The 114,754-nt window shown below is 71.4% G+C and carries 101 protein-coding genes (1 of these 101 cut by a window edge); 63 read left to right on the top strand and 38 right to left on the bottom strand.

All coding sequences use genetic code 11. The features are described 5' to 3' along the window. The 3 genes from sucB to HG542_RS12335 all read left to right on the top strand — a co-directional run. Positions 1-985: 2-oxoglutarate dehydrogenase, E2 component, dihydrolipoamide succinyltransferase (sucB, locus tag HG542_RS12325; RefSeq protein WP_171080589.1), on the top strand; the 985-nt coding region annotated here is incomplete at its 5' end. Between the two features lie 125 nt (positions 986-1,110). After that, positions 1,111-1,734, top strand: coding sequence for a GntR family transcriptional regulator (locus HG542_RS12330; RefSeq protein WP_171080590.1), 624 nt, complete (start codon positions 1,111-1,113; stop codon positions 1,732-1,734). A gap of 214 nt (positions 1,735-1,948) precedes the next feature. Then, complete coding sequence (locus HG542_RS12335; RefSeq protein ID WP_171080592.1) at positions 1,949-2,914, top strand: helix-turn-helix transcriptional regulator; 966 nt, start codon at positions 1,949-1,951, stop codon at positions 2,912-2,914. A 29-nt stretch (positions 2,915-2,943) separates the two neighbouring features. Here HG542_RS12335 and HG542_RS12340 read toward each other — a convergent pair whose 3' ends face one another. Next, positions 2,944-3,858, bottom strand: coding sequence for an SDR family oxidoreductase (locus tag HG542_RS12340; protein WP_171080595.1), 915 nt, complete (start codon positions 3,856-3,858; stop codon positions 2,944-2,946). Between the two features lie 138 nt (positions 3,859-3,996). On the opposite strand from HG542_RS12340, the gene HG542_RS12345 reads away from it, so the two are divergent. From HG542_RS12345 to HG542_RS12355, 3 genes are all read left to right on the top strand, one after another. After that, positions 3,997-4,515: a DUF4240 domain-containing protein gene (locus HG542_RS12345; protein ID WP_171080826.1), complete on the top strand. Its 519-nt coding sequence runs from the start codon at positions 3,997-3,999 to the stop codon at positions 4,513-4,515. Between the two features lie 28 nt (positions 4,516-4,543). Then, positions 4,544-5,449 (top strand): TIGR01777 family oxidoreductase, encoded by a 906-nt coding sequence (locus tag HG542_RS12350; protein ID WP_171080597.1) that lies wholly within the window; start codon positions 4,544-4,546, stop codon positions 5,447-5,449. 178 nt (positions 5,450-5,627) lie between these two features. After that, a complete protein-coding gene (locus HG542_RS12355) occupies positions 5,628-6,938 on the top strand; it encodes an NAD(P)/FAD-dependent oxidoreductase (protein WP_171080598.1) in 1,311 nt (436 codons plus the stop codon). Between the two features lie 164 nt (positions 6,939-7,102). On the opposite strand, the gene HG542_RS12360 is transcribed toward HG542_RS12355, so the two are convergent. Further along, positions 7,103-8,569 (bottom strand): NsdA family TPR-like regulatory protein, encoded by a 1,467-nt coding sequence (locus tag HG542_RS12360; RefSeq protein ID WP_171080600.1) that lies wholly within the window; start codon positions 8,567-8,569, stop codon positions 7,103-7,105. Positions 8,570-8,843: 274 nt separating this feature from the next. Between HG542_RS12360 and lipB the strand changes: the two genes are divergently transcribed. The 4 genes from lipB to HG542_RS12380 all read left to right on the top strand — a co-directional run bounded on the left by lipB (position 8,844) and on the right by HG542_RS12380 (position 11,848). After that, a complete protein-coding gene (lipB, locus tag HG542_RS12365) occupies positions 8,844-9,641 on the top strand; it encodes a lipoyl(octanoyl) transferase LipB (protein ID WP_171080602.1) in 798 nt (265 codons plus the stop codon). Positions 9,642-9,763: 122 nt separating this feature from the next. After that, positions 9,764-10,714: a lipoyl synthase gene (gene lipA, locus HG542_RS12370; protein WP_171080604.1), complete on the top strand. Its 951-nt coding sequence runs from the start codon at positions 9,764-9,766 to the stop codon at positions 10,712-10,714. Positions 10,715-10,893: 179 nt separating this feature from the next. Continuing rightward, positions 10,894-11,151, top strand: coding sequence for an SCO2195 family GlnR-regulated protein (locus HG542_RS12375; protein WP_229922693.1), 258 nt, complete (start codon positions 10,894-10,896; stop codon positions 11,149-11,151). A gap of 10 nt (positions 11,152-11,161) precedes the next feature. Further along, positions 11,162-11,848: a DUF4191 domain-containing protein gene (locus HG542_RS12380; protein ID WP_171080606.1), complete on the top strand. Its 687-nt coding sequence runs from the start codon at positions 11,162-11,164 to the stop codon at positions 11,846-11,848. A gap of 71 nt (positions 11,849-11,919) precedes the next feature. Here HG542_RS12380 and HG542_RS12385 read toward each other — a convergent pair whose 3' ends face one another. Further along, positions 11,920-12,387: an RDD family protein gene (locus HG542_RS12385; RefSeq protein ID WP_171080608.1), complete on the bottom strand. Its 468-nt coding sequence runs from the start codon at positions 12,385-12,387 to the stop codon at positions 11,920-11,922. 258 nt (positions 12,388-12,645) lie between these two features. On the opposite strand from HG542_RS12385, the gene glnA reads away from it, so the two are divergent. From glnA to HG542_RS12400, 3 genes are all read left to right on the top strand, one after another. After that, positions 12,646-14,055 carry a type I glutamate--ammonia ligase gene (gene glnA / locus HG542_RS12390; protein ID WP_171080610.1) on the top strand — a complete coding sequence of 470 codons (1,410 nt, stop codon included), beginning with the start codon at positions 12,646-12,648 and terminating at the stop codon, positions 14,053-14,055. A gap of 310 nt (positions 14,056-14,365) precedes the next feature. After that, positions 14,366-14,836, top strand: a complete 471-nt coding sequence (locus tag HG542_RS12395) for a hypothetical protein (RefSeq protein ID WP_171080612.1) — start codon at positions 14,366-14,368, stop codon at positions 14,834-14,836. A 151-nt stretch (positions 14,837-14,987) separates the two neighbouring features. Further along, a complete protein-coding gene (locus HG542_RS12400) occupies positions 14,988-16,208 on the top strand; it encodes a protein-glutamine gamma-glutamyltransferase (RefSeq protein ID WP_171080614.1) in 1,221 nt (406 codons plus the stop codon). A 56-nt stretch (positions 16,209-16,264) separates the two neighbouring features. Here the strand turns inward: HG542_RS12400 and HG542_RS12405 are convergent, their stop codons facing one another. Next, positions 16,265-16,885 carry a hypothetical protein gene (locus HG542_RS12405; RefSeq protein WP_171080616.1) on the bottom strand — a complete coding sequence of 207 codons (621 nt, stop codon included), beginning with the start codon at positions 16,883-16,885 and terminating at the stop codon, positions 16,265-16,267. Positions 16,886-17,028: 143 nt separating this feature from the next. Here HG542_RS12405 and HG542_RS12410 point away from each other — a divergent pair, with 143 nt between their 5' ends. The 5 genes from HG542_RS12410 (at position 17,029) to HG542_RS12430 (ending at position 22,958) form a co-directional block, all read left to right on the top strand. Then, on the top strand, positions 17,029-18,186 hold the full coding sequence (locus HG542_RS12410) for an SPFH domain-containing protein (protein ID WP_176606489.1): 1,158 nt from the start codon (positions 17,029-17,031) through the stop codon (positions 18,184-18,186). A gap of 25 nt (positions 18,187-18,211) precedes the next feature. Next, entirely contained in the window at positions 18,212-19,309 is a 1,098-nt protein-coding gene (locus tag HG542_RS12415; RefSeq protein WP_218039027.1) for a TFIIB-type zinc ribbon-containing protein, read from the top strand. Between the two features lie 176 nt (positions 19,310-19,485). Further along, a complete protein-coding gene (locus tag HG542_RS12420; protein WP_171080620.1) occupies positions 19,486-20,895 on the top strand; it encodes a family 2B encapsulin nanocompartment shell protein in 1,410 nt (469 codons plus the stop codon). 17 nt (positions 20,896-20,912) lie between these two features. Next, positions 20,913-22,079 (top strand): family 2 encapsulin nanocompartment cargo protein terpene cyclase, encoded by a 1,167-nt coding sequence (locus HG542_RS12425; RefSeq protein WP_171080622.1) that lies wholly within the window; start codon positions 20,913-20,915, stop codon positions 22,077-22,079. Positions 22,080-22,106: 27 nt separating this feature from the next. Continuing rightward, a complete protein-coding gene (locus HG542_RS12430) occupies positions 22,107-22,958 on the top strand; it encodes a geranyl diphosphate 2-C-methyltransferase (RefSeq protein ID WP_171080624.1) in 852 nt (283 codons plus the stop codon). Here the strand turns inward: HG542_RS12430 and HG542_RS12435 are convergent, their stop codons facing one another. Continuing rightward, positions 22,959-23,459, bottom strand: a complete 501-nt coding sequence (locus HG542_RS12435) for a peptidoglycan recognition protein family protein (protein ID WP_171080626.1) — start codon at positions 23,457-23,459, stop codon at positions 22,959-22,961. It abuts the gene before it with no gap. A gap of 345 nt (positions 23,460-23,804) precedes the next feature. Here HG542_RS12435 and HG542_RS12440 point away from each other — a divergent pair, with 345 nt between their 5' ends. Both HG542_RS12440 and HG542_RS12445 read left to right on the top strand, forming a co-directional pair. Further along, on the top strand, positions 23,805-24,710 hold the full coding sequence (locus tag HG542_RS12440) for a hypothetical protein (RefSeq protein WP_171080628.1): 906 nt from the start codon (positions 23,805-23,807) through the stop codon (positions 24,708-24,710). Further along, positions 24,707-24,922, top strand: coding sequence for a hypothetical protein (locus HG542_RS12445; RefSeq protein ID WP_171080585.1), 216 nt, complete (start codon positions 24,707-24,709; stop codon positions 24,920-24,922). Before HG542_RS12440 ends, HG542_RS12445 begins: the two co-directional genes overlap by 4 nt. A gap of 137 nt (positions 24,923-25,059) precedes the next feature. Here the strand turns inward: HG542_RS12445 and HG542_RS12450 are convergent, their stop codons facing one another. Both HG542_RS12450 and HG542_RS12455 read right to left on the bottom strand, forming a co-directional pair. Continuing rightward, positions 25,060-25,248, bottom strand: a complete 189-nt coding sequence (locus tag HG542_RS12450) for a hypothetical protein (RefSeq protein ID WP_229922694.1) — start codon at positions 25,246-25,248, stop codon at positions 25,060-25,062. Positions 25,249-25,367: 119 nt separating this feature from the next. Continuing rightward, positions 25,368-26,096: a GntR family transcriptional regulator gene (locus tag HG542_RS12455; protein ID WP_171080632.1), complete on the bottom strand. Its 729-nt coding sequence runs from the start codon at positions 26,094-26,096 to the stop codon at positions 25,368-25,370. 58 nt (positions 26,097-26,154) lie between these two features. On the opposite strand from HG542_RS12455, the gene HG542_RS12460 reads away from it, so the two are divergent. Then, positions 26,155-26,970 carry a class I SAM-dependent methyltransferase gene (locus HG542_RS12460; protein WP_171080634.1) on the top strand — a complete coding sequence of 272 codons (816 nt, stop codon included), beginning with the start codon at positions 26,155-26,157 and terminating at the stop codon, positions 26,968-26,970. Between the two features lie 10 nt (positions 26,971-26,980). Here HG542_RS12460 and HG542_RS12465 read toward each other — a convergent pair whose 3' ends face one another. Continuing rightward, on the bottom strand, positions 26,981-27,493 hold the full coding sequence (locus HG542_RS12465; RefSeq protein WP_171080636.1) for a PadR family transcriptional regulator: 513 nt from the start codon (positions 27,491-27,493) through the stop codon (positions 26,981-26,983). Positions 27,494-27,557: 64 nt separating this feature from the next. Here HG542_RS12465 and HG542_RS12470 point away from each other — a divergent pair, with 64 nt between their 5' ends. The 3 genes from HG542_RS12470 (at position 27,558) to HG542_RS12480 (ending at position 29,956) form a co-directional block, all read left to right on the top strand. Continuing rightward, complete coding sequence (locus tag HG542_RS12470; RefSeq protein WP_171080638.1) at positions 27,558-28,208, top strand: cysteine hydrolase family protein; 651 nt, start codon at positions 27,558-27,560, stop codon at positions 28,206-28,208. 114 nt (positions 28,209-28,322) lie between these two features. Further along, positions 28,323-29,174, top strand: coding sequence for a lipase family protein (locus tag HG542_RS12475; protein ID WP_171080640.1), 852 nt, complete (start codon positions 28,323-28,325; stop codon positions 29,172-29,174). Positions 29,175-29,227: 53 nt separating this feature from the next. Next, positions 29,228-29,956, top strand: a complete 729-nt coding sequence (locus HG542_RS12480) for a DUF4097 family beta strand repeat-containing protein (protein WP_171080642.1) — start codon at positions 29,228-29,230, stop codon at positions 29,954-29,956. 3 nt (positions 29,957-29,959) lie between these two features. Here HG542_RS12480 and HG542_RS12485 read toward each other — a convergent pair whose 3' ends face one another. Then, positions 29,960-30,943, bottom strand: coding sequence for a GNAT family N-acetyltransferase (locus tag HG542_RS12485; RefSeq protein ID WP_171080644.1), 984 nt, complete (start codon positions 30,941-30,943; stop codon positions 29,960-29,962). Between the two features lie 257 nt (positions 30,944-31,200). On the opposite strand from HG542_RS12485, the gene HG542_RS12490 reads away from it, so the two are divergent. Beyond that, positions 31,201-32,373: an acyltransferase family protein gene (locus HG542_RS12490; protein ID WP_171080646.1), complete on the top strand. Its 1,173-nt coding sequence runs from the start codon at positions 31,201-31,203 to the stop codon at positions 32,371-32,373. 35 nt (positions 32,374-32,408) lie between these two features. Here HG542_RS12490 and HG542_RS12495 read toward each other — a convergent pair whose 3' ends face one another. After that, complete coding sequence (locus HG542_RS12495; RefSeq protein ID WP_171080648.1) at positions 32,409-32,663, bottom strand: hypothetical protein; 255 nt, start codon at positions 32,661-32,663, stop codon at positions 32,409-32,411. Between the two features lie 120 nt (positions 32,664-32,783). On the opposite strand from HG542_RS12495, the gene HG542_RS12500 reads away from it, so the two are divergent. Both HG542_RS12500 and HG542_RS12505 read left to right on the top strand, forming a co-directional pair. Further along, a complete protein-coding gene (locus HG542_RS12500) occupies positions 32,784-33,152 on the top strand; it encodes an arsenate reductase family protein (protein ID WP_171080650.1) in 369 nt (122 codons plus the stop codon). 78 nt (positions 33,153-33,230) lie between these two features. Further along, positions 33,231-35,105: a glycoside hydrolase family 15 protein gene (locus tag HG542_RS12505; protein WP_171080652.1), complete on the top strand. Its 1,875-nt coding sequence runs from the start codon at positions 33,231-33,233 to the stop codon at positions 35,103-35,105. 4 nt (positions 35,106-35,109) lie between these two features. On the opposite strand, the gene HG542_RS12510 is transcribed toward HG542_RS12505, so the two are convergent. Further along, on the bottom strand, positions 35,110-35,649 hold the full coding sequence (locus HG542_RS12510) for a hypothetical protein (RefSeq protein WP_171080654.1): 540 nt from the start codon (positions 35,647-35,649) through the stop codon (positions 35,110-35,112). Beyond that, a complete protein-coding gene (locus HG542_RS12515) occupies positions 35,646-37,079 on the bottom strand; it encodes an ATP-binding protein (RefSeq protein WP_227725165.1) in 1,434 nt (477 codons plus the stop codon). Before HG542_RS12515 ends, HG542_RS12510 begins: the two co-directional genes overlap by 4 nt. Before the next feature lie 156 nt (positions 37,080-37,235). Between HG542_RS12515 and sph the strand changes: the two genes are divergently transcribed. The 6 genes from sph to HG542_RS12545 all read left to right on the top strand — a co-directional run bounded on the left by sph (position 37,236) and on the right by HG542_RS12545 (position 43,617). Beyond that, on the top strand, positions 37,236-38,213 hold the full coding sequence (gene sph / locus HG542_RS12520) for a sphingomyelin phosphodiesterase (protein WP_229922695.1): 978 nt from the start codon (positions 37,236-37,238) through the stop codon (positions 38,211-38,213). An 82-nt stretch (positions 38,214-38,295) separates the two neighbouring features. Then, complete coding sequence (locus HG542_RS12525; RefSeq protein WP_171080658.1) at positions 38,296-39,249, top strand: DUF6891 domain-containing protein; 954 nt, start codon at positions 38,296-38,298, stop codon at positions 39,247-39,249. A gap of 339 nt (positions 39,250-39,588) precedes the next feature. Next, positions 39,589-40,206: a winged helix-turn-helix domain-containing protein gene (locus HG542_RS12530; RefSeq protein WP_171080660.1), complete on the top strand. Its 618-nt coding sequence runs from the start codon at positions 39,589-39,591 to the stop codon at positions 40,204-40,206. 47 nt (positions 40,207-40,253) lie between these two features. After that, positions 40,254-40,694: a cupin domain-containing protein gene (locus HG542_RS12535; RefSeq protein WP_171080662.1), complete on the top strand. Its 441-nt coding sequence runs from the start codon at positions 40,254-40,256 to the stop codon at positions 40,692-40,694. Positions 40,695-40,794: 100 nt separating this feature from the next. Then, positions 40,795-41,598: a tyrosine-protein phosphatase gene (locus HG542_RS12540; RefSeq protein ID WP_171080664.1), complete on the top strand. Its 804-nt coding sequence runs from the start codon at positions 40,795-40,797 to the stop codon at positions 41,596-41,598. Positions 41,599-41,697: 99 nt separating this feature from the next. Further along, positions 41,698-43,617 carry a hypothetical protein gene (locus tag HG542_RS12545; protein WP_229922696.1) on the top strand — a complete coding sequence of 640 codons (1,920 nt, stop codon included), beginning with the start codon at positions 41,698-41,700 and terminating at the stop codon, positions 43,615-43,617. Between the two features lie 110 nt (positions 43,618-43,727). Here the strand turns inward: HG542_RS12545 and pulA are convergent, their stop codons facing one another. Then, positions 43,728-46,358: a pullulanase-type alpha-1,6-glucosidase gene (gene pulA / locus HG542_RS12550; RefSeq protein WP_373313165.1), complete on the bottom strand. Its 2,631-nt coding sequence runs from the start codon at positions 46,356-46,358 to the stop codon at positions 43,728-43,730. Beyond that, the gene (locus HG542_RS12555; RefSeq protein WP_171080837.1) at positions 46,355-47,737 is read right to left on the bottom strand and encodes an alpha-amylase; all 1,383 of its coding nucleotides are present in this window, start codon (positions 47,735-47,737) and stop codon (positions 46,355-46,357) included. Before HG542_RS12555 ends, pulA begins: the two co-directional genes overlap by 4 nt. A 216-nt stretch (positions 47,738-47,953) precedes the next feature. On the opposite strand from HG542_RS12555, the gene HG542_RS12560 reads away from it, so the two are divergent. From HG542_RS12560 to HG542_RS12585, 6 genes are all read left to right on the top strand, one after another. Beyond that, positions 47,954-49,255 carry an extracellular solute-binding protein gene (locus HG542_RS12560; protein WP_171080668.1) on the top strand — a complete coding sequence of 434 codons (1,302 nt, stop codon included), beginning with the start codon at positions 47,954-47,956 and terminating at the stop codon, positions 49,253-49,255. Next, the gene (locus HG542_RS12565; RefSeq protein ID WP_171080670.1) at positions 49,255-50,184 is read left to right on the top strand and encodes a carbohydrate ABC transporter permease; all 930 of its coding nucleotides are present in this window, start codon (positions 49,255-49,257) and stop codon (positions 50,182-50,184) included. The genes HG542_RS12560 and HG542_RS12565 overlap by 1 nt, the downstream gene beginning before the upstream one ends. Beyond that, complete coding sequence (locus HG542_RS12570; protein ID WP_171080672.1) at positions 50,181-51,044, top strand: sugar ABC transporter permease; 864 nt, start codon at positions 50,181-50,183, stop codon at positions 51,042-51,044. The genes HG542_RS12565 and HG542_RS12570 overlap by 4 nt, the downstream gene beginning before the upstream one ends. A 96-nt stretch (positions 51,045-51,140) precedes the next feature. After that, positions 51,141-52,799, top strand: a complete 1,659-nt coding sequence (locus tag HG542_RS12575) for a glycoside hydrolase family 13 protein (RefSeq protein WP_171080674.1) — start codon at positions 51,141-51,143, stop codon at positions 52,797-52,799. A 25-nt stretch (positions 52,800-52,824) separates the two neighbouring features. Continuing rightward, positions 52,825-53,931: a LacI family DNA-binding transcriptional regulator gene (locus tag HG542_RS12580; RefSeq protein WP_229922699.1), complete on the top strand. Its 1,107-nt coding sequence runs from the start codon at positions 52,825-52,827 to the stop codon at positions 53,929-53,931. A gap of 36 nt (positions 53,932-53,967) precedes the next feature. Continuing rightward, the gene (locus tag HG542_RS12585; RefSeq protein WP_171080678.1) at positions 53,968-54,822 is read left to right on the top strand and encodes a phosphatase PAP2 family protein; all 855 of its coding nucleotides are present in this window, start codon (positions 53,968-53,970) and stop codon (positions 54,820-54,822) included. Positions 54,823-54,832: 10 nt separating this feature from the next. Here HG542_RS12585 and HG542_RS12590 read toward each other — a convergent pair whose 3' ends face one another. After that, entirely contained in the window at positions 54,833-57,883 is a 3,051-nt protein-coding gene (locus HG542_RS12590) for a bifunctional [glutamine synthetase] adenylyltransferase/[glutamine synthetase]-adenylyl-L-tyrosine phosphorylase (RefSeq protein WP_171080680.1), read from the bottom strand. 124 nt (positions 57,884-58,007) lie between these two features. Beyond that, positions 58,008-58,730, bottom strand: a complete 723-nt coding sequence (locus HG542_RS12595; protein WP_171080682.1) for a 3-keto-5-aminohexanoate cleavage protein — start codon at positions 58,728-58,730, stop codon at positions 58,008-58,010. A gap of 145 nt (positions 58,731-58,875) precedes the next feature. Between HG542_RS12595 and HG542_RS12600 the strand changes: the two genes are divergently transcribed. Further along, positions 58,876-60,633, top strand: a complete 1,758-nt coding sequence (locus HG542_RS12600) for a hypothetical protein (RefSeq protein ID WP_171080684.1) — start codon at positions 58,876-58,878, stop codon at positions 60,631-60,633. Between the two features lie 107 nt (positions 60,634-60,740). Here HG542_RS12600 and HG542_RS12605 read toward each other — a convergent pair whose 3' ends face one another. Together HG542_RS12605 and glnA2 are read right to left on the bottom strand one after the other, a co-directional pair. After that, on the bottom strand, positions 60,741-61,289 hold the full coding sequence (locus HG542_RS12605) for a hypothetical protein (protein ID WP_171080686.1): 549 nt from the start codon (positions 61,287-61,289) through the stop codon (positions 60,741-60,743). A 115-nt stretch (positions 61,290-61,404) separates the two neighbouring features. Then, entirely contained in the window at positions 61,405-62,766 is a 1,362-nt protein-coding gene (gene glnA2 / locus HG542_RS12610) for a gamma-glutamylpolyamine synthetase GlnA2 (protein ID WP_171080688.1), read from the bottom strand. Between the two features lie 278 nt (positions 62,767-63,044). On the opposite strand from glnA2, the gene bla reads away from it, so the two are divergent. Then, the gene (gene bla, locus HG542_RS12615; RefSeq protein ID WP_171080690.1) at positions 63,045-63,968 is read left to right on the top strand and encodes a class A beta-lactamase; all 924 of its coding nucleotides are present in this window, start codon (positions 63,045-63,047) and stop codon (positions 63,966-63,968) included. Positions 63,969-64,121: 153 nt separating this feature from the next. On the opposite strand, the gene HG542_RS12620 is transcribed toward bla, so the two are convergent. Together HG542_RS12620 and gadC are read right to left on the bottom strand one after the other, a co-directional pair. Beyond that, entirely contained in the window at positions 64,122-64,994 is an 873-nt protein-coding gene (locus tag HG542_RS12620; protein WP_171080692.1) for an alpha/beta fold hydrolase, read from the bottom strand. A 61-nt stretch (positions 64,995-65,055) separates the two neighbouring features. After that, entirely contained in the window at positions 65,056-66,516 is a 1,461-nt protein-coding gene (gene gadC / locus HG542_RS12625; RefSeq protein ID WP_171080694.1) for a glutamate/gamma-aminobutyrate antiporter GadC, read from the bottom strand. Positions 66,517-66,678: 162 nt separating this feature from the next. On the opposite strand from gadC, the gene HG542_RS12630 reads away from it, so the two are divergent. Both HG542_RS12630 and HG542_RS12635 read left to right on the top strand, forming a co-directional pair. Further along, positions 66,679-67,083 (top strand): DUF6153 family protein, encoded by a 405-nt coding sequence (locus tag HG542_RS12630; RefSeq protein WP_171080696.1) that lies wholly within the window; start codon positions 66,679-66,681, stop codon positions 67,081-67,083. 63 nt (positions 67,084-67,146) lie between these two features. After that, a complete protein-coding gene (locus HG542_RS12635; protein WP_171080698.1) occupies positions 67,147-68,706 on the top strand; it encodes a multicopper oxidase family protein in 1,560 nt (519 codons plus the stop codon). Positions 68,707-68,751: 45 nt separating this feature from the next. Here the strand turns inward: HG542_RS12635 and HG542_RS12640 are convergent, their stop codons facing one another. Beyond that, on the bottom strand, positions 68,752-69,216 hold the full coding sequence (locus HG542_RS12640; RefSeq protein WP_171080839.1) for a DUF4234 domain-containing protein: 465 nt from the start codon (positions 69,214-69,216) through the stop codon (positions 68,752-68,754). Positions 69,217-69,425: 209 nt separating this feature from the next. On the opposite strand from HG542_RS12640, the gene HG542_RS12645 reads away from it, so the two are divergent. Then, positions 69,426-71,177, top strand: a complete 1,752-nt coding sequence (locus HG542_RS12645; protein ID WP_171080700.1) for an NAD+ synthase — start codon at positions 69,426-69,428, stop codon at positions 71,175-71,177. Between the two features lie 3 nt (positions 71,178-71,180). Here the strand turns inward: HG542_RS12645 and HG542_RS12650 are convergent, their stop codons facing one another. The 4 genes from HG542_RS12650 to HG542_RS12665 all read right to left on the bottom strand — a co-directional run bounded on the left by HG542_RS12650 (position 71,181) and on the right by HG542_RS12665 (position 74,722). Continuing rightward, a complete protein-coding gene (locus tag HG542_RS12650; protein ID WP_171080702.1) occupies positions 71,181-71,393 on the bottom strand; it encodes a DUF2277 domain-containing protein in 213 nt (70 codons plus the stop codon). Positions 71,394-71,418: 25 nt separating this feature from the next. Continuing rightward, the gene (locus tag HG542_RS12655) at positions 71,419-72,414 is read right to left on the bottom strand and encodes an endonuclease/exonuclease/phosphatase family protein (protein WP_171080704.1); all 996 of its coding nucleotides are present in this window, start codon (positions 72,412-72,414) and stop codon (positions 71,419-71,421) included. Positions 72,415-72,506: 92 nt separating this feature from the next. Beyond that, the gene (locus HG542_RS12660) at positions 72,507-73,103 is read right to left on the bottom strand and encodes a TetR/AcrR family transcriptional regulator (RefSeq protein ID WP_171080706.1); all 597 of its coding nucleotides are present in this window, start codon (positions 73,101-73,103) and stop codon (positions 72,507-72,509) included. Next, positions 73,100-74,722: an MFS transporter gene (locus HG542_RS12665; RefSeq protein WP_171080708.1), complete on the bottom strand. Its 1,623-nt coding sequence runs from the start codon at positions 74,720-74,722 to the stop codon at positions 73,100-73,102. The genes HG542_RS12660 and HG542_RS12665 overlap by 4 nt, the downstream gene beginning before the upstream one ends. Before the next feature lie 172 nt (positions 74,723-74,894). Between HG542_RS12665 and panB the strand changes: the two genes are divergently transcribed. From panB to HG542_RS12680, 3 genes are all read left to right on the top strand, one after another. Further along, positions 74,895-75,752, top strand: coding sequence for a 3-methyl-2-oxobutanoate hydroxymethyltransferase (gene panB / locus HG542_RS12670; protein ID WP_171080710.1), 858 nt, complete (start codon positions 74,895-74,897; stop codon positions 75,750-75,752). A gap of 105 nt (positions 75,753-75,857) precedes the next feature. Next, the gene (locus HG542_RS12675; RefSeq protein WP_171080712.1) at positions 75,858-76,865 is read left to right on the top strand and encodes an ATP-binding cassette domain-containing protein; all 1,008 of its coding nucleotides are present in this window, start codon (positions 75,858-75,860) and stop codon (positions 76,863-76,865) included. After that, a complete protein-coding gene (locus HG542_RS12680) occupies positions 76,862-77,686 on the top strand; it encodes an ABC transporter permease (protein ID WP_171080714.1) in 825 nt (274 codons plus the stop codon). The genes HG542_RS12675 and HG542_RS12680 overlap by 4 nt, the downstream gene beginning before the upstream one ends. Positions 77,687-77,714: 28 nt before the next feature. Here the strand turns inward: HG542_RS12680 and HG542_RS12685 are convergent, their stop codons facing one another. Beyond that, positions 77,715-81,092, bottom strand: coding sequence for an AfsR/SARP family transcriptional regulator (locus HG542_RS12685; protein ID WP_171080717.1), 3,378 nt, complete (start codon positions 81,090-81,092; stop codon positions 77,715-77,717). Between the two features lie 109 nt (positions 81,093-81,201). Here HG542_RS12685 and HG542_RS12690 point away from each other — a divergent pair, with 109 nt between their 5' ends. Next, positions 81,202-81,999 (top strand): site-2 protease family protein, encoded by a 798-nt coding sequence (locus HG542_RS12690; RefSeq protein ID WP_171080719.1) that lies wholly within the window; start codon positions 81,202-81,204, stop codon positions 81,997-81,999. On the opposite strand, the gene HG542_RS12695 is transcribed toward HG542_RS12690, so the two are convergent. Both HG542_RS12695 and npdG read right to left on the bottom strand, forming a co-directional pair. After that, positions 81,996-82,190 carry a hypothetical protein gene (locus HG542_RS12695; RefSeq protein WP_171080721.1) on the bottom strand — a complete coding sequence of 65 codons (195 nt, stop codon included), beginning with the start codon at positions 82,188-82,190 and terminating at the stop codon, positions 81,996-81,998. The genes HG542_RS12690 and HG542_RS12695 overlap by 4 nt on opposite strands. Positions 82,191-82,278: 88 nt before the next feature. Continuing rightward, entirely contained in the window at positions 82,279-83,004 is a 726-nt protein-coding gene (gene npdG / locus HG542_RS12700; RefSeq protein ID WP_171080723.1) for an NADPH-dependent F420 reductase, read from the bottom strand. An 80-nt stretch (positions 83,005-83,084) separates the two neighbouring features. On the opposite strand from npdG, the gene HG542_RS12705 reads away from it, so the two are divergent. Next, the gene (locus tag HG542_RS12705) at positions 83,085-83,696 is read left to right on the top strand and encodes a hypothetical protein (RefSeq protein WP_171080725.1); all 612 of its coding nucleotides are present in this window, start codon (positions 83,085-83,087) and stop codon (positions 83,694-83,696) included. Positions 83,697-83,757: 61 nt separating this feature from the next. Next, positions 83,758-85,059, top strand: coding sequence for an MFS transporter (locus tag HG542_RS12710; protein ID WP_171080727.1), 1,302 nt, complete (start codon positions 83,758-83,760; stop codon positions 85,057-85,059). A gap of 65 nt (positions 85,060-85,124) precedes the next feature. Here the strand turns inward: HG542_RS12710 and HG542_RS12715 are convergent, their stop codons facing one another. Further along, on the bottom strand, positions 85,125-85,334 hold the full coding sequence (locus HG542_RS12715; RefSeq protein ID WP_171080729.1) for a hypothetical protein: 210 nt from the start codon (positions 85,332-85,334) through the stop codon (positions 85,125-85,127). Positions 85,335-85,371: 37 nt separating this feature from the next. On the opposite strand from HG542_RS12715, the gene map reads away from it, so the two are divergent. The 6 genes from map (at position 85,372) to HG542_RS12745 (ending at position 91,571) form a co-directional block, all read left to right on the top strand. Then, positions 85,372-86,229 carry a type I methionyl aminopeptidase gene (gene map / locus HG542_RS12720; RefSeq protein ID WP_171080731.1) on the top strand — a complete coding sequence of 286 codons (858 nt, stop codon included), beginning with the start codon at positions 85,372-85,374 and terminating at the stop codon, positions 86,227-86,229. 123 nt (positions 86,230-86,352) lie between these two features. Next, on the top strand, positions 86,353-87,003 hold the full coding sequence (locus HG542_RS12725) for a biliverdin-producing heme oxygenase (protein WP_171080733.1): 651 nt from the start codon (positions 86,353-86,355) through the stop codon (positions 87,001-87,003). Between the two features lie 320 nt (positions 87,004-87,323). Continuing rightward, the gene (efeO, locus tag HG542_RS12730; protein ID WP_171080735.1) at positions 87,324-88,454 is read left to right on the top strand and encodes an iron uptake system protein EfeO; all 1,131 of its coding nucleotides are present in this window, start codon (positions 87,324-87,326) and stop codon (positions 88,452-88,454) included. Positions 88,455-88,464: 10 nt separating this feature from the next. Then, positions 88,465-89,727 carry an iron uptake transporter deferrochelatase/peroxidase subunit gene (gene efeB, locus HG542_RS12735; protein WP_171080737.1) on the top strand — a complete coding sequence of 421 codons (1,263 nt, stop codon included), beginning with the start codon at positions 88,465-88,467 and terminating at the stop codon, positions 89,725-89,727. Between the two features lie 28 nt (positions 89,728-89,755). Then, positions 89,756-90,727 (top strand): iron uptake transporter permease EfeU, encoded by a 972-nt coding sequence (efeU, locus tag HG542_RS12740; protein ID WP_171080739.1) that lies wholly within the window; start codon positions 89,756-89,758, stop codon positions 90,725-90,727. Further along, positions 90,678-91,571 (top strand): SCO2278 family lipoprotein, encoded by an 894-nt coding sequence (locus HG542_RS12745; protein ID WP_171080741.1) that lies wholly within the window; start codon positions 90,678-90,680, stop codon positions 91,569-91,571. The genes efeU and HG542_RS12745 overlap by 50 nt, the downstream gene beginning before the upstream one ends. Positions 91,572-91,591: 20 nt before the next feature. Here the strand turns inward: HG542_RS12745 and HG542_RS12750 are convergent, their stop codons facing one another. Both HG542_RS12750 and HG542_RS12755 read right to left on the bottom strand, forming a co-directional pair. Further along, positions 91,592-92,314 (bottom strand): bifunctional DNA primase/polymerase, encoded by a 723-nt coding sequence (locus HG542_RS12750; protein ID WP_171080743.1) that lies wholly within the window; start codon positions 92,312-92,314, stop codon positions 91,592-91,594. A 122-nt stretch (positions 92,315-92,436) separates the two neighbouring features. After that, positions 92,437-93,030, bottom strand: a complete 594-nt coding sequence (locus tag HG542_RS12755) for a TetR/AcrR family transcriptional regulator (RefSeq protein WP_171080745.1) — start codon at positions 93,028-93,030, stop codon at positions 92,437-92,439. A gap of 181 nt (positions 93,031-93,211) precedes the next feature. Here HG542_RS12755 and ddaH point away from each other — a divergent pair, with 181 nt between their 5' ends. Next, complete coding sequence (gene ddaH / locus HG542_RS12760; RefSeq protein ID WP_358346289.1) at positions 93,212-94,099, top strand: dimethylargininase; 888 nt, start codon at positions 93,212-93,214, stop codon at positions 94,097-94,099. Here the strand turns inward: ddaH and HG542_RS12765 are convergent. Both HG542_RS12765 and HG542_RS12770 read right to left on the bottom strand, forming a co-directional pair. Next, positions 94,030-95,049 (bottom strand): small ribosomal subunit Rsm22 family protein, encoded by a 1,020-nt coding sequence (locus HG542_RS12765; protein WP_171080747.1) that lies wholly within the window; start codon positions 95,047-95,049, stop codon positions 94,030-94,032. The genes ddaH and HG542_RS12765 overlap by 70 nt on opposite strands. Positions 95,050-95,059: 10 nt before the next feature. Then, complete coding sequence (locus HG542_RS12770; RefSeq protein ID WP_171080748.1) at positions 95,060-96,328, bottom strand: multidrug effflux MFS transporter; 1,269 nt, start codon at positions 96,326-96,328, stop codon at positions 95,060-95,062. A gap of 55 nt (positions 96,329-96,383) precedes the next feature. On the opposite strand from HG542_RS12770, the gene HG542_RS12775 reads away from it, so the two are divergent. Further along, entirely contained in the window at positions 96,384-98,360 is a 1,977-nt protein-coding gene (locus HG542_RS12775; RefSeq protein WP_171080750.1) for an FG-GAP-like repeat-containing protein, read from the top strand. A gap of 70 nt (positions 98,361-98,430) precedes the next feature. Here the strand turns inward: HG542_RS12775 and HG542_RS12780 are convergent, their stop codons facing one another. Beyond that, positions 98,431-98,709 (bottom strand): hypothetical protein, encoded by a 279-nt coding sequence (locus tag HG542_RS12780; RefSeq protein WP_171080752.1) that lies wholly within the window; start codon positions 98,707-98,709, stop codon positions 98,431-98,433. Positions 98,710-98,905: 196 nt separating this feature from the next. Continuing rightward, positions 98,906-102,280, bottom strand: coding sequence for an ALF repeat-containing protein (locus HG542_RS12785; protein ID WP_171080753.1), 3,375 nt, complete (start codon positions 102,278-102,280; stop codon positions 98,906-98,908). A 426-nt stretch (positions 102,281-102,706) separates the two neighbouring features. Between HG542_RS12785 and HG542_RS12790 the strand changes: the two genes are divergently transcribed. From HG542_RS12790 to HG542_RS12810, 5 genes are all read left to right on the top strand, one after another. Then, positions 102,707-103,192 carry a hypothetical protein gene (locus HG542_RS12790; protein ID WP_229922700.1) on the top strand — a complete coding sequence of 162 codons (486 nt, stop codon included), beginning with the start codon at positions 102,707-102,709 and terminating at the stop codon, positions 103,190-103,192. 49 nt (positions 103,193-103,241) lie between these two features. Next, positions 103,242-104,840 (top strand): S1 family peptidase, encoded by a 1,599-nt coding sequence (locus HG542_RS12795; protein ID WP_171080755.1) that lies wholly within the window; start codon positions 103,242-103,244, stop codon positions 104,838-104,840. 12 nt (positions 104,841-104,852) lie between these two features. Then, positions 104,853-106,403, top strand: coding sequence for a S1 family peptidase (locus HG542_RS12800; protein WP_171080757.1), 1,551 nt, complete (start codon positions 104,853-104,855; stop codon positions 106,401-106,403). Positions 106,404-106,570: 167 nt separating this feature from the next. Beyond that, positions 106,571-106,978, top strand: a complete 408-nt coding sequence (locus tag HG542_RS12805; protein ID WP_171080587.1) for a hypothetical protein — start codon at positions 106,571-106,573, stop codon at positions 106,976-106,978. A gap of 108 nt (positions 106,979-107,086) precedes the next feature. Further along, positions 107,087-108,631, top strand: coding sequence for a trypsin-like serine protease (locus HG542_RS12810; protein WP_171080759.1), 1,545 nt, complete (start codon positions 107,087-107,089; stop codon positions 108,629-108,631). Between the two features lie 92 nt (positions 108,632-108,723). Here HG542_RS12810 and HG542_RS12815 read toward each other — a convergent pair whose 3' ends face one another. The 3 genes in view from HG542_RS12815 to HG542_RS12825 are tightly spaced (at most 43 nt apart) and all read right to left on the bottom strand, a layout consistent with a single transcriptional unit that may run on beyond the window. Then, on the bottom strand, positions 108,724-110,829 hold the full coding sequence (locus tag HG542_RS12815) for a PIG-L family deacetylase (RefSeq protein ID WP_229922701.1): 2,106 nt from the start codon (positions 110,827-110,829) through the stop codon (positions 108,724-108,726). 43 nt (positions 110,830-110,872) lie between these two features. Further along, positions 110,873-113,743 (bottom strand): stealth family protein, encoded by a 2,871-nt coding sequence (locus HG542_RS12820; RefSeq protein ID WP_171080763.1) that lies wholly within the window; start codon positions 113,741-113,743, stop codon positions 110,873-110,875. 43 nt (positions 113,744-113,786) lie between these two features. Then, positions 113,787-114,754, bottom strand: the 3' portion of a protein-coding gene (locus HG542_RS12825; protein WP_171080765.1) for a hypothetical protein. 67 nt of this gene lie beyond the right edge of the window; the window shows 968 of its 1,035 coding nt (coding positions 68-1,035); its start codon lies beyond the right edge, outside the window; it ends in the stop codon at positions 113,787-113,789.

Here is a 114,754-nt window from a genome sequence, read left to right on the forward strand (position 1 = left end):
CGCGCCCGCCCCGGTGGCTCCGGCCGCGCCGGCCCCCGCCGCCGCTGCCCCGGCCACCGACGGCGCGTACGTCACCCCGCTGGTGCGCAAGCTCGCCGCCGAGTCCGGCGTCGACCTGACCACGGTCGCCGGCACCGGCGTCGGCGGTCGCATCCGCAAGCAGGACGTCATCGCCGCCGCCGAGGCCAAGGCCGCGCCGGCACCCGCCGCCGCTGCCGCCCCGGCTGCCGCCGCCCCGAAGGCTCCGGCCCTCGAGGTGTCGCCGCTGCGCGGTCAGACGGTCAAGATGCCGCGCATGCGCAAGGTCATCGCCGACAACATGATGAAGGCGCTGCACGGCCAGGCCCAGCTCAGCTCCGTGATCGAGGTGGACATCACCAAGATCATGAAGATGCGCGGCAAGGCCAAGGACGCGTTCGCCGCCCGCGAGGGCGTCAAGCTGTCCCCGATGCCGTTCTTCGTCAAGGCCGCCGTCCAGGCGCTGAAGGCCCACCCGGTCATCAACGCCCGGATCAACGAGGACGAGGGCACCATCACCTACTTCGACTCCGAGAACGTCGGCATCGCCGTCGACTCGGAGAAGGGCCTGATGACCCCGGTCATCAAGGGTGCGGGTGACCTCAACATCGCGGGCATCGCCAAGAAGACCGCCGAGCTGGCCGGCAAGGTCCGCACGGGCAAGATCAGCCCGGACGAGATGTCCGGCGCGACCTTCACGATCAGCAACACCGGCTCGCGCGGTGCGCTGTTCGACACGGTCATCGTGCCCCCGAACCAGGTCGCGATCCTGGGCATCGGCGCGACGGTCAAGCGTCCGGTCGTCATCGAGACCGCCGAGGGCACCACCATCGGCGTCCGCGACATGACCTATGTGACGCTGTCCTACGACCACCGTCTGGTGGACGGCGCCGACGCCGCCCGCTACCTGACCGCGGTCAAGCAGATCCTGGAGGCCGCGGAGTTCGAGACCGAGATCGGTCTGTAATTCCCGGCACCCCCAGGGGTCCAGCAGGGCGCGTCCCCGGTTCGTATCCCATACGACCGGGGACGCGCCCTTTGCCGTGCTTGCGGCCATAATGACGTCCGATTCCCGCCCGCTGAGGAGCACCCATGGCACCACCCGTCGTCCACTCGCTGCGCGAGCAGATCCGCGAGCACATCCTGGAGGGGATCGTGGGCGGGCGCTGGCAGCCGGGCGAGCGGATCGTGGAGCGGCGGATCGCGGCCGAGCTGCTGGTGAGCCAGACCCCGGTGCGCGAGGCACTGCGCGAGCTGGAGTCGCTGCGGCTGATCGAGTCGGCCCCCAACAAGGGCGTCCGGGTACGCGAACTGACCGCGGCCGACCTCAAGGAGAGCTACCCGGTGCGGGCGGGCCTGGAGCAGGTGGCCGCCGAACTGGCCGCGGAGTCCCTGGCCGAGGACCCCTCCGCGCTGGAGCACGAGGTGGCGGCGCTGTACGCGGCGGACGCGGCCGGCGACAGCGAGGCGCAGGTCCGGCACACGGTGGCCTTCCACCGCGCGATCGTGCAGGCGGCGGGCAACTCCGTGCTGCTGCACACCTGGGAGTCGCTGGGCATCGAGGTGTGGACGACGCTGTCGATCCGCTGGCTGAGCCCCGAGCCGCGGCCGCACGCGGAGGACCACGCCCGGCTCGTGGCGGCGTTCCGGCGCCGCGACCCGGCCATCCGCGAGCTGATCAAGGAACATGTGCTGAGCTGCGCGCCCCGGGTCTGAGCGGGATTTCCGGGATTTCCGCGACCAGGGATTGATCGATCATCGATCAGAGGCGTATCGTCTCCGCGGAGCCGCACCCCTCACGCCCTGTCCTGTGGCGGGGAGCGGCCCCGGACGTGACTGCAGGTCCCCGAGCGTCATCCGTTGCCCTGGCCGGCGCCGGGGCCCTGTCGTCGCACCCTGCCGTGTCGGTGCTCCCCGTCATCATGGGGGCATGCGCGCGGCACGGCTGATCAAGATGGTGCTCCTGCTCCAGTCCCGCTCCACGATGACGGGCGCGGAGCTGGCGCGCCGCCTGGAGGTCTCGGAGCGCACGGTCGCCCGCGACGTCCTCGCCCTGTCCGAGGCCGGCATCCCGGTCTACGCGGACCGCGGCCGCACCGGGGGCTACCGTCTCATCGGCGGCTACCGCACCCGGCTCACGGGCCTCGGCCGCACCGAGGCGGAAGCCCTCTTCCTCTCCGGAGTACCCGCCGCCCTGCGCGAGATGGGCCTGGCGGACGCGGCCTCGGCGGCCCGCCTCAAGGTCTCCGCCGCCCTCCTGCCGGAGCTCGGCGACGCCCCCGACAGCGCGGCCCAGCGCTTCCACCTGGACGCCCCCGGCTGGTGGCACCCGCACACCCCGCCGCCCCTGCTGCCCGCCCTGGCGGACGCGGTCTGGGACGACCGCCGCATCACGGTCCGCTACCGGCGCAAGGACGCCGAGGTGGAACGGGAGCTGGAACCGTACGGCCTCGTCCTCAAGGCGGGCGTCTGGTACGTGGCGGCCCGGGCCGGCAAGGACTTCCGCATCTACCGGGCCGACCGCTTCACGGACGTCCGGCCGCAGGAGGAATGTTTCCGGCGCGCGGAGTCCTTCGACCTCGCGGCCTTCTGGGAGGAGCGCGCGGCGCAGTTCGCCCGCTCGATCCTGCGCGAGACCGTCGTCCTGCGCCTCACCCCGGAGGGCGCCCGCCGCCTGCCCCACGCAACGGACCCGGCCGCGGCCCGCGAGGCGGTCGAACAGGCCGGTGCGCCCGACGGGCAGGGCCGCATCACGCTCACCCTGCCCGTCGAGTCGCTGGAGGTGGCCTACGAACAGCTGCTCGCGCTGGGCCCGGAGGCGGAGGTGGTGGAACCACCGGAGCTGCGCGCGCAGTTCGCGGAGGCGATGTCGCGTGCCGCGGAGCTGTACCGGTAGCCCCTGCCGGGGCGGGGCCGGGGCACCCTCTACCGGTAGTCCTCCGCCGCGGCCTCCTTCCCCCCGTACCGCACCTCCTCGATGTACCGGAAGGCGTCCGGCCGCGAGCCGTCCACGTCCGTGAACCCGTAGTGGGCGGCCAGCTGCCCGCTGGACAGGGACTGCCCGCTCCACCGCGCCCGCCCGGGATCCGCGGCGAGCGCGACGACCGCCCGGCCGACGAAGGCCGGGGACTCGGCGATGGCGAAGGACGGCTCCTTCTCCACCGCGTCCCGCCAGTTCGCCTCGGTCACCCCGAAGTGGTCGAGCATCTCCTCGGACCGCAGGAAGCCGGGGCTCAGGGCGACGGCCGTGCCGCCGTACTCCCGCAGCTCCTCGGCCAGTGCCCACGCCATCCTGATCGGCCCGTACTTGGCGAGGTCGTACAGCAGGTTCTCGCGGTAGTGGGCGGTGTTGAACTCCGCCGTCCCGTCGGTGACCTCGACAACCAGCCCGCCGGGCCGCCGCACCAGCAGCGGCAGCGCGAAGTGGCTGGTGATGGCGTGGGTGTCGAGGGACAGCCGCAGCATCCGCAGCCCCTTGTCCAGGTCCAGCTCCCACACCCGCCTGCTGAACTCGATCAGGCGCTCCCCGCCCCACACGTCGTTGACGAGCACGTCGAGCCGCCCGTGCTCGCGGTCGATGCGCTCCACGAGCGACCGGACCTGCTCCGGCTCCAAGTGGTCGGTGGGGACGGCGATCCCGGTCCCGCCCGCCGCGGTCACCAGCTCCGCGGTCTCCTCGATCGTCTCCGGCCTCCCCACCTCGCTGCGCCGCTCCCGCGTCGTGCGCCCGGTCGCGTAGACGACGGCCCCGGCGGCCCCCAGCGCCACGGCCATCGCCCGCCCGGCACCCCGCGTGGCCCCCGCGACCAGCGCCACCTTCCCGTCCAGCGAACTCTTCACCACGGTCTTCCTCTCGTCGGTCGGTCGCCGCCGACGCTGCCACCCAAACCCGACACCCTCTGTCCTGTATTACGAGACGGCCGCATCCGGCCCGCTCCGCGTGCGTTGCCCGGTGCCAGGGCCGATGCTTGTGGCGTGATGGACGAGACGGAGTTCTGGGACCTGGTCGACAGCGCCCGCGACGCCGCCGAGGGCGATGCGGAGGACCAGGCGGATGTGCTGGTCGATCGGCTGCTGCAACTCGACCCCGACAGCGTGGTGGACTTCGCCCGGCACTTCGAGGCGCGGTACAACCGCGCGTACCTCTGGGACCTGTGGGGTGCGGCGTCCGTACTGCTGGACGGGGCGAGCGACGACGCCTTCGACTCCTTCCGCTGCTGGCTGATCGGCCAGGGGCGGGAGATCTACGAGGGGGCGGTGCACGATCCCGACGGCCTGGCCGACCTGCTGGAGGACTTCGACGACGAGGTGGACGGTGACGGGGAGGACCTCGGCTACGCCGCGGACGAGGCGTACGAGCAGCTGACGGGCACCGAGTTGCCGGACCTGGGCCTGCCGGACCCGCCGGCGGAGCCGGTGGGCACGGCCTTCGACGTGGAGGACGACGCCCTGCTGCCGGAGCGCTTCCCGAGGCTGTGGGACCGCTTCCGGGAGTGACCCGGAACCCACAGGAAACGGAGGCAGGATGGGTCGCATGCGCATCGCAGTCACCGGTTCGACCGGCCTCATCGGCACTGCACTGGTCCGTTCCCTGGAGGCGGACGGCCATGAGGTCGTCCGCCTCGTCCGCCGCGCGCCGGGGGCGCGGAACGAGGTGCAGTGGGATCCCGAGCGCCAGTGGGTGGACACGGCGGGCCTGGCGGGCTGCACGGCCGTGGTGCACCTGGCGGGCGCCGGCGTGGGCGACCACCGCTGGACCGCCGCCTACAAGAAGGAGATCCGGGACAGCCGCGTCCTGGGCACCGCCGCCGTCGCCGAGGCCGTGGCATCCCTCGACACCCCGCCCGAGGTCCTGATCAGCGCCAGCGCCATCGGCATCTACGGCGACACCGGCGACCGCCCGGTCGACGAGGACACCCCGCCGGGCCGCGGCTTTCTGGCCGAGGTCTGCACGGAGTGGGAGCAGGCCGCAACTCCGGCCGCCGAAGCGGGAATCCGCACGGTCCTCCCCCGCACCGGCCTGGTGGTGGCGCGGCACGGCGGCGCCTGGGCGCGCCTCTTCCCCCTGTTCAAGGCAGGGCTGGGCGGCCGCATGGGCAGCGGCGACCAGTACTGGAGCTACATCGCCCTGCGGGACCACATCGCGGCCCTGCGCCACCTCATCACCACCCCCGCCCTCTCCGGCCCGGTGAACCTGACGGCCCCGGACCCGGCCACCAACCGGGAGGTCACCGCCGCCATGGGCCGCGTGCTGCACCGCCCCACGCTGTGCACCGTGCCCGCTCCGGCGCTCAGGCTGGCGCTCGGCGAGATGGCGACAGATGTCCTGGCCAGCCAGCGGGTCGTACCCCGGCGGCTGTTGGACTCCGGCTTCGTCTTCTCCTTCCCCGACCCCGAGAGCGCGGTACGCGCGGCGCTGGCGGCGGGGTGAGGCCCACCGCCCCCGCACCCACCCATGCGTTTATGCGACCGCTGTGCGACCGTGCTCACCCCGTGCGCGACTGTGATTGACCGGATTTCTCTCTACGGTCGAGGCGAACTCACGCATCGGCGCAGCCGGTTGGGGGCATCAGGCCCCCGAGCGAGCGGACCGACCCCCGGGAGGGCACGTGCTCAGCAGTGCAGACCACGCCGACGTCGTCATCGTGGGGGCCGGACTGGCCGGCCTCTCTGCAGCCCACCACCTGACCGGCGCAGGGGTGAAGGTCCTCGTCCTGGAGGCCTCCGACCGGCCGGGCGGCAGGATGAAGACGGACCGGATCGACGGTTTCCATCTGGACCGCGCGAACCACCTGCTCAACACCTCGTTCCCGGAGCTGCTCCGCACGCCCGGTCTCGACGGTCTCACCCTGCGCCCGTTCGCCCCGGGCGTGCTGGTCCATGTCGACGGCCGCAACCACCGCACCGGCGAACTCCGGGGCGCGAAGCGCGCGTTCACCACGGCACGCGCCTTCGCCGCTGCCCGGGCGTCCCGCAGTGCGGGTCTCGATCAGGCGCGGCTCGGCGCGGCACTGGCCCGCCTTGCCGCGCTGCCCATCGACCGGATGCTGGCGCGGCCGGACCGCCCCACGGCCATGACCCTGACCGGCCGCGGCCTGCCGGCCCGCACGGTCGACGGCTTCCTGCGCCCCCTCCTGGTCTCCCTGCTCTCGGACCCGGACCTCACGACGTCGAGCCGCTGCGCCGACCTGGTCCTGCGGGGCTACGCGCGTGGCCGCCTGTGCCTCCCGGCGGGTGGGGCGGAAACGCTCCCCACCCTCCTCGCGCAGGCCCTGCCCCCCGGAACGATCCGTACGGGCGTCAACACGAAGACCGTCTGCACCACTTCGGTGGGGACGGCAGGCCACGGCGAGATCACCTGCCGCTCGGTGGTGGTGGCGACAGGAGCCCGGGCGGCGGCGGACCTGATCCCGGGTCTGCGCTGCCCGGACTTCCACCAGGTGACGGTGCTGCACCACACGGCCGACGAAGCACCGCACCAGGACGGGTCGCTGATCCTCACGGGCACGTGCCGGGGCCCGGTGTCGCACACGACGGTGACGAGCGAGGTGGACCCGACGAGGGCCCCGAACGGCAGGGCCCTGATCACCTCGACAATCCTGGGCCCGGAGGCAAGCACCCCCACCACAGAACTGGACCGAACGGCACGGGCCCAACTGGCGGAGATCTACCGCACGTCGACAACAAACTGGCAACTCATGGCGGCCCACCACGACCCGGAGGCGATCCCGGCCATGCCGCCGCCGCATGACGTGCGCCGCCCGGTCCGCCTCCTGTCGGGTCTCTATGTGTGCGGGGACCACCGGGACACCAGCACCGTCCAGGGCGCCCTCTTCTCGGGCCGCCGGGCGGCCCAGGCGGTGCTGCGCGACCTGGGCATCCACCAGCCCCTGAACACCACGGCGCTACGGGCCGCGTAACCGCCCCGAACGCAAGGGGGCGGGGTGGGGACGGGCCCTGGAGAGGGACGTAAAGGACTATTTGCGGCAAGTGCGGGGCACTCCGCAGAGGCGGATCGCCACAAATAGTTCAGTCCCCGGAAGGGCCCGTCCCCACCCCGCCCCCGACCCGGACCCGGACCCGCTCACAACGCGGCAATCCGCTCCCGATACCCCCGAACAGCCGCCGCGTCCCGATAGGGCTCCAGCCGCCGCTCGAACTCCCGCACATACTCCAGCGCCCGCACGGACCGCATCTCGGCAGCGGCCTGAGCCGCCTCGGCCCCCAGTGCGCAGGCCTGCTCCAGCTCGCCCAGCCCCAGCCGCGCCGAGGCCAGCACCACGCGGCAGAACAGCCGACTCCGCGCATAGGCGGGACTCCGCAACTGCAGCGACCTCTCGGCATGCTGCGCAGCGGCCCGGTACTGCTGCAGGTCCCGGTGACAGTGCGCGAACTCGTCGGCGAGCTGCGCCTCGTCGAAGAACCGCACCCAATAAGGCACTTCGTCCCCGGTACGGGCCCCCTCGAGCGCCCGCTCGGCCCGGGCCAGCGAGGCGGAGCAGGCCCGCACCTCCCCCAGCACCGCATGCCCCCGGGCCTCGACGGCGTGCAGCAGCGCCTGCACCACGGCAGGCACGCTGGACCCGACCCCCTGCTGGGCGACCCGGGCCAGTTGCACGGCTTCACGCCCGTGCCCGAGATAGACGGCCTGCCGGCTCATCGTCACCAGCACATAGCTGCCATAGGCCCGGTCCCCCGCGGCCTGGGCAAGCCGCAACGCCTGCACGTAGTACCGCTGTGCAAGCCCGTGAGCCGCGATGTCGTACGACGTCCACCCGGCAAGCCGCGTCAGGTCGGCGGCCGCGGCGAAGAGCCGCCGCCCCGTGGTCTCCCCGTACGTCCCCCGCAGCATCGGCTCGGCCTCGTGCTCCAGGTACCGCACGAGCGCCTGCCGGGCATGGCCGCCCCCGTAGGCGTGGTCGAGGGTCCGGAACAGCTCCCCCACGGACCGCAGGGCGGCGATGTCCCCCATGGACACCCGGCTCCCGGGCGCCCGTTCGGCGAGCCGCTGCCGCTGGGCGGGCACATGCGCGAGCCCCTGGCCGCGCGCCGCCGCCGCAGGCCGCGCGCCCTCGGCGGCGGGCGCGGGCGCGGTACCGCGCGCCACCCGCTCGTCCGCGCGCCCGATGAGCCAGTCCCGGCTCGGCACCACCAGCCCGGCCGGGGTGAAGGCGATCTTCCGCAGCTCGGTGTGGCTCCCGGAGTCCTTGCGCCAGAGCCCGCTCACGATGTCGATGGCCTCCTCGGGGGAGGAGGCGAACTCGAGCCCCGCGTACACCGGGGCACATGCGTCCAGCCCGAGGTCCTGGGCGGACAGCCGCCGCCCGAGCCGCCGCGTGAAGACCTCGGCGATCAGTGCCGGGGTCGTCCCCCGCGGCTGCTGCCCGCGCAGCCACCGTGTGACGGAGGTCTTGTCGTATCTCAGATCCAGCCCGTGCTCGAGCCCGAGCTGGTCGACGCGGCGGGCGAGCCCCGCGTTGGAGAAGCCGGCCTCCGCGATGAGGGCGGCGAGCTGACGGTTGGGAATGCGCTGTGGGGGTCGTTCCGTCATCAGCCTGCCGGTCTCCCTGATCTCGTCCTGGAACGGCGTGAATTTAGCGGTCGCCTAACGCCCTGATCGCCGCCTTCGCCCCGCATTCATCCGATCGTGTGAGGACAGATCAAATAGACATGGCGATGCTGACGCGCCCACCCCGCGCACCACCCCCGGCACCGCCCCCGCAGACGGCCGCCTGCGGCAATGCCGGAGACCGCCCGTACAGTGGCAGGGGCGCGAGAAAGACCGCGCGACCCGCGCGACCGTGCGATACACACGAGGAGCTGTCGTGAGTGAGCTGCGCTTTGTCCACCTGGGCTTCGGGGCGGACGCCGTCGAGTACCAGGAGGCGTGGCAGGAGCAGCGCCGGGTGCACGCCGCCCGGTTCGCGGACGAGATTCCGGACACGTGCCTGCTGCTGGAGCACCCGGCGGTCTACACGGCCGGACGGCGCACGGAGGACAGCGAGCGCCCCCTGGACGGCACCCCGGTCGTCGACGTGGACCGCGGCGGCAAGATCACCTGGCACGGCCCCGGCCAGCTCGTCGGCTACCCCATCCTCAAACTGCCGCGCCCGGTGGACGTGATCGCGCATGTGCGCCGCCTGGAGGAGGCGCTGATCCGCGTCTGTGCGGAGCTGGGCCTGGAGACGACCCGTGTCGAGGGGCGCAGCGGCGTGTGGGTCCTCGGGGACCCGGTCGACCAGCGCCCGGCGCTCGGGGGCCTGAACCTGGACTTCGACCCGCGCCTGACGGACGAGGAGTTCGACCCGCGCCTCAACGGCCCGGAGTACGCCCCGTCCAACGCCGGCCAGCGCCGCGAGGACCGCAAGCTGGCGGCCATCGGCATCCGGATCGCCAAGGGCGTGACGATGCACGGCTTCGCGATCAACTGTGACCCCGACAACACCTGGTTCGACCGGATCGTCCCCTGCGGCATCCGCGACGCCGGGGTGACCTCGCTGTCGAACGAGCTCGGCCGCCGGGTCACCGTGGCCGAGGTGATCCCGCTGGTGGAGAAGCACCTGCGGGAGGTCGTGGCGGCGGAGGAGCCGAAGCCGCGCGTGGTCGAGGCGCAGGCGAGCTGAAGCCCCTTCGGCGCGGGAATGGGCCGGGCGGCCCCATGGTTGCCCTGGCTGCCGTAAGAACGTAGGAAACAACGGGCGTACCCTGGTGTCCGCCGAGGAATCGAAGTCATAGGGAGCCGGACGTGTCCGCAGTCGCACCCGACGGACGCAAGATGCTGCGCCTGGAGGTCCGGAACAGCCAGACCCCCATCGAGCGCAAGCCCGAATGGATCAAGACGCGGGCGAAGATGGGCCCCGAGTACACCGAGCTCCAGGGCCTCGTGAAGCGCGAGGGCCTGCACACGGTGTGCCAGGAGGCGGGCTGTCCCAACATCTACGAGTGCTGGGAGGACCGCGAGGCCACGTTCCTCATCGGCGGCGACCAGTGCACCCGGCGCTGTGACTTCTGCCAGATCGACACCGGCAAGCCCCAGGCCCTGGACCGCGACGAGCCGCGCCGCGTGGCCGAGTCCGTGCAGTCCATGGAGCTGAAGTACGCGACGATCACCGGCGTCGCCCGCGACGACCTCGAGGACGGCGGCGCCTGGCTCTACGCCGAGACCGTGCGCCAGATCCACGCCCTGATGCCGGACACCGGCGTCGAGCTGCTGATCCCCGACTTCAACGCCAAGCCGGACCAGCTGGCCGAGGTCTTCTCCTCCCGTCCCGAGGTGCTCGCGCACAACGTCGAGACGGTCCCCCGGATCTTCAAGCGCATCCGCCCCGGCTTCCGCTACGAGCGCTCGCTGGAGGTCATCACCAAGGCCCGCGAGGCCGGCCTGGTGACCAAGTCCAACCTGATCCTCGGCATGGGCGAGGAGCGCGAGGAGATCAGCCAGGCCCTGCAGGACCTGTACGACGCGGGCTGCGAGCTGATCACGATCACCCAGTACCTGCGCCCGTCGCCCCGGCACCACCCCGTCTCGCGCTGGGTGAAGCCGCAGGAGTTCGTGGAGCTGAAGGAGGAGGCGGAGGAGATCGGCTACGCCGGTGTCATGTCCGGCCCCCTGGTCCGTTCCTCGTACCGGGCAGGCCGTCTGTACCAGCAGGCGATCGAGAAGCGGGCGGCCCAGCCCTCCGCCCAGGCCGTCTGAGCCTCGTGAACCGCCGACGCGGCCCGCATGCAAAGCAAGCGTGCGGGCCGCGTCAACGTTTCATAGGTGTTTGACCAACAGGTCATCCGTTGGTAACACCAGTCGGTAACCATGGAAGCACGCACAGCAGCACGCCACCCTCCACGCTCACCGTTTTCCGCATCCGAGGGGACTTCCACATGCAGGCCGCGCCCGGCAACGCACTCACGGCGACAGCCACCCGCGCCCCCGCACTGCCGTCCACGCTGTCCGTCCGCCCCCCGTCCGTCACCGGGGCCCTGCGCGCCCTGGAGGAGCTCCTGATGCGCAGCGGCCAGCGCACCGCCCGGCGCAATGCCTGGACTGCCGTGCTGGAGGACCGGCGCCGGGCCAGGGACCGCAGGGAGGCGCAGCACCTGCTGGAGGCCGTGGCGGCCCCGGGTCCGCAGGCGACGTAAACTTCGCCGTATGGCGAGGAAGGAAACATCCGAGAACCCCGGGCGGCTGAAGCAGATCGCCCTCACCTACAAGATGACCAAGAAGGTCGACCCCAAGGTCGGTCTCGTCGTCGCGGCTGTGGGAATTGTCACCTTCGGTGTCCTGCTCGCCATCGGCTTCTTGATCGGCCACCCCGTCTACCTGGGCATCCTGGGCTTCCTGCTGGCCTTCCTCGGTATGGCGATCATCTTCGGACGCCGCGCCGAGCAAGCTGCCTTCGGGCAGATGGAGGGCCAGCCGGGCGCGGCGGCCGCCGTGCTGGAGAACATCCGCCGCGGCGGCTGGACCACGACCCCGGCGGTCGCGATGAACCGCAACCAGGACGTGGTGCACCGGGCCGTCGGCAAGGCGGGCATCGTGCTCGTCGGCGAGGGCAACCCCAACCGGGTCAAGACCCTGCTGGCGGCCGAGAAGAAGCGCATGGCGCGCATCGTGTCGGACGTGCCGGTGCACGACATCATCGTCGGCGAGGGCGAGGGCCAGGTGTCGCTGAAGAAGCTGCACACCACCCTGCTGAAGCTCCCCCGGGTGCTGCCGGGCGCGCAGGTGACGGCCGTCAACGACCGGCTGCGGGCGCTGGGCGACCTGATGAGCAACATGCCGATCCCGAAGGGTCCGGTGCCGGGCAAGGGCATGCGGATGCCGAAGGGGCGCTGAGGCGGCGCACGACGTACGACGAAGGGGCGGGCGGGACCGAAAAGGTCCCGCCCGCCCCTTGTCCGTCTGCTTCAGATCCGCACCTGAACGGCATGAGAGAACCGGTCGTGCAGCCCGCGGGAGTCGCGGTCCCAGATGATCGCGGGCAGGACGAGGGCGAGCAGCACGCTGCGCAGGACCACCCGGGGCACGCCGAGCCGCCCGCCGTCGACGCCGATGACGCGCAGGCCCAGCAGCCTCTTGCCCGGGGTGCAGCCGACCGTCCCGACGGTGAGCACGCTCAGTACGAGGAAGATCAGCAGGGCCCAGTTGCCGGCGCTCTGGCCCAGGCCGTGGGCGAAGAGCCCGTAGGCGATCAGCATGCACAGCGCCCAGTCGATGAAGAGGGCTCCGATGCGCCGCCCGGGCGGGGCGATGGACCCCGGCCCGTCCTCCGGCAGCCCCAGGCGCTCGCCGCGGTATCCGAATGCGACGCCCATCTCCTCGGCCGCCGCGCGGGGGCCGGAGAGCCATGAGCCGATTGCTTGCCTCTTGTCCACCCGTCCACGGTACTGCTATGGCATACGTTTCCCGGGAGCCGGGTCGGGGCAGGGAGGCGGGCAACGGTTCCTCGCGCACGGCATGACCGGCGGTTCCGCGCCGCCTGCCGGTTTACCTCGGCGAAACAAACGGGTCATGCTCGGGAAATCCCGTCTCTCTAGGGTCGGCCCCAGCGCGCCGATGCGAGAAGGACCGTTCGGACCGCGCCACCCAAGCAATCCCCGTCCCCTCCGCGGCGGCGGGCTAGGAGGAGTTGGATGTTCCAGAACGCCGACGAGGCCAAGAAGTTCATCTCGGACGAGGACGTGAAGTTCGTCGACGTCCGGTTCTGCGACCTGCCGGGTGTGATGCAGCACTTCACCATTCCGGCAGCGGCCTTCGACCCGGCTGAGGAGCTCGCCTTCGACGGCTCGTCGATCCGCGGCTTCCAGGCCATCCACGAGTCCGACATGGCCCTGCGCGCCGACCTCTCCACGGCCCGGGTGGACCCCTTCCGCCGCGACAAGACCCTCAACGTCAACTTCTTCATCCACGACCCGATCACGGGCGAGCAGTACAGCCGTGACCCGCGCAACGTGGCGAAGAAGGCCGAGGCGTACCTGGCCTCCACGGGCATCGCGGACACCGCGTTCTTCGGTCCCGAGGCCGAGTTCTACATCTTCGACAACGTCCGCTTCGAGACGACGGCGAACCGCTCGATCTACGAGATCGACTCCGAGGCCGGCGCCTGGAACACCGGTTCCGAGGTCAACAACCGCGGTTACAAGGTCCGTTACAAGGGCGGCTACTTCCCGGCCCCGCCGGTCGACCACTTCGCCGACCTGCGCGCCGAGATCTCCCTGGAGCTGGACAAGGCCGGCCTGCAGGTCGAGCGCCAGCACCACGAGGTCGGCACGGCCGGCCAGGCGGAGATCAACTACAAGTTCAACACGCTGCTCGCCGCGGCCGACGACCTGATGCTCTTCAAGTACATCGTGAAGAACGTCGCGTGGCGCAACGGCAAGACCGCCACCTTCATGCCCAAGCCGATCTTCGGCGACAACGGCTCCGGCATGCACGTCCACCAGTCCCTGTGGAACGGCGGCGAGCCCCTCTTCTACGACGAGCAGGGCTACGCGGGCCTCTCGGACACCGCCCGCTACTACATCGGCGGCATCCTCAAGCACGCCCCGTCGCTGCTGGCCTTCACCAACCCGACGGTGAACTCGTACCACCGCCTGGTCCCCGGCTTCGAGGCCCCGGTCAACCTGGTCTACTCGCAGCGCAACCGCTCCGCCGCGATGCGCATCCCGATCACGGGCTCCAACCCCAAGGCGAAGCGCGTCGAGTTCCGCGCCCCGGACCCGTCCTCCAACCCCTACCTCGCCTTCTCGGCCCTCCTCCTGGCCGGCCTCGACGGCGTCAAGAACAAGATCGAGCCGGCCGAGCCGATCGACAAGGACCTCTACGAGCTCGCCCCCGACGAGCACGCCAACGTCCCCCAGGTCCCGACCTCCCTCCCGGCGGTCCTGGAGGCCCTGGAGGCGGACAACGAGTACCTCCAGGCGGGCGGCGTGTTCACGTCCGACCTGATCGAGACGTGGATCGACTACAAGCGCACGAACGAGATCGCGCCGATGCAGCTGCGGCCGCACCCGCACGAGTTCGAGCTGTACTTCGACATCTAAAGAACGCCGCAGGGCGGAGCGGGTTTTCGCTCCCCCGGGCCGTCTGTGGGCCGCCGGCCGTGTTCTTCCCTTCCCGGAAGGACACGGCCGGCGGCCTTTGCCGTATGCGGAGTTCAGCCCGCACCGACCCGGAACCGAGCCGCGGCCGAGCCCGAAATCCAGCCGGAATCCAGCCGGATCGGATGCATGGCCAGATACCGCTCTATGTGACAGGGTGGCCGGATTTAAGACCCTGTTGTTGCCGGGGAGTTGGCGCGCAGACATGATCACTGCTCGTATCGACCTGATCACTCATCCAGGAAGTCGAGACGTGATACGCCGAACCGCTCTCCGCACCCTCACCGCCGTCGCCATGACCGCGGTCATCGCCCTCCCCCTCGCCCAGGGAGCACAGGCGGCCGCCCCCGCGACCACCGCCACCACGATCAATGCGGGCGACGACAACCCCTTCCGCCGGATGGAACTGGACGGCCTGCGGGCCGACTTCCAGTTCATGTGTCCCGCGGGCCGCTGCGTGGGCTTCTGGTCCCTGGTCCTGACGGACCACGTCGCGCAGCAGAAGTTCGAGGGCCACAAGTTCTTCGTCTATGCCCCGGCCACGGGTGAGTTCGGCTTCTTCGTCGACACGGACGTCGCCGTGCGCACGGTCGATCGCCCCGCTCAGGTCCGCCTGGTCGACACCGACTTCATGCGCTCCCACCCGCGCGTCGAGGTCCGCTACGGCGACCCCGGCCACCCGGATCGCGCTCGCGTCGTCGCCTCGGCCACGACCCTGATGTAGCGGGCCGCCGGCGGCCTTTCCGCCGTCGGCGCAGCGAGGCAGGACGGCAGCGCGACCGAGGCCCTGAGCGGCCGCTCGCCGCACACCCCTCCATTGCGTCGCGCTCTCGCACGCCCTCTTTCCACGAGATTTCAGCACAAGGGAGTTGTTGATGTTCACGCATGCGCGCCGAAGATTTCTCGCCTTCGCCACTGTGGGTGCGGTCATATGCACCGCCGGGTTCATGCCGTCGGTCAGCCAGGCGGCCGACGGCAGCGGCGACGGGGAATTGAAGGGCTCCTACGCCGAGACGCACGGCCTGACGACGGACGACGTCAGGCACATCAACACGCTGAACGAAAGAGCCCTGCTGCCGGGGGCCGGCGCGTTGTTCCGGGCCTCCGACGACAGGGAAACCCCTCCCGCCGAGCCGCTCGACAGAATGCCGGACGCGTACCGGGCCTACGGGGGAAGGGCCACCACGGACGTCGGCAACTACATACGCAAGTGGCAGCAGGTCTACAGTCAGCGCGACGGCAAGAAGCAGCAGATGACCGAGGAGCAGCGGGAAAAGCTGTCCTACGGTTGCGTCGGCGTCACCTGGGCCAATTCAGGCCCCTACCCGACGAACAAGTTAGCGTTCGCGTTCTTCGACGAGAACAAGTACAAGAACGAACTGAAGAGCGCCAGCCCCCGACGCGGTGAAACGCAGGCGGAGTTCGAGGGGCGCATCGCCAAGGACAGCTTCGACGAGGAGAAGGGCTTCAAGCGGGCGCGTGATGTGGCGTCCGTCATGAACAAGGCCCTGGAGAATGCCCACGACGAGGGGACATACCTCGACAACCTCAGGACAGAGCTCACGAACCGCAACGACGCTCTGCGGGACGAGGACAGCAGCTCGAACTTCTACTCGGCGCTGAGGAACACGCCGTCCTTCAAGGAACGGGGCGGAGGCAATTACGACCCGTCCAGGATGAAGGCGGTGATCTACTCGAAGCACTTCTGGAGCGGGCAGGACCGGCAGGGCTCCTCCGACAAGAGGAAGTACGGCGACCCGGACGCCTTCCGCCCCGACCAGGCCACAGGCCTTGTCGACATGTCGAAGGACCGGAACACTCCGCGCAGCCCCGCCAATCCCGGCGAAGCCTGGGTCAATTTCGACTACGGGTGGTTCGGGGCTCAGGCGGAGGCGGATGCCGACAAAACCATATGGACCCACGCCAACCACTATCACGCACCCAATAGCGACCTGGGGCCCATGCGCGTGTACGAGAGCAAGTTCCGGAACTGGTCCGCCGGGTACGCGGACTTCGACCGCGGAGCGTACATGATCACGTTCATACCCAAGAGCTGGAACACCGCGCCGGCCAAGGTGACGCAAGGCTGGCCGTGATCGGAGGCTCGCAGCCTGCCGGCCACTCCGCGGAGTGGCCGGCAGCCCGTCGGTGTTTACAGGCGCCCCACGGCCGCGACGGCCGAGGCAGGGCACTGCGCGACGTGTCGGCCCCGCGCCCGCAGATGACTCCTGAGCAGTTCGAGCTCATCGCCAAGGAAGCCGCGCGCCAGGCGGTGACGCTGGAGTTCGTCAACGGAAGGATCGGGGTCAAGCCGGTGGGGGACGGGAACCACGACGAGATCGCCACCTGGCTCACCGCGCAATGCATGCAGTACCGGCCCGACCTGCGTGTCCACGGGAACAGGGGCCTGCGTGTGGAGACCTGCCGCAAAGGCCCCGTCTTTTCCTGGTGACGACCGACCCGCCGACCCCCCCGGCTCACCGACCGCCGGTTTCACGGCAGTCGGCGACTTGCCGTCCCGTACCGCCAACGCCTGCTCGGGCGTCAGCGGCACATTGGAGATCAACTGCCGTGTCGTCCACCGCCCGCCCCGGCCCTGCATCCGCCACTCGTGAAAGTACCGCTCCTCGCGCAGCTGTCGCTTCGCGGTCCGGAAGGCGCTCGGCTTGATGCCCGCCCGGCGCGCCGCCTCCGACAGCGACACGTCCGCCCCCTCCGGGAGCGACAGCAGCCACAGCGCGAGACGGATGGCCGCCTCGCCCAGGCGCGGCACCCCGCCACCCCCGCTTTCTCCGTGCAACACCCTTGTGGGTTACGTAAGCCCCCACCCGCCCGCCTACCATGACGTGGACGTATCAACGTCAACACCACGCCACGACAGGCACAACAGGCACAACGGGGGATTTCGTGAGCTTCATGGACCGTCTTCGCGGCGAGTTCATCGACATCATCGAATGGACCGACGACAGCCGGGACACCATCGTCTGGCGCTACCCGCGCTACGAGAACGAGATCAAGATGGGCGCCAAGCTCATCGTGCGCGAGTCGCAGGTCGCCGTCTTCGTCAACATGGGCCGGATCGCCGACGTCTTCGTGCCCGGTATGTACGAGCTGCAGACCGGCAACCTGCCGATCCTCTCCACCCTGCAGGGATGGAAGTACGGCTTCCACGCGCCGTTCAAGGCAGAGGTCTACTTCGTCACCACCCGGCAGTTCACGGACATGAAGTGGGGCACGCAGAACCCCGTCACGGTCCGCGACCCCGAGTTCGGCATGGTGCGGCTGCGCGCGTTCGGCGGCTATGCGGCGCGCGTCACCGACCCCGCCCGGCTGCTCACCGAACTCGCGGGCACCGACCCGCAGTTCCGCACCGAAGAGGTCGAGGACTATCTGCGGCAGCTGATCGTCGGGCGGCTCGGCACGCTGCTGGCCGGTTCGGGCATTCCCATGCTCGACCTCGCCGCACGCCAGGGCGAGCTGGGCGACCGGCTCGGCCAGGCGCTGACCGACGAGCTGGCCGCGTCGCACGGCATCTCGATCCCGAAGTTCGTCATCGAGAACATCTCGCTGCCGCCCGAGGTCGAGCAGGCCATCGACGCCCGCAGCCGGATGGGCATCATCGGGAACGTCGACAACTACGCCCGCCTGCAGGCTGCGGACGCGATCCGGGACGCGGCCAACAACCCCGGCGGCGCCGGGGAAGGCATCGGCCTGGGGCTCGGCATGGCCGTCGGCCAGCAGATGGCGCAGGTGTTCGCGCCCCAGCAGGCGGCGCAGCAGCCCTTCGCGCCCGCCGCCCCGGCACCGGCATCGCCACCGGCGCCCGGCGGTGCGGCCGCCGTTCCGCCGCCGCTGCCCGCACAGCAGCAGTACCAGTGGTACATCGCCGTCGACGGGCAGCAGCAGGGCCCCTACGACCACACGACGTTCACCGGACACATCACCTCCGGCGCGGTACGGCCCGGCATGCTCGCCTGGCGGGAAGGCATGGCCGCCTGGCAGGCACTGGAGCAGATCCCCGAGCTCGCCCAGTACTTCCGTGCCACCCCACCGCCGCTGCCGCCGCAGGCGTGACCTACCGCCAGGATCCCGTGACCTCATGAACTACCAGCCACAGCAGCCGTATCCGCAGCCTTATCAGCAACAGCCGTACCAACAGCAGCCCCACCAGTCCTACGCCTGCCCCGCCTGCGGCTCCACCGCCGAGTACGCCCCCGGCACCCACTCCCTCCGCTGCCCCCACTGCCGCTTCGAGCAGCCCATCACCCCCGTCAACCGCGAGGTGCGCGAGCACGCCTGGGAGGAGCTGGCGACCCTGCCGGTCAGGCCCCGGGCGGCCGGCGGGCAGATTCTGCGGTGCCCCGGCTGCGGTGCGTCCAACGAGACCGACGACCTCTCCGGGCGCTGCCAGTTCTGCGCCACCCCCATGGTCGCCTCGGCCGCCGCCGACCGGATCGTGCCCGAGGGCGTGGTCCCGTTCCGGGTGGACAAGCAGGATGTGCACGACAACCTGGGCAAGTGGGCCCGTTCCCGCTGGTTCGCGCCGAACAGCCTGAAGAAGGTGAACACGGCGGAGACCCTGCAGGGGACGTACGTGCCGCACTGGACGTACGACGCCGCCACCGCCTCCTCGTACAGCGGCGAGCGCGGCGAGGAGTACACCGTCGGGATCGGCGACAACAAGGAGACCAAGGTCCGCTGGTACTCGGTCCAGGGCACGGTCCACCGGTTCTTCGACGACGTCCTCGTCCCCGGTGCCGGACAGGTCCCGGCCAACCGGCTGGAGGCGCTGGAGCCCTGGTCGCTGAAGCAGGCGGTGCCGTACCAGGAGGCGTACCTGGCCGGTTTCCGGTCCCTGCGGTACGACGTCGAGCCGGAGGCCGGTTTCCAGCGCGCCCAGGAGAAGATGGCCGAGGTCATCAAGAAGGACGTCGAGAAGGACATCGGCGGTGACCGGCAGCGGGTGCACGCGGTCAACACCAACTACGGTGCGGTGACGTACAAGTTGCTGCTGCTGCCGGTGTGGTTCGCGTCGTACGTCTACAACGGCAAGCAGTGGGACGTCATGGTGAACGCCGACACCGGCGAGATCACGGGTGACCGCCCCTACAGCCCCTGGAAGATCGCGTTCGCGGTCACCCTGCTGGTGGTGCTGGTGACGCTCGCGGTCGTGCTGAGCCGGCACCACCACCACTGAGGGCACCCTGCCGGGGCCACCGGCGGGTGGCTGAAAAACATCGGCCCCCATCCAGCCATCTCGACCAACATCATCAAGCGCTGCTTCACTTGCGCGGCGGAGCTCCCTCCGGGCCGGACCGGCCCGTTCCGGGGGCTCCTTCTTGATGCATACGCCCAGATGGAAGGAAACCGGGGATGTCGCAGCCGGAGCAGCCCCACCACATAGCAGGCCGGGCCCAGCTCAGCCTGGGGATCGACGCCGCGCGGAACCTGGCGACCACCACCAAGACCGTGCCGCAGATGCAGGGCCTCAGCTCGCGGTGGCTGCTGCGGATGCTGCCCTGGGTGGAGGTCAAGGGCGGTACATACCGGGTCAACCGGCGGCTGGTGTACGAGGTCGGCGACGGGCGCGTGACGTTCGTCCAGGAAGGGGCCTCCGTCAAGGTCGTCCCCGCCGAGCTGGGCGAACTGCCGCTGCTGCGCGGGTTCGAGGACACGGACGTGCTGCAGGCGCTGGCCGCGCGGTGCGAGCAGCGTGAGTACGAATCCGGCCAGGTGATCGCCGAGCACGGCGGTCCCGTCGACCGCGTCCACCTGATCGCGCGCGGCAAGGTCGAGAAGCTCGCCGCCGGGCGGTACGGCGAGGCGGGGCGGCGCGGTGTGCTGGCCGACGGCGGGTTCTTCGGCGGGCAGGCGGTGGCCGACGAGCCGGGCACGTGGGCGTTCACGGCGCGCGCGATGACGGCGTGCACGGTCCTCACGCTGACCCGTGCCGCGTACGAGGAGATCGCCGGCCGCAACGAGGGGCTGCGGGACCACGTCCGGCGGCGCCAGGCCGAGCAGGCGCGGCCGCAGAACAGGAAGGGCGAGGCGGCCATCGACCTCGCCTCCGGGCACCGCGGCGAGCCGGTGCTGCCGGGCACGTTCGTCGACTACGAACTCCGGCCGCGCGAGTACGAGCTGAGCGTCGCGCAGACCATCCTCCGCGTCCACAGCCGGGTCGCGGACCTCTACAACGACCCGATGGACCAGGTCGAGCAGCAGCTCCGCCTGACCATCGAGGCGCTGCGCGAGCGGCAGGAGTCCGAACTCGTCAACAACCCCGAGTTCGGGCTGCTGCACAACGCCGACTACAGCCAGCGCATCTCCACCCACTCCGGCCCGCCCACCCCGGACGACATGGACGAGTTGCTCAGCATGCGGCGCGGGACCAAGGCCTTCTTCGCGCACCCCAAGGCCGTCGCCGCCTTCGGCCGCGAATGCAACAAGCGGGGGCTGGCGTTCGACACCGCCGAGGTCGGCGGGCACTCCGTGCCGGCCTGGCGCGGCGTGCCCATCCTCCCCTGCGGCAAGCTCCCGGTCTCGGAGCAGGGCACCACCTCGATCCTCGCGATGCGGCTGGGCGAGGCCGAACAGGGCGTGGTCGGCCTGCGCCAGACCGGGATACCCGACGAGTACGAGCCCGGCCTCAACGTCCGCTTCATGGGCATCAACGAGCAGGCGATCATCTCCTACCTGGTCAGCACCTACTACTCGGCGGCGGTTCTCGTGCCCGATGCGCTCGGCGTTCTGGAGAACGTCGAGGTCTACGGCGCATCGGCCTGAAGGCCCGAGGAGCAACCGTGTCCCTGCTGACCCGCATGACCGCCCCCGCGGCCCGTCACGACGTGGCGCGGCTCGTGGCCACCCTGCTCGCCGGCCCGCCGCAGCCGGACGTCCGCCGGAAGGGCTTCGCCCTGCCCACCGGGCCGACGGGGCTGGGCACTTCGGCCGCCCGTATCACGCCGCCCCGGGACAAGGCCGCCGGAGCCGCGGCCACCGTCCCCGACCTCCACTGCCCGCCCGCGCTGCGCGACGACCCGGCCCTCGCCGAGGAGGTCAACGCCCGCCTGGTGGCGTGGGCCGAGGAGATCGGCCTGTACGCCGGCCGGCTCGACCGCGTCCGCGCGGCCGACTTCGGGCGCCTGATGATGCTGGCCCACCCCGACACCGACGAGCCGGACCGGCTGCTGGCAGCGGGCAAGTGCGCGCTGGCGGAGTGGGCCACGGACGACTACTACTGCGACGACGAGACGATGGGCTCCGCACCGGCCCTGCTCGGCGCGCAGCTCGGGGTCGCGTACGCGGCCGTCGACCCCGCCCACCCGCCGCTCCGTCACGCCCCCGCGGTGGAACGGGCCATGCAGGACGACCCGGTGCGGGTCGCGCTGCGCTCCGGCTTCGCGCATCTGGCCCGGTACGCGGACGCGTCCCAACTGGCCCGGCTGCACCACGAGGTGGCCGTGTTGTTCGTGGGCTACGGGCAGGAGGGTTCCTGGCGCTCCCAGGGCCGGATGCCCGCGGTCTGGGAGTACCTGGCGCACCGCCAGATCAACAGCTTCCTCCCGTGCATCGCGATGACCGACGCGGTGGGCGGCTACGCGCTGCCCCACGCCGAGTACGCGGATCCGCGGGTGCGCCGCGCCGTGACCATGGCCTCCACGGCCGCCACGCTCGTCAACGACCTGTACTCGATGGCCAAGGAACACCGCTCGGAGAGCGTGGAGTTCAACCTGCCGACCGTCATCGCCGCGGAGGAGCGCTGCTCGCCGCGCGAGGCGGTCGAGCGCAGCGTGGCCGTCCACGACGAGCTGGTGCGCACCTTCGAGGCGGAGGCGGCGGCCCTGTCGCTCACCGGCTCGCCGCAGTTGCGCCGGTTCCTCGCCGGGGTGTGGGCCTGGCTCGGCGGCAACCGCGCCTGGCACAGCGGCAGTCCGCGCTACGCCGCCGCCTCCCCCTCGACTTCCTGACACCCGCACACCGCAAGGAGCTTCACCATGACGACCACCCCTGCCCCCGTCCTGCGCACCGCGTACCAGCAGTCGGTCGCCGACTACTGGAACAAGGAGAAGGACCCGGTCAACCTGCGCCTCGGCGACGTCGACGGCCTCTACCACCACCACTACGGCATCGGCGACTACGACCCCTCCGTCCTGGAGGGCCCGGAGGACACCCGCGACGAGCGCATCATCGCCGAACTCCACCGGCTGGAATCGGCCCAGGCCGACGTCCTCCTCGACCACCTCGGCGACGTACAGCCGGCCGACCGCCTCCTCGACGCCGGCTGCGGCCGGGGCGGCACCAGCATCATGGCCAACGCCCGCTTCGGCTGCCAGGTCGACGGCGTCTCCATCTCCCAGGCCCAGGTCGACTTCGCCAACGACCAGGCCCGCAAGCGCGGCGTCGACGACAGCGTCCGCTACCACTTCCGCAACATGCTCGACACCGGCTTCCCGACGGGCGCGTTCCGCAGCATCTGGAACAACGAGTCCACGATGTACGTGGACCTGTTCGCCCTCTTCGCCGAGCACGCCCGCCAGTTGCAGTTCGGTGGCCGCTACGTCGTCATCACGGGCTGCTACAACGACGTGACCGGCGGCCGCTCCAAGGCCGTCAGCCGCATCGACGAGCACTACACGTGCAACATCCACCCGCGCAGCGCCTACTTCAAGGCCATGGCCGCCAACGGCCTCGTCCCGATGAACGTCGTGGACCTCACGGCCGCGACGATCCCCTACTGGGAGCTGCGGGCGCAGTCCTCCCTCGCCACCGGCGTGGAGGACCCGTTCCTGACCGCGTACAAGGAAGGCAGCTTCCACTACCTGCTGATCGCGGCGGACCGGATCTGATCAGCCCCCGGTGAGCTCACCGGCCAGGGCGATGATGCGGGGGCGCTGCGCTTTGCGCAGCGCCCCCGGGCAGTCGGGGTGATTGCACCAGGCCACGCCTCCCGCGCCGTGATAGGTGAACCCCTTCTCAGTGGTGGAGTCCACCACCTGGAGGGGCCAGCCGAACGTCTCGCGCCCCCAGGCGTACACCTTCGCAACGCCTTCGACCTGCGCGTCGGTCAACGGCTCCGTCGGATACCCCTCCGTCTCCACCGAGGCGTAATAGGCATTCCCCTTGCCTTGAGCCCAGGCCCGGTCGGTGCCGGTTTCCACGAACTGCTCGATCACGCCGTGCTTGGAGACCCAGAAGTCCGACGAGGCCTGGGATTTCTCGATGTTGAACCAGTCGTAGGGCGAGTTGTCGCCCAACTGCACGTGCAGGACGAGCCCGCGATGCTCGACAACTCCTCCCTGCGAATGATTACGAACGGGGCGCCAAGCGGCGCCCGGCATGCGCGCCATGGCTCCTCCGGTTCGCGGTCACATCCGTATGTCGATCACCCTGCCCCTTGCTCAGTGGCTCACAGGTCGCGTGTCACCGCATTGCGAGCGGGGCAAATGGGCGATGCGGCGCCCCCGGGCCACCGTGCGGCCTTGCACAGTGAACAGCTGGTCTCGCTGAGTCGTCGTCCGGTAGCATGAGCGCATCTGGCTTGCGGAGAGTCGGAGGGCGGCATGTTCCCTACGGGCACGGCACCTTGGGGCGCTGCACATGGGTGTAGTTCACCCAGCTCCGCGCAGAAATCGTTCGTGGGCTCACAAGGTATGTGACCTGAAGTGCCAGCCGTGTGGCACCGAGGAATCAGCATGCCCAAAAACAGCAAGACGATCGCCCGCGCTCGAATGCAGTACCTCGGCGAACCCCGGGAAGCCGCGCTGGCTGCCGTTCCGCGAGACAAATCTCTCGGTCTGGACACCTGCTCTCCGGGGCAACGTCGGCTTCGCGCTTTGTTGGCACTCGGCCTGTTCAACCGTTCTGCCTCTTGGCCACCTCGCCAAGCTGCCGCCGCGTGGGGGCTTCACACCCTCGTCGCGTACGACATCATCGCCTCACCTCGATACAACCGGCTCGTCCTCATCACTGACGTGCCGCATAACGTGGCTCCATACTTGCTCCCCAGCCGCGACGGCGGCAGCTCTCTTCCGGGCCTTCGACTCGAAGAGTTCCGCGGGCACCGCACCTACATTGCGCGCCATCTGCCCACCGGTGCTCAACTCGTCATCACGGGAAACCCTTCCGGCACCTGGGCCGGGGAACCGCGCCCGTCCCCGCGCTGGGACTTCTATGGCGTTGGCCAGCCCCTCACATCGCCGGAGCAGGCACAGCTGGAGCAGCTGTCGACAATGAGCGATGAAGCCGAGCTCCTGCTGGCAGGGCTCACCTCTCGTATCGCGGCACAGGACGCTGACGGCAACTGGGCGATCGGCAACTGGTTCTCCGATCCGCTGATGCGTCCCGGCTGGCTCAGCGATGGGAGCGAGGATCGATACGAGAAGGAACTGTACGGCTCCGGGTCGCAGTGGACGTTCCGGTGGAACGGCTTCCCCTATGTGGAAGACGTGGCAGCCTCACTGACGGCTCCCCTGGTCGGCATCCGGGGCGCCGTGGCCCTCGATCGTGGCAACCACCTAGAAGTTCGAGTGGGTGGCACGACACTGAGTCTCCGCGGCCGGCGGGCAGCCGAGCAGCGAGAGCCCGAGGTCACTTCGTGAGCTGGGACGACGTGACGCTGCTCATTCTCGCCTCTTTCGGCTGCCTTACGCTCCTGCTCACCCAGGTCGGCGAAGTACTGTCAAAGCTCCCGCAGATCATCCGCGCATGGCAGGAGGTGCAGCGGGTTCTGCGGTCCGGGCCGGACCTTCCTTCCGCAGAACCCGCGGCGCTGGATTCCGGCGACCAAGGTGGCGACCCATCGCCTGAGTAGCAGTACAAATACAAGCCAAGGCATGCATCGGCCGTGCTCTTCCCTCTTGAGAAGATCACGGCCGATATGGGCCAACCCGTCAGCAGGCAGCTGTCAGAAGCTTGGGCGCCGCCGGAGCCAAGCCGACGGCAGACCCGTCATTCTGCGGCTCGGCAGCGACTTCCCGCCGGAACCGCATGGCGCTTGTCAATCGCCTGCTCGAGCCGAATGGCCAGTGACTCCATCTCGTCCGGCGTAAGGATCAACAGCGTTCGCTCGGCCGTGCCGTCCCGATGATGGATGTCGATCGGGACGGCCGTCTGCTGTGCACGCCGGTCGTAGGTCATGTCACGTTTGACCGGGGTGGCATGGGAGATCAAAGGAACGCCCTCCAATGACGTGTGACGATGTGGCCTGCGCCACATCATCACACTGGACCGGTAAACCGGTCCAGTCAAGCCATTCGTCAACTCGGCGCACTCATCGGATAGTTGTCGACGCGTTCCCACAGCTCCGGCGGGGTCACCCCCTCCTCGCACACCAGCGCCAACCCGGCGCGGTCGTAAGCAACATGCAGGTCCACGGCCACGGCCAGCGGGCATTCGCGTCCGAGCTCCACAGCCTCGGCAGCGGTTGCAAGCCGTACCGTTGCCGTATCGGCGCCCCGAACGGGGGCACGGCCGGTCTCGCGAGTGACGTAGTGGGTGGTCCCCTCTGCGATCGGTCCGGCCTGCTCCAGCTTCGGGCAGCGGTCGGCGATGTCCGGCGGGAACCAGGCGCTCACCAGAGACAGCGGTGAACCGTCGTCCAGCAGCATCATGCGGTCTCGGCGCAGAGCGGATTCACCGGGCCCAAGACCCAGCGCCTCAACGACGTGCGCAGGTGGGACCTCCCTGGCCGGAGTGCCCAGTCGGCGAAAGGGCCTCCCGTCCGACACCCGGGTGCGCTCGGCCCTGCGTCCGCCCGCCGGCCGGGCAACCGGCATCTCCGTGACACGAAAGCCCAGCCCCTGCCGCGCCACCACCACACCGTCAGCACGTAGGACATCGAACGCCTTGTTGACCGTTGCCCGCGAGACGCCCCACTGCTCGCACAAGTCCCTGCCCGACGGAAGGAGATCACCCGGGGCGAACTCCCCTTCGGTGATACGTCGCCGCAGCGAGTCCGCGATCTGCTCATACTTCAACATCGGCATGGCTCAACACTCCAGTTCCTCTGGACAGGTTGACCGGTCAAGGTAGAGCATCCCCCACATGACCACCCCTCCCCCCGTGGACCCCGAGATCATCGGCTTCTACACGGAGACGTTCGACGAGGCCACGCGTCTGACCGCCACGGCCGACGGCGTGCTGGAGATGGTCCGCACGCAGGAACTTCTTCGCCGCCACCTCCCACCGGCACCAGCCCGCATTCTCGACGTGGGCGGTGGACCCGGTGCTCACGCGCGGTGGCTCGCGGAGGACGGCTACCAGGTGCACCTCGTCGACCCGGTGGCACGGCACGTCGAGCAGGCCCGGCACGCCGGCTGCACCACCGAACTCGGCGACGCCCGCAAGCTCACAGCTGCCGACGACTCCTATGACGCAGTCCTGCTTCTCGGCCCGCTCTACCACCTCCTCGACCGCGGCGACCGACTGCAAGCCCTGGCCGAGGCCCGGCGCGTTGCGCGGCCCGGCAGCCCCGTCGCCGCTGCCGCCATCAGCCGGTACGCCTCCCTCTTCGAGCACACCGCGACCACGTGGCTGGAACGCGACCGCGTGCACGACGCCGTGCACGACATCCTTGCCGACGGCCGCCACGAGCCCGGCCGTAAAGGCTTCACCGCTGCGTACTTCCACACCGCGGGCGGACTCGTCGAAGAACTGCGCTCCGCCGGGTTCGACCACACAGAGGTGTACGGCATCGAGGGCCCCACCTGGGCCCTGCTGAAGGCCACCGAGCAGCACACTGGGACCTCGCTGATCGGATCGCCCATGTTCCGCGCGGCGTTGGCGGCCGCACGGGCCGCCGAGCCGTACCCGGATCTGCTGGCCGCCGGATCCCACTTGCTCGCCGTCGCTCGCGCGTAACCCCACCCGGCTACCCCAACACCTCCCGCAGCCAGGCCCGCTCCGCCGCGCTGCTCGCGCGGGCGACGACGAGCATGCCGCGGCGGTACGGATCGTCCGTGTCCTCCGCGCGCACCGGGCGGTCGCCGTCGTAGAAGAAGCTCGCCGGCCGCTCCAGGAAGTCGAGCCGACGGCGCAGCACCGCGTGCCGGTCCGTGGCATCGGGGAGTTGTGAGAGGAATGCCAGGATCGTGAAGAACCGGGTGCCGTCACTGATGTCGTGATCGGTCGGCTCCCGCAGGCGGCGGAGGAGTTCCGTGCGGCCCGCGTCGGTCAGCTCCAGGCTGTTGCGCTGGGCAGCGGAGGCGCCCGGCTCGGTTCTCCGATCCAGGAGGCCCGCCTTGGCCAGGCGGTTGATCGCCGGGTAGAGGCTGCCGTCGCTGACCGGGCGGGCATGGCCGCTCAGTTGCGCGATCCGTCGGCGCAACTCGTAACCGTGCAGCGGCCCTTCGGCCAGAAAACCGAGTATCGCAAGCTCCAGCATCCTGTTATGGTCCCACATCGATTCGAGGTACCTCGAATCGAGTGCCGAAGTATGGGAGAGCACCATGACGACCTACACCGAGGAGTGGGTGACCGCGCAGGCCCGGTCCGCCTATGCGCATGGGCAGGCATCGTTCACCGTCCGCCCCGAACGGACCGCGCTGCTGGTCATCGACATGCAGGACGAGTTCGTCCGCCCGGGCTGGAGCCCGTACTGGGTGCCGGCCGCGACACGGATGGCGCCCCGGCTGCGCACGCTCGTCGAGCAGTGCCGGGCGATATCGGTTCCGGTCGTCTGGACCGTCTTCGACGACACCCACCTCGGGCTCGACCGGCCGTACGCGCTGCAGCACCTCCCGCACGCCGGCACCGGGTGGCGGCGGCCCGGTCCCGCGGGCGTCTGGGAGCCGATGGGCCGGCGGAGCGACGAAGTCCTCATCCGCAAGCCCTCCTACGGGGCCTTCTACGACACGCCCCTCGACACGATCCTGCGCAACCTCGGCCGGGACACGGTCGTCGTCACGGGGACGCTCACCAACTACTGCTGCGGCACCACCGCCCGGCAGGCCTACGAGCGCGGGTACCGCGTCGTCTTCGGATCCGACGTCACCGCCACCGACGACGAGTCCCGCCAGGAGCCCGAACTCGCCGTACTGCGGAAGGGGTTCGCGCTCGTGCTGAGCGCCGACGAGATCGCGCAGCGGCTCACCGTCTGAGGCCGGATCCGCCCGCCCCGGGCCGCTGTTCCCTGGACGGTTGTCCGGCCGTCGCCCCAGACTGCCGGACGGATCGTTCACGTTGGGACCACGGTGACACCCGAGGAGCCGCGCATGTCCGCGCCCGTGCCCGTCTTCGATCACAGTGCCACCGCGTACAGCCCGCGTCTCGCCTACGCGATGGCACTGGCCTCCCGGCTCGCCTACGAGGCCGAGGCCGACATCGAGCGGCAGGCCGCCGCGTGGGGGTTCGAGCGTGTGCGGCATCACTGCACGCGGTTCACCCCGCCCTTTCCCCTGGAGGACACCCAGGCGTTCACCATGGCCGGCGACCGGATGATCGTCACGGCGTTCAGGGGGACGGAGCCGCGGAAGCTGCGCGACTGGCTCTCGGATGTCGAGGGGGTGCCCTGGCCGGGGCCGGGCGGGTTGGGGTATGTGCACTTCGGGTTCGGGGAGGCGCTTCATTCCATATTCGCCGTTGTCCAGGGCGCCCTGGCCGAGTTGCGCGACAAGCAGCAGACGGTGTGGCTGACCGGGCACAGTCTCGGCGGGGCCCTCGCCATGCTGGCCGGGTGCCGGCTGCACTTCGAGGAGCCGTATCTCACCGCGGACGGCATCTACACCTTCGGGCAGCCGCGGACCTGCGACCGTGCGCTCGCCGACGCGCACGACAAGGCGTTCGCCGGGCGCATGTACCGGTTCGTCAACGACAAGGACGTCGTACCGCACCTGCCGCCCGAGCCCCTCTACTGGCATGCGCAGGCTCTGCGGCACATCGACGCCGTGGGCGCGGTGCGGGAATCGGTGGGGCTGCTCGGGGGGTTCGGGGAGCGCATGGAGCACTTGGGGCATGTCGCGAAAGACATGTGGGACGGTGCCGGAGACGCCTTTCGCGATCACGGCGTCGCCAAGTACGTCGCCGCGCTGGAGAGGCTCCTCGTCCAAGGCGGGCCCGGCGCCTAGGATTTCCGGATTGCCTCCGTACCAGGAAGGAGGCTCGACCCGGGGGAATTTCCATGCGCGCGCGTCTTCGTCTGTTCACCGCTCTCGTGACGACCGGCATCGCCGTCGGCGGACTCGGCGCGTGCGGGATGCTGAGGAAGAACTTCGAGGACGACACCACCCTGTCCCAGAAGATCACCGCGGTGCGGCTGGACAGCGGGTCCGGCGGAGTCACCCTGCGCGGCGTCGACGGCGCCGCCGACGTGCGCCTGCACCGCTACGTCGAGTACGGCGGGGACCGCCCGGACGCGGCCACGCATCGCGTCGAGAACGGTGTCCTGGTGCTCGGCGGCTGCGGCAACGAGTGTTCGGTGGCCTACACGGTCGACCTGCCGGCGGGCATACCCGTGACCGGTGAGACCTCCAGCGGCGCGGTGAAGCTCTCCAGGACGGGCGCGGTGCACGTGGCGACCGCCTCCGGTGCCATCGACCTGGACGACATCAACGGCTCCGTCGAGATGCGGTCCGGCAGTGGCGCGATCACCGGTCACGGGCTCACGGGCGGGCCCGTGAAGGCCGAGACCTCCAGCGGGGCCGTCGACCTCGCCGTGTCCTCGCCCCAGGACGTCCGGGCGGAGACCGGCAGCGGCGCCGTCACGGTCGCCGTGCCCGACGGGTCGTACCAGATCGTCACCAGGACCGGCAGCGGCGGCCAGGACATCGCCCTCTCCAACGACCCGGCCGGCAAGCACCGGCTCGACCTGACCACCGGCAGCGGCGCCATCACCCTCAAGCGCTCCTGAGGCTCAGTCCAGCGCACGCGCGTACGTCACGTACGTCCGCTCCACCGCGAAGCCCATCCGTTCGTAGAGCCCCAGCGCCCCGGTCGGGTTGGCGGTGTCGACGACGAGTTCCGCCCTGGCGTAGCCGCGGCGCGCGGCCTCGGTGAGGGTGTGCGTCAGCAGGGTGTGCGCCGCGCCGCGGCCCCGGTGGGCCGGGCGGGTGCCCAGGTGGCCGATGGTGCAGGAGCGGCGTCCGGTGGCCGCTCCGTCGGCCACGTACTCGTCGGCGAGGAGGTACGCCGCCACCTGCCCCTCCGCGTCGAGCAGGAGGGCGGAGAGCCCAGGGCGGAACGAGCGGGCGCCCGTGATCCAGGTGTCCCAGTCGGTGCGGTCCATCCCGGTGTGGTTCCAGTGGTCGCGGAAGGCCTCGTTGTGCGCGGTGCGGGTCGCTTCGTCGTAGGTCTCGTCGAAGGGCACCAGGCGCAGCCCGGACGGTACGGGCTGCGCCGTGCGGGGGCCGTACCGAAGCTCGTTCGCCATGCCGAACCAGTGGCGGCAGGGCGCGAAGCCTGCGCCGGCGGCCAGCGCCGCCAGGCCCTCGTTCGTGTCCGCCCCGTCGATCAGCAGCTCGCCCGGCACGCGCGCGTGGCGCTCCGCCCGCAGCGCCCCGGCGCGGGCCCGCATCCAGGCGAGCAGCTGTGTGCCGATCCCGCGGTGGCGCCAGGCGGGATGGACGGCGGCCGCGCCGGTGAAGCGGGCGATCTCGCGTACGTGGTCCGGCTCGTACACCATCGCGTACGCCACCAGCCGCCCGCCTGCGCCTTCGCCCTGTCGCAACCCCACCGCGTTCCTCGCCAAGTCGAGCTTGGGATCGGTCAGTTCGTCCAGAATATCCGCCTCGTCGGCGTGCATGCCGGTCCTGTCGGTGCGTTCGACCGCTTCGCGCAGCACCGCGAGAGCCTGGGCGTCTGCCATGGTGAGCGGCCGGAGCGAGCGCGTGACATCCATGAAAAAACGGTACATAAGGGAGGGTGACGCGTCGAAGGCATTTTCGGGCCGCGTGCCGCAGCCGCCACTCTCGGTGTTGCGATCCTCACGCATCCCGCCGCTTCTCCAAGGGTCGGTAAAACCGCGGCAGCTGATAGAAAAGGTCATCGCCGGTACGGCTGACCGCAGCAGCCACGCCCGGCACAGCAGACCGCCGCGGTTCTCACCGAAGGAAGACACATGCCTGCCATACATCCGCGCACAGCGGACGTTCCGCAGTGAGCCTCATAGCCCGGCCCAGCGCCACCACCGCCACCGCTGCCACCACCGCTCCCGCCGCCCCCGGGGCGCCCGCCGGCAGTGCGCCCGCCCCCCGGCAGACGCGGCTGGACTCGCTCACCGGACTGCGGTGGTTCGCGGCACTGCTGATCTTCTGCTACCACTTCGCCTACGACCAGTCCGTGGGCACGCCCAAGCACCTCGGCAGGCTCAGAGACGTCACCTTCGCCGGGCCTTCGGCGGTCTCCTTCTTCTTCGTCCTCTCGGGCTTCGTCCTCGCCTGGTCGGCGCGGCCGAACGACACGGTGACCGGCTTCTGGCGGCGCCGCTTCGCCCGGATCTACCCCAGCCACGCGGTGACCTTCTGCGTCGCGGCGCTGATGCTGCTGTGGATGGGACAGAAGCTCAACCCCGCCATCGCACTGGGCAATCTGACACTCACCCAGGCATGGGTCCCGAACCGGACCGACTGGTGGTTCGGCTTCAACGGCGTCTCGTGGTCGCTGAGCTGCGAGTTCCTCTTCTACTTCACGTTCCCCTTCCTGGTGCGGCCCATCCGGCGGCTGCCGGTCCGCGGCCTGTGGGCCGTCGTCGCCCTGGGGAATCTGTTCGTCGTGGTCTACCCGGCGTTCATGAACGACATCGCGCACGCCACCGGCTGGAACCCGAAGTACTTCCTCTACATGCTGCCCGCCACGCGGCTGCCCGAGTTCGCCGTCGGCATCGCCCTCGCCCTGCTGGTGAAGAACGGCGCCTGGCGCGGCCCGGGCGTGGTGGTGAGCGTCACACTGTCCGTGACGGCGATCTTCGCCGTGGTGCACCTGCTGCCCTACGAGTACCGCTGGGGCGCCGCCACGGTGATCCCGTACACGCTCACCATCGCGGCGGTCGCGCGGGCCGATGCGCGCGGGGAGGAATCCCCGTTCCGGCACCGGGTGCTCGTGTATCTCGGTGAAGTCTCCTTCGCCTTCTATCTCGTGCACGAGATGGTCATCTACAGCACCGGCTACTTCCTCAAACAGCACCACCTCGCCCTCAGCATGACCGTGCAGGCGGGGCTGGTCATGGCCATTGCCCTGGCGGGAGCGGTCGTCCTCCACGAGTACGTGGAGAAACCGGGCGTGAAGCTGCTCACCGGCAAGCGGCGGAAGCCGAAGCCGGCCGTGGGATGAGTGCCGGGGGCCCGGCCCCCGGCACCCGCCGGCGCTCAGTTCGCGAACTGGATCAGCACCCGCACCAGGCGGCACGTCGTGTCCGACGGCTGGTGCACGCCGATCCGCTCCGCCGTCGCGCGGATCTTCCGGTTCGTCGCCTGCTCCGGCCGGTACACCCCGGAGTGCAGCAGCGCTATCGCCAGGCGCATCGCCTTCAGCTGCCGGTTGTGCGCCTCGTACCAGGCCCGCGGGCGGCCCGCGGGCATCTTCTGCTTGGGAAGGGTGTCGAACGTCGTGGCTGCGCCCATCGAAATCCCCCTGTGAGTGGTCGTACAGCCTCTCTCAACTCCCTCCATTTTACTGCCGACCACTGACAAACGCCCCTGGTCAGACCGCATTTGACAGTCCCCCGCGGTACCGTGTGCGGCATGGAGATCTGGATCAACCCCGCCTGTTCGAAGTGCCGCAGCGCGCTCACACTGCTCGACGCCGAGGGTGCCGGCTACACCGTCCGCCACTACCTGGAGGACGTGCCCTCGGAGGACGAGATCCGCACCGTCCTCGGCCGGCTCGGCCTGGAGCCGTGGGACATCACGCGCACCCAGGAGGCCGACGCCAAGGAGCTCGGTCTCGAGGACTGGCCGCGGGACGAGGAGGCGCGCGACCGGTGGATCGCCGCCCTCTCCGCGCACCCCAGGCTCATCCAGCGGCCGATCATCACGGCCGACGACGGCTCCGCGGTCGTCGGCCGCACCGAGGAGGCCGTCCGGGAAGCCATGGCCAGGGCTGACGGCTGACCTGCGCCGGACGGCGCATACAGCGGTATAACGGGTGGTGTGGCATATCCCGCGACAAAGCGGGAGGGAGCGGCACCCATGAAGCACGCACTCGACGCACAGCGCATCGGCGACACCCGCGGCTACCTGCCGATCGAGGACCACGGGATCATCGGTGACCTGCACACCGTGGCCCTCGTGGGGGTCGACGGCACGATCGACTGGTGCTGTCTGCCGCGGTTCGACTCCCCCGCCGTCTTCGGCTCGCTGCTCGACGCCCGGATCGGCGGATCGTTCTCCGTGAAGGTCCGCGAGGTCGAGCGGACCAAGCAGATGTACATGCCCGACTCGAACGTGCTGCTCACCCGGTTCCTGGCGCAGCACGCCGTGGCCGAGCTGTACGACTTCATGGTGCCCGACCACCCGTCGTGCCCGGCCTCCGGTGCGCGGCAGATCATCCGCCAGGTGCGGGTGCTGCGCGGGCGGGCCACGGTCGAGGTGTGCTGCCGGCCCGCCTTCGACTACGCCCGCGCCCCGCACACGGTGCGCCTGGTGGAGGGCGCGGGAGCGGTCTTCACCAGCTCCGCCGGGACGCTGGTGCTGCGCTCGTCCGTACCGTTGCAGGCCGAGGGCGATGCCGTGCACGCGACGGTGACCCTGGAGCCCGGCGAGTCGCTGGGGCTCGCCGCCCAGTGGGGCGAGCCGGGCGACGGCACGCTGCGCCCCCTCGACTGCCCCGATGCCACCCAGCTGCTGTACAAGACCCTGCAGTACTGGGACGGCTGGCTGCGGCAGTCCAACTACCAGGGCCGCTACCGCGAGACGGTCGAGCGCTCGGCCCTCGCGCTCAAGCTGCTCGTCTACCAGCCCACCGGTGCCCTCGTCGCCGCCGCGACCACCTCGCTGCCGGAGTCCCCGGGCGGCGGCCGCAACTGGGACTACCGCTACACCTGGATCCGCGACGCCGCCTTCACCCTCTACGCCCTGATGCGCCTGGGCTTCACCGAGGAGGCCGCCGCCTTCATCGACTGGCTGCACCAGCGCTGTGTGCAGGCGCCCCCGGGCACCGGGCTCCAGGTGCTCTACGGCATCGACGGGCGGCCCGACCTGCCCGAGTCGGTGCTGGAGCACCTGTGCGGCTACAACGGCGCCCGGCCCGTCCGCATCGGGAACGCCGCCGCCCAGCAGCTCCAACTCGACATCCACGGCGAGCTGATGGACTCGGTCTACCTCTACAACAAGCACGGGGAGCCGATCTCCTACGAGCTGTGGGAGGCCCTGGCCCGGCAGCTCGAATGGCTGGAGAAGCACTGGGAGGAGCCGGACGACGGCATCTGGGAGACCCGCGGCGGCCGGCAGCGCTTCACCTACTCGGCGCTGATGACCTGGGTCGCCTTCGAGCGGGCCATCCGCATCGCCCGCCACCGCGGCATGCCCGCGCCGGTCGAGCGGTGGCTCGACACCGCGGCCGCCGCCTACCGCTTCGTGCAGGACCAGTGCTGGACGCCGGAGCTCGGCGCCTACTGCCAGTACCCGGAGAGCGCCACGCTGGACGCCTCGCTGCTGGTGATGCCGCTGGTGAAGTTCGCCGGGCCCAAGGACCCGCGGTTCCTGTCGACGGTGCGCAGCGTCGAGGAGCAGCTCGTCAGCGACAGCCTGGTGCACCGCTACCGGACGGACGGCAGCGACGGACTGACCGGCAGCGAGGGCACGTTCAACCTGTGCTCGTTCTGGTACGTGGAGGCGCTGGCCCGTGCCGGGCGGGTCGGCGAGGCGCGCTACATCTTCGAGAAGATGATCACGCACGCCAACCATCTGGGGCTCTACGCCGAGGAGATCGGGCCGGCGGGCGAGGCGCTCGGCAACTTCCCGCAGGCGTTCACCCACCTCGCGCTGATCAGTGCCGCCACCAATCTGGACCGTGCCGTCGGCAGCCATCACGGGTCCGCCGCCCGCCAGTGGCACACGGGCTGAGCCGTCACCCGGCCGCGGGCAGCACGGGGAACGCGTTGCCGCTGTCGCTGCAGTGCAGCGTCCACGGCAGGCCGCCCGGCTCGTGCAACCGGACGTCGATCTCGGTGGGCGGACGGCCGCCTGGTACCGCGGAGTGGGCGGCGGTGCAGGCGATCTGGCTGACGGCGGCGGGCTGCAACTCCGCCACGGGGACGGGCAGATCGACGTCGACCGCGCCGGTGGCCGCGGCCGCGTGCAGCGGGCCGACGGTGTCCGGGACCTCGGTGATCAGGCCACGCGCCCGCTCCGCGGGGGTGGGCCCGGCGAGCAGCAGGTCCATGGCCCGCTGCGGGCCGGCCGGGGTCCGTTCGTGGCGGGAGACGGCCTGGATGCCGACCGGGGAGAGGAAGAAGATCCGGGCGGTGGTGTAGCCGCCGCCGGGTTCCCGGATGCCGGTCGCGGGCTCCCCGGCGCGGACGAGGCCGGTGGGGGCGATGCCGCAGCCCGGCAGGGTGCACACGGCGCCCAGGCACAGGGCGAGCAGGGCGCTGCTGCGTCCGGTCACGGCTCCTCCCGCAGCGGCAGGTCGACGGTGAACACGGCGCCGCCCTCCGGTCTGTTGGCCGCCCGCAGGGTTCCGCCGTGCAGGCGGACGTTCTCCATGGCGATGGCCAGGCCCAGCCCGCTGCCCTCGGAGCGGACGCGGGCGGCGTCGGCCTTGTAGAAGCGGTCGAAGACGTGCGGCAGGACCTCGGGGTCGATGCCGGGGCCGTTGTCGCGCACCTCGATCAGCAGGCGCCCGCCCGCCGCCCTCGCCGTCAGCCGGACCGGCGGGCCGCCGTGCCGCAGGGCGTTGCCGACGAGGTTGGCGACGACGACGTCGATGCGCCGCGGGTCGAACCGGGCCCGTACGCCCTCGGGCAGGTCCGCGGTCACCCGGTCCTGCCAGCCGCGGGCGCGGAGGGTCTCGCGGAGGGCGAGGGCGACATCGACCTCGTCCGGGTGGAGGGCGGCGGCTCCGGCGTCGAAGCGGGAGACCTCCATCAAGTCCTCGGTCAGGCGGGTGAGTTTGCGCGTCTCGCCGCTGATCAGCCGGACGGCGTCGGCGGTGTCGGACGGCAGCTGCGCGGCGTCCTCGTCGAGGACCTCGGTGACGGCGGACATCGCGGCGAGCGGGGTGCGCAGCTCGTGGGAGACGTCGGCGGCGAAGCGGCGGGAGTTGGCCTCCATGCGGCGCAGCCGGGCGTCGTCCTTCTCCAGGGCGGCGGCCATGGCGTTGAACGTGCGGGTGAGGTCGGCGAGTTCATCGGTGCCGGTCACCTTCAGACGGGTGTCGAGCGCACCGCCGGTGATCTTCTCGGCGGCCTGCCGCAGCTGCCGTACGGGCCGGAGCACGCGGCGGGCGGCGAACAGGGCGGGGACGACGGCCAGGGCCAGTGCGGGCACGGCCCCGGCCTGGGCGGCGGTGACCAGGGAGGCGATGTCGTCGCGCTCGTCGGCCAGCGAGAACTCCGCGTAGACGTCGAGTCCGGAGGCCTTGTGGCCGGTGCCGGTGAAGGTGACGGGCATGCCGATGGTCAGCCAGGGGGTGCCGTTCCGCTCGACGCGCTGGCAGAGCGGTTCGTTGCGGCTGCGCACCGCGTTGCGCAGGGTGTCGGTGACGACGCTGGGGTTGCCGGGCAGCCGTTCGGGGACGGCGGGGCCGTTGCCGTAGGCGGCGGAGGTGCGCCAGTTGCGGGAGCCGCCGGCGCGGTCGAGCTGGAGGGCGAAGTTCTGCAGGTCCTGCGGCCTGGGCGGGAAGGGCAGGGCGGGGGCGAGGGAGTCGATCTGGGTGCGCAGGTCGTGCACGGCGGTGGTCTGGGTGCGCTGGAGGATCGCCTCGCGGGCCTCGCGGAAGGTCAGGACGGCGGTGATCAGCGCGCTGAGGGCGGAGACGGCCAGGAAGGCGATCACCAGGCGGGTGCGCAGACTCTGGGAGAACGCACGGGGTCGCACAGTGGTCGATTCTGCTTCTCCGACCGAGGGGGCAGCCTTACGATTTCAGCCACTCAATGGCAAATTCCTCGTCATGTATTCGTAAAATTGCGTGATTTGATGAGGGCGGCTCCTACGCGCCGAAACGCACCCCGCCCCCGTCACCGAGGACAGACCGTGCCGTTCCCGAAGACCGCCAGATCCGCCACGCTGCTCGCCGCCGCCGCGCTTCTCACGGCCCTTCCCGCCCCGGCAGCACAGGCGGCCGCTGTGCCGGAGTTGAAGGTGCTCACGTACAACACCTTCCTGATGTCCGCGAATCTCTATCCCAACTGGGGCCAGGAGCACCGGGCCAAGGAAATGGCGGCTGCCGACTTCTTCCGGGGGAACGACGTCGTCGTCCTCCAGGAGGCCTTCGACAACAGCGCCTCGGAGACCCTCAAGTCCCGTGCCGCGGACGCGTATCCGTACCAGACGCCGGTCGTCGGCCGGGGCAAGGACGGCTGGGACGCGACCGGCGGCAACTACTCGTCCACGTCCCCGGAGGACGGCGGCGTCGCGGTGCTCAGCAAATGGCCGATCGTCCGCAAGGAACAGGTCGTCTACAACGACGCGTGCGGCTCGGACCGGTGGTCCGACAAGGGATTCGCCTATGTGGTGCTGAATGTGAACGGCACCAAGGTGCATGTCGTGGGCACGCACATGCAGTCCACCGACAGCGGCTGCAGGACGGGCGAGCCGGCGGCCCTGCGGGCGAAGCAGTTCCGGCAGATCGCCGCCTTCCTCGACACCAAGAAGATCCCGGCGGACGAGCAGGTGATGCTCGCGGGCGACCTCAATGTGGACTCCCGCAGCCCCGAATACGCCTCGATGCTGAACGACGCGGGCCTCGTCGCCGCGGACGCCCGCACCGGGCACCCGTACTCCTTCGACACGAAGGAGAACTCGATCGCCTCCTACCGCTACCCCACCGACGCCCGCGAAGACCTCGACCACGTCCTCCACTTCAAGGGCCACGCGCGACCCGTGAACTGGCGGAACACCGTCGTCAAGGAGCAGTCCGCACCATGGACCGTCTCCAGCTGGGGCAAGCAGTACACGTACACGAACCTGTCCGACCACTACCCGCTGATCGCCGGAGCGGGGGCCAGCTGACCCCGCTGTCAGTGGGTGGTGTCAGGATGCTCGCAACGGGCCGCTGATCGCGGAGCGGCCCTTCGAGCGAGGGGGTCCGTCGATGCTGCCCATCACCGTCAACACCGAGCCCGGCGAGGTGCTTTCGCCGCTCACCGCCGAGCAGCTGGCCGGGCTGATCGGCAGGCTGGGCGGCGAGGGCGACAGGTTCGCGGTGGCCGAGCGGACCGGCGGCGGCGCCGACCACTACATCCAGACATGGCACGAGGGGGACGGGCCGTACGAGGTGGAGTACCGCGACGGCTCGCCGGAGCGGCACTTCGGGGCGCGGATGAGCAGCGCCGAGGAGGTCACGGCCGTCTTCGTGGCCTGGGCCGGGCAGGCCGAGGGCTGGGCGGGCGGCCATGCGTGGCAGCGGGTCGAGCTGTCGGAGGACGCCCCCGGGGAGGGCGCGGACGATCTCGACCCCGAGCTGCTGGAGGAGGCCGAGGAGCAGGCCCGGCTGCTGGTCCGGTGCGGCTTCGACACACCCGATGAGGTCGCCGAGGACGTCTCCGACTACTTCCACGACGAGGGCGTCACCCCCGTCTCCCCGGCCGCCGCCCGGCGGATCGTCGAGCGGCTGTGGCAGGAGCAGCTGGCCGAGCAGGCGAACTGGCCGCAGGTGACGGACGTGGACCGGCTGGAGACGGCCTTCGCCGCCCTCGGCGCCGCCGGCATCACGGCCCGCATGCACTTCACCTGCTGCAGCAAGTGCGGCCTGGAGGAGATCCGCGACGAGGCGGCCGAGGGCGACCGCGGCTTCGTCTTCTTCCACTACCAGCACACCGAGCGCGCCGCCGAGGGCCACGGCCTGTGGCTGCTGTACGGCGGCTACGAGGTTGGTACGGCCGGCGCGGAGGACGGTGCCGAGGACGGCGGCGCGACGGCCGCCGTCGGGCGGGAGATCGTGACCGCGCTCACGGAGGCCGGGCTCACGGCCGAGTGGGACGGCGACCCGGACCGCGCGATATGCGTGGCCCCGCTGGTCTGGCGCAAGCGGGTGCAGCCGCTCTGACCGGCCCGGATTCCCCCGCCGGGGCACCGGCCGGGGGGTGTCCGGCGGTAACGGCGAAAGGGCCGGGAAAGGGGCTCCTGCAGGGGCGGCGGCCATGCTTCAATAGGGGCATGGCCAGCCTCCAGAACACCGCGACGGGTCGCAGCGACCTCGAGCCCTTCTGGCCTTCCCGCCAGCATCACGACTTCGACCGAGTGTGTTGTCGCGCGACCTCCGCGCAGGCCCACTCCTTCCGCTGACCCCTTCGTCGAAGTCAGCCGCCGGGACCGGACCCGGCCAACGGCCCGCGCATGTGCACGTCCTCTCGACGGTCCCTCGCGCGAAAGAGCTGAGCTCTCCATGTCGAACCTCCGTACCCTGACCGCGTCGCCCACGTCTCCCGCGCCCGTCCCGGACGGGCGCCCCGCCGCCCGGCACCGGCTGCGGGCCGTGGCCCCGGGCGAGGTGCCGCCGCCCGCCGCCGTCGCAGGCCTGCTGCAGGCGGGAGCCACCTGGCTGCCCGCACCGCAGCACACGCTGCCCGCCCTGCCCGGGCAGCCGCCGATGGTCGGCTACCTGGTCCTCGTCCCGGCCGACCAGGCCGGCCTCCCCGGCGCCGCACCCGTACCGGCCGCACCGGCTGCAACCACCGCCCCCGCCACACCCGCTCCCGTCACCGAGGGCGACGCGCTGGTCCGCATCGACCCCGAGGACCGCACGGTCCGCGTCGCGGGCCGGCCGCTGGACCTCACCTACCTCGAGTTCGAGCTGCTGGCCCACCTCGTGGCGCACCCCCACCGGGTGCACACCCGCGACCAGTTGGTGACCACCGTGTGGGGCTACGGGCACGTGGGCGACGGCCGCACCGTCGACGTCCACGTCGCCCGGCTGCGCCGCAAGATGGGCCCCGAGTACCGCTCGTCGATCGTGACCGTCCGGCGCGTGGGCTACAAGTACGCACCGCCGGCCCACATCTGACGGATTCGGGCCGCCGGCCGGGGCGGGCGAGTGGGATGCTGGGGGCCATGACGGACAAGACCTCCGGACTCGTCGCCCTCCTCGGCCTCCAACCGCACGTCGAGGGCGGGTGGTTCAGGGAGACGTGGCGCACCCCGGCCACTGCGCTCCCCGAGGGGTACGAGGGCCCGCGGGCGTTCGCGACCGGCATCTACTTCCTCCTCCACCCCGGCGAGACCTCCCGCTGGCACAAGGTCCGCTCCGACGAGATGTGGCTGTGGCACCGCGGCGGCCCGCTGCGGCTGCTCCTCGGCGGCCGGGGCGAGGCCGCGGACGAGGCGGGGGCGGCCGAGATGGTCCTCGGCCCCGGCATCGAGCACGGCGAGCAGCCGCAGGTGCTGGTCCCGGGCGGCATGTGGCAGGCGGCGGAGCCCGCGGGCGGCGAGCCGGTGCTGGTCTCGTGCGTCGTGGCACCGGGCTTCGACTACGCGGACTTCGTCATGACGTGAGGGCGGCGCCCCCGCCCGCAGCGGGCCCCGCCGTCGCGGACTCGGGCGACCTTCTTCACAATGAGGGGGTCCAGGCCCAGCCAGACGGGAGACGCCCCCCATGCCGCAGCAGATCGATGCCTCCACCATCATCAACCTCCGCGATCTCGGGGGTATCGCGCTCTCCGGCAACTCCGCGGTCCGCCCCGGCCTGCTCCTGCGCTCCGGCCAGCTGGACCGGCTCGACCCGGCGGCCGACCCGGCCGTCGCCGCCCTCGGCATCCACACGGTCGTCGACCTGCGCAGCGAGAACGAGCGGACCGAGCGTCCCGACGCGCTGCCGGAGGCCGCCCGGCTGATCGTCGCCGATGTGATGGCGGACGGCGCCACGGCCGTGACCGGCGGCGAGCAGGTGCCGGCCCGGCTGGAGGACGTCCTCGGCAGCCCCGCGGTGGCCGACCAGTACCTGGGCGGCGGCAAGGCGGAGAAGCTGCTCGGCGAGGCCTACCGGGCGTTCGTGACGGCCGAGTCCGCCTGCCGGGCCTACGGCACGCTGCTGTCGGCGCTCGCCGAGCCGGACTGCGGCCCGCTGCTCTTCCACTGCACGGCCGGCAAGGACCGCACGGGCTGGGCGGCCACCGTGATCCTGCTGCTGCTCGGTGCGGACGAGGCGACGGCCGAGCGCGAGTACCTCGCCGTCAACCCGGCCGTGAAGGCCGCCTTCGCGCCCGTCATCGACCGTTTCACGGCGGCGGGCGGCGACCCGGAGATCGCGGACGCGATCCTGGGCGTCCGGCCGGTGTACCTGGCGACGGCGCTGGAGGAGATGGGCCGCCGGTACGGGGACGTGGAGCGGTACGTGCGGGACGGGCTGGGCGTCTCCGCCCAGGCCGTCGAGCGGATTCGGGCGCGGTACCGGGCATAACCGGGGGGGCGGTTCTTCGGCTGCGGTTGGCTGACGGGGCGCGGAAGCGCACGGGTGTGCGACTAAGTGACCATCCGACCAATCACTCGTTCTACCCACGTGGAGCAGCACGCTGTCGTCGACGTGGAGCAGGCCGAGGCCGCGCTCATCGAGCACTATCCGCGGCTGGTGAGGCTCGGGTACCTGGTGCTCCCGCCCGCTCTGGGCCGCAACCGGCGGGTTCTCACCGCGCACGCCCTCGTGCAGCGGGCACTGCCGCGCAGCCGGGGCGCCGAGGTCGCGGCCGTGCCGGGGCCGCGGAACGGTGACGACCCGGGGTACGCGTACGTGCGGCAGCAGGTGCTCCGGGCGGCGCTGGAGGCCGGGCGGCCGCGCGGGCGCTGGCAGCTGCCGCGCCCCGGCCAGCTGCCGCCGCTGCTGCCGCAGGTGTGGGGGCTGCGGCTGTTCCCGCGCTCGGGCGGCGCCGACGAGCTCGCCCTCGACCAGGCCCTCGCGGCGCTCTCCGGTCCCGGCCGGGCGGCGTATGTGCTGCGCGCCCTGGAGTCCCGCACGGACCGTGACGTCCGGCGGCTGCTGACGGCCGCCGGGGTGGCCGACCCCGGCGCCGCGCTGGCCGAGGCCGACGGGGTGCGGGTCCCGGCGGGCAGCCGGGACGCGGCGCTGCTGGAGTCCGTGGAGTTCGACCCCTGTTCCCTGCAGGCCCGGCCCACGGACCTGATGCGCCGCCGCCAGCACACCCGGGCCGCCGTCGCGGCTGCCGCGGCGGTCGTCGTGTGCGGGACGCTGATCGGCCTGCCGTCGGGCGGATGGGGCGAGGACGGCCCGGCGGCGCCGCCTTACGCGCAGAACGCGGCCGCCGAGCAGGCCCTGGACCCGGCCAGGCTCACCCGGGTCTCCCCCACCGCCTGGAAGAGCGCCGACCGCCCCGGCTTCGCGGCCTGGCCCGCCCGCGGCAGCCGCACCGGCGACACCGCCCTGCTCCGCCGGGCCCTCGCCGTGTGGGCGCGGCCGGGCAGTTCGGTGCAGGTCACGACGACCCCGGGCACCCCGTCCGGGCCCGCGGCGGGGCCGCCGCAGCTGCTGTTCGCGGGGGACGTCGACGCGGCGACGGTCGTGCTGCTCCACGACGGGCTGCGCGTCGTGCGCTACGCCGAGTCCAAGGGCGGGACCGGCGGGGGTGCCGCGCTGGACTTCGCGCGGGTGGACGCGGCTGACGAGGACTCCGCGACGGCGGTGGTGCTGGGGCGCACCGACGGCAACGTCCGCTATCTGACGGCCCCTTGGGTGGGCGACGGCGCCGGTGATGCGTCCGTGCGCGACCTGCTGAAGCCGGATGCGGCGGGGCAGCCGCTGCACCGGGACGGGGACGGGGTGACGGATGCGGTGCGCAGCCCGCTCGCCGGGCAGCCGACGCCGAACGACTGCCGGAGCTGGCCGGCGCTGCAGCTGGGCGGCCACCTGGTGACCGACCTCGGCGAACTCGTCCCCGCCCGGCTGACCACGGGCAGCCCGGCCGCCTCGGGCGGGCCGCACGACGTCGACGGCGCGACGCCGCGCGGCGAGTGGGCCCACGCGGCCTGCCACCTGGCGACGGTGCGCGGACAGGGGGTGCGGTCGGTGAACGTATGGCAGTTCGCGACCCAGCCACTGCCCGGCGGGGGCGGGACCGCGGAGTGGTCGTGCACCCGGGCGGAGACGTGGCGGGGCACCGGGAGCAGGGTCCTGGCGGACTTCCGCGCGCCGTCCGCCCCGGTGACCGTGGTCGCCCGCGCGGAGGGCTCACCGGCCTGCGGGGCGCGGGAGCCGCGGGTGCTGGCCGGGGTGCTGTGGAAGTCGCACGGGGGTGCGTGGTACGCGCTGGCGGCGGCCGGGGGCGGGGATGTGGTGTCGCTCACCGCGACGGGGGGCGTCCACGGCTCGGCGCCGGGGCCGCTGCTTGCCGTGCCGGCGGCTCAGGGTGCCCAGGCCAAGGTCGCTGCGCGGCTGGCGGGGGGCGGCACGCTGGGGCCACTGCAGTGATGTGCGGCTCCGCCGCGTGAGCGTGACCACGGCGCCCCGTAAGGGGCGCTGGGGGTACCCCCAGCGCCCCTTACGGGGCGCAACCTGGGCGCCTCAGCTGCGGCCCCTCCCTACGGGGCGCCGAAGGCCTGGCGGAACACCGCCACCGTCCTCCCCGGCACCGTGAACGTGCCCGAACCCCGGTCGTACGACGCCGACTTCACCACCGCGTCCGCCCCCGCGCCCTGCACCGGGTGCAGCACCCACCCCGTACCCCTCAGCGCAGGCACCCGCTGTGCCTGCGCGTCCGGCGCCGCGTTGAAGACGATCACCAGGTCACCCATCCGCATCGTGATGACCCCCGGCGTCTCCCCCGTCCCCGACAGCGGGAACGACACCGCACCCCGGTCGAACGCCGGCTCCGTCGTGCGGATCCGCAGCAGGTCCCGGTACGCCGCCGACGCCGCGTCCCGCGGGCCGCAGCCGGGGCGCAGGGACGGATCCGCCAACAGGGGCCGGGCGTAAGGCCACTTCGCCCCATTGTCCGCCGCCTGCGGCAGCCCGCGGCCGAAGCCGTTGCCCTGGCCGTCCCGGCAGTCCCAGTGGATCGCGTTGAACCAGTCGCCGCTGTCGTAGCTGTTGCGGTCCAGCGACTTGGAGCGCAGCAGATCCGTACCGGCCTGTGCGAGCGCCGGGCCGCGGGACAGTGCCGCCGTGGCCATCGCCACGACCTGCATCCGCGCCCGGTCCGCGGGCGACGTCGTCCGCGGGAGCTTGTACGCCAGCGCGTCGTACAGCGTCTCGTTGTCGTGCGCGTCCACATACGCGAGCGCGTCGCCGGGCGCGGCCGCGTAGCCCGCGGGCGAGCCGTTGTAGTCGACGTCGGCGCCGCGCACCTCGTGCCCCGTCGAGTCCGTGAAGCGGAAGTCCGCGAGGTTGCCCGTCAGGCCGACCTTGATCAGGTCCTGGTCGTGCAGCAGCCGGGCCCGCTGTTCCGCCGGACTGCCGTTGACCGGCGCCCCGTTGGGGTCCGTGAACAGGCCGGACCCGAAGCCCTGCGCCCTGGGGTCCGCGTCGAAGGGGCCGCCGCCGCGCACCGCGTCGCGGGCGCGGTCGGAGAAGGTGGCGATACCGGTGCCGGCCATGTTCTTCTGCGTGGCCTGGACGAACCGGGCGTCGTTCGCGACTTCCCCGAAGTTCCAGCCCTCCCCGTAGAGGATGACCGCCTTGCCGTCCACGCCGTCCTTGGCCGGCGTCAGGGCGTCGAGCGCCTTGCGCACCGCGAGGATGTTCGCCTTGGGGTGGTGGCCCATGAGGTCGAAGCGGAAGCCGTCGACCTTGTACTGCTTCGCCCAGGTGACGACGGAGTCGACGACGAGCTTGCCCATCATGGCGTGTTCGGGCGCGGTGTTGGCGCAGCAGGTGGAGGTGGCCACCGTGCCGTCGTCGAGCAGCCGGTGGTAGTAGCCGGGGACGATCCTGTCGAGGACGGACTTGTCGTCCTGGCCCGATGCCGCGGTGTGGTTGTAGACGACGTCCATGACCGTGCGCAGCCCGGCCCCGGCCAGCCCCTGCACCATCTGCCGGAACTCCCGTGTCCGGCGCGGCCCTTCGGGGTCGGTGGCGTACGAGCCCTCGGGCACGGTGTAGTGGAGGGGGTCGTAGCCCCAGTTGTAGCCGTCGCGGGCGGCCGTCCTGCCCACGCATTCCTGCTGCTGCTCGGAGTCGGCGGGGAAGGAGCCCAGGTCGCAGGGCGGGGTCGCCCGGTCGGCCCGCCGCTCCGGGACCGTCGCGAAGTCGAAGACGGGCAGCAGGTGCACGTACGACGTGCCGGATGCGGCCAGTTGCCGCAGGTGCCGTATCCCCTCGGAGGACGTGTCCGTGAAGGCCAGGTACTGGCCGGGGTGCCGCGACGTGCGGTCCGCGACGGAGAAGTCGCGGACGTGCAGCTCCTGGATCCGGGCGTCCCGCAGGGGCACCGCCTTCGGCTTGCGCAGGGTCCGCCAGCCGGTCGGGGCGAGAGCCGGGTCGCCGAGATCGGTGACGACGCTGCGCGCGGAGTCGGTGGTGAGGGCGGTGGAGTAGGGGTCGGTGACGTGGTTGGTGACGGTCTTCCGCAGCGCCGGGACCCACACGGTGACGGCGTAGCGGTAGCTCTTGCCGGTCCATGAACGGGGGCCGGTGGCGCTCCAGACGCCGGTTGCCGCGTCGCGGTGCATGGGGACGGCCCCGCCGTCGAGTTCGAGGGCGACGGTACGGGCCGTGGGGGCCCACACGGAGAGGGTGGGGCGGCCGTCGCGGAAGACGGGGCCGAGGCGGGCGCCTGCGGCGGGCCGGGCGTAGAGGTCGTCGAGGATGCCGGCGATCTGGACGCCGGTGGTGGTGCCGTCGTCCGATGCGGCGGTCAGGGCGCCTCGGAGCGCGGTGCGCTCTTCGCTTGCGCGGGCACCGACACGGTAGGCGTCGTAACCCGCGGCGAGGTTCGGGTACTTGGCGCGCTGCGCCTCGGTCAGCCCGCCGGGCTGACGGGTGAGGGTGAAGCGGCCCCCGTCATGGACGAGGTGGTGCGGGCGACCGGGGTCGCCGAGCCCCTTCGGCCAGGCGACCGTGGTGCGGTCGAGCCACTGGACCTTTGCCCCGTCCGGGGCGGGCGCGGCGTGCGTGGGGGTTGCGCCCAACAGGGAGAGCACCACCGCCAGTATCGCGGCTGCGGGCCGTCTGTGCTTGCGAGCAGCCACAGCGGATCCGCGGACGGGCCTCACGCCCCGCACCCCCGTGCCCCCGCGTACAAGGCCAGCGCAGCGTTCGGCGCCACCGACGCCGTGAACGTGCCGTCCCCGCCCACCGTCACCCTCCGCCCACTCTGCACGTCGCAATAGCTCCCGCCCGGCAGCGAGCTCTTGAACGTCCGGTTCACCGCGAACGCCTCATGGTTGACGACCACATACCCCTTGTCCCCCCGTCCGAAGGCGATCGCCTGGTACCCGTTGTCCCACCAGTCGCCGACCGCAGTCCCCCGCACCGCATTGCGGAAGCCCACCATCGACTGGATCTCCGGCCACTTGTGCTGGCACTTCCAGCCCTCCTGCCAGCACGCCCGCACGGCCCCGCCGCCGGGCGGCCCCGCGTCGCGGTCCGTGAACTCGTAGCCGGAATGGACGTCCGGCGACCCGTACGGCCACGCCAGCATGAAGACGTGCGCCAGCGTGTAGTCCGCGCCGTCCTTGTACGTGAGCGTGTTGCCGTCGCGCTCGGTGTCGTGGTTGTCGACGAAAACGGACGCCTTGTCCCCCGGCATATAGGCCCAGCCCTCGCCGAAGTTCTTCAGGTAGGCCAGCCGTTCGCGCTGGAACACCCGCTTGAGGTCCCACGCGTAGCGGAACTCCTGTGCGTCGCCGGTGCGCAGGTATTCCTCCGGCTGCACGGCCTCGCCCTGCCCGTAGATCGTCTCCTGCTTCCAGTAGACGTCCGGCCTGCTCAGCCTGCTCTTGACGGCGGCGAGGTCGTCCGCGGCCATGTGCTTGGCCGCGTCGATGCGGAAGCCGTCGGCGCCCAGCGACAGCAGGTCGTCCAGGTACTGCGCCTCCCGGTCGCGGACGTGCTCGCTGCCGGTGTCGAGGTCGGCGAGGCCGACGAGTTCGCAGTTCTGCACGTCGCTGCGGTCGGCGTAGTTGCCGACCGGCTTGCGGCAGGTGTGGAAGTCGGCGTCCCCGTACGTGCCCGGGTAGTTGTACTTGGTGTAGGCGGTCCCGCCGGTGCCGGTGCCCGCCCCGGCTGCCATGTGGTTGAGGACGGTGTCCACGACGACCTTCACCCCGGCGGCGTGGCAGGCGCCGGTCATGGCGGCGAAGGCGTCCCGGTCGCCGAGCCGGCCGGCGATGCGGTAGCCCACGGGCTGGTACGAGGTCCACCACTGCGGGCCCTGGATGTGCTCCTCGGGCGGCGAGACCTGGACATAGCCGTAACCGGCCGGTCCCAGCGTGTCCTTGCACTCCTTCGCCACGGAGGCGTAGTTCCACTCGAAGAGGACGGCGGTGACGTCCTTGTCGCCGGGTGCCGCCGCCCGCGCCTGCGGCTGGGGCACCGTCACGGCCGCTCCCGCCGCGAGGGCGACGGCAACGGCCTTGACTCTCCGGGCGATTCGGGGGAATCCGGGCATGGCGGTGGGAGCCATGAGGCCTCCTGGGGGGTGAGGGGAGGCAGAACACGACCCGCACGGCGCCATTGCCTGCCGCCGAGACCGTATGCGGGTGTTTCCGTTCTTGCAAGGTCTTTCGCAAGAGATTTCAGCCTGTTAACTTCCTCCTCAGCTCGGGCCGCCCTGCACCAGGCCGGCCTCTTTGAAGAGGAGATCCGTATGCGAAGAGGCATATCGGTTGCCGCCGTCGTCGGTGTGCTGGCCCTGACCGCGACCGCCTGCGGCGGCGACGGCGGAGACGGGGGCGACGGCGCCAAGGCGGCGAGCGACCCGGGCAGTGTGAGCGGCACCGTCACCTGGTGGGACACCTCGGACGCGACCAACGAGGCACCGGCCTTCAAGAAGCTGGTCACCGCCTTCGAGGCCAAGTACCCCAAGATCAAGGTCGATTACGTCAACGTGCCCTTCGACCAGGCGCAGCAGAAGTTCAAGACGGCCGCCTCCACCGGCAAGGGCGCGCCCGACGTGCTGCGCTCCGACGTCGGCTGGACCCCGGGCTTCGCCCAGCTCGGCTACCTCAAGGACCTCACCGGCACGCCCGCCCTCGACAAGCCGGACGACTTCCTGGAGGGGCCGCTGAAGAACGCGGCGTACCAGGGCAAGACGTACGGCGTCCCGCAGGTGACCGACACCCTCGGGCTGCTCTACAACAAGGACCTCTTCCAGAAGGCCGGCATCGACAAGCCGCCGGCGAACTGGCAGGAGGTGAAGGACGCGGCCCAGAAGATCAAGGACAAGACGGGCGCGGGCGGCATCGGTCTGAGCCCCGACAGCTACTACTCTCTGCCCTTCCTCTACGGCGAGAACAGCGACATGGTCGACGTCGCGAACAAGAAGATCACCATTGCCGACGGCGCGTCCCTCAAGGGCATCGAGACCGCCGTGGACCTCGTCAAGTCCGGTGCCGCACCGAAGCCCGCGGGGACCGACGGGTACAACGCGCTCAAGACGGACTTCAAGAACGGCAAGCTGGCCATGCTGATCGACGGCCCGTGGGCGACGAAGGAGATCTTCGGCGGCGACGCCTTCAAGTCCAAGGAGAACCTGGGCATTTCCCCCATCCCCGCGGGCTCCACGGGCACGGCCGGAGCGCCCGTCGGCGGGCACAACCTCGTCGTCTACGCCGGTTCGAAGAACTTCGACGCGTCGTACCTCTTCGTGAAGTTCATGACGGACACGGCCCAGGAGGAGGCGGCGTCCACGGCGGTCGGTGTACTGCCGACCCGCAAGTCCGCCTACACGAAGGACGTGCTGGCCGACCCGGTGCGCAAGGCCTACTACGAGGCGCTGGGCAAGGCGCACGCACGGCCGGCGATCCCGCAGGGCGGTGACCTGTTCACGGACTGGCTGCAGCAGTACACGAAGATCCTGACGCTGAAGGAGGAGCCGAAGGAGGGTCTGGACGCCACTGCCAAGGCCTGGCAGTCGGCGCTGCTGAAGGACTACGAGATCCAGAAGTAATGACCCGCATCCGCCGCTCCTTCGAAACCCACTGGTACGCCTGGGCCATGGTCCTCCCCGTGGTCCTCGTGCTGGCCGTGCTCGTCGGCTATCCGCTCGGCCGGGGCATCTACCTGTCCTTCACCGATGCGAACGAGGCCAACGTCGCGCGCACCATCGGCGTCAACCACATTCCCGCCACCTACCACTTCGTCGGGCTCGACAACTACTGGAAGGTGCTCTCCGGGCAGGAGGGCCACTTCTACTCGCGGCTCACCTGGACCGTCGTCTGGACCGCGTCCTGCGTTCTCCTGCACTACGCGCTCGGCCTCGGCCTCGCGCTGCTGCTCAACCGCAAGGTGCGGTTCCGGGCGCTCTACCGGGTGCTGCTGATCCTGCCGTGGGCGGTGCCCGCGTTCGTCGCCACCTTCTCCTGGCGGCTGATCTTCAACGAGAAGTACGGCGTCCTCAACGCCGTCCTCGACCGGCTGGGCCTCGGCACGGTCGACTGGCTCGGCGACACCACACTCCAGAAGATCTCGGCCGTCGCCGTGAACGTCTGGCTCGGCGTGCCGTTCATGATGGTCGCCATCCTCGGCGGACTGCAGGCGATCCCGGGCGAGTTGCACGAGGCCGCCGAGATGGACGGCGCCTCGCCCTGGCAGCGCTTCCGGCACGTGACGCTCCCGGGGCTCCGCCCCGTCAGCGGGACCGTCATCCTGCTGGGCACCATCTGGACGTTCAACATGTTCCAGGTCATCTACCTGCTGGTCGGCCAAGGGGCCAGCTCGGACAGCGAGATCCTGGTGACGTACTCCTACCGGCTGGCCTTCCAGGGCGTCCGCGACTACGCGGGCTCGGCGACGTACGGCATCCTCATCCTCTCGCTGCTCCTGGTCTTCGCCGTCTTCTACCGCCGGATGCTCACCCGACAGGAGACCGCGCGATGAGCAGCAGCACCGCCACCAAGCCCGTCCGCCTGCGCGGCGAGCGCTCCCGCGCCGCCTCCGTGGGCCTGCACACGGCGCTCGTCGCCGCATCCCTCGTCTCGCTCTTCCCCGTGCTGTTCGTCGTCTACGTGTCCCTGCGCGGCCGCGACGGCTGGCAGGAGCCCATGCGGCTCACGGGCGGTCTGGGCCTCTCCAACTACGGCCACATCCTCGGGCAGACGAAGTTCCTGACCTGGTTCGGCAATTCACTGGTCGTCGCCCTCGGCTCGACCGTGCTCGGCGTGCTCGTCTCCGCGAGCGCGGGCTACGCGGTCTCTCGGATGCGCTTCCCCGGCCACCGGCCGCTGATGTGGACCTTCCTGGTCGTCCAGATGTTCCCGATGGCGGTGCTGATCGTGCCGCTCTACACCATCCTCGGCCAGCTGGAACTGCTCGACTCCTACCTCGGCCTGATCCTCACCTACTGCTCGGTGTCGGTACCGTTCTGCGCCTGGATGCTCAAGGGGTACTTCGACTCCATACCGGCCGAGATCGACGAGGCCGGCCGCGTCGACGGGCTCACGCCCTTCGGCACCTTCTGGCGGCTGATCGTGCCGCTGGCCCGGCCCGGGCTGGCCGTCACCGCCTTCTACTCCTTCATCACCGCCTGGGGCGAAGTCGCCTTCGCCAGCCAGTTCATGAGCAGCGAGGAGCACTACACCCTCGCCGTCGGCCTGCAGACCTTCGTGGGCCAGCAGAAGGCCGAGTGGGGGCTGATGACGGCCGCGGCCGTGCTCATCACCATCCCCGCCGGGCTGGTGTTCTTCCTCGCCCAGCGGCACCTCGTCGCCGGGCTGACCGCCGGCGGCACCAAGGGCTGAAACAGGAGCTCACCTTTGTTCCGCCCCCGTCGTTGACCCGTGCATCCGCTGCACCGCGCCCGTCAGCCCCGTACACCCCGAACCGATAGGACGTACATGACCCAGGACCTCGCGCCCTCCGTACGCCAGGCCGTCCGCCCCGCCCAGCAGGCGGAGGGATGGTGGCGCAGCGCCGTCATCTACCAGGTGTACGTGCGGTCGTTCGCCGACAGCGACGGCGACGGCATCGGCGACCTGCGCGGGATCCGCGAGCGGCTGCCGTACCTGGCCGGCCTGGGCGTGGACGCGCTGTGGCTCACGCCGTTCTACGCCTCGCCGCAGGCGGACGGCGGGTACGACGTGGCGGACTACCGGGCGGTGGACCCGCTGTTCGGGCAGCTGTCGGACGCCGACGACCTGGTGCGCGAGGCACACCGGCTGGGTCTGCGGATCATCGTCGACATCGTGCCCAACCACACCTCCGACCAGCACGTCTGGTTCCAGGCCGCGCTCGCGGACCGCCGGGAGGGGACGGCCCGCGAGCGCTACCACTTCCGCCCGGGCCGGGGCGAGGGCGGCGAACTGCCGCCGAACGACTGGGAATCCGTCTTCGGCGGCCCCGCCTGGACCCGGATCACCGAGCCGGACGGCACGCCGGGCGACTGGTACCTGCACCTGTTCGCGCCCGAGCAGCCGGACCTCAACTGGGACAACCCCGAAGTGCGGGAGGAGTTCACGTCCGTCCTGCGGTTCTGGCTGGACCTGGGCGTGGACGGTTTCCGCATCGACGTCGCCCACGGCATGGTCAAGGCCCCCGGGCTGCCCGACATCGGGCGCACGGAACAGGCCAAGCTGATCGGCGCGCAGGTGCTGCCGTTCTTCGACCAGGACGGGGTGCACGAGATCCACCGCGCCTGGCGGCAGTTGCTGGACTCGTACGACGGGCAGCGCATCGGCGTCGCTGAGGCCTGGGCCCCGACATCCGAGCGGCTCGCCCTCTACGTCCGCCCCGACGAACTGCACCAGGCCTTCAACTTCCAGTTCCTGACGTGCGACTGGGACGCCCCGGCGATGCGGGACGTCATCGACCAGTCGCTCGCCGCCACGCAGTCCGTGGGGGCGCCGACGACCTGGGTGCTGTCCAACCACGACGTGGTGCGGCACACCACCCGCTACGGCGGGGACGACGCGGAACTCGGCCTGCGGCGCGCCCGGGCCGCGGCCCTGCTGATGCTGGCGCTGCCCGGCTCCGCCTACGTCTACCAGGGCGAGGAACTGGGGCTGCCCGAGGTGACGGACCTGCCCGACGAGGTGCGCCAGGACCCGGCGTTCTTCCGCGGGGACGGGCAGGACGGCACCCGCGACGGCTGCCGGGTGCCGATCCCGTGGGAGGGCGAGGAGGCCCCGTACGGCTTCGGCCCGGGCGGCAGCTGGCTGCCGCAGCCGGCCGCGTGGGCCGGCCTGTCCGTGGCGGCCCAGGCCGGGGACCCGCGCTCGATGCTGGAGCTCTACCGCTCGGCACTGGCGCTGCGCCGGGACCTGCCCGGGCTCGGGGACGGGGAGATGCGCTGGCTCGACGCACCCGAAGGCGTACTGGCCTTCTCCCGGCCGGGCTTCGTGTGCACGATCAACACGGGCGGTGACGAAGCCGCGATGCCGGTGCCGGGCCGCCCGGTACTCGCCTCCGCAGCCCTGGCCATTTCTATTCCGGAAGGACGCAGCACCGGTGGAACCGTCCGGCTGCCTTCGGATTGCTGTGTGTGGTGGGCAGTCTGAGATGCGACCGGTACAGTCACCTCCTGTGACCGCACGGCTGGCCGATATCGCAGCCCAGGCGGGTGTCAGCGAAGCAACCGTCAGCCGCGTCCTCAACGGCAAGCCGGGGGTGGCCGCCTCCACCCGCCAGTCCGTGCTGGCCGCGCTCGACGTGCTCGGCTACGAACGGCCCGTACGGCTGCGGCAGCGCAGCGCCGGACTGGTCGGGCTGATCACCCCCGAGCTGGAGAACCCCATATTCCCCGCCTTCGCCCAGGTCATAGGGCAGGCTCTCACGCGCCAGGGCTACACGCCCGTCCTGGCCACGCAGACGCCGGGCGGCTCGACCGAGGACGAGCTGACCGAGATGCTCGTCGACCGCGGCGTCTCCGGCATCATCTTCGTCTCCGGACTGCACGCCGACACCTCGGCGGACATGCAGCGCTATGAGCGGCTGCGCGCCCAGGGTGTGCCGTTCGTGCTGATCAACGGCTTCTCCTCGAAGGTGCGGGCCCCGTTCGTCTCCCCCGACGACCGGGCGGCCGTCCGCCTCGCCGTCACCCATTTGGCCGCACTCGGCCACCGGCGGATCGGGCTGGCGCTCGGACCGCAGCGCTACGTGCCGGTGCAGCGCAAGATCGAGGGCTTCCTGGCGAGCATGCAGGAGCAGCTCGGGACGGGCGAGGAGGAGGCACGGACACTGATCCAGCATTCGCTGTTCACTCTTGAGGGTGGTCAGGCCGCGGCCTCCGCCCTCATCGACCGCGGGTGCACGGCGGTGGTGTGCGCGAGCGACATGATGGCGCTCGGGGTGGTGCGCGCGGCACGGCAGCACGGTCTCGAAGTCCCGCGCGACGTCTCGGTGGTGGGCTTCGACGACTCCCCCCTCATCGCCTTCACCGACCCGCCGCTGACCACGATCCGGCAGCCCGTGCAGTCGATGGGGCAGGCCGCGGTGCGTGCCCTGCTGGAGGAGATCGGGGGAACCCCGGCACCGCACAGCGAGTTCGTCTTCCTGCCCGAACTCGTCGTCCGCGGCTCCACCGCATCCGCTCCGCGGCTTCGTACGGATGCCCGCACGGACGACCGTCCAGGGGCGCGCACGCTCGCCACGAACCAGGCCGAAACAGGGCAGTCCGCTCCTCGGGGATGATCTGCGCCGGGGTCCTTTCTGGCAGACTCTTTTCCTATGGGTGAAGCCACAGTGAGGACCCTGGAAGGCCGGACGGCCGCCCCGTCACCCACCGGCGAGCGCATACACCCGCCGGCGGATCAGAGCGTGCTGCGCAGACTGCGCAGGCCCCGAAGGCCACGGTTGTGGTTCGAGGTGCTGCTGATCGCGGTGAGTTACTGGACGTACTCGCTGGTGCGCAACGCCGTTCCCGAGCAGAGATCCGCGGCCGAGCGCAACGCCGACTGGATCTGGCAGACGGAACAGACGCTCCACATCGCCGTGGAGCACACCGTCAACCGCGCCGTGAATTCGGTGACGTGGCTGGTCGTGGGCATGAACTACTACTACGCCACCCTGCACTTCATCCTCACCATCGGGGTCCTGGTGTGGCTCTACCGCTGGCACCCCGGCCGCTATGCGGCCGCCCGGCTCGCCCTGTTCGCCACCACCGGCGTGGCGTTGCTCGGTTACTACCTGTATCCACTGGCCCCGCCGCGGCTGATGAGCGACCTCGGCTTCGTCGACACCGTCGTGGTGCACCACACCTGGGGTTCGATGGCCTCGGGCAACCTGGCCGACATGTCCAACCAGTACGCGGCCATGCCGTCGATGCACATCGGCTGGTCGACGTGGTGCGGCCTGACGATCGCCACGCTGGCGCGCCCGCTGTGGGTGCGGGTGCTGGGGGTGCTGTACCCGGTGATGACGCTGGTGGTGATCGTCTCCACCGCCAACCACTTCTGGCTCGACGCGGTCGGCGGCCTGGTGTGCCTGTCCTTCGGCTTCGGCCTGTCATGCCTGTGGTACGGGGCTCTGCCGAGCCGGCTGAGCCGCCAAGTGGCGGTACGGGGCGGACAGCGGGACGCTTGAGGGGGGTCGCTCAGGCCCCGTAGAACAACTCCTCCACAACGGCCCGGGCCCGCCGCGTCGTTCGGCGGTAGTCGTCGAGCATGTCCCCGACGTGCCCGGGCTCGTAGCCCATGTACCGCGCCACGGCCCCCAACTCCCGTGGATCCGCAGGAAACGTGTCCCCGGCCCGCCCGCGCACGAGCATCACCGCATTGCGGACGCTCGTCGCCAGCACCCAGGCCTCGTCCAGTATCCGCGCGTCGTCCGTGGAGACCAGCCCCGCGGCCCGCGCGGCGGCCAGCGCCTCGCGGGTGCGGGTGGTGCGCAGGCCCGGCTCGGCCCAGCCGTGCTGCATCTGCAGCAGCTGCACGGTCCATTCGACGTCGGACAGCCCGCCCCGCCCCAGCTTGGTGTGGGTCGTGGGGTCGGCGCCGCGCGGCAGCCGCTCGGACTCCATCCGGGCCTTCAGCCGCCGGATCTCGCGCACCGCGTCCTCGCCGAGGCCCTCGACGGGGTAGCGCAGCGGGTCGACGAGTTCGATGAAGCGCCGGCCCAGATCCGGATCGCCCGCGACCGGTTCGGCACGCAGCAGCGCCTGGCTCTCCCACACCAGCGACCAGCGGCGGTAGTAGGCCCCGTAGGAGGCGAGGCTGCGCACCATGGGGCCCGACTTGCCCTCCGGCCGCAGGTCGGCGTCGACGAGCAGCGGCGGGTCGGTGGTGGGCAGTTGGAGCAGCCGGCGCATCTCGCCGGCCACGGCGAACGCGGCCTTGGCGGCCTCCTCGTCGGAGACGCCCTCGCGCGGTTCGTGGACGAACAGGACGTCCGCGTCGGAGCCGTAGCCCTGTTCGTGGCCGCCGAAGCGGCCCATGCCGATGACGGCGAAGCGGGTGGGCAGGGTGTCGCCCCACTCGGCGCGGACGGCGGCGCGCAGGGCCCCGGCGAGGGTGGCGGCGTTGAGCTCGGAGACGGCGTTGCCGACGAGGTCGACGCGGGCGGAGATGTCGCTGCCGGCCGTCTCGGCGTGCCCACGGGAGCCGGTGCCGTGCTCGCCGGTGGCATGGGCGCCGTTCCCGGTCCGCCCGTAGGCGCCGATGATGTCGGCCGCCGCCGTGCGGAACAGCTCGCGGCGGCGCACCCCGCGGGCGGCGACGATCGCGGCCTCGGCCGACTCGGCGCGGCCCACCGCGGCGAGGACCTCCTGCTCCAGGGCCTCCCGGCCGCGCGGCCGCAGCCCTCCCGGGTCGCCGAGCAGGGCGACGGCCTCGGGGGCGCGCAGCAGCAGGTCGGGGGCGAGGCGCCCGGCGGACAGCACACGTGCGAGGTTCTCGGCGGCGGCGCCTTCATCACGCAACAACCGCAAGTACCAAGGCGTCCGCCCCAGCGCATCCGAAACCTTGTGGAAGTTGAGCAGCCCCGCATCCGGGTCGGCGGAGTCGGCGAACCACCCGAGCAGCACGGGCAGCAGGGTGCGCTGGATGGCGGCCTTGCGGGAGACGCCGGAGGCCAGGGCCTCCAAGTGCCGCAGGGCGGCGGCCGGATCGGCGTAGCCGAGGGCCTCCAGGCGCTGGCCGGCGGCCTTGGGGCTGAGCCGGGTCTCGCCGGGTTCCAGCTGGGCGACGGCGTCCAGCAGCGGCCGGTAGAAGAGCTTTTCGTGCAGCCGCCGCACCTCGCGGGCGTGCCGCTTCCACTCCTTGCCGAGCTCGGCGACGGGTTCGGTGCGGTGGCCGAGCGACCGGCCGAGGCGGCGCAGGTCGGCCTCGGCCTCGGGCATCAGATGGGTGCGGCGCAGCCGGTACAGCTGGATGCGGTGCTCCAGGGAGCGCAGGAACCGGTAGGCGGAGTCGAGCGAGGCGGCGTCGGCACGCCCGACGTACCCGCCCGCGGCGAGCGCGGACAGGGCGCCGAGGGTGCTGGTGCCGCGGAGGGTGGCATCGCTCCTGCCGTGCACCAACTGCAGCAGCTGCACGGCGAATTCGACGTCGCGCAGCCCGCCGGGCCCGAGCTTGAGCTCGCGGTCGACGTGCGTGACGGGGATGGAGGCGATGACGCGGTGGCGCATCTGCTGGACGTCGGTGACGAAGTTGTCCCGCTCGGCGGCCTGCCACACGAGGGGCGAGACGGCGTCGACGTACGCCTGCCCGAGGTCGAGATCCCCCGCGACCGGCCGGGCCTTGAGCAGGGCCTGGAACTCCCAGGTCTTGGCCCACCGCTGGTAGTAGGCGAGGTGCGAGGAGAGCGTCCGCACAAGGGGCCCGTTGCGCCCCTCGGGACGAAGGTTGGCGTCGACGGGCCAGATGGTCCCCTCGGGGGTGACATCCGAACAGACCCGCATCATCCGGGAGGCGAGCCGGGTGGCGGAGCGCAGGGCGACGGCTTCTTCGGTCCCGTTGGCCGCTTCCGCGACGAAGACGACATCCACATCGGAGACGTAATTGAGCTCCTGGCCACCGCACTTGCCCATCCCGATGACGGCGAGCCGGCAGGCCGCGGCGTCCTCGGGATGTTCGTCGCAGGCGATCCGCAGGGCGGCACGGAGCGTGGCGGTGGCGAGGTCGGCCAGCTCGGCGGCGGTCTGGGCGACGTCGATGCTGCCGGTGACGTCCCGGGCCGCTATGGCGAGCAGACAGCGGCGGTAGGAGGCGCGGAGGGAGTCGGAGGGGCAGAGCCCCTCGCTCCGTCCGGCGAGGGCCCGTTCGAAGTCCGCGACGCCGGGGTGCAGATCGGAGGCCTCGAAGGTGACGAGCGCCTGCCAGTCGCCGGGATGCCGGACGAGATGATCGCCGAGCGCCTCGGAGGCCCCGAGCACCCCGAGGAGCCGGTCGCGCAAGGGCTTGGAGGCGAGGAGGGTGCCGAGCAGGGCCTGCCGGTCCGCCTGCGGCTGGGCCTCGACGAGCCGGACGAGCGCACCGAGGGCGAGATCGGGGTCGGCGGCGGCCCCGAGCGCGTCGAGCAGCACGGGGTCACTGTGCACCGCGGCCAGCTCGGGCGCCCCGAGCAGCCGCTCGGCGGCGGCGGCATCGGAGAACCCGTACCGCAGCAGCCGCGTGAAGGTGCTGCTCCTGCGCCCCAGCCCCGTCATCCGCACGCCTCCGCCCGTTGGGTCCTGGTGTCCCAGCCTATCGGGAGGCGTCCCGGGGCGGGCGGGGCGGAGGGGGGGTGTTCGGTGGCGGAAATCCTCGCGACACGGGGACGCGGGCGAGGATTTACGTCACCGGATGCCGGCCACGGGCCGCGGCCCGGACCAGTGCCGCGTTGTCGGGCGCGGGAGCCCCCTCGGGCGTGTGGAGGACGTCCTCCAGGCCGATCCTGGTGGCCAGCCCCCGCTCCATCGCCATGCGCAGGACGGGCCAGGCGCCGCCGTCCTGGCCGTGGAGCAGCACGGGCGCCGGCAGGTCGGGGCCGAGTTCCCGCAGGAGGCGTTCCGCCGTTGCCGGCGCCGAATGCGGGTCCGTGTCCATGACCTCCGCCAGGACGCGCAGGACACGGCCGGCGAACGGTGACGTGCGGAAGCGGCTCGGCGCGTCCGTGCCGGAGAAGATGCCTGCCTCGATGGCGACGCCCTTGTCGCACAGGGCTCCGGCCACCAAGTCGGCGCCGTCCTCGTGCCAGTTGACGGATGCGTGGTCGGGGATGACGGTCCAGGACCGCACCAGGGCGGCCCGTCGGCGGGCGTCGGGTTCGGACCAGGCCCCCGTGGTCACGCCGACCGGAATGCCGGGGACGGCCGCGCGGACCGCCTCCACGGCCCCGGCGACAGCGTCCGGAGCGAGGGTGTCGGTGCCGTCCGGCCGTTTCGGGTGCAGATGGACGTCCTGCGCTCCGGCGGCGACTGCGGCCCGGGCCGCCTCCGCGAGCTCGGCCGGGGTGACCGGAAGACTCGGGCAATGCTCCTGCAAACGGGGGCCGTTCAGGCATACCTGCAACATACACACGATGGTGGCACACCCCCGCCGACCGGTGGGGAATCGCCCCCTCCACGGGATGACCGCAATAGCCATGCGGCCGATTGAACACATCGCCGGGTGACGAAAGCGTGGAGCTGCCAGCCACCGACACCCGCAGAGGACGAACATGCCCCACTCCAGACAGTCCGGACAGCGGCTCTCCGCACGGCGCGTCACGACCATCCTCATGGCCTCGGCCGTGGTCCTCGCCATCACCGGTACCACCGTCGCCCAGGCCGCACCGCCCGTGCAGCCGTCGAGCGGTGCCTCGGCCCCGCAGCAACTCGCAGACGAATACACGCACATCGTCGTCGACAAGCGGCCCCGGGGCGAGGCGAACCCCGACGAGCTGCGCGAGTCCCTGAACCGGAACGGGCTGCAGACGGCCAAGAGCCGCTGGATCGCCGAGGGCAAGGATGTCGGTGCCGAATTGGCGAGGGCCGGTTCCGGTTATGCGAAGAACGGGCACCACGAGCACGTCTTCATGTGGGATTCCACGAAGAAGGGCATCGAGGGCGGCAACGCCATCGAGAAGAACGGCGACGCCATCAGGGTCAAGATCCGGTGGGACGCCCTGAAGAAGGACGGCCGTTTCCTCAGCGGCAATCTCAAGGGCGACAGCGGCGGCGGGCCCCTCGGCGGCGAGTCCACCAACGGGGCCTGGGCCTTCAAGGGGGACATACCACGGAAGTATCTGTTCATCGTCGGCGTGGACGATGCCTCGCACCCCGGCATGGGCCAGTGGCTCGCCGGAAAGGGCTGGCCCGACGGCAACGGCGTGTGCGGGGGAGGCAGTTCGTCGGGTCGGGCGAAGCGGTCCGTCTCCGTCTGCGAAAAGGGCGAGGAGACGGCCCTGGAGGACCTGGAGGCGCGGCAGGTCGAGCAGGTCTTCGGCGAACTCGCCGGAAAGTACGGGCTGAAGGTCGTCGCCCCCGACGGCAAGCAGCTGGCACCCTCCGAGATCCACGCCCGGATCCGCGGCTACAGCAAGCTCTCGCCCGAGGTGAAGGCGAAGCTCCGGGCGAACCTCAAGTCGGCCGGGAGCACGGCGAAGGGGGCGCTGCTGGTGGCGGGCGGCGTGCTGTGGGCGAAGGGCGTGCACGACGCCTTCGCGAACGACACCACGAGTCTGGACAAGGCGGCCGCCATCACGGCCATCGTCCCGTTCGTGGGCTGCGGCACCCAGGCCGGAGCCGCCGCCGACCACGGCACGTTCGACGCCGACGACACCGCGGCCTGCTTCGGCGCCGACGCGCTGCTGGTCACGCCGCTGTGGCCGGCCGGCATCACCCTCCACGGCGCCCGCTACTTCACCGACAAGTGGAAGGAGGCGCAGATCCCCTCGATCACGGTGTTCCAGCAGGCCCGCGACGAGGCGTGGCGGAAGTCCCTCGACGGCTTCCGGGCCGACGGCCTGCAGAAGCTGGTGAAGTCGGCCGCCGAGGCGGAGGAGCAGCAACTCGCCGCGGAGAAGGCGGTGATCCTGCACAACGCCGCCGAGAAGATGGCCGAGATCGACAAGGGCGGCGCCTCCGCCGAGGCGAAGAAGCTCCTCAAGTGGAGCACCGAGCGCAAGGCGCGCGAGCAGATCAAGGAGCTTCCGGGGAAGCTGCGCAAGCAGTTCGACACGGCGGTCCGGGACGCGCTCGTGGAGCGGGCGAAGCAGTACAACGAGGAGTTCATCAAGCAGGAGGTGAACATCTCGCGCTGGACGGAGGAGTCCTGGCAGGCGGCCCTGCACGGGCCGAGCCACTCCCGCGCGGACCGGCAGGAGTACCTCGACAAGCTGATCCAGCGGCTTCGCGACACCGACATGCTGCCGCCGGTGCCGGACGCCGACAGCCTCCGGCCGGATATCGAACGGGCCCGTCAGGCCTCGGCCTAGCAGGCGCGTCGGCTGCGGGCTCGCCGTGGCTGGTCGCGCAGTTCCTCCCCCAGCTACCGCTGGGGGTACCCCCAGCGCCCCTTCGGGGCGCGGGGGCGGGCCACCCGTCAGGGGTGCCAGATCTCCTCGATCGTCTGGATGTCGCCCTTCGCGTTCTGCGTGATCTCGTAGACGTTGCCGTAGCAGCCGAAGGGCGCCTTCACGGCGTTGTGGTCGTCGCGCAGGCAGCCGTCGACGTGCTTGTCGAAGTCGTCCTTGCTCACCGGCTTGAGGTGCTTCGGGGCGTCGTTCTCCGCGAGCTGGATCTTGGCGCCGGAGGCGAGCTTGTAGTGCTGGGAGTCGCCCTCGCCGTGGTAGATCCAGTCGTTCGGCGTGCACGTCGGCTGGGCCTTCTGGGCCTCGAAACCGGTTGCCGCGTCCCGCTCCAGCTTGATCTCGATCATGGTGTGCCCGGTGGGCAGGACCGGCGGCTTGCCGCCGCAGTCGGCGTTGTCGCCCTTGTCGCCCTTGCCGCCGCCGTCGGCCGGCTTCGCCGGGGAGGCCGAGCCCCCCGTGCTGCCGTCGGCCTTGTCGCCGCCGGGCCCGCAGGCCGCGAGACCGCCGCCGAGGGCGGCCACGAGCACCAGCGTGCTCATCAATCGTCGAGTCGAGCGCATGTCGAACTCCCCCGTTGCCAGAAACAGAAACTTGTCGTGATCATGTTTGATCGACGGTGAGTTCTACACCAGCAACGGGGACAAGATCCAATCCGCTTGCTCTCCGGTCCGCCCGCTACAGCACCGGCAGCATCTTCCGCAGCTCGAACGCCGTGACCTCCGAGCGGTACTCCTCCCACTCCTGCTTCTTGTTGCGCAGGAAGAAGTCGAAGACGTGCTCGCCGAGCGTCTCGGCCACGAGCTCGCTCCGCTCCATGAGTTCGATCGCCTCGCCGAGGTTCTGGGGCAGCGGCTCGATGCCCATGGCGCGGCGCTCGGCGTCGGAGAGGGCCCACACGTCGTCGTCGGCGCCGGCCGGGAGTTCGTAGCCCTCCTCGATGCCCTTGAGGCCGGCGGCCAGCAACACCGCATACGTCAGGTAGGGGTTGGCGCCCGAGTCGATGGAGCGGACCTCGACGCGGGTGGAGCCCGTCTTGCCGGGCTTGTACATGGGCACGCGGATGAGGGCGGAGCGGTTGTTGTGGCCCCAGCAGATGTACGAGGGGGCCTCGCCGCCGGCGCCCGCGGTGCGCTGGGAGCCGCCCCAGATGCGCTTGTAGGAGTTGACCCACTGGTTGGTGACCGCGGAGATCTCGGCCGCGTGCCGCAGCAGGCCGGCGATGAAGGAGCGGCCCACCTTGGACAACTGGTACTCGGCGCCGGACTCGTGGAAGGCGTTGCGGTCGCCCTCGAAGAGCGAGAGGTGGGTGTGCATCCCCGAACCCGGGTATTCGGAGAAGGGCTTGGGCATGAACGTGGCGTGCACGCCCTGCTCCAGCGCGACCTGCTTCATCACGATCCGGAAGGTCATGACGTTGTCGGCGGTGGAGAGCGCGTCGGCGTAGCGCAGGTCGATCTCCTGCTGGCCGGGGGCGCCCTCGTGGTGGCTGAACTCGACCGAGATGCCCATGGATTCGAGCATGGTGATGGCCTGGCGGCGGAAGTCCATGCCGACGCCGGTCGGAGTGTGGTCGAAGTAGCCGGAGCTGTCGGCGGGCACCGGCTGCGTGCCGTCCACCGGCTTGTCCTTGAGCAGGAAGAACTCGATCTCGGGGTGGGTGTAGAAGGTGAACCCGAGGTCGGAGGTCTTGGCCAGGATGCGCTTGAGGACATAGCGCGGGTCGGCGTAGGACGGCGAGCCGTCCGGCATCAGGATGTCGCAGAACATCCGGGCGGTGCCCGGGGCCTCGGCGCGCCAGGGCAGGATCTGGAAGGTGCCCGGGTCCGGCTTGGCGATCATGTCGGACTCGTAGACGCGGGCGAAGCCCTCGATCGCGGAGCCGTCGAAGCCGATGCCTTCGTCGAAGGCCTGCTCCAGTTCGGCGGGGGCGACGGCGACGGACTTCAGGTAGCCGAGCACGTCGGTGAACCACAGCCGGACGAACCGGATGTCGCGCTCTTCGAGCGTGCGGAGCACGAACTCCTGCTGCTTATCCATAGCTACCTATCCTTGCAGGTCAGACGGCTCGTTTCAGCGGATGCGGGCACATGCGGGCACATGCTGGACCTTGAGTATCACGGCTGCGGGTTACCGGATGGTTTCCGGACGCCGGCCGCACTGTTCCGCCTTCTGGGTGCATCGTACTGATGCACGGGCGGAACGGCGCTGCCGATCACCCCAGGGAACCGAACACCTTTTCGTCGATGTCCTGATCATTGGCCCCTGATCGCCCGACAGAGGAGGATTCGCCCTTGAATCCGCACGCAACGCGAGAGATGCAAGAGACGCGGGAGAACAGCCCGAACCGTCGCAGGGTTCTGGCCCTCGGTGCCGGAACCGCCCTGGCCGCCGTGGCATTCGCCGGTGGCACCGCCTACGCCGCCCCCTCGCGGCGGCGCGGGATCTCCCGGCAGCTGGCCGCGCTGGAGCGCGAGCACTCCGCCCGGCTCGGCGTGTACGCGCGCAACATGGCCACCGGCGCGACCGTGCGGCACCGCGCGGACGAGCGGTTCCCGATGTGCTCGACCTTCAAGACGGTGGCCGTCGCCGCGGTCCTGAGGGACCTCGACCGGGACGGCACGTTCCTGGACAAGCGCATCCGCTACACCGCGCAGGACACCGCGAAGGCGAAGTGGGCCCCGGTCACGGGCACGGCGGAGAACCTCGCCCACGGCATGACCGTCGAGGCGCTCTGCGACGCCGCCATCCGCCACAGCGACAACGCCGCGGCGAACCTCCTGCTCCGCGAACTCGGCGGCCCGGCCGCGGTCACCCGCTTCTGCCGGACTCTCGGGGACCGGGTCACCCGGCTCGACCGGTGGGAGCCCGAGCTCAACTCCGCGGAGCCGAAGCGCCGTACGGACACCACCAGCCCGTACGCGATCGGCCGGACGTACGCGGACCTCGTCCTCGGCGGCGCGCTCGGCGCGCAGGACCGGGAGCGCCTCACCCACTGGCTGCTGGGCAACACCACCAGCGACGAGCAGTTCCGCCGCGGTCTCCCCAAGGACTGGAAGGTCGCGGACAAGACCGGCGCCGGCGACTACGGCACCGGCAACGACGTGGGCATCGCCTGGACCCCGGACGGCACCCCGGTCGTCCTGGCCGTGCTGACGACCCACCCGGCCGACCCGAAGGCGCAGACCGACCGGCCGCTGATCGCCAGGACGGCGACGCTGCTGGCGGAAGAACTCGGCTGACGGCAACTCCCGCGCCCCGCAAGGGGCGCGGGGTGGCTTCTCCCCCAGCTACCTCCCCCAGCTACCGCTGGGGGTGCCCCCAGGAGGTGCCCCCAGCGGCTCCGCCGCGTGGGCGCGAGCAACCACGCACAACCCGCACCCGCAATCGAACCGTTACGCCCGTATGAACGGCGTCGCCAGCACCGCCGCCGCGATCGCCTGCGGCCGGTCGTACATCAGCAGGTGGCCGGCCGGGGCCACCGCCTCGAAGCGGCCGTCCAGGCGGTCGGCGAGGGCGCGTTGGCGCTGCAGCCAGCGGCGCTCCAGCCAGGAGCCCGAGCCGGGGGACGCGGCCAGCACGGTGACCGGGACCGGCGGGAGGGAGTGGTGGGTGCGCAACTCCTCGAGTTCCGCGGCCACATCGCGGTAGCGCGCGTTCTCCATGAGGACGGCACGCGCCACCCGGGCCGTGCCGTAGGTGCGGCGCACCAGCTCCGCGGGGGCCGGGTCCTGGCGCTTGACGGAGGCGGCGCGGACCGAGAGGCGGCGCAGGGCGGGGCCCAGCGCCCTGGGGAGCCCGGCGCCGGCGAAGGCGAGGCCGCGCAAGCGGGCTGCGGCGGTGCGCAGTTCACGGCCCGGGGCGGGGCGGGCGTCCTCCTCGACGCTGCCGTCGACGAGCACGAGCCCCGCCGTGCGCTCGGGGTACAGGCGGGCGAACGCCTCGGCGTGGAAGCCCGCGAGGGAGTGGCCCACGACCGTCACGGGCCCGGCCAGGTCCAGCGCGTCGAGCACGCCCGCGATCCGCCCTGCTTCCCCGGAGGCCGTCGGCGGCTCCGGGGACGAGGCGCTGAACCCCAGGCCGGGGCGGTCGAAGCGGACGACGGTGCGGTACGGGGCGAGCAGCGGCACCAGCGGGTCCCAGTCGAACCAGCCCATGCCGAGCCCCGCGCTGAGCACGCACACCGGCCCCTTGCCCTCGCGCAGCACGTGCAGGGGCACTCCGCCGACCCGCAGCATCCGCCCGGGCGGCCGTTCCGCACCGCTCATCGCTTCCCCCTTCGTTCCCGCTCCGCCGGGACGCAGGCCCGTACCGGCGAGTACGGCGAGGCTAGTCGAGGGGTACCGGATGCCGGTGCTCCGCCGCAACCCAGTGCGGTTTCCGGAACTTCAGCAGGGCGAGCGGCGCGAGGAAGCCCAGCGTCAGCAGACCGCCGCCCACGATGGCGAGGTAGCGCCACACCGGGCCGCCGCCGAACTGCTCGGGCGGTACGAAGCCGATGCACATGGCCGCCAGCGAGGCCGCGAAGCCGACGCCCGCCACCAGGCGGACGGCCGGGACGCGGAAGCCGCGTTCGTGGTCCGGGCGCGTGGCCCGCAGCCGGATGACGGCGGCGAACATCAGCAGGTAGACCACCAGGTAGATCTGCGTGGTGACCACGGAGAAGATCCAATAGGCGCTGGAGACATCGGGGATGACCGCGTAGAGCAGCGCGATGAGGGTGGTCAGGACGCCCTGCGCGACCATGATGTTGCGCTGCACGCCGTTCTTGTTGAGCCGCTGCAGGACCGGTGGCAGATAGCCCTCCTGCCGGGCGACCAGCAGCAGCCCCTTGGACGGCCCGGCCATCCACGTGAGCATGCCGCCGAGCGCCGCGGCGACCAGCAGGACGCCGACGACCTTGGTCAGCCAGCCCACGTGGAAGTGGTCGAAGAAGCCCTGGAACGCCTGCATCACCCCGGCGGTCAGGCTGAGGTCCTTGCCCGGCATGACCCAGCTGATGGCCAGCGCCGGCAGCACGAAGATCAGCAGGACGAGGCCGGTGGCGAGGAAGACCGAGCGCGGGAACTCCTTGCCGGGCCTGCGCAGCGAGGAGACGTGCACGCCGTTCATCTCCATGCCCGCGTAGGACAGGAAGTTGTTGACGATCAGCACCAGGCTGGCCAGTCCGGTCCAGGGCGGCAGCAGATGGCCGCCGTCCATGGGCGCCGCGGAGGCGTTGCCCTGGCCGAGGAAGACCAGGCCGAGGAGGACGAGGACGGCGCCGGGGATCAGGGTGCCGATCACCAGGCCCATGCCGGCGAGCCCGGCCACGGCCCTGGTGCCGCGTGCCGAAATCAGCACGCCCGCCCAGTAGACGACGACGATGACGAGGGCGACGTAGACACCGTTGTCCGCGAGCCGCGGGTCGACGACGTACGCGAACGTGCTCGCCACATACGCCAGCAGGCTCGGGTAGTACGCGATCGTCATCGCGAACTGGCACCACACGGCCAGGAAGCCCAGCCGCTTGGACAGCCCCTCGCTCACCCACCGGTGGACGCCGCCCGGCCAGCCGGAGGCCAGTTCGGCGGAGACCAGGGCGGTCGGCAGGAGGAAGACCAGGGCCGGGACGAGGTAGAGGAAGACGGCGGCCAGTCCGTAGAGCGCCATCGACGGCGCGGGCCGGAGGTTCGCCACCGAGGCGGTCGTCATCATCGCGAGGGTCGCCCACGAGATGAACTGCGTCTGTGCGGCGACGGGAGGACGGGAGACGGGACGGTCGTGAGCGACCTGTTCCGTGAGGGTCATGAGAGGCGGAGCGTCTTTCAGTTGTCGGCGGTTCGCCCCAATGATCGGACCTTGCACCCGTTCTCCGCACATCCGTACGGGCACCACCCTGGAGGGCGGATACCCCGCGGGGGTAAGGTGCGGCGGAGATCGAAGAGCTGTGAAAGCTGTGGAGAGACGCCGATGCACGGACAGCACAAGGCCGCCGCGTGGTGCGGCCGGCTGCTGCTGTTCGCGGCGCTGCTGCTGGGCATCGTGACGATGCACACACTCGGGCACCCGGCCGGACACGGAGGCGGGCACCCGGCCCCGGCCGCCATGGCGCACGCCCACCACGACCACGACGCTCACCCCTCGGGCCCGGAAGCACACGATCCCGTGCACGGCGGCATGGACCCGCTGTCCGTCTGCCTCGCCGTCCTCGGCACGGGCTGGGCGGCCGCCCTCCTCCTCTCCCTGACCGCCTTCCTCCGCGGCCGTTCCGCCGCGGCCGCCGCCGTGCGGGCGTGGTTCGCGCCCGCCCTCTGGCCGATCCCGCCACCGCCGCGGCACAAGGCCCTCGCCCGGTTGTCGGTGCTCCGCGTATAGGCGGCAGCGCGCGCCCGCTGCTGCCCGTATCCACCACCGACACCCATCGAGGTGCACTTCCCCATGCGCACACCCACCCGCCGCGCCGTGCTCGGCGCGGGAATCACCGTTGCCGGAAGCGGCCTGCTCGCCGCCTGTGCCACGAAGAGGACGAGCGGGGACCGCTACGTCTCCCCCGACGGCAAGGAGGTCGCCGCCGCCGAGGCCCGGCGCGGCACCGGCCCCGTCCGCAAGGCGATCCTCACCGCCACCCCCTCCCGGCTCGACCTCGGCGGCGGCCGCACCGTCCCGACCTGGGCCTACGGAGACCGGCTGCCCGGCCGGGAGATCCGGGTCACCGCGGGCGACACCCTCGCCCTCACCCTGGCCAACCACCTGCCCGAGCCCACGTCCGTGCACTGGCACGGGCTGGCGCTGCGCAACGACATGGACGGCGCGCCGGGCGTCACACAGCGGCCGATCAAGGCGGGGGCGTCCTTCGACTACCGCTTCGCCGTCACGCACCCGGGCACGTACTGGCTCCACCCGCACTCGGGCGTCCAGCAGGACCGGGGCCTGTACGCGCCGCTGATCGTGGACGACCCGAAGGAGCCGCTGGCGTACGACAAGGAGTGGGTCGTCGTCCTGGACGACTGGGTCGACGGCGTGGACGGCAGCACCCCGGACGCGGTGCTGGCCGAACTGGCGCGGGGCATGGGCGACATGAGCGGCATGGACCACGGCTCGCACGGCATGCCGGGCATGTCGCACATGTCGATGACGTCGGCGACGAGGTCCGCCGGGGACGGCGGCGGCCCCTCCCGGATGCTGATGGGCGCCACCAGCGCCCTCCTCGGCGGCGACGCGGGCGACGTCGCCTACCCGTACTACCTCGTCAACGGGCGCACCCCCGACGACCCCGAGACGTTCACCGCCAAGCCCGGCGACCGCATCCGCATCCGGCTCCTCAACGCGGGCGGCGACACGGCCTTCCGCGTCGCGCTCGGCGGTCACCGGATGACCGTCACGCACACCGACGGCTGGCCCGTCGAGCACACGGAGACCGATTCCCTGCTGCTGGGCATGGGCGAGCGGTACGACGTGCTGGTCGAGGCCGGGGACGGCGTCTTCCCGCTGACCGCCCTGGCGGAGGGCAAGCAGCGCACCGCGATGGCCCTGCTGCGCACGGGCGGGGGCGAGGCGCCGGGCGCGGACGTACGTCCCCGCGAACTGGACGCCGCCCCGCCGGCCGCGCAGCGGCTGAAGGCCGCGCGGGACGTGGCCCTGCCGGACCGCGGGCCGGACCGGACGATCACGCTCCGGCTGACGGGCTCGATGGCGAAGTACGACTGGGCCGTCGACGGGCGGAAGTACACGCCCGAGCCGAGCCATGCGGTGCGCTCGGGGGAACGGGTGCGGCTGGAGTTCGTGAACGACACGAGCATGTGGCACCCGATGCACCTGCACGGCCACACGTTCGCCCTGGCGGGCGGGGGGCCGCGGAAGGACACGGTGATGGTGCTGCCGGGGAAGCGGGTGGGCGTCGACTTCGACGCCGACAACCCGGGGCTGTGGATGATCCACTGCCATAACGTCTACCACTCGGAGAGCGGGATGATGACGGTCCTGGGGTACCGGAACTAGCAGAAAAGGGTCCGGGAGCACGGCTCCCGGACCCCCGCGGAGCGCTCAGCAGGCCAGGGCCACCTGGGTGCCCTCGGGCAGGTTGTAGTGGTCGACGACCTTGTTCAGCTCGGCCTGGTAGTACAGCGGCCACAGGCCGAAGAGCAGCACGAACAGCAGCCCCAGCCCGCCGCTGCAGGACGGCTGCAGGCCGGCCGCCCGCTGCGCGTCGGCGATGCGCCGGCCCGTGTTGTAGATGGACACCAGCGGCGGGATGCCGAGCAGGATGCCACCGAACCACAGCGTGCACAGGCTGCCCGCCGGGCTGATCTGGCGGCGGCTGTCGAACTGCAGCATCTCCTTGTGGATCTTGTAGTACCAGACCAGCGTGTAGATGCCGAACGTGATCAGCGGCAGGCCGAGCCACACTCCCACGATGTTGCGGCGCTTCATCGCCAGGCCGACGTGGGCCGGGGCGGGTGCCGGGGCCGGGTACCCGAACGGCGGCTGCTGCGGGTAGCCGTACTGCATGCTCAACGGATCTCCTGGAAGTGAGCTCTGACAACGCATCAATCGATGCATCAAGGAGCCCGTGGGCCTCACGCGCCACGGGCAGGCGCGCAGCCTGCCACAAGATCACGCCGTGTGGCCAGAAGGGGGCCGGGGCGTAGGCACGGCGTGGGCACGGCGTGGGCACCCTCACAGCCCCATTGCGTCACATAGACGAATACACTGGGGCCGTGGCTCAACTTCGTCTCGCCCTGAACCAGATCGACTCCACCGTCGGCGACCTCGCCGGAAACGCGGAAGCCGTCGTCCGCTGGACCCGGCACTCCGCCGAGCAGGGCGCCCATCTGGCCGCCTTCCCGGAGATGGTGCTCACGGGATACCCCGTGGAGGACCTCGCCCTGCGCTCCTCGTTCGTCGAGGCGAGCCGCACCGCGCTGCACGCGCTGGCCGCCCGGCTCCAGGACGAGGGCCTCGGCGAGCTGCCGGTCGTCGTGGGCTACCTGGACCGCAGCGACGAGGCCCGCCCCCGCCTGGGCCGGCCCGCGGGCGCCCCGCGCAACGCCGCCGCCGTCCTGCACCGCGGCACGGCCGTGCTCACCTTCGCCAAGCACCACCTGCCCAACTACGGCGTCTTCGACGAGTTCCGCTACTTCGTGCCCGGCGAGACCCTGCCGATGGTCCGCGTGCACGGCGTGGACGTCGCCCTCGCCATCTGCGAGGACCTCTGGCAGGAGGGCGGCCGCGTCCCGGCCGCGCGCGCCGCCGGGGCCGGGCTGCTGCTGTCGGTCAACGCCTCCCCGTACGAGCGGGAGAAGGACGACACCCGCCTGGAACTGGTCCGCAAGCGCGCCCGGGAGGCCGGCTGCACCACCGCCTACCTGGCGATGACCGGCGGCCAGGACGAGCTGGTCTTCGACGGCGACTCGATCGTCGTCGACCGCGACGGCCGGGTGATCGTGCGCGCCCCGCAGTTCGAGGAGACCTGCGTCGTCCTCGACCTGGAACTGCCCGAGGCCCCCGCCGAGGCCCCCTCCGGGGTGGTCGACGACGGTCTGCGGATCGAGCACGTCACGCTCTCCGCCGACCCGCTGCCGGCGTACGAACCGCTGCCGCCGCCCGCGGCGCAGCCGCACCTGGGCGACGACGAGGAGGTCTACACCGCCCTGGTGCAGGGCCTGCGCGCGTACGTCCGCAAGAACGGCTTCCGCAGCGTCCTCATCGGCCTGTCCGGCGGTATCGACTCCGCGCTCGTCGCCGCCATCGCGTGCGACGCGGTCGGCGCGGAGAACGTGTACGGCATCGCCATGCCCTCGCGCTACTCCTCCGAGCACTCGGTCGCCGACGCCGAGGAGCTCGCGCGGCGCACCGGGCTGAACTTCCGCACCGTGCCGATCGCGCCGATGTTCGACGCCTACATGGACTCCCTGAAGCTCACCGGCCTCGCCGAGGAGAACCTCCAGTCGCGGCTGCGCGGCACCATGCTGATGGCCGTCTCCAACCAGGAGGGCCACATCGTGCTCGCGCCGGGCAACAAGTCCGAGCTGGCGTGCGGCTATTCGACGCTCTACGGCGACTCCGTCGGCGCCTACGGCCCGATCAAGGACGTCTACAAGACGGCCATCTTCCGCCTCGCCAAGTGGCGCAACCGGGCCGCGGCGGAGCGCGGCGAGACCCCGCCGATCCCGGAGAACTCCATCACCAAGCCGCCGAGCGCCGAACTGCGCCCGGGCCAGGTGGACACGGACTCGCTGCCGGACTACGACGTGCTGGACCGGCTCCTGGAGCTGTACGTCGACGGCGACCGGGGCCGCGAGGCGATCATCGCGGCGGGCTTCGACCCGGAGCTGGTCACGCGCGTGCTGCGGCTGGTGGACACGGCGGAGTACAAGCGGCGCCAGTACCCGCCGGGCACCAAGATCTCCGCAAAGGGCTTCGGCAAGGACCGGCGGCTGCCGATCACGAACCGATGGCGGGAGGTCTGACCCCTACGGGGTCCCGCGCACGACGAGCCCGTCCAGGAGCCGTGCCGTCGCCTCGGTGACGGCATCGACGGCCTCGTCGAAGACGGCCCGGTTGTGCGCGGCCGGTGCCCGGAAGCCGGACACCTTGCGCACGTACTGGAGGGCGGCGGCCCGGATGTCGGCCTCGGTCACCTCGGGGGTGACCGGTGCTCTGAGCGTTTTGATGCTGCGGCACATACGTCCAGTGTGCCGGGCCGGGCCCTCAGACCTTCACCCTCGCCGCCACCGGCAGGTGGTCGCTCCCGGTCGCCGGCAGCGTCCACGCCGACACCGGCTCGACACCCCGCACCATGATCTGGTCGATCCGCGCCATCGGCGCACCCGCCGGCCAGCTGAAGCCGAAGCCGTTGCCGGCGGCGCCCTGGGCGGAGCGGAGCTGGGAGGTGACGGGGGCCAGGGAGCGGTCGTTCATGGTGCCGTTGAGGTCGCCGAGGAGGACGAGCTTCTTCACCGGTTCCCGGGAGATGGCCTGGCCCAGGGCCTCGGCGCTGTTGTCGCGCTGGCCGGCGGTGAAGCCGGCGTTGAACTTCACGCGGACCGACGGGAGATGGGCCACGTAGACGGCGACCGGGCCGCGCGGGGACTCGACGGTGGCGCGCAGGGCGCGCGTCCAGCCCATCTTGATGTCGACGGGGCGGGCGTCGTTCAGCGGGTACTTGCTCCACAGGCCGACCGTGCCCTGCACGGAGTGGTACTTGTACGTGTCCGCGAGCGCCTTCTCGTAGACCGGTGCGGCCTCCGGCTTGAGCTCCTCCAGGGCCACGACGTCCGCACCGGAGGCGGCCACCTTCCTGGCAGTCGAAACCGGGTCCGGGTTCTCGGCGTTGACGTTGTGCGTGGCGACCGTGAAGTCGCCGCCCTTGCCCGACTTGTCGCTGAGCAGACCGCCGAAGAGGTTCACCCAGGCGACGGCCGGCAGCAGCAGCGCGATCAGGGCGGTGGCCGAGCGGCGCAGCAGGGCCGCGACGAGCAGGACGGGGACCAGCAGGCCGAGCCAGGGCAGGAAGGTCTCGGTGAGGCTGCCGAGGTTGCCGACGCGGTTGGGGAGCTCGGCGTGCAGCAGCATGATCAGGCCGAGTACGACCGCCACGGCGGCCACGACCACGCCCCGGCGCCAGATGCCGGGGCCGCGCCAGCGGGGGGTCCGCGCGGGGGCGGACCCTTCGCGGCCCGCGTCCTGGGTCTGTGCCTGCGACATCTGCTGTCCTCACTACTCGGCGTTCGGAGGGAAGGACGTACGGGCAGGTCGCGCGGGTTCTGCCTGTGACACAACGAGCACAATCCCGGAGGCTACGGACGCACGCCCTCCAGCACCGTGTCCACGATCTGTTCCGCCAGCCCCTCCGGGAGTTCCTTCCACTCGTGCATGATCGCCCGTGACAGCATCGGGCTCACGAACAGGTCCGTCAGCAGCTCCACATCGAGGTCCGAACGGATCTCACCGTTCGCCATCCCCCGCCGCAGCACGGCGAAGAACGCCTCGCGCCGCGCCTGCACCACGGTCTCGTGGTACTCCTTCCACAGCCTCGGGTGCGCCTGCACCTGGGCGGTGACGGTGCGCAGCAGCGCGGACGACCGCTTGGCCAGGCCCCGCCGCCGCAGGTACTCCAGCAGCAGCACCAGGTCCTCCCGGGCCGAGCGGCCCGGGATCGCGGGCTGGGCCTCGTCCAGGGAGCGCAGCACGTCCAGCATCAGCTCCTCCTTGCCGGCCCAGCGCCGGTAGAGGGTCGCCTTGCCGACGCCCGCCTCGCGGGCGACGCGCTCCATCGACAGGTCGCCGATGGTGGTGCCGTCCTCCAGCAGCCGCAGCACCGTCTCGATCACCGTGGTGTCGACGGCGGCGCTGCGCGGCCGGCCGCGCCGGTCCGCGCACGGCTGTGTGCTCACCGCCCGGCCCCCGCTTCCGTCTTCTCGGCACCGGGGCGCTCCACCCCCGGCGCGCCCGCCTCCGCGGCCCGCTTGCCGGGCAGGAAGAGGGCGACGACGAGCGCGCCGAGCAGGGCGACCGCCGTGGAGCCGATGACGGTGACGTGCATGGCGTGGATGAAGGCGTCGTCCGCCGGCCCCACGAGCGCCTTGCCGGCCGGGCCGAGCTTCTCGGCGAGGCCGAGGGTGGCCTCGATGGACTCGCCCGCCGCGTGCCGCGCGGACTCGGGCAGGCCGGGGACGGCGGCGAGCTTGTCGGAGATGCCGTCGCGGTAGGTGGTGGAGAGGAGCGAGCCGAGGACGGCGACGCCGAGCGCGCCGCCGATCTGCCGGAAGGTGTTGTTCACGGCGGAGCCGGAACCGGCCTTCTCGCGCGGCAGCGACTGCATGATCGAGACGGTGGCGGGCGGCATGATGTGCGCCATCGCGGTGCCCTGCGTGAAGAACAGGATCTCCAGGACCCAGATCGGGGTGTTCTTCTCCAGCAGCAGGAAGCCCGCCGTGGTGGCGGCGACCAGCAGCATGCCGACGGCGCACACGGCCTTGGCGCCGAACTTCTCCACCATGAGGCGGGCCCGCGGCGCGAAGAACATCTGCGCGGCGGCCAGCGGGAGCAGCAGCATGCCGCTCTGCAGCGGGGTGTAGCCGCGCACGCTCTGCGTGTAGAAGACGATGAAGAACGTGGTGCCCATCAGCGCGAAGAAGACCAGCGAGATGGACGAGACGGCCGCGGAGAAGGCGGGGTTGCGGAAGTACCGCACGTCGATGGCGGGATGCTCGCTGCGCCGCTCGTGCAGCACGAAGAGGACGAGGGTCAACAGGCCGCCGCCGACGGTCCCGTAGACCTCGGGGTCGGTGAAGTCGGCCAGCTGGCCGCCCTTGATGATGCCGTACACCAGCAGCACCAGGCCGACGACGGAGAGCAGCACGCCGAGCGGGTCGAGCCTGCCCGGCTTCGGGTCCCTGGACTCCGGGACGAGTACCACCATCGCGATCAGTCCGGCGATCACGATGGGCACATTGACCAGGAAGACCGAGCCCCACCAGAAGTGGGCGAGCAGGATGCCGCCGGTGATCGGGCCGATGGCGATGGCCAGGCCGACCGCGCCGGCCCATATGCCGATGGCCTTGGGCTGCTCGTCGCGCTCGAAGACGTTCATGATGATCGCGAGCGTCGAGGGCATCACGAAGGCACCGCCGAACCCCATCACCGCGCGGAACGCGATGAGTTGGCCCGGCGAGCCGGCCACGGCGGAGAGCACCGAGCCGATGCCGAAGACGACCATGCCGAACAGCAGGACCTTCTTGCGGCCCAGCCGGTCGCCCAGCAGACCGGCGGTGAACAGTATTCCGGCGAAGACGAGCGTGTAGGCGTTGATCGCCCACTCCAGCTCGCTCTGGGTCGCCCCCAGCCCGGTCGGGGCGGGCGAGGCGATGGTCTTCATCGCCACATTGAGGATCGAGTTGTCCAGCACCACCACCAGCAGGCTGAACAGGAGCACCGTGAGGATCGCCCACCGCCTGCGGTGGACGGCCTCGGGGACCCCGCGAACAGGGGTTGTCTCGGAGGGATTCGCCATGGTCACCACCCTAGGACACTTCCGAAACGAACCCGTCTCGTATTGGAAAACCTTTACACGTGAACAACTGTTCCCGGGGTGGGTTCCCCGCCGCCGGGAGGCGTGTCAGCATGGAGGTGATCCGGGGACGCCGACAGGGCGCCTCGAGACGACTTCACAGGAGCCAATCGCCATGACGCATGCCGCGAAAGCCCCCGACAGCAGCAAGGCGCTGTACGGCGGAACCGCATCCCGGCGCATCACCGTCCGCGACATCGCCGCCGCCAAGCAGCGCGGCGAGAAATGGCCCATGCTCACCGCCTACGACGCGATGACCGCCTCCGTCTTCGACGAGGCCGGCATCCCCGTCCTGCTGGTCGGCGACTCCATGGGCAACTGCCACCTCGGCTACGAGTCCACGGTGCCGGTCACCCTGGACGAGATCACCATGCTCTCCGCCGCCGTCGTACGGGGCACCAAGCGCGCCCTGATCGTCGGCGACCTGCCGTTCGGCACGTACCAGGAAGGCGCCGTGCAGGCGCTGCGCAGCGCCACCCGGCTGGTGAAGGAGGCGGGCGTCGGCGCGGTCAAGCTGGAGGGCGGCGAGCGCTCGGCCCACCAGATCGAGCTGCTCGTCGAGTCCGGCATCCCGGTCATGGCCCACATCGGCCTGACCCCGCAGTCCGTCAACGCCTTCGGCGGCTACCCCGTCCAGGGCCGCGGCGAGGAGGCGGCCGCGCAGCTGCTGCGCGACGCGAAGGCCGTCCAGGCGGCGGGGGCGTTCGCCGTCGTCCTGGAGGTCGTCCCGGCCGAGCTGGCCGCGGAGGTCACGCGCGTCCTGCACATCCCGACGGTCGGCATCGGGGCCGGGGCCGAGTGCGATGCGCAGGTCCTGGTCTGGACGGACATGGCGGGGCTGAACGGGGGCCGCGTACCGCGGTTCGTGAAGCAGTACGCGCGCCTGCGCGAGGTTCTGGGCGACGCGGCGAAGGAATTCGCCGAGGACGTGGTGGGCGGGGCGTACCCCGCGGAGGAGCACGCGTTCCACTAGGGCGGTGGACGGGGGCGCCCCGTCCGCGCCCCGCAAGGGGCGTGGACGGGGCGCTGTCGGCAATCTGTCGGTCCCTTGTCGGTGGCACCTGCCACCGTTGTGGACATGACGCAGAAAGACATCGCCGTCCAAGTCCGCGGCCTGGTCAAGCACTTCGGGGAGACACGGGCCCTGGACGGGGTCGACCTCGATGTGCGCGAAGGCACCGTGCTCGGGGTGCTCGGGCCCAACGGGGCCGGTAAGACCACGCTGGTCAGAGTCCTCTCCACGCTGATACGGCCCGACGCCGGCACCGCCCGCGTCGCCGGGTACGACGTGCTGTCCCAGCCCCGCGCGCTGCGCCGGGTCATCGGGCTGACCGGCCAGTACGCCTCGGTCGACGAGAAGCTCTCCGGCCGCGAGAACCTCTACATGATCGGGCGGCTGCTCGACCTCTCCCGCAAGAACGCCCGCCACCGGGCGGACGAGATGCTGGAGCGCTTCTCCCTCACCGATGCCGCCGGGCGGCCGGCCGGGCAGTACTCCGGCGGTATGCGCCGCCGGCTCGACCTGGCCGCCTCCATGATCGGCCGGCCCGCCGTGCTCTACCTCGACGAGCCCACCACCGGCCTCGACCCGCGCACCCGCAACGAGGTGTGGGGCGAGGTGCAGCGCATGGTCGCCGAGGGCAGCACCGTGCTGCTCACCACGCAGTACATGGAGGAGGCCGAGCAGCTCGCCCACGAGCTGACCGTCGTCGACCGCGGGCGCGTGATCGCGGGCGGCCGGGTCGACGAGCTCAAGGCCAAGGTCGGCGGCCGCACCCTCCAGATCCGCCCGGCCGATCCGGCCGAACTGCCGCGCATGGCCGAGGCGGTGGCCCGCGCCGGGCTCGACGGCATCGCCGGTGCCACCCCCGACGAGGCAGAGGGCGTGGTGAACGTCCCGATCGTCAGCGACATGCAACTGACCGCCGTCCTCGGGATGCTGGCCGAGCGCGGCTTCCTCATCGCCGGGATCAGCACCCATCTGCCCAGCCTCGACGAGGTCTTCCTGGCCGTCACCGGCCAGAAGGCGTCGTCCGCCCCCGCCCCGCACGACCGCACCGACGCACTCCAGGAGGCCGCCGCATGAGCGCGGCAACGATCACCGCGCCCGCACCGGCGCCCGCCCGCGAGCCCCGCATCGGACTGCGCGGCAACCTGCGGCACATCTCGGCGCTCGTGCGCCGCAACGCCCTGCAGATCAAGCAGGATCCGGAGTCGATGTTCGACGTCGTCATGATGCCGATCATCTTCACCCTGATGTTCGTCTACGTCTTCGGCGGCGCCATCGCGGGCAAGGGCAACCAGGGCGCGTACGTCAACTACCTGGTGCCCGGCCTGATGGCGATGACCAGCATGAACATCGCGATGGCCGTCGGCACGGGCATCAACGAGGACTTCCGCAAGGGCGTGATGGACCGGTTCCGGACGATGCCCATCGCCCGGTCCTCCGTGCTCGTCGCGAAGATCGTGACCGAGGTCGGCCGGATGATCGTCGCCAGCGCCATCCAGCTGGGCATGGGCTTCGCCCTCGGGCTGACGCTCAAGACGTCCGTGCTGCACCTACTGGCCGCCGTCGCGCTCAGCATGGTCTTCGGCGCCGCCCTCATGTGGATCTTCATCCTGCTGGGCCTGACCATGAAGACGGCGCAGGCCGTCCAGGGGGTCGCCATGATCGTCCTGATGCCGCTGCAGTTCGCCAGCTCGATCTTCGCGCCGACCAGCACCATGCCCGGCTGGCTGAAGGCCTTCGCCGACTACAACCCGCTCGCCAACCTCGCCGACGCCGCCCGTGCCCTCGTCAACGGAGGAGCGGTGGCCCACTCGGTGTGGCTGGTGCTGGCGTGGTCGGTGGGCATCACCGCCGTCATGGCGCCGCTGGCGGTCGCCAAGTTCCGCAAGAAGACGTGACGTCGGGGCGGGTCCTACCGGTCCGGCGTCAGACGAGGGCGGCCGCCTCGGCAGGGGAGAGGCGGGCGCCCTCGGCGCAGGCACGCCCGTAGGCCTCGTCGCCGAGGACGGCGCGGGTCAGGGACTCCGTCCGGTCCCGGATCTCCCGCTCGTGCACGGCGACGCAGAAGCCGGTCGGGCGCAGCGCCGCGGCCGCGGCCAGCAGGCGGGCAGCGGTCAGCGCGTGCTCCTCGCCGGCCAGCACGGCATGGGCGTGGGCCCCGTGCAGCATATTGACCACCCGCATCTGCGGTGCGATCAGCGAGCCCAGCGGATCGTCGGCCTTCCCCAGCGCCCTGCGCACCCGGGGCAGCGCCTCCGCCGGGCGGCCCTCCAGCGTGTCGAGCCACGCGAACAGCCCGTTCATCAGCGCCTCGAAGAGCGCCACCGCCCGCCCCTCGAACTCGCCGAAGAGCTCCGTGAGCAACTCCCGCGCCGCGCCGGTGCGCCCCGTGCGGCCGAACAGGACGGCGAGGTTCAGCCGGATGAAGACGGTGGCGTCGGCATTGAACCGCTCGGCCGCCGTCAGCAGTTCGCGCAGGGTCGCCTCGGCCTCCTCCGCGCCGATCTCCCCCAGCTCCAGCAGCACATCGGTGAGCCGGGCGCGCAGCACGCACACGTGCCCCTCCGAGCCGAGCGCCCGGACGTGCTCCATGGCCTCCCGGTAGTCCTCGGCCGCCGCCACGAACTCACCGCGCCGCTCGCGCGCCTCGGCCCGTCCCGACAGGGCCTCGGCCACGCCCCAGGAGTCCTGGAGCCGGCGGAAGATCTCCAGGCTCTCGTCCGCGTCCTGCGCGGCCTGACCGATGTCGTGGTTCACCAGCCTGGCCCGCATCTGGAGGGCGTTGGCCAGCTCCCAGGCGTAGCCGAAGCGGCGGCAGCGCTCCACGGCCGTGTCGACGACGTCGCGGAGATCGTCGACGGAGCTGGTCACCAGCGTCGCGTAGAACCACATCCAGCCGGGCGTACGGCAGTTCTGCGGCTGTCCCTCGCCGTACGCCTCGACGATGTTGTGCAGGAGCCGCTGCATCTCCGGAGCGCCGAGCTCCCGCATGTCGGAATCGGCGCAGCCCAGAGCGATCAGCCGCACCCCGCGGCGCGCCTCCTCCAGCACCTCGGGCGACATGGGCGGGGGCGCGTCCGTGCACCCGGCGAGCAGCGGCGGGGCCGGGGCGACGGGCTCCGCGAAGGGGTCGGGGCCCAGGGCGGCCACGGCCTCCGCCCAGTGGCGGCCGTCGCTGCGGTGGTCGCGCAGCTGCCAGAACCAGCCCAGCGAGTGCACCAGACACAGCGCCTCGTGCTCGTCCCGGGTGGCCACCGCGTGCCGCAGGGCGGTGCGCATGTTGTCGTGCTCCAGCTCCAGGCGCTCCAGCCAGCGGCGCTGCCCGGGGCCGCGCAGCAACGGGTCGGCGGTGCGGGCGAGTTCGCGGTGGAAGACCAGGTGGCGGTGCATCGCGGCGGCGCGCTCGCCGGCCTCGTCGAGCCTCTCGGAGGCGTACTCCCCCACGGTCTCCAGCAGCCGGTAGCGCATCTGCCCGTCGGCGGCGGGGGCGGCGACGACGAGGGACTTGTCGACGAGCGAGCCCAGGTGCACCGCCACGTCGGCTCTCTCCATCCCCTCCGCGCACACCTCCTCCGCGGCCTCCAGGCCGCAGCCGCCCGCGAACACCGACAGGCGGCGCAGCACGGCGCGTTCGGGCTCCGTGAGCAGGTCCCACGACCAGTCGACGACCGCGCGCAGGGTCTGCTGACGGGGCAGGACGGTGCGACTGCCGGAGGTGAGGAGGCGGAAACGGTCGTCGAGGCGGTCGGCGATGCCGCGCGGGGTGAGCATCCGCAGCCGGGCGGCGGCGAGTTCGATGGCGAGCGGCAGCCCGTCCAGGCGGCGGCAGATCTCGGCGCACGCCTCCGGGTCGTCCGCGACCCGGAACCCCGGGCGGGCGGCCGCACCGCGCTCCGCGAGCAGCCGCAGGGCGACGGGATCGGGCAGCGGCTCGACGGGCCGCACCAGTTCACCGGGCACGGCGAGGGGCTCGCGGCTGGTGGCCAGCACCGTGACGCCCGGGCAGTGGGCGAGGACCGTCTCGGCGACGCGGGCCGCGGCGTCGGCGACGTGCTCGCAGTTGTCCAGGACGAGCAGCATGCGGCGGCGCGCGCAGAGCTCGGCGAGCCGCTCGACGGGGTCGAGCGCCGCGGAGTCCGTGGCGGCCCGCAGCCCCTCGGCCGCGGGGCTGCGCACCACGGTCTCGCGCGCCCCGAGCGCGGTGAACACCGCCTCGACGACGTCCTCGGCGGTCCCGCCCTCGTCGACGGGCGCGAGCTCGGCGAACCACACCCCGTCGGGCCACCGCCCGTCCGTCCGCGCGGCGGCCTCGGCGGCCTCCTGCGACAGCCGCGTCTTCCCGGCACCGCCGGGCCCGAGCAGGGTGACGAGCCGGTGCGCGGCCAAGTCGCCGCGGATGAGGGAGAGTTCACCCTCCCGCCCGACGAAGGAGGTGAGCCGGGCACGAAGGTTCCCGGGGGTCGGCGCCCCACCTGCCACCTCGCCGGGCGCCCCGTAAGGGGCGCTGGGGGTACCCCCAGCGGTAGCTGGGGGAGGAACTGCGCGACCAGCCACAACAGACCCGCAGTCGCCGGACACCGGAGCAAGCAACTCCGCATGCAGCGCCCGCAGTTCGGCCCCCGGATCGGTGCCCAGCCGCTCCGCGAGGGCCACCCGTATCTCCTCGTACGCGGCAAGCGCCTCGGCCGGCCGCCCGGCCGCTCGCAACGCCCGCAGGCGAAGGGCCTGGAGTGGCTCGTCCAGCGGGTGCGCCGCACAGAACTCGGAGAGCTCCGGGAGGACCTGGCCCACATGGCCAAGGGCAACAGCAACGGCCAGACGGGCGCGCCGCACCTCATGATGGCGGGACCCGGCGCGGGCCGCAGGCCCGGCCGCACCGCCCCCGCCGGGCAGGTCCGCCAGGACGGGCCCGCGCCAGAGCGCGAGCGCGTCGTCGAGGAGAACCGCCGCCTTCGCCGGGTCACCGTCGGCGAGCGCCCGCTCGCCCTCGTCCGCGAGCCGCTCGAAGCGGTACAGATCGACGTCGTCCGGCTCGGCGCACAACCGATAGCCGCCGGCCGCGGAGGCCACCGCCTCCCGGCCCAGCACCCGCCGCAGCCGCCCCACCAGCGCCTGCAGCGCCCCGGCCGCGTCGGCGGGCGGATCGCCGTCCCACACGTCGTCGACCAGCGCCGCCACGGTCGCCGTCCGCCCGGGCCGCAGCGCGAGCGCGGCCAGGAGCGCGCGCAGGCGGGCGCCGCCGAGCGCGACGGGGCCGCCGTCGTCGGTATGGGCCTGGGTGGTGCCGAGGATGCCGTAACGCACGGCCCCATTCTCCCCCGGCCCGCACAGGGGGCCGCGACAATTCCCCTGCGGGACGAAGTACCGTCTCCCGGTACACCACCGGTACGTTCACCCCAGGAGCACACACAACATGGCATCCCCCGCGGTCCGCGGCGAAGGGCGAGTGAGCCCCGTCTTCCTCGCCCTCGTCGCCATCATGGCGGTCTCCATATGGGCGGTGTGGACCGACTACGCGGCCAGCCCGGGCTTCGGCGTCTTCCTGTTCATCGTCTCGGCATGGCTCGTCTCGCTCTGCCTGCACGAATACGCGCACGCGCGCACCGCCCTGCACGGCGGGGACATCTCGATCGGGGAAAAGGGATACCTCACCCTCAACCCGCTCAAGTACACGCACGCCCTGCTGAGCATCGTGCTGCCGGTGATCTTCGTCATCATGGGCGGCATCGGCCTGCCCGGCGGCGCGGTCTTCATCGAGCGGCACCGCATCAGGGGCCGCTGGAAGCACAGCCTGGTCTCGGCGGCCGGCCCGCTGACCAACGTCCTCTTCGCGCTCGTCGTCACCGCCCCGTTCTGGCTGGACGCCATGGACGGCGTGCCGGACCACTTCCGCTACGCGCTCGGCTTCCTGGCCCTGCTCCAGGTCTCGGCGGCGATCCTGAACCTGCTGCCGGTGCCCGGCCTGGACGGCTACGGCGTGATCGAGCCCTGGCTGTCGTACAAGGTGCGGCGCCAGGTCGAGCCGTTCGCCCCGTTCGGCCTGCTCGCCGTCTTCGGCTTCCTGTGGATCCCCGAGGTCAACCACGCCTTCTTCGACATGATCGACGCGATCCTGCGCGCCCTGGGCGTCACCCCGTGGGACACCTACTGGGGCCAGGAACTGTTCCGCTTCTGGCAGGGCACCCCGGACATCCCGTCGCTGGGCGCCTAGCGCCCGGCGGCGGCCTGCTCGGCGGCGCGGTCGTTCTTCGCCTTGCGCACGTAGTACCAGGCGATGTTGGACGAGACGCCGAGCAGCAGGATCCAGATGATGCCGAGCCAGCTGCCCTCCACGAACGAGACGACGGCTGCGGTGAGCGACAGCGCGCAGACGATGAGGGCGTAGAGGGCGAGGCGGGGCATGGGCTCGGCTCCTGATCCGGGGGCGGTACGTGCCCGGACATTGTCCCCCATGCGTCCCGCCGTACGACGGGGGCGGGTCGTGGGCGCCCTACACGTCCGTGATCCGCAGCCCCGCGTGCGCCTTGTAGCGGCGGTTCACCGAGATCAGGTTGGCGACCAGCGCCTCCACCTGGTGGGCGTTGCGCAGCCGGCCCGCGAAGACGCCGCGCATACTGGGGATGCGGCCGGCCAGCGCCTGCACGATGTCGGTGTCGGCGCGCTTGTCGCCCAGCACCATCACATCCGTGTCGATCTCCGCGATCTCCGGGTCGGACAGCAGCACCGCGGACAGATGGTGGAAGGCGGCCGTCACCCGCGACTCCGGCAGCAGCGCGGCGGCCTGCTCGGCGGCGCTGCCCTCCTCCGGCTTCAGCGCGTAGGCGCCCTGCTTGTCGAAGCCCAGCGGGTTGACGCAGTCGACGACGAGCTTCCCGGCGAGCTCCTCGCGCAGCGCCTCCAGGGTCTTGGCGTGCCCGTCCCACGGCACCGCGACGATCACGATGTCACTGCGCCGCGCGCACTCCGCGTTGTCGGCGCCCTCGACGCCCAGGCCCAGCTCGGCCGCGGCCGTCTGCGCCCGCTCCGCGGCACGGGAACCGATGATCACCCGCTGCCCCGCCTTGGCCAGCCGGTAGGCCAGACCGCGGCCCTGGTCGCCGGTGCCGCCGAGGACGCCGACCACCAGGCCGGAAACATCGGGAAGGTCCCACGGGTCCTTCGCGGGAGCCTTCTTCACAGCACCGTTCGCACCGTTCGCACCATCAGAAATAGTCATGACAGCGATACTGTCACGATCGGGTGAGAACCGACGCAACCGGCCATCCGCGCACGGCCGTTGCGGCAGGATGCGGGGCCATGGACGCCGTACGGGTCGCGCTGCTGCGGGAAGTGCTCGCCGGGACCGAGTGGCTGCAGGACACCCGCCGCTTCGCCGGCGCACTGCGCACCTCGGTCGCCCGCGACGACGGCGGCCTGCTGCTGGTCGGCACGGCGGAGTACGAGCCGTGGCACCTGGCGGCCCACCTGGACGACGAGGCGGCCTGGTCCGGCCTGCCCCAGCTGTCCCCCACGCTCGTCCGGCACCGGGTCCCGCCGCGCAGCCCGGCCCATCTGTCCGTGGGCCTCGGCCGGCTGGAGGCGGCGCGCCGCGGGGAGACGGTGCTGGTGGTGGCCGAGGGCGGACCCGGAGCGGGCCTGCTGGAGCGGGTGCACGACGCCCGGCGCGGCGGCGCGACCGTCCTCGCGCTGGACGACGCCGAGGAGGGCGCGGACGCGGACCTGCACTCCCTCGCCCACGACGCCCTCTCCGTGCCCGCCTCCTCGGTGATGGACCTGGACATGGTCCAGCACCTGGTCAGCGCGGCCGCCGGGGAGAACAGCCCGCCGCCCGGGCACGGCCGGCGCTTCCGGGACCGGCTCTCCCGGCTCGCGGAGCAGCTGACCGCCCCGCCGCCGACCCGGTGGTGACCGGGCCGGCCCCGGAAAACCGTTTGCGGCGCTTCACCCCGACCCGCGACCATCGTCCCTCGTGACCGACGACGACCATCCCCCTCCCTCCGGCCGCCTGCGGGCGCTCCTGCCCGACCTCACGCCGTGGTACGCCTCCCCCGACTTCCGCCGCATGTGGCTGGCGGGACTGGTGACGGTCTTCGGCAGCTTCCTGACCTTCGTGGCCGTCCCGCTCCAGCTCAAGGAGCTGACCGGTTCGACGCTCGCGGTCGGCGCGGTGGGCGCCGTCGAACTCGTCCCGCTGATCGTCTTCGGGCTCTACGGCGGCGCACTGGCCGACGCCCTCGACCGCCGCGCGCTGATCCTGTGGACCGAGCTCGGTCTGACCGTCCTGAGCGCGCTCCTGCTGCTCAACACGCTGCTGCCGCACCCGATGATCTGGCCGCTGTACGTGGTGGCCGCGCTGACCAGCGCACTGAACGGGCTCCAGCGCCCGGCCCTGCACGCCATCGTGCCGCGCATCGTCGCGCACGAGCAGCTGCCCGCCGCCATCGCGCTCAACTCCATGCGCTGGCAGATCGGCGCCATCGCCGGCCCCGCGCTGGCCGGGGTGTTCATCGCCTACGCCGGACTGCCGTTCGCCTACGGGCTGGACGTGCTGACGTATGTGGTCTCCGCGGCCCTGATCATGACCATGGCCCCCTCCCCCGCCTCGCACGACGCCGAGAAGCCGTCGCTGCGCGGCATCCTGGAGGGCGGCCGCTACGCATGGAGCCGTAAGGAGCTGCTGGGCACGTATGCGATCGACCTGACGGCGATGTTCTTCGCGTTCCCCACGGCCGTCTTCCCGTTCCTGGCCGACGAGCTGCACGCCCCCTGGGCGCTGGGTCTGATGTACGCGGCGGGCGCCGCCGGTTCACTGGCCGTCAGCGTCACCAGCGGGTGGGCCTCGCGCATCCACCGGCACGGCCGCATGGTGGTCCTGGCGGCGGCGGGCTGGGGCGGCGCGATGGCGGTGGCGGGCTGGATGCACAACGTCTGGCTGGTGCTGCTCTTCCTGGCCGTCGCGGGCGGCTGCGACATGATCAGCGGTCTGTTCCGCTCCGCGATGTGGGACCAGACGATCCCGGACGAACTACGGGGCCGCCTGGCCGGCATCGAGCTGCTGTCCTACTCGGCCGGCCCGCAACTGGGCCAGGTCCGGGCGGGCGGTACCGCCGCACTGGCCGGCGTACGGGCGTCCGTATGGGCGGGCGGCCTGGCGTGCGTGGCGGGGGTGGGCCTGCTGGCGCTGTCCCTGCCGAAGCTGCTGTCGTACGACCAGCGCACGGACCCGCACGCGGTGCGGGCCCGTGAGGGGAAGCTCGCCACGGCGGCCTGACGGGGCGCCCCGTCAGGGGCGCGCGAGCAGCCCGGGACGGCCCGCAGCCGACGACGGACCGGCCCTCAGTCCTCGTCCTTCCAGCGCGGGTCCTCCCGCCACTCCTCGTTCCGCTCCCGAGCGGTCTCCATGGCGTGGGCGGCCTCCTCCCGCGTGCCGTAAGGACCGAAGCGGTCAGCGGCACGGCATTCCGGCCCCTCCTCCACCGTGCCGTGCTTCAGGCAGTAGTACCACTCGCCCGGCCTGCCGGCCGTACGCTTCCTGAACAGCGCCATCGAAGGTCCCCTCTCCGTCTCTTCTACACTCGCAGACATGTCTGGCCAGTCGCTTCTTGTTCCGGGGAGACTCTCCCCCACCCGCTCCGTCCCCGCCTCGATCGCGCGTCCCGAGTACGTGGGCAAGGACGCCCCGACGCCGTACACCGGCCCCGAGGTGCAGGACGCCGAGACGATCGAGCGGATGCGCATCGCCGGCCGCATCGCCGCCCAGGCGATGGAGGAGGCGGCCAAGCACATCGCCCCCGGCGTCACCACGGACGAGCTGGACCGGGTCGCGCACGAGTTCATGTGCGACCACGGCGCCTACCCCTCGACCCTCGGCTACCGCGGCTTCCCCAAGTCGCTGTGCGCGTCGATCAACGAAGTGATCTGTCACGGCATCCCCGACTCGACCGTGCTGCGCGACGGCGACATCGTCAATCTCGACGTGACGGCCTTCATCGGCGGCGTGCACGGCGACAACAACGCCACGTACCTGTGCGGCGACGTGGACGAGGAGTCCCGCCTGCTGGTGGAGCGCACGCGCGAGGCGCTGAACCGGGCGATCAAGGCGGTCAAGCCCGGGCGCCGGATCAACATCATCGGCCGCGTCATCGAGTCGTACGCCAAGCGCTTCGGCTACGGCGTCGTCCGGGACTTCACCGGTCACGGCATCAACTCGTCCTTCCACTCCGGCCTGATCGTCCCGCACTACGACAGCCCGCACCACGACACCCTCATCCAGCCGGGCATGACGTTCACCATCGAGCCGATGCTGACGCTGGGCACGTACGACTACGACCTGTGGGAGGACGGCTGGACGGTCGTCACCAAGGACCGCAAGCGGACGGCACAGTTCGAGCACACGCTGGTGGTCACGGAGACGGGTGCGGAGATTCTGACGCTGCCGTAACTCCTGCGGAGCGGCGGGGCGGCCGATAGGGTTTTACCGACAGCACGTCGGGAACACATTGGCTTAGGTAAGCCTAAGTAGGAAGAACCGGCCTTCCCGCACCCCCGTCACCGGAGGTCCGCCTTGGACACCCCGTTCTCCACCCTCATCCGCACCGCCTCCCACGAGCAGCACACGGAGGCCGAGAACTCCTCCTTCATGAGCGACATGCTCGGCGGACGGCTGGGGGTGGCGGCCTACCGCCGCTACACCGAGCAGCTCTGGTTCGTCTACCGCGCCCTGGAGTCCGCGTCCGCGGCCCTGGCGGCCGACCCGGTGGCCGGCCCCTTCATCCGCCCGGAGCTCGCCCGCACCGCCCAACTGGAGCGCGACCTGGCCCACTTGGGCGGCCCCGCCTGGCGCACGGGCCTGCAGCCCCTGCCCGCCACAGCGGCGTACGCGGCCCGCATCGAGGAATGCGCCCGCACCTGGCCCGCGGGTTACGTGGCCCACCACTACACGCGCTATCTGGGAGACCTCTCCGGCGGCCAGATCATCCGCGGCACGGCCGAGAAGACGTGGGGCTTCGCACGCAAGGGGGACGGGGTGCGCTTCTACGTCTTCGACGGGATCGGCAACCCGGCGGCGTTCAAGCGGGAGTACCGCGAACTGCTGGACGCGCTGCCGGTGGACGATCTGGAGAAGCAGCGGGTGGTCGAGGAGTGCCGGCGCGCTTTCGCGCTGAACACCGCCGTGTTCCAGGCGTTGGGGCGGGAGTTCCCCCTGAGCGCGTAGGGCTCCGCCGGCGGAGGAACGAGTGCAACTGCGGGCCGGTTGTGGCCGGTCGCGCAGTTCCCCGAGCACACGACCGCGCCGCCCGCCAGGGCGAGCGCGCCGCGGCGGGAGACGCCGTGGCCGACGGGCAGCCGGTCGACGTCGTCGATCTTCCGGGCGCCGCGGGCCCGTTGGCGGTGCCGCGACGCCCACGGCGAAATCCGGCCACGTGAGACCAGCGTCACACCAACCCGCGGTAAAGAGAAAGGCAAGCCTCATATAAGTTAGGGCTGCCTAATTAAGGTGATCCGCCCTCTTCGACCATGCCTGGAGTCCTTCGCATGCGCGCCCTCCGCTCCTCCGCAGCCGCCGCCGTAGCGGTCATCGCGGCCTTCACCGCCGTGTCCGGCTGCGCCAAGAAGTCGGACGCCAAGGACTCCGAGGCCGTCAAGGTGACCGCCACCGACGACGCATGCGAGGTCTCGAAGACCTCGTTCCCGGCCGGGCATGTCACGCTCGCCATCGAGAACAAGGGCTCCAAGGTCACCGAGGTCTACGTCTACGCACCGGACGACCGGATCGTCACCGAGCGCGAGAACATAGGCCCGGGCACCAAGGCCGACATCACCGCGACGATCAAGGCCGGTTCGTACGAGATCGCCTGCAAGCCCGGCATGAAGGGCGACGGCATCCGCCAGAAGATCACCGTGACCGGCGGCGGCGCGCAGAAGAAGAGCGACCCGGAGCTGGACAAGGCGGTGGCCGAATACCGCCGTTACGTGCAGGAGCAGGCCGACGAGAGCGTCGCGGCGGCGCAGAAGTTCGCCGACGCCGTCACGAGCGGCGACCTGGACGCGGCGAAGAAGGCCTACGCGTCCTCCCGCACCGGCTGGGAGCGCACCGAGCCCGTCGCCGAGTCCTTCGGCGACATCGACCCGAAGGTCGACGTCCGCGAGGACGGCCTGGAGAAGGACCAGAAGTGGACCGGCTGGCACCGGCTGGAGAAGTCCCTCTGGCAGGACCAGAAGATCACCGACGAGGACAAGGCGCTCGCCGGGCAGCTGATGAAGGATCTGGAGGACTGGCGCAAGCGCGTCGGCACCGCCGAGCTCACCCCGACCGGCATGGCCAACGGCGCCAAGGAGCTCCTCGACGAGGTCTACCGGAACAAGATCACCGGTGAGGAGGAGCGCTACAGCCACACCGACCTCGACGACTTCGCGGCCAACGTGGAGGGGGCCGAGAAGGCGTACGGGCTCCTCAAGCCCGTCGCCGCCCGGCACGACGCCGCGCTCGTGCAGGAGTTGGACAAGCAGTTCGATGCCGTGAAGAAGGCCCTCGACGGCTACCGCGAGGGCGACGGTTTCAAGGCCTACGACACCGTCGGCCAGGACGACCGCAAGAAGCTCTCGGACGTGGTCAACGCCCTGTCCGAGCCGCTGTCCAAGCTCGCCGCGGCCGTCGCGAAGTAGGGCCGGGGACATGAACGAGACGACGACTGCCTCCCCCTCGCGCCGCACCCTGCTCGGCTGGGGCGGCGCCGGGCTCGCCCTCGGCGCGGCCGCCGCGGGCGGCACCGCCGCCGCCCTGCGGCTCGGCGACGGCTCGCAGCCCGCCGCCTCGGCCGGTGACGCCGTGCCCTTCCACGGCGCCCACCAGGCCGGTATCGCCACGCCCGTCCAGGACCGGCTGCACTTCGCGGCCTTCGACGTGACCACCACCGACCGGGCCGCGCTCGTCGCCCTGTTGAAGGAGTGGACGGCCGCGGCCGCGGCGATGACCGCGGGGCGGGAGGTCGGCGACGGTGAGAGCAGCGACTACGCCGATAACGCAGAACTGCCGCCGGACGACACCGGCGAGGCCCTCGGTCTCAAGCCCTCCCGGCTGACGCTGACCTTCGGCGTGGGCCCGGGGCTGTTCGAGAAGGACGGCAAGGACCGCTTCGGGCTGAAGTCCCGGCGTCCGCAGGCCCTGATCGACCTGCCCGCCTTCCCCGGCGACAACCTCGACCCGGCCCGCAGCGGCGGCGACCTGTGCGTCCAGGCATGCGCGGACGACCCGCAGGTCGCGGTGCACGCGATCCGCAACCTGGCCCGCATCGGCATGGGCCGGGTCGCCATCCGCTGGTCCCAGCTGGGGTTCGGCAAGACGTCCTCGACTACCCCGGACGCCCAGACACCGCGCAACATGATGGGGTTCAAGGACGGCACCCGGAACATCGCCGGCACCGAGACCGACCGGCTCGACAAGCACGTATGGGTGAGCGAGAAGGACGGCCCGGACTGGCTGGCCGGCGGCTCCTACCTCGTCGCGCGCCGCATCCGGATGCACATCGAGACCTGGGACCGCGCCTCGCTGAAGGACCAGGAGGACACCTTCGGCCGCACCAAGGCCGAGGGCGCCCCGCAGGGAAAGCAGCGCGAGCACGACGAGCCCAACCTCAAGGCCATGAAGGACAACGCCCATGTGCGGCTGGCCCACCCGGACAGCAACAACGGCGTGACGATCCTGCGCCGCGGCTACTCCTTCACCGACGGCACGGACGGCCTGGGCCGCCTGGACGCGGGCCTGTTCTTCATCGCCTACCAGCGCGACGTCCGGGACGGCTTCGTCCCGCTGCAGCGCCGGCTCGCGGCGAAGGACGCCCTCAACGAGTACATCCAGCACGTGGGTTCGGCGGTCTTCGCCGTCCCGCCGGGCGTCCGGGACAAGGACGACTGGTGGGGCCGGGCCCTGTTCGCGTGACCGGCAACTGCACAGAAGGGGACGCCGCGTGTTCGGCAACTACCTGATCGGCCTGCGCGAGGGGCTGGAGGCCAGCCTGGTCGTCTGCATCCTCGTCGCCTACCTGGTCAAGACCGGCCGCAAGGACGCCCTGCCGCCGGTGTGGACCGGCATCGCCGTCGCGGTGCTGCTCAGCATGGGCTTCGGCGCGGTGCTCCAGTACGGCTCGCAGACCATGACGTTCGAGGCTCAGGAGGCGCTCGGCGGCTCGCTGTCGGTCGTCGCGGTCGGCCTGGTGACGTGGATGGTCTTCTGGATGCGGCGCACCGCGCGGCACCTGAGGAAGGAGCTGCACGGCAAGCTGGACGCGGCGCTGGCGATGGGCACCACGGCGCTGGTCGTCACGGCCTTCCTCGCCGTCGGCCGGGAGGGCCTGGAGACGGCGCTGTTCATCTGGACGGCCGTGCAGGCCACGGACGACGGTGTACGGCCGCTCGTCGGCGCCCTGTTGGGGCTGCTGACGGCCGTGGTGCTGGGCTGGCTGTTCTACCGCGGCGCGCTGAAGATCAACCTGGCGAAGTTCTTCACGTGGACCGGCGGCATGCTCGTCGTGGTCGCGGCGGGCGTGCTCGCCTACGGTTTCCACGACCTGCAGGAGGCCGGCATCCTGCCGGGCCTGGGGAGCAAGGCCTTCGACGTCGGCGAGCAGGTGCCCGCCGACAGCTGGTACGGGACGCTGCTGAAGGGCGTGTTCAACTTCCAGCCCGACCCGACGTGGCTGCAGGTCGCGGTGTGGGCGCTGTATCTGGTGCCGACCCTCGTGGTGTTCTTGCTGCCCGCCCGGGCTAGGGTTGCGCAGCCGTCCCCTGCCGCAACCGAGGAGTCCACGCACCATGAGACGCCGGCCGCCACGTCGGGTGTTCGGAGCCCTGCTCTCGCTGACGGTGCTCGTGACGACAGCGACCGGGTGCATGACGGTGCACGGCGAACGGGCGGTCATCCCGGCGACGTCCAGGGCTGAGGCCGCCGGGGTCCTCAAGCGCTTCACCGACGGCTACACGGATGCGTACCGCAGGCTCGACCCGGCCCTCGTGGACCGGGTCGAGACCGGTGCGCTGGCCGAGATAGGCCGGGCCGACCTGGCCGTCCAGCGGGCGGCGACGCCCGGCGGCAACCCGGGCTACCCGGCGCTCGTGCTGGACGACGCCCGCTTCACGATTCCCAAGATGGCCGGCTGGCCGAAGTTCTTCGTCGCCGACACCCGCAGCAACCGCGACGGCAACCGCTGGCTCGTGGTCTTCACCCGCGCCGGCGCCGGGAAGCCCTGGAAGGCGGCGTACCTGTCGCTGCTCGCCGACGGCAGGGTGCCGGCGTTCGTGACGGACGCCGACGGGTACGCGCAGGCCGTGCCGGCCCGCGAGGCGGACGGGCTCGCCGCGGCCCCCGGTGCGCTGAGCGGGGCGTACGCCGACTACCTGCGCACCGGCAAGGGCACGGTCTTCGCCGACGGCCCGGCCACCTCGGGGCTGCGCGCGGACCGCGCGCCGCTGGCCCGTACCCCCAACTTCTGGACCGAGTTCATCGACACACCCGACGGGGCCCCCGGCTTCCCGTCCCCGGCGCTGCGCACCAAGGACGGCGGTGCGCTGGTGTTCGTCACCGCGCACCACCGGGAGAAGCGCACCATGGCCCAGGGCGTGACCCCGACCGTCTCGGACGCGCGCACGAAGGCGCTGCTGACGGGCGACCTGAGGACCGCGGTGACGTTCACGCGGGTCTCGGAGTCCGCGGTCCAGGTGCCCGCGAGCGGCCGGGCCGTCTTCCTCAACCGGATCGAGTCGCTGACGGCCGCCAGGGGCGAGTAGCCCGGGGTCCTCGGTGATCCTCAGTGGCCGATGGGCCAGGGGGCGTGCTCGTGGTCCGAACGACCGTCCGCGTACTGGGCGCAGGCGTCGGTCAGGGCCTCCAGCAGCGTCAGCGGGTCCGGCAGCGGGCGTTCGGCGCCGCGCAGCCACTGCACGCGCCCGTCGCCCGGCAGCTGTGAGGGCGGGAGCAGGACGTAGCTGCCGCGGCAGTGCCAGCGCAGGCCGGGGTGCTCGTCCATCGTCTCGGGGTGGCAGTCCAGCTCGCAGGGCCACCACTCGTCCTCGTCGTCCGGGGTGCCGCGGGTGGCGGTGAAGAAGAGCATGCGGTCGGGGTCGACGGTGGCCACGGGGCCGACGTCGACGCCGGCCGCGAGCAGCCGGTCCAGGGCCTGGCGGCCCGCTTCGGCGGGCACGTCGAGGACGTCGTGGGCGATGCCCGTCGCGGTGACGAAGTTGGCCTCGGGCTGGGAGCGCAGCCACTTGGTCACCTTCTCGGCGTCCGTGGTGGCGAGGGTCTGCCAGGCGAAGGAGACGGGATGCCGGCCGGGGGTCGGACAGCCGATGCGCTCGCAGGAACAGCCGTAGCCCGAGGGGTGCGCGGCCGGGGCCAGGGGGAAGCCCGCGGCGGCCGCGGCCAGGAGCAGCTCCTCACGGGCGGCCTGTGCCGCCCCCGGGCCCGTATCGCCGCCCGCTCCGCTCCTGGGGCGGCGCAGCCACTGGGAGAATCTGCTCTTGCGTTCCATCTATCCCCTCACTTCGACCGCGGTCTCCGGTCAATGCTGCCACCATCCTGCGCCCGGTGTGACCGCCGGGCGCATCCGGGGGGTGTGAGACCGGCCGCTCGGAACGCCGCCGGGGACACCCCCTAGCGCGGGGCGAGGCCGCGGAGGGCGAGGTCGACGACGGTGTCCGCGTACTCGTGGGTAAGCGGGAAGGTGCGGGTCTGCCAGCGGTGGAAGAGCGGGCCCACCAGGAGTTCGACGGCGATGCGCGGGTCGGTGCGGGCGTCGATCTGCCCGGCCTGCTGTGCCGTGCGGAACCGGCGCACGTAGGCCTGGAGCTGGGGTTCGAGAACCTTCTCGGTGAGCGCCCTGGCCAGCTGCAGGTCGTTCTGCGACTCGGCGGTCAGCGCGCGGGTGGGGGCGTCCAGGCGCGGGTTGTTGAGCTCGTCCACGGTGGCCCGCAGGACGGTCTTGAGGTCGGCCTCCAGGTCGCCGGTGTCGGGCAGTTCGACACTCTCGGCGTCGGTGCCCTCGGGCAGGCACGCCTCGAAGAGGACGGCGGCCTTGGAGGGCCACCAGCGGTAGATCGTCTGCTTGCCGACGCCCGCGCGGGCGGCGATGGCCTCGATGGTGAGGCGCTGGTATCCGCTCTCGCCGACCAGCTCGAGGGCGGCGTCGAGGATCGCGCGGCGGGAACGCTCGCTGCGGCGCGTGGAGTCGGGCGTCTTGGCGGTCATGACGTGCGAGTGTAGCGAGAGGGTGAGACGGAACGTATCGCCTTCAGGGGGCGGGGGAAAGGGCACGGGAGAGCCACCGCTAAACCACCCGTACGGTTCATGCGCGCAGGTCGCCGAACGTGGACCATTTGGGCACGTGCGGGACACCGCACGTGCCCAACCCCACTGTGAGGAGCGCGACTTGCGTACGACCCAGCGTGCTTTCACCCCGCGTCGCTATCTGATGTGCCCGCCGGTGCACTTCCGGGTGACGTACTCGATCAACCCGTGGATGGACCCGGGCAAACCGGTCGATCTGCCCCTCGCGCTCGCCCAGTGGGAAGAACTCCGCGACCGCTACCGCGCCCTCGGCCACACCGTGGAGGAGCTGGACCCCCGCCCCGGCCTGCCCGACATGGTGTACGCGGCCAACGGCGCCACGGTCGTCGACGGCAGGGTGCTGGGCGCCCGCTTCGCCCACCCCGAGCGCTGGGCCGAGGCGGAGGTGCACCTGGAGTGGTTCCGCACGCACGGATACACCGAGGTGCACGAACCGGCCCATATCAACGAGGGCGAGGGCGACTTCGCCGTCACCGCCTCCTGGCTGCTGGCCGGGCGGGGCTTCCGCAGCAGCCCGCTCTCGCACGCCGAGGCCCAGGAGTTCTTCGGGCGCCCGGTCATCGGGCTCGACCTGGTCGACCCCCGCTACTACCACCTGGACACGGCGCTGTGCGTCCTGGACGAGGCGGGCGACGAGGTCATGTACTACCCCGGCGCCTTCTCGGCGGGCAGCCGGGCCGTGCTGCGGCGGCTGTTCCCCGACGCACTGATCGCCACCGAGGAGGACGCCGCGGCCCTCGGCCTGAACGCCGTCTCCGACGGGCGTCACGTGCTGCTCCCGCAGGCGGCGGTGGGCCTGTTCGGCCCGCTGCGGGAGAGAGGCTACGAACCGCTCGGGATGGACCTGGGCGAGCTGCTCAAGGGCGGCGGCAGCGTCAAGTGCTGCACGCAGGAGCTGCGTCAGGCGCCGTCGTCACCCGCCGCAGGCGGCCAGCTGTCGCCCCAGTCGGTGTCGCGGGCGTCCCTGTAGAGGGGACCGTGGCGCTTGGTCACGGTCTCGCGGGTCAGGCCCTCCTCCGGGGTGCACAGCTCCAGGAGGACCTGGCCCTTGCGGATCTGCGGCTTGCGCACCACGCGGGCGGGGGCGGGCGGCACCTCGCCGGTGCGCACGGCGGCCACGTACGAGAACTTCTCGTCCTCGTACGCCAGCGAACCGCCCTTGACCTGCCGGTGCAGCGAGGAACGGCTCACGCGGGCGGAGAAGTGGCACCAGTCGGTGCCCCGCTCGATGGGGCAGGCCGCGCTGTGCGGGCAGGGGGCGACCACGCGGAAGCCCGCGGCGATCAGCCGGTCGCGGGCCTCGATGATCCGCAAGTAGCCGTCCGGGGTACCCGGTTCGATCATGACGACGGCCGAGGCGGCGCGGGCCGCCTCGTCGGTCACCGCGCGCCGCCCGCCCTCGGTGAGTTCGCCGAGGACGTAGGAGACGGTGACCAGGTCGGCGTCGGGGAGGGCGAGCGAGGCGCCGATCGCCTGCCGCTTCCACTGCGCGGTGCGCAGGGCCTCGGAGGCGGCGCCGCCCGCGAGTTCGGCACCCAGGGCCAGGGCCGGCTCGGCCCAGTCCAGGACCGTGGTGCGGTGCGTGCCCTCGGGCCAGGCCGCGGCGACGGCCCAGGTGGCGGCGCCGGTCCCGCCGCCGACGTCCACATGCGTGGCGGGGACGAACTCCGGCAGCCGGTCCCGGAACGCCCCCAGGGCCGAGCAGACGGCCTCGAAGGTGGCGGGCATGCGGTAGGCCGCGTACGCGGCGACGTCGGACCGGTCGCGCAGCACCGGGGTGTGGGTGGGGGTGCGCCCCCGGTAGTTGGCGATCAGCCGCTCGACGGCCTGGGCGGCCTGCCGGGGCGGCAGCCCGTCGAGGAGGCCGGCGAGGGCGGCGCGCAGGGTCTCGCCGGTCGGCGCGTGTGCGGGGGCGTGCATTTGCCGCATTCTATGCGGCGTCCCTGCGCTGCCACGGACGGCACAGCCCCGCGAAGCAGACGACGGCCGCCAGCGCGCAACCCAGCTGCACGACGGCCATCGGCACGGCCGTGTGCTCGCCCGCGATGCCGACCAGCGGCGAGGCGACCGCACCCAGAAGGAAAGTGGACGTACCCAGCAGGGCGGAGGCGGAGCCGGCGGCATTGCGGGAGCGCATCAGCGCCTGGGCGCTGGTGTTGGGCATGGCGAGTCCCATGGCGGACATCAGGACGAACAGCCCGGTGGCGACGGGCACGAGCCCGGGCCGGCCGAACACGCCGGACGTCATGAGCAGCAGCGCACCGGCGGCGAGGACGACCACGGCGAGGCCGATGCCGAGGACCGCGTCGAGGGAGAAGCGCCCGGCCAGGACCTTGCCGTTGATCTGTCCGACGAGGACGAGCCCCACCGAGTTGAGCCCGAAGAGCAGACTGAAGGTTTGGGGTGATGCGTGGTAAATGTCCTGAATCACGAACGGCGAGGCGGAGATATAGGCGAAGAGCGCGGCGAAGCTGAACCCGCCCGCGAGCATGTAGCCGGTGAACACGCGGTCGGCGAGGAGCCCGCGCATGGTCTGCAGGGCCTGGACGACACCGCCGTCGTGGCGCTGCTCCGGCGGCAGCGTCTCGGGGATCCCGCGCCAGACGACGAGGCAGAGCAGCGCGCCGACCACCGTGAGGACGACGAACACCCCGCGCCAGTCCGTCAGCCGCAGCACCTGGCCGCCGATGAGCGGCGCGACGACGGGGGCCACGCCGGAGATCAGCATCAGCGTGGAGAAGAACCGGGCCATGGCCACGCCGTCGTAGAGATCGCGCACGACGGCCCGCGCGATGACGATCCCGGCGGCACCGGCCAGCCCCTGTACGAGCCGGCACCCGATGAGCACAGTGGCATCCGGCGCGAGGGCACAGGCGGCGGTGGCGATCACATAGACCACCATCCCGGCGAGCAGCGGCCGCCGCCGCCCCCACTTGTCGCTCATGGGCCCCACGACGAGCTGCCCGAGCGCCATCCCCATGAGGCAGGCGGTGAGCGTGAGTTGCACGGTGGCGGCGGGACTGCGCAGGGCCCCGGTGACCTCCGGCAGGGCCGGGAGGTACATGTCCATGGACAGCGGCGGCAGGGCGGTGAGCGCCCCGAGCACGAGCGTGACGACGAGACTCGCGGGGGCGGGGGTTCGTATGTGGTGGCGGTCCGTGGCGGGGGTGGTGGGGGCGTCCGTGGGCATGGGGTCCATGATGCCCGGCGTTGAAATGATCAGGCCCGCGCCGCCCCATCCCGAAGGAGACACAGTGCGCAGACTTCTCCGCCTGGCCACCGTCATGGCCTTGGCCTGCGCGGCAAGCGCCACGGCTCCCCTCGGCCATCCCGCACACGCCGCCGACGGCGCCGCGCAGTGGACCCGTACCTGGGGCACCGCGATGGCGGCGGCGTCGGCCGCCGAGACGGGGATCACCGGCCGGCAGACCCTCCGCATGGTCGTGCACACGAGCGTCGGCGGCAGCACCGCGCGCATCCAGCTGGTGAACACCTTCAGCAAGGAGCCGGTGACCATCGGCCATGCCACGCTCGCCCGCCGGGCGAGCGGCGGTACGGCCCGGGCCGTACCGCTCACCCTGACCTTCGGGGGCGCCCGGCGGACCGTGATCGGGCCCGGGGAGAGCGTCTTCAGCGATCCGGCCGCGTTCCCGGTCGACGCCGGCGAGGACCTGCTCGTCAGCATCCACCTCCCCGACCCGGTCCGTTCGGTGCCGTTCCACGAGTACGCGCTGACCACGTCCTACATATCGGCGGACGGCGACTCGGCGGACCGTACCGAGGAGACGGACGGCGGGGGTTTCCCCGCCCGGTTCGAGCACTGGGCCTTCCTCGGCGGCCTCGATGTGACGGGGAGCGGCAGCGGCGGGACCGTCGTCGCCATCGGCGACTCCCAGACGGACGGCGGGCATTCGACTCCGGACACCGACCGCCGATGGCCCGACGCCTATGCGCGCAACCTGCGGGCCCTCGGCCGGCCGATGGGTGTGGTCAACGCCGGCATCTCGGCGAACCGCCTGCTCTCGGACCACGACAGCAGGCCCGGGATCGCCTCGGTGTACGGCCCGAGCGCCCTCAAGCGCTTCGACCGTGACGTCCTCTCCCAGCCGAACGTCAAGTCCGTCGTCCTCTACGAGGGCATCAACGACATCGTGCTCGACAATGCGAAGAGCCCCGAACTCATCGCCGGCATAAGGCAGCTGGCCGCGCGCTCCCACTCCGCGGGCATCGGCTTCACGGCGGCCACGATCCCGCCGTTCAAGGGTTCGGCGTACTTCACCGCCGAGCGGGAGGCGGTGCGGCAGGAAGTCAACGCGTACATCCGCAGCACACACGACGTCGACGCGCGCCTCGACTTCGACCGGGCCACGCGCGATCCCCTCGACAACCAGCGGTTGTTCGGGGCCTACCCCGACCCCGCGGACCACCTGCACTTCAACGACAACGGCTGCCAGGCCCTGGCGGACGCGGCCACCGGCTCCCCCGCCCCGGCGCCCTTCACCCCGAACTTCTCCCAGACCGCGGCAGCGGACTTCACCGGGGACGGCGTCGCCGACCTCGTAGCCCGCAACTCCCGGGGCGAGCTGTACCTGTGGAAGGGCAGCGGCGACGGCACGTTCGAGAAGCCGGTGTTCCTGACGGGCGACTGGAACTACACCCAGACCGTGGCGGGCGACTTCACGGGCGACGGCAAGGCGGACCTCATCGCCCGGGACGCCGACGCCAAGCTCTATTTGTGGGCGGGCAGGGGCGACGGCACCTTCGACAGGCCCCGACTCCTCACCGACGGCTGGGACTTCACGCAGACCGCGGCGGCGGACTTCACGGGGGACGGCATCGCGGACCTCGTCGCGCGCGACGCGAAAGGCGACCTGTATCTGTGGACCGGTGAGCGGGGCGGTACGTTCAGCCGCCCGAAGAAGCTGACGGGCGACTGGAATTACACCCAGACGGTGGCCGGGGACTTCACGGGGGACGGCAGGGCGGACCTCATCGCCAGGGGCGGTGACGGCACCTTGTACCTGTGGACGGGGAACGGCGACGGGACGTTCGGCCGCCCCAAGGTGCTGACGGGCGACTGGAATTACTCCGAAACCGCTGCCGGTGCCTTCTACGGGGGCGGCACGGCGCATCTTGTGGCGCGGAGCGATGCGTCGGGGGTGTTGTACGAGTGGGTGAACCGGGGGGATGCGGACTTCAGCCGGGGGTTGCGGCTGACGGGCGGGTGGTGATCCCGGAACATGCCCGAAGCCCTCCGGTTCCTCGGGGAACCGGAGGGCTTCGCCGTGTGCGGGTGGGGATTCACGAGGCCATCGAAAGCCACGATCCGACCAGGGCCACCACGATGATCACCACGACCAGTTGCTGCTGGAGTCCTTTGGACCAGGCGTTCTTGGCGCTCTGGCCGTTCTCGGCCATGTCCAGGGTCTTCTCCCTCAGCTCCTTCCGGCGCCCCAGGCAACCCAGCGGGAATCCCACGATCGCCGCGGAGTACAGCGCAAGCGCCACTTCGGGGCTGAAATTCTTCACGAGAGAGCTCAGAGCGGTGACCACGATCCCGATCACCGGTCCCAGAAACATCCGCATTCGGTACCGGCGGTTCGGCATGAGCGGAAGGAAGAACAGTAGGAAAAGCACCGTTGCCGCGACAGCGATGACGCACCAGGCGTTCAACGGAATGGACGGAGGCTGTGGCATCACTCTTCCCTGACTCTGTGGGGCCCGCATCCCGGGCCCCACAGTTTTTATCGTCTGCTGAACCGGCAACCCTGCCAGGCTACCAAGTGAAGAGTCCGACAATCGGGGAGATGGCCTGGTGCATCACATGGGCCGTCCTTTCGATCCCCGATATCACCTTTGTGCCGTCCTCAAGGACGCGGGCGCCCGCCCAGATCGCCCCGCTGCCGAAATTTCCGATTTTGCCGAGCGCCATGCCGGTGACCGCGCTCATCATTGCATCGCTGCCGAAACCATCGGCGTACCAGGCCAGCCCGGCGCTGATTCCGCCCGCAATCATGGATGCCCCGCCCAGAACGGGCGTGACAACGGCGTCCGCGGCAGGGATGGCAGCCGAAATCGCCGCCGCCGTACCGAGAACGGTGCTCGCGCGGTTGAACCACTGGGCACCGCTGCGCGCCCAGTCCTTGCCGTCGCACTTGTGGGTGTCGTCCTTCACACACTCATTGCCGACGGACGGAGCCTTGTCGTACTTGGGGTCGTCGGACGGCTTGGTGCCCTTGTCTGCGTTCTCGTGGGCCTGCCGCGCCAACTCGGCGGCCTTCGCCGCCTCTTCGGCCTGGCGCTTCTGCACCGCGATGGCCTTGGCCTCACCGGCAGCCTTGTTGGCCGCTGCGGCATCCTGGCCGGCTGCCGTGGCCGACTGGCCGGCGCTGTCGGCCGAGGCCTGGGCGTTCGCCGCCGAGGCCACGGCCTCGTCGGCGGAGACAGAAGCCTGCTCGGCCGAGTAGTTGGCCTCGCGGCTGGCCTGCTGGGCCGTGACGGCGGCGGCCTTGGCCTGCTTGGCGGAGTCCGCCGCGGATGCCGCCGATGCGTCGGCCTCGCGAGCCTTGGCCTGCGCCTGCTGGGCGTAGTCACCGGCCTCGTTGGCCGAGCTACGGGCCTTGTCGGCCCACTCCCCGGCTTCCTTGGCCCTGTTGTGGGCCTTGGCCGCCACCTGGGAGGCCAGGTAGGCGTTCTGGTTCGCCGTCGCCGCGGTACGGGCGGCGGTGGCGATCATCGACTCCACGGCCTGGACGTGGCTGGCCGTGTCCGCGTCCAGCTGTGCCGCCTTGTAACGGACGCGCGTGACGAAGTCGTGCTGCATCCAGGCGGGGCCGTTCATCGCGACCTGGCCGGCCGCCTGCATGTTGGCGCCGCCGTCGTGCATGAGCGCGAGCGTCTGGACGCGGTCGTCCTCGCCCTGGGCCTGACGATAGCCGGTGCTCAGGAAGGCGTACAGGGCCTTGACGCTGCCGTCGTTCAGGGCGGCGTTGCCCGCATCGTTGACGGCCTTGCCCCCGTTGTGCATGAGCGCCAGGATCTGGACGCGGTAGTCCTCGGCCTGGATGGTGTAAACACCCTCGGTGAGGAACTTCTCAGCCGCACCAGGGTCGTTGCTCTGCAGGGTCTTGGTAGCCGCGTCGGCCAGTGCGGGACCACCGACCCGGGCGAGGGCCAGGACCTTCTCGCGGTCGTCCTGCTGCTGGGCCTGCTGGTAGTCCGCCTTGACCCAGGAGACGACGGCGTCGTCAGGTCCGGCGAGGGCGGCGGCAGCGGCCGTCCGGGTCCAACTGCCGGTGTTGCCCAGCAGATTCACGGCAGCCTTACGGCCGAGGTCGACCATGGTCGCGGTGTCGATCCCGGGCGCTGACGCCTTGGCCATGAGTTGCTTGGTCGCCTCGTCGGTGACGGCGGCCTGGTTCTGCGCCTTGGACAGGTCGCTGTGATCGTCCTGGTCGGCCTTCGCGAGCTTCTTCGCCTCCTCGATGCCGCGGTTCGTGTCGGCGTCGAGCTTGGCCTTCTCGCTGTCGCGGGCGAGCTTTTCGACGTTCTGCGCCTTCGTGACCGCGGCGGAGGCCGCCTTGGCGGCATCCGCGGCGTTGTTGGCGTGCTCGGTGGCCTTGTTCGCCCAGTCCTTGGCCTTGCCCGCCTGGTCGGCGGCCTCGTCGGCGTCCTTGGCGGCGTTCCTGGCGTGGGTCGCGGCACTCATGGCGGCGTCGTGCGCGTCGTGCGCGGCCGCGGCGGCCGCGTTGGACAGCGACTGGGCCCGTTGGGCCGCATCGGTGGCCACGGCGGCGGCGTCGTTGGCGACATCGGCGGCCCGGCGGGCCCGGCGCGACTGCTCGGTGGCCTCGCCGGCGGAAGCGCTGGCGTCCGCCGAGGCGCTGGCCGCGTCCGCGGCGTTCCGTGCGGCGCTCGCGGCGGACATACCGGCCTTGCTGGCGTTCTCGCTCGCCACAGCGGCGTCGTCGGCGGCCGCTCCGGCGTTCTCGGCGTTCTTGGCCGCGTCGCGTGCCGCTTCGGCAGCCTTGCGGGCCGCCGACGCCTGGCTCGCGTCGTTCCCGGCTGCGGAGGCGGCGTTGTAGGCGCGTGCTGCCGCCTCGCCGGCGGCAGCGGCGGCGGCTGCGGCGGCCTGAGCGGCTGCCGCAGCCGTCTGGGCCGCGGAGACGGCCGTGTTGGAGGCCTCGATCGCCGTCTGCGCCGCCTCGGCCGCGCCCTCCGCGGCAGCGGCGGCGCGGTTGGCGGCCTCGCCGGTGCGTTGGAGGTCGCCCTTGGCGGCTGCAGCCTCCTTGGCCGCCTTCTGGGCGGCCTCCTTGGCCTTGGTCGCGGCCTCGTCGGCGCGCGCACCGGCCTCCTTGGCGGCGTTGGTCTCGCGCTGGGCCCGCTTGCCCGCCTCCGTGGCCACACCCGCGAGCTGGGAGACGGTCAGCGTCTCCTGGTCACGCGAACGAGCCAGGTACTGGCCGGTCTGCAGGAAGTCCCTGACGTCCTGCGGTGATCCGTTCAGCGCGCGCTGGGCGAGCTTCTGCACCTCCGGACCGCCGGCGTGCATGATGGCCAGGGTCTGGACCCGCTCGTCCTCTTCCTGGGCCTGCTCGCGTCCGGTCTGGAGGAAGGCGTCCAGCGCCTGCTCGGAACCGTCGTCGAGCGCCTTCTGCGCCGCGGCGCGCACACCGGGCCCACCGTCGTTCAGCACCGACAGGACGGCAACGCGTCGGTCGTCGTCCGTCGGGTTCTTGTAACCGCTCTTGACGAACGCGTGGATGTCCGCGTCCGATCCGTCCAGCGCCTTCTCCGCGGCCGCACGGTAACCGGATCCTCCGGAGGAGAGCAGCTTCAGGACGGCCGCGCGTTCGTCCTCGGCAGTGGCCCGGTCGAGCCCCTGCTGGAGGAAGTTGCGGAGGTCGTCGCCCGAGCCGGTCAGTGCCTTGGCGGCGGCGTCCTTGGTCGCCATTCCCCCGAGCTGCCAGGCCTGGACCGCCTGCGCACGCGCGTTGTCCGGAAGCGGCGGTCCTGCGGGGTCGGCCGGGGCCGCCTGCGCCCAGGTCGTGCCGAAAACAGTCGCCGCCATGGTCAGGGCAGCCAGCGCCGCAAGTCTCTTGCGTACGAGGCGCGCACGAGGCGCGCTCGCCATCGCTATTTCGTTTCTCATATCCCCTCAAAACTTCGCGGGTCCACAAAGAATCCGCAAAGAGTCCCCCACAGATCCCCCAAAGACCCGACAAATGGCTGCAGTTGCCGCAGCACAGCGCATGATCGCACAGCGAAAACGGCAAGGGCGCACCATTACCGTCGACTGCGACCCGAGTGGCGAAGAACACGCACGGCCGGACGTGACGGTGGTTCAACCCCGCTTCTGGGCAAGCCCGTCGAAGTGATATCAATGGGTCTGCCGGTCCGAGCGCAGGGGGCAATGACAAGGCGCCATCAGGCCAGCATGGATACTCGGGGGAGGTCCGACCAGCCATTCCCGGTTCCTTGCCGGACAGGCACGCGTGCACGTTTCGTGCCGCGCGATTTCCTATCGCTTTCCATGCGATGTTTTATCGCATTGTTCACGCAAGGGACCTGAAGAACCGTGAAGTTGACCTTCCGCATGCTCGCCGCCGGTACTGTTGCTGCTGCCGCCGTGCTGGCCGGACCGGCCGCGGCCTTCGCCGACACCCCGCCCACCGGCGTCGAGGACTTCCAGTACCCGCAGGCCGACAAGATCTTCAAGGAGCGGGGCATCAAGCTGAAGACCGGTGACGGGCACATCGTGCTCGCCACCTGCGGGAGCCGGCCCGGCCTCATAGAGGTCGAGGCGCGGGGCATGCAGGACAGGGACCCGGTCGGCCACGGCATCTTCTGCTTCCGCGTCACCGGCAAGACCGGCTACCTCAGCCTGGAACTCCCCTCGGTCTACGGCGTGGTGGGCAATGACTACGACGTGAACGTCAACATGCAGACGTCCACCGAGACGAAGTCCTTCCCGGTCGACAAGAACAAGTGGACCGCGGTCGGCGAGCCCGCCGACCCGCAGCGCCGCGACTTCACCCTGCTGGAGATCGTCGCCAAGAGGTAGGCGCAGAACACCGCCCCACCTCTTCAGGACTCCAGCAAGGAAACTCCTCATGCCAAGCAGACGTTCACGCGCCGCATGGACGGCAGGCCTCATCGCCGCCTCCGTCACCATCGGTGTCATGACCGCCGCCCCCGCCAACGCCGTCGTCGGCGACGAGGCCAAGGACGGCCAGTACACCTTCACCGCCCGGCTCGACATCGGCAGCGGCGCCGGCAAGCGCAGCTGCACCGGTGCGCTGGTGGAGAGCCAGTGGGTGCTCACCGCAGCCGGCTGCTTCTCCGACGACCCGTCCCAGGGCTACCGCATCCCCGCCGGTGCGCCGAAGGCGAAGACCACCGTCACCGTCGGCCGCACCGACCTGACCACCGAGACCGGCACCACCGTCGACGCCGTCGAGCTCGTCCCCCGCGGGGACCGCGACCTCGTCATGGTCCGCCTCGCCAAGCCGGTCGCCGACATCGCGCCCGTCTCCGTCGGCAGTTCCGCGCCCCAGCAGGGCGAGGACGTCCGCGTGGCCGGCTACGGCCGCACCCAGGACGAGTGGGTCCCGACCCGCCTGCACTCCGCCGCCTTCACCACCGGTGCGGTCTCGGCCGGCACCGTCGACCTCGCGGGCAAGCCCGCCGAGGCCACGACCTGCCCAGGCGACGACGGCGCCCCGGTCTTCCGCGAGAAGAACGGCACCTTCGAGCTCGCCGCCGTCAACACCGGCTCCTGGCAGGGCGGTTGCTTCGGATCGGACGACGCCGAGAAGCGGACCGGCGCCACCGGCACCCGCGTCGACGACGTCGCGGACTGGATCCGGCAGACGTACGTCCGCACCCTGCTCTCCCGCGCCGACTGGAAGAACGCCTCCTACCTGACCTCGGGTTACTTCACCGGCAAGGGCGCGGCCGACAGCAAGCGCCGCATGGACCTCTTCGTCGTCTGGAAGGACGGCTCGGCCTCCCTCTACCAGGGCTCCGACGGCAGCGACCCGAAGTACCCGTTCACCGCGGAGTACAAGCTCGCCGGTGCCGGCAGCTACTGGAAGGACGCCCGCGCCGTCACCGGCGGCAAGTTCGCCCAGGACGGCTCCGAGGGCCTCACCGTCCGCTGGGCCGGCGGCAAGCTCTCGACGTACACCCACGTCGACGAGAACGGCTTCCACGACGAGAAGACCCTCGCCTACTCCGACACCTGGAAGCGTGCCCGTCTGATCACCGCCGGCCGCTTCGCCACGAACAACCTGCGCGACGACCTGCTCGTCCTGTGGGACGACGGCTCGACGTCGATGTACTCCGACACCGGGAAGAACGGTGTCTCCAAGGAGACCCAGCTGACCAAGGCGGACAAGGGCTGGGAGAACGCCGTCGAGATGAACGCGGGCGAGTTCACCGGCAAGAAGACCTCGGACCTGATGATCCGCTGGAACGACGGCCAGACCCAGCTCTTCCCGGGCGTCGACACCGCCGGCTACCACGGCCGCACCCAGCTCCGCCCCGAGCACTCGGCCTGGGGCGGCGCCGCGCAGATCACGGTCGGCAACTTCACGGACGCCAACGGCCACCCCGACGACATCCTCATCCGCTGGAACGACGGCAACCTCAGCTACTACCCGGGCGTGGACGCAAGCGGCACGCACGGCGAAGTCCAGCTGATCGGCTAGGAGCACACACTCATGACCAACAAGACGTCCCGCACCGCGTGGGCAACCACCCTCGTCTCCACGGCCGTTGCCGCCGGCCTGCTCACCGCCGCCCCGGCGCACGCCGTCGTCGGCGACCCGGCCAAGGACGGCCAGTACGCCTTCACCGCCAAGCTCGACATCGGCACCGGCAGCAGCAAGCGCAGCTGCACCGGCGCGCTCGTCGACCAGCAGTGGGTGCTCACCGCCGCCAGCTGCTTCGCCGACGACCCCGCCCAGGGCTACCACATCCCCGCCGGCGCACCGAAGCTCAAGACCACCGTCACCATCGGCCGCACCGACCTCTCGGGCAACGGCGGTACGCAGATGGACGCGATCGACCTCGCCCCGCGCGGTGACCGCGACCTCGTCATGGTCCGCCTCGCCAACCGCGTCACGAACGTCGCCCCCGTGACCGTCGGCACCGGCGCGCCCCAGCAGGGCGAGGAGCTGCGCGCGGCCGGCTACGGCCGCACCGCGGACGAGTGGGCCCCCGACCTGCTGCACACCGCCGCCTTCGGCATCGGCAATGTCTCGGCCACCGGCATCGACATCGACGGCAAGACCCCTGCCGGCGCGAGCCTGTGCAAGGGCGACACCGGCGCGCCCCTCTTCCGTGAGAAGAACGGCACGTTCGAGCTCGCTGCCATCAACACGGCTTCCTGGCAGGGCGGTTGCTTCGGCTCGGACGACTCCGAGAAGCGGACCGGCGCCACCGGCAGCCGCGTCGACGACGTCAACACCTGGATCCAGCAACTGCGGCTGACGGGCCGGTCCGGCGAGGTCACCAACGTCCTCACCACCGGCAAGTTCAGCGGCAGCGGCCGCACCGATGTCGCCGCCGTGCTGAAGGACGGCTCGCTGGTCTCCTTCTACACGGGCCCGGACGGCGTCCTCCAGTACGGTCGCGAGCTGTGGGGCGACAAGACCTGGGACGGCAAGAAGCAGATCATCGCCGGTGACTTCAACGGCGACGGCACGACCGACATCATGGCCATCGGCCCCGACGGCATGCTGAAGCTGTACCGCGGCACCGACAGCGGCAAGCTCGCCACCGGGCAGAACGCCTGGCGCGACGGCTCCTGGGGCAAGATGACGGCCGTCGCCCGCTTCCGCGCGCCCGGCTGGACGCGTGACGGTCTGATCGCGCAGTGGGACGACGGTTCGCTGTTCGCCTACCCGACCGGCCCCGACGGTCTGCTGACCGGCCAGCGGCAGGAGATGTGGGGCGACAAGACGTGGACCAAGCGTCTGCTCGCCACCGGCGACTTCAACGGCGACGGCAAGGACGACATCGCCGCCGTCTCCACGGCCGGCAGCATGGACCTGTACACGGGCAACGCCAAGGGCTCGTTCGACAAGGCCGGCCGCATGTGGAACGACAACACCTGGGACACCATGCAGTTCGCCCTGGGCGGCGACTTCGACGGTGACGGCAAGGGCGACATCTTCGCCCGCTGGGGCCGCGGCGACCTGCGCTGGTACCCCGGTGACGGCAAGGGGCACCTGGGCGACTCCCGCCCGGCGTGGCCGACGAGCTCCTGACGCCGACGAACGATCCGCGGCCCCTGCCCTCCCGGGCGGGGGCCGCTCTGTCGTATACGGCCCGCCAACTCCCCCTGAAAACTTGTCTGTCGGCAGGCAACCTGGGGTACCCGATTCCCGTGTTCCCCAGTAAGACCCGTGAAACGGTCCACAAGGAGGAAGACGCCATGAATCGCACGTTCCGCCTCGTCTCCGCCACAGCCCTGGCCGTTGCACTCGGCGCGGGCGTCACGGCCACCGCCGTCGCCGCGCCGACCGCGGCACCGGCCGCCCCGTCCGCCGCCTCGTCGTCCGTGGCCGCCAAGCCCGCTCTGACCGCCAAGGCCGATGTCGCGTCCGTGGACGCCTGGCAGAACTTCCACGTCACCGGAAAGGCGACGGGCATAGCGGCTGGCACCAAGGTGACTCTGCAGCAGAAGCAGGGCGCCAAGTGGGTTTCGCTGCCCGCGACCGTGTCGGTCGACAAGAACTCCGCCTATTCGATGCGCGTCAAGCTCGGCATCAAGGGGAAGAACTTCCTGCGCATCGCCGGCGGGGGCGCTGTATCGCCCGTGTTTACGGTCACAGTGCACTGACCGCGAACAGCACTCATTCCTGCTCGAGGCCCTCCGGTAAACCACCGGAGGGCCTCATGCTTTACTTGCCCATTACCTGTAATTGATTTGGACACAAGGAATCGCATCATGTTCGGCAGACGTTCACGCGCCGCGTGGACCGCAGGAGTTCTCGCTGCGACCGCCACGGCGACGACGCTGACCGCCCTGGCCGCGTCCCCGGCCGCCGCCGTCGTCGGCAGCGCGGCCGAGAACGGGCAGTACGCGTTCACCGCGAAACTCGACATCGGCAATGGCAAGCGCAGTTGCACCGGTGCACTCGTCGACGCACAGTGGGTGCTCACCGCCGCCAGCTGCTTCTCCGACGACCCCGCACAGGGCTACCGCATCCCCGCCGGTGCCCCCAAAGAGAAGACCACCGTCACCGTCGGCCGCACCGACCTGACCACCGAGACCGGCACCACCGTCGACGCCGTCGAGCTCACCCCCCGCGGTGACCGCGACCTCGTCATGGTCCGCCTCGCCAAGCCCGTCACCGGCATCTCCCCGGTCACCGTGGGCACCGCCGCGCCCCGCCAGGGCGACGAACTGCGCGTGACGGGCTACGGCCGTACCAAGGACGAGTGGGTCCCCGACCGCCTGCACACCGGACTCTTCGGCGTGGACGCCGTGCGGGACGGCTCCGTTGGGATCAGCGGCAAGGGCGACGCGAGCATCTGCAAGGGCGACACCGGCGGCCCGGCGCTGCGCGAGCAGAACGGCACCGTCGAACTCACCGCCATCAGCAGCACCTCCTGGCAGGGCGGCTGCTTCGGCAACGAGGACGAGACCCGCAAGGGCGCCGTCTCCACCCGCGTCGACGACGTCAACAGCTGGATCCAGCAGCTCCGCCTGACCGGCATGTACGGCGAGCTCACCAACGTCGTCACCACCGCCGACTTCAACGGCGACGGCCGCACCGACGTCGCCGCCGTGCTCAAGAGCGGCCGCCTGATGGCTTTCTACGCCGGCCCGGACGGCACCCTGGAGTACGGCCGCGAGCTGTGGCACGACAACTCCTGGGACGGCATGCGGAAGATCGTCGGCGGTGACTTCGACGGCGACGGCAAGGCCGACATCGTCGCGGTCGGCAACGACGGAACCCTGCTGTTCTACCGCGGCAACGACCGCGGGACGCTGGACCCCCGCCGGCCCATGTGGCGGGACAAAAGCTGGGGCAGCATGGCTCACATCGCCCGCTACAAGGACGGCTCCTCCGGCCGCGACGGCCTGCTCGCGGTCTGGGACGACGGCTCGCTGTTCTCCTACCCGACCGGCGCCGACGGCATCCTGACCGGGCAGCGCCGCGAGATGTGGCGCGACAAGACGTGGACCAAGAGGCACGTCGCCACCGGCGACTTCAACGGCGACGGCCGCGAGGACATTGCCGCGGTCGCGACCGACGGCACGCTGCAGCTGTACGCGGGCAACGCCAAGGGAACGTTCGACAATGCCCGGTCCATGTGGAGGGACAAGAGCTGGGACACCATGCAGTACATCCTGGCCGGCGACTTCGACGGCAACGGCAAGGCCGACCTGACGGCCCGTTGGGGCCGCGGCAATTTGGCCTTCTACGCCGGTGACGGAAACGGTGCGCTTGCCGACGGGCGAGCCATGTGGCCCGCCGTGGGCTGACGTTCGACTGCGAGTCGTCCATAGTTGACGGCTGTGCCGCAGATCGATACAGCCCCGCGCCCCCTGGTCGGGGCGCGGGGCTGTCCCACATCTCAGCGCCGCGTCACCCGCAGCGTGCCCTCCGGGGTGAGGGCGGCCACCACCAGCCGCCCCTTCGCATCCGCCGCCACCGCCGGTGCGCCCACGGCCTGTTCGCCGAAGGTCGCCCACTTCGGGCGGGCGTCCTGGCCGAAGCCGCTGGCGCTGAGGCTTCCGGCGTTGTTGCGGCTGACGAGCAGGGCCCGTTCGGCCTTCGCCGGGTCCGCCGCCGCGGCCATCACGCCGTAGCCGCGGGCCGCGAGGCCGAGGTCCAGTTCCTTCCACCGGCCGTCCTTGCCCTCCAGGCGGTAGGCCAGCGGCTTGGCCGTCTTCGGCTGCCGGAACGCCAGCAGCAGGCCGCCGTCCGGCTGGGGCAGCAGCGTCGGCGGGTCGGCCGGCGCCGGCAGCTTGCCGTACTTCTCGGCGGCCAGGGCGAAGTCACCGCCGGGACGTTCCTGCACCCAGTGGTGGACCGTGTCGTGCCCCGAACCGACCACGTGGATACGGCCGTCGGTGCCCGTGACCGCACTGAGGCCCTCCTGGACCTCGTCGCCGTGCAGGTCCGTCCACTTCTCGTCCCAACGCCCGTCCGGGGCCTGGCGCTTGGTGCTCACGCCCTTCGCCCAGGTGCGGACGAAGACCTGCACGCTGCCGTCCTCGTTGCGGGCGACCACGGGGGCGCCCACACGGCGGCCGCGGACCGGGTCCTCCTCGGGGTTGCCGAGGGACGTCCAGGCACCGAAGCGGCCCCCGGGGCTCTCCTGCTCCAGGGCGACGATCTCGCGGCGGTTGCCCTGCGCGTCCGCACCCAGCCCGGCGAACCGCTCCGCGAACAGCTGCCAGCGGCCGTCCTTGGTCTGCGAGACGGCGAGGGCGGGCGCGAGCATGCCGCCGCCGAGCAGCTGGGGCGCACCGAACCGGCCGCTGCCGGGAGCGGTCTCGGTCCACATCGCGGCCTGCTGGTCGAGCACGCCGAACGCCGTCAGCCGGTCGTCGTGCCCGCGCTGCAGCCATGTGGTGGTGCCGGGGTGGCGGACGTTGGTGCTCTGCAGCCAGCCGGTGCCGTACGAGCGGTCCCGGCCGACGTCGTAGTCGCCGCAGCCCGCGGCGAAGCCGCAGCCGAGGGCGGGGTCGCCGCCGTAGGCGTTGAGGACGTCCGCCTTGCCGCGCACGAGACCCGGCGGCAGATTGAACGGCCAGCGCTCGTTGTAGTAGCCGCGGTGTGCGGTGACCGTGAAGTGCTTGCCGTCGCCCGGGCCGCGGTAGCGCTCCAGGGCCGCGTAGGTGAAGAGGGCGACCGCCGTGTGGTCCGGGTGGTCGGAGTAGCCGGTCTGGTCGTGGTGCTGGCGGTGCTTGTGGTCGTGGACCTGCATGTCCGGGTCCGGGTCCATGGTGCGCACCAGGGTGGGCTTGAACCGGTCGAGTACACCCGCCAGCGCGTCGATGAGCGCGGCGCGGGTGACGGGTCGGGCGTCGCGCACGGTGGAGCCGGTGGTCACCCGGGTGCGGGTGACGGCCTTCGGGTCGGCCCACAGGTCGGACAGGCTGGTGTCCTTCCGGCCGGGCGGGTCGTCCTGCGGGACGGCCCGGTTCTTCCCGGCCGGGCCCTCGCCGGTGTCGGCCTGGTCCGCCGTGTGCTGGGCGACGCCGAGGAAGACGAGCGTGACGCCGGGGTGGTCGACCAGGCTGTCCATCTCGCACTGGATGCCGCCGGGCAGGTCCAGGACGGTGCGCTTCCACTCGGCGAGCGGCTTGCCGGCCGCCATCAGTGCATAGGCCTGGCGCAGGCCCTGCTGGCGCGATCCGGCGTAGCCCGCGTAGTCCGGCTTCGGCTTCTCCTTCTTGCCGGGCACCTTGTTGAGACCGTCGGCCTCGCCGCTGGTCACATAGACGCTCACCACGCGGTGGTTGGCGTCGATGGAGTGGCGGACGTCGGGGTTCATGAAGTACAGGTCGTCGTCCGGGTGGGCGATGATCTGCATCGTGACGGCACCGCCGGTGCCGTCCTTGCCGGCCGTCACCTTGGCGCGCACGGCCGGTTCGGTCTTCGCTGCCTCGGGCTTCTTCCCGTGCCCGGACGTACAGCCGGCTGCGGTCAGGGCGACCATCGCGGACAGCACCAACCTTCTGCTCGGACCGGAACTTTGACGTCCCGTCACTCGATCATCCGTCCTCTCGGGTGAAGCGCCGGTTGCGCACAGAGCCCTTCTCGTACTGGGAGGCGACGGGGAAGTAGCCGTCCAGGAAGACCGCGAGCGCATCCGCCTGCTCGTCCTCCGGGACGTCACCGTCGTGGTAGTCGTTGATGCAGAACACGTCGTGGGAACGCAGCGCCAGCAGGCGGTGCAGGCGCACATGGTGCTCGCGCAGGCCGACGTTGACGAAGGCGGAGCTGACCGAGCCGGGCATGCTGGTGCCGGTGAAGAGTCCGTACCAGTGGTGCAGGGACGAGGGGATCGCCAGGTCCTCGCGGCTGCGGAACTGCGCCTCGGCGGTGCGCGCCACCTCTTCGGGGAAGCGCTCCTCCAGCTCCGCGAGGACGCTGCGGCGCAGCGGGTGCGGGGCGTGCAGGAAGGTGTTGGCGATGGTCCTGCCGAACTCCCGCTCCATCAGCGCCCTGTTGTTCTTCGCGGCCGCGAAGACGAGGTCGCTGTCGAGGGACGGGTCGCCGGCCGGGATGGCGGTGGGCGAGATGAAGCACTTCGCCTTGCCGGAACCGTGGAAGAAGGACTCGGGCTTCATCGGGCGGCCGAGGAAGACGTCGTCGTTGAAGTACAGGATGTGCTCGGCGATGCCCTCGATGCGGTGGATGCGGCTCTCGATGGCGTGCGAGTTGAAGGAGGGCAGGCGCCCGGTGTCGCCGAAGACCTCCCGGTGGCTGACGACGTGCACCCGGGGGTGGTCGGTGTCGAGCCAGTCGGGGGTCTGGTCGTCGGTGAGGAGGTAGATGTTGCGCACCCACGGGGCGTGCAGGTCCAGCGAGCGCAGGGAGTAGCGCAGTTCGTCGCGGCTGCGGAAGCGCGCGGAGCTGCCGGCGGACTCGGCGGCGAGGATGCCGTGTTCGGCCTGGGTACGGGCCTTGCGCTCCAGCCAGGCCTCGTCCGTGCCGTCGACCCAGGTGTAGACGACGTCGACGGGGAAGTCGATGTCGTCGACGAAGGTCCTGGTGAACGCCTCGACGGTGCGGTACGTACGCTCGCCGACGGTGATGTCCGCGGTGCGCTCCAGCTCGGCGCGCGGGAAGGTGGGGCCGTAGCGGGTGCCGGCCGGAACGGTGACGGTGGTCTCGTCGTCCTCGGTGTCCTGCCAGAACACGATGTTGCAGCCGTAGATGCCGCTGATGCGCAGCTGCTGCTTGCCGGTGAGCACGGGCCGGAAGATGCGGACGATGTTGCAGTCGCCCGGTACGGCCGTCGAGGTGGCGAACGAGGCGAGGACGGTGCGCAGCACGGCGCCGCGGTCGTTGAGGAAGCCGGCGTAGACCGGTTCGTCGCGGTAGCGCTCGGCGAAGGCCCGCAGGAACGTGTTCCGGTGGGTGCCGTCGACGAGGACGGAGTGCCGCAGCTGCGGGGTCGGGGTGAGGATGTACGGAATCCCCAGCTCGTCCAGCACCGCCACCGTGAGGTCGAGGTTGTCCTGCATGACCTCGAACGGCGTGGTGTCCTCCCGGATCAGGGAGATCTGCCCGCCGGCCCGCTTCACGTCGGGGCGCGCCGCCTCGATGCGGACCTCGTGGGCCTTGTGGGCCACGTCGGAGTGCGGGCGGTCGACGCCCTGCGGGACCGCGGCGCCGGTGATGCCGCCCTGGGCGTCGGCGGCGGCCTGGAGGGTGCGGCGGCGGGCCTTGTCGGCGGTGCGGGTGCCGTCGGCGCGGTGGGCGGCGAGCTCGCCGAGCAGGCGGTTCCACTCCTCGGCGACCTCGCCGTCGGTGTACCGCTCGGAGGTCTTGAGGGCGGCGGCGCCCATCTCCTTGCGCAGCTCGTCGTCGTCCATCAACTTGGCGAGCGCGTCGGCCAGTTCCGTCTCGTCGCCGAGCGGGACGAGCAGTCCGTCGTGGCCGTCGGTGAGTATCTCGCCGGGGCCGTTGGGGCAGTCGTAGGCGACGACGGGCACGCCGGCCGCCTGGGCCTCGACGAGCACCAGTCCGAAGGCCTCGACGCGGGAGGTGAGCATGGCGACGGACGCCTTGGCCCACTCCTCCGTCATGTTGGGCGTGCTGCCGACGAGTTGGACCTGGTCGGCGATGCCGAGCTGGTTGGTGAGGTTCTTGAGCGCCCGCATGCGGGGGCCGTCGCCGAGGATGCGCAGGGTCCAGCGGGGGCGGTCGAGGGCGACGGCGGCGAAGGCGCGCACCGCGTGCTCGATCTGCTTCTCGTTGGCCAGGCGGGCGCCGAGGACCACGGTGCGGGTCTGCAGCGTGGACTTCGGGCGGTAGCCGCTGGGCAGGGCGTTGCCGATGGCGGCGAGGCGGGGGGCGCAGGCGCCGAGGGTCTCGGCGAACCAGTCGCGGGTGGCGCCGGTGAGGGCGACCAGGGCGTCGAGGGCGGAGCTGTACAGCCGCAGCGGTTCGCCGGAGGGGCCGCGCAGCTCGGAGACGCGGTGGTCGAAGTGGACGGTGAGGACGTGCGGCGGGGCGAGCTGGGCCATGTAGGCCATCAGCGCGGGCGTGCTGGAGATCAGCACGTCGGTGTCGATGGTGCGCAGGGCCTCGGTGAGCTCCACGTCGGTGAGGCGGCTGAAGTCCGACTCCCAGGAGGCGTCGACCAGTTCGCTGGGGGTGGCGGCGAGCCGCTTGTAGGCGGCGGCCATGCCCTCGGCGGTGTCGGGCTCGACGGGGCGCTGCTGGTCGCCCTTCTTGTCCACGAGGTAGCGCACGGGCACCGCGCCGCTGCCGAAGAACGTCTCGCCGGTGGTGCGGAAGATGCTGAGGATCTCCACGTCGTGCTGCTTGGCGAGCAGCTCGGCGAGGGTCATCGTGGCGCGTTCGGTACCGCCCATCAGGTCGGCGTAGGTCAGCAGAAAGGTGATTTTCACGTGCGGCCTTCGTGGTCTGCGGCGGTCCGGGTGGCTGGGGCCGTCATGGGGTGACGGAGGTGCGCGGGGTACAGACGAGCTGGAGCGCGCCGCGGCGGGTGTACTGGGGCTTGACCTGGACGAAGGTGCCGTCCGCGGCGCGCACGGTGAACGCGGCCGGGGTGAGCACCTTGCGGGGCGTGCGCAGGTCGTGGTCGCGGCGGCCGAGGTCCAGGGCGCGGCCGCGGCGGTTGCGGACGGGCAGGCGGAACGTCCAGACCTGGCGGCCGGAGGTGCCGGTCATGTCGGCGAGGGGGACGGACACCCGCCAGGCGCTGTCGTCGCCGGGCAGGGGTTCGGCGGTGCGGCGCAGGACGCGGCGGCGCTGCTGTTCGACGACCTCGACGACGGGCCGGGCGCCGCGCGTGGCGTCGGCGGCCGGGCCGTGGACGGCGAAGAGCAGGCCGGCCCCGGTGAAGGAGCGCTCGATGCGCAGCACCTCGGCGCGGGAGACGGCGGGTGCGACGGTGAGCCGCAGCTGGCCGGAGGCGGTGATGCCCATGTGGTGGCGCCGTCCGGTGTGCGGGCAGACGGCGAGGGCACGGGTGGGGCCGGAGAAGCCGGGCGCGCCGTCGCCGAGGAGGCGCAGGCGGACCGGCGCGGGGGCGGCGTCCAGCTCCAGGGCGAGGGTCCAGCGGCCGGTGCCGAGGGGCAGGCCGCCGATCGTGTCGCCGAGCAGCACGGTCGCGCTGACGCAGGGGCGGCCGGCGTCGTCGCGGTGGGTGCGGGCGTCGGCGCGCAGCTCGGTGGCGCCCTGGGCGAGGACGAGCCGGGCGGGGGCGTCCTCGGGGGTGCCGGCCGGGAGCTCGGCGTGCAGATTGAGGGTGTGCCCGTCGAGGACCGCGGCGTAGCGGACGCGGGCGGCGGAGCCGTGGGCCGCGGGCATGAGGACGGAGTCGACGAGGGTGTCGCGGCCGGTGGCGACGCCGGAGCGGACGCCGTCGCGCACGGCGGCCCCGACCTTCAGGACGG

This window comes from Streptomyces morookaense (assembly GCF_013030945.1).
Lineage (GTDB): Bacteria > Actinomycetota > Actinomycetes > Streptomycetales > Streptomycetaceae > Streptomyces > Streptomyces morookaensis.

Coding starts and splice junctions, on each gene's coding strand:
- HG542_RS12330 (WP_171080590.1), top strand. CDS start 1,111: ATGGCACCACCCGTCGTCCACTCGCTGCGCGAGCAGATCCGCGAGCAC.
- HG542_RS12335 (WP_171080592.1), top strand. CDS start 1,949: ATGCGCGCGGCACGGCTGATCAAGATGGTGCTCCTGCTCCAGTCCCGC.
- HG542_RS12345 (WP_171080826.1), top strand. CDS start 3,997: ATGGACGAGACGGAGTTCTGGGACCTGGTCGACAGCGCCCGCGACGCC.
- HG542_RS12350 (WP_171080597.1), top strand. CDS start 4,544: ATGGGTCGCATGCGCATCGCAGTCACCGGTTCGACCGGCCTCATCGGC.
- HG542_RS12360 (WP_171080600.1), bottom strand. CDS start 8,569: ATGACGGAACGACCCCCACAGCGCATTCCCAACCGTCAGCTCGCCGCC.
- HG542_RS12375 (WP_229922693.1), top strand. CDS start 10,894: ATGCAGGCCGCGCCCGGCAACGCACTCACGGCGACAGCCACCCGCGCC.
- HG542_RS12380 (WP_171080606.1), top strand. CDS start 11,162: ATGGCGAGGAAGGAAACATCCGAGAACCCCGGGCGGCTGAAGCAGATC.
- glnA (WP_171080610.1), top strand. CDS start 12,646: ATGTTCCAGAACGCCGACGAGGCCAAGAAGTTCATCTCGGACGAGGAC.
- HG542_RS12400 (WP_171080614.1), top strand. CDS start 14,988: ATGTTCACGCATGCGCGCCGAAGATTTCTCGCCTTCGCCACTGTGGGT.
- HG542_RS12410 (WP_176606489.1), top strand. CDS start 17,029: ATGGACCGTCTTCGCGGCGAGTTCATCGACATCATCGAATGGACCGAC.
- HG542_RS12415 (WP_218039027.1), top strand. CDS start 18,212: ATGAACTACCAGCCACAGCAGCCGTATCCGCAGCCTTATCAGCAACAG.
- HG542_RS12420 (WP_171080620.1), top strand. CDS start 19,486: ATGTCGCAGCCGGAGCAGCCCCACCACATAGCAGGCCGGGCCCAGCTC.
- HG542_RS12430 (WP_171080624.1), top strand. CDS start 22,107: ATGACGACCACCCCTGCCCCCGTCCTGCGCACCGCGTACCAGCAGTCG.
- HG542_RS12435 (WP_171080626.1), bottom strand. CDS start 23,459: ATGGCGCGCATGCCGGGCGCCGCTTGGCGCCCCGTTCGTAATCATTCG.
- HG542_RS12440 (WP_171080628.1), top strand. CDS start 23,805: ATGCCCAAAAACAGCAAGACGATCGCCCGCGCTCGAATGCAGTACCTC.
- HG542_RS12450 (WP_229922694.1), bottom strand. CDS start 25,248: ATGACCTACGACCGGCGTGCACAGCAGACGGCCGTCCCGATCGACATC.
- HG542_RS12455 (WP_171080632.1), bottom strand. CDS start 26,096: ATGCCGATGTTGAAGTATGAGCAGATCGCGGACTCGCTGCGGCGACGT.
- HG542_RS12460 (WP_171080634.1), top strand. CDS start 26,155: ATGACCACCCCTCCCCCCGTGGACCCCGAGATCATCGGCTTCTACACG.
- HG542_RS12465 (WP_171080636.1), bottom strand. CDS start 27,493: ATGCTGGAGCTTGCGATACTCGGTTTTCTGGCCGAAGGGCCGCTGCAC.
- HG542_RS12470 (WP_171080638.1), top strand. CDS start 27,558: ATGACGACCTACACCGAGGAGTGGGTGACCGCGCAGGCCCGGTCCGCC.
- HG542_RS12475 (WP_171080640.1), top strand. CDS start 28,323: ATGTCCGCGCCCGTGCCCGTCTTCGATCACAGTGCCACCGCGTACAGC.
- HG542_RS12480 (WP_171080642.1), top strand. CDS start 29,228: ATGCGCGCGCGTCTTCGTCTGTTCACCGCTCTCGTGACGACCGGCATC.
- HG542_RS12485 (WP_171080644.1), bottom strand. CDS start 30,943: ATGGATGTCACGCGCTCGCTCCGGCCGCTCACCATGGCAGACGCCCAG.
- HG542_RS12495 (WP_171080648.1), bottom strand. CDS start 32,663: ATGGGCGCAGCCACGACGTTCGACACCCTTCCCAAGCAGAAGATGCCC.
- HG542_RS12500 (WP_171080650.1), top strand. CDS start 32,784: ATGGAGATCTGGATCAACCCCGCCTGTTCGAAGTGCCGCAGCGCGCTC.
- HG542_RS12505 (WP_171080652.1), top strand. CDS start 33,231: ATGAAGCACGCACTCGACGCACAGCGCATCGGCGACACCCGCGGCTAC.
- HG542_RS12525 (WP_171080658.1), top strand. CDS start 38,296: ATGCTGCCCATCACCGTCAACACCGAGCCCGGCGAGGTGCTTTCGCCG.
- HG542_RS12530 (WP_171080660.1), top strand. CDS start 39,589: ATGTCGAACCTCCGTACCCTGACCGCGTCGCCCACGTCTCCCGCGCCC.
- HG542_RS12535 (WP_171080662.1), top strand. CDS start 40,254: ATGACGGACAAGACCTCCGGACTCGTCGCCCTCCTCGGCCTCCAACCG.
- HG542_RS12540 (WP_171080664.1), top strand. CDS start 40,795: ATGCCGCAGCAGATCGATGCCTCCACCATCATCAACCTCCGCGATCTC.
- HG542_RS12560 (WP_171080668.1), top strand. CDS start 47,954: ATGCGAAGAGGCATATCGGTTGCCGCCGTCGTCGGTGTGCTGGCCCTG.
- HG542_RS12565 (WP_171080670.1), top strand. CDS start 49,255: ATGACCCGCATCCGCCGCTCCTTCGAAACCCACTGGTACGCCTGGGCC.
- HG542_RS12570 (WP_171080672.1), top strand. CDS start 50,181: ATGAGCAGCAGCACCGCCACCAAGCCCGTCCGCCTGCGCGGCGAGCGC.
- HG542_RS12575 (WP_171080674.1), top strand. CDS start 51,141: ATGACCCAGGACCTCGCGCCCTCCGTACGCCAGGCCGTCCGCCCCGCC.
- HG542_RS12585 (WP_171080678.1), top strand. CDS start 53,968: ATGGGTGAAGCCACAGTGAGGACCCTGGAAGGCCGGACGGCCGCCCCG.
- HG542_RS12590 (WP_171080680.1), bottom strand. CDS start 57,883: ATGACGGGGCTGGGGCGCAGGAGCAGCACCTTCACGCGGCTGCTGCGG.
- HG542_RS12595 (WP_171080682.1), bottom strand. CDS start 58,730: ATGTTGCAGGTATGCCTGAACGGCCCCCGTTTGCAGGAGCATTGCCCG.
- HG542_RS12600 (WP_171080684.1), top strand. CDS start 58,876: ATGCCCCACTCCAGACAGTCCGGACAGCGGCTCTCCGCACGGCGCGTC.
- HG542_RS12605 (WP_171080686.1), bottom strand. CDS start 61,289: ATGCGCTCGACTCGACGATTGATGAGCACGCTGGTGCTCGTGGCCGCC.
- glnA2 (WP_171080688.1), bottom strand. CDS start 62,766: ATGGATAAGCAGCAGGAGTTCGTGCTCCGCACGCTCGAAGAGCGCGAC.
- bla (WP_171080690.1), top strand. CDS start 63,045: ATGCAAGAGACGCGGGAGAACAGCCCGAACCGTCGCAGGGTTCTGGCC.
- HG542_RS12620 (WP_171080692.1), bottom strand. CDS start 64,994: ATGAGCGGTGCGGAACGGCCGCCCGGGCGGATGCTGCGGGTCGGCGGA.
- gadC (WP_171080694.1), bottom strand. CDS start 66,516: ATGACCCTCACGGAACAGGTCGCTCACGACCGTCCCGTCTCCCGTCCT.
- HG542_RS12630 (WP_171080696.1), top strand. CDS start 66,679: ATGCACGGACAGCACAAGGCCGCCGCGTGGTGCGGCCGGCTGCTGCTG.
- HG542_RS12635 (WP_171080698.1), top strand. CDS start 67,147: ATGCGCACACCCACCCGCCGCGCCGTGCTCGGCGCGGGAATCACCGTT.
- HG542_RS12640 (WP_171080839.1), bottom strand. CDS start 69,216: ATGCAGTACGGCTACCCGCAGCAGCCGCCGTTCGGGTACCCGGCCCCG.
- HG542_RS12650 (WP_171080702.1), bottom strand. CDS start 71,393: ATGTGCCGCAGCATCAAAACGCTCAGAGCACCGGTCACCCCCGAGGTG.
- HG542_RS12655 (WP_171080704.1), bottom strand. CDS start 72,414: ATGTCGCAGGCACAGACCCAGGACGCGGGCCGCGAAGGGTCCGCCCCC.
- HG542_RS12665 (WP_171080708.1), bottom strand. CDS start 74,722: ATGGCGAATCCCTCCGAGACAACCCCTGTTCGCGGGGTCCCCGAGGCC.
- panB (WP_171080710.1), top strand. CDS start 74,895: ATGACGCATGCCGCGAAAGCCCCCGACAGCAGCAAGGCGCTGTACGGC.
- HG542_RS12675 (WP_171080712.1), top strand. CDS start 75,858: ATGACGCAGAAAGACATCGCCGTCCAAGTCCGCGGCCTGGTCAAGCAC.
- HG542_RS12680 (WP_171080714.1), top strand. CDS start 76,862: ATGAGCGCGGCAACGATCACCGCGCCCGCACCGGCGCCCGCCCGCGAG.
- HG542_RS12690 (WP_171080719.1), top strand. CDS start 81,202: ATGGCATCCCCCGCGGTCCGCGGCGAAGGGCGAGTGAGCCCCGTCTTC.
- HG542_RS12695 (WP_171080721.1), bottom strand. CDS start 82,190: ATGCCCCGCCTCGCCCTCTACGCCCTCATCGTCTGCGCGCTGTCGCTC.
- npdG (WP_171080723.1), bottom strand. CDS start 83,004: ATGACTATTTCTGATGGTGCGAACGGTGCGAACGGTGCTGTGAAGAAG.
- HG542_RS12705 (WP_171080725.1), top strand. CDS start 83,085: ATGGACGCCGTACGGGTCGCGCTGCTGCGGGAAGTGCTCGCCGGGACC.
- HG542_RS12715 (WP_171080729.1), bottom strand. CDS start 85,334: ATGGCGCTGTTCAGGAAGCGTACGGCCGGCAGGCCGGGCGAGTGGTAC.
- map (WP_171080731.1), top strand. CDS start 85,372: ATGTCTGGCCAGTCGCTTCTTGTTCCGGGGAGACTCTCCCCCACCCGC.
- efeO (WP_171080735.1), top strand. CDS start 87,324: ATGCGCGCCCTCCGCTCCTCCGCAGCCGCCGCCGTAGCGGTCATCGCG.
- efeB (WP_171080737.1), top strand. CDS start 88,465: ATGAACGAGACGACGACTGCCTCCCCCTCGCGCCGCACCCTGCTCGGC.
- HG542_RS12745 (WP_171080741.1), top strand. CDS start 90,678: ATGACGGTGCACGGCGAACGGGCGGTCATCCCGGCGACGTCCAGGGCT.
- HG542_RS12750 (WP_171080743.1), bottom strand. CDS start 92,314: ATGGAACGCAAGAGCAGATTCTCCCAGTGGCTGCGCCGCCCCAGGAGC.
- HG542_RS12755 (WP_171080745.1), bottom strand. CDS start 93,030: ATGACCGCCAAGACGCCCGACTCCACGCGCCGCAGCGAGCGTTCCCGC.
- HG542_RS12765 (WP_171080747.1), bottom strand. CDS start 95,049: ATGCACGCCCCCGCACACGCGCCGACCGGCGAGACCCTGCGCGCCGCC.
- HG542_RS12770 (WP_171080748.1), bottom strand. CDS start 96,328: ATGGACCCCATGCCCACGGACGCCCCCACCACCCCCGCCACGGACCGC.
- HG542_RS12780 (WP_171080752.1), bottom strand. CDS start 98,709: ATGTTTCTGGGACCGGTGATCGGGATCGTGGTCACCGCTCTGAGCTCT.
- HG542_RS12785 (WP_171080753.1), bottom strand. CDS start 102,280: ATGAGAAACGAAATAGCGATGGCGAGCGCGCCTCGTGCGCGCCTCGTA.
- HG542_RS12795 (WP_171080755.1), top strand. CDS start 103,242: ATGCCAAGCAGACGTTCACGCGCCGCATGGACGGCAGGCCTCATCGCC.
- HG542_RS12800 (WP_171080757.1), top strand. CDS start 104,853: ATGACCAACAAGACGTCCCGCACCGCGTGGGCAACCACCCTCGTCTCC.
- HG542_RS12805 (WP_171080587.1), top strand. CDS start 106,571: ATGAATCGCACGTTCCGCCTCGTCTCCGCCACAGCCCTGGCCGTTGCA.
- HG542_RS12810 (WP_171080759.1), top strand. CDS start 107,087: ATGTTCGGCAGACGTTCACGCGCCGCGTGGACCGCAGGAGTTCTCGCT.